The 92,293-nt window shown below is 63.7% G+C and carries 96 protein-coding genes, 1 tRNA gene and 1 rRNA gene (1 of these 98 running past the window's edge); 56 read left to right on the top strand and 42 right to left on the bottom strand.

The features are described 5' to 3' along the window. Window positions 1-64: 64 nt before the first annotated feature. Both rrf and ACGK9R_RS15195 read left to right on the top strand, forming a co-directional pair. Window positions 65-180 (top strand): 5S ribosomal RNA (gene rrf, locus ACGK9R_RS15200). A gap of 259 nt (window positions 181-439) precedes the next feature. Continuing rightward, window positions 440-1,030: an isochorismatase family protein gene (locus ACGK9R_RS15195; RefSeq protein WP_394582771.1), complete on the top strand. Its 591-nt coding sequence runs from the start codon at window positions 440-442 to the stop codon at window positions 1,028-1,030. On the opposite strand, the gene yaaA is transcribed toward ACGK9R_RS15195, so the two are convergent. Together yaaA and ACGK9R_RS15185 are read right to left on the bottom strand one after the other, a co-directional pair. Further along, window positions 1,002-1,784, bottom strand: coding sequence for a peroxide stress protein YaaA (yaaA, locus tag ACGK9R_RS15190; RefSeq protein ID WP_394582769.1), 783 nt, complete (start codon window positions 1,782-1,784; stop codon window positions 1,002-1,004). The two genes, ACGK9R_RS15195 and yaaA, sit on opposite strands and share 29 nt — an antisense overlap. A 111-nt stretch (window positions 1,785-1,895) precedes the next feature. Beyond that, window positions 1,896-2,927, bottom strand: coding sequence for an NADP(H)-dependent aldo-keto reductase (locus tag ACGK9R_RS15185; protein ID WP_394582766.1), 1,032 nt, complete (start codon window positions 2,925-2,927; stop codon window positions 1,896-1,898). 230 nt (window positions 2,928-3,157) lie between these two features. On the opposite strand from ACGK9R_RS15185, the gene ACGK9R_RS15180 reads away from it, so the two are divergent. Both ACGK9R_RS15180 and ACGK9R_RS15175 read left to right on the top strand, forming a co-directional pair. Continuing rightward, entirely contained in the window at window positions 3,158-3,643 is a 486-nt protein-coding gene (locus ACGK9R_RS15180; RefSeq protein WP_394582764.1) for a tetratricopeptide repeat protein, read from the top strand. 8 nt (window positions 3,644-3,651) lie between these two features. Next, the gene (locus ACGK9R_RS15175; RefSeq protein ID WP_394582762.1) at window positions 3,652-4,185 is read left to right on the top strand and encodes a hypothetical protein; all 534 of its coding nucleotides are present in this window, start codon (window positions 3,652-3,654) and stop codon (window positions 4,183-4,185) included. Window positions 4,186-4,202: 17 nt separating this feature from the next. On the opposite strand, the gene ACGK9R_RS15170 is transcribed toward ACGK9R_RS15175, so the two are convergent. The 5 genes from ACGK9R_RS15170 to ACGK9R_RS15150 all read right to left on the bottom strand — a co-directional run bounded on the left by ACGK9R_RS15170 (window position 4,203) and on the right by ACGK9R_RS15150 (window position 6,958). Beyond that, window positions 4,203-4,748, bottom strand: a complete 546-nt coding sequence (locus ACGK9R_RS15170; RefSeq protein WP_394582760.1) for a TIGR00730 family Rossman fold protein — start codon at window positions 4,746-4,748, stop codon at window positions 4,203-4,205. 32 nt (window positions 4,749-4,780) lie between these two features. Continuing rightward, window positions 4,781-5,299: a DUF501 domain-containing protein gene (locus tag ACGK9R_RS15165; protein WP_394582758.1), complete on the bottom strand. Its 519-nt coding sequence runs from the start codon at window positions 5,297-5,299 to the stop codon at window positions 4,781-4,783. An 11-nt stretch (window positions 5,300-5,310) separates the two neighbouring features. Beyond that, on the bottom strand, window positions 5,311-5,613 hold the full coding sequence (locus tag ACGK9R_RS15160; RefSeq protein ID WP_394582757.1) for a hypothetical protein: 303 nt from the start codon (window positions 5,611-5,613) through the stop codon (window positions 5,311-5,313). Window positions 5,614-5,644: 31 nt separating this feature from the next. Then, window positions 5,645-6,046 carry an acyl-CoA thioesterase gene (locus tag ACGK9R_RS15155; protein WP_394582755.1) on the bottom strand — a complete coding sequence of 134 codons (402 nt, stop codon included), beginning with the start codon at window positions 6,044-6,046 and terminating at the stop codon, window positions 5,645-5,647. 90 nt (window positions 6,047-6,136) lie between these two features. Continuing rightward, window positions 6,137-6,958, bottom strand: coding sequence for a hypothetical protein (locus ACGK9R_RS15150; protein WP_394582752.1), 822 nt, complete (start codon window positions 6,956-6,958; stop codon window positions 6,137-6,139). 128 nt (window positions 6,959-7,086) lie between these two features. Here ACGK9R_RS15150 and ACGK9R_RS15145 point away from each other — a divergent pair, with 128 nt between their 5' ends. Beyond that, complete coding sequence (locus ACGK9R_RS15145) at window positions 7,087-7,440, top strand: hypothetical protein (RefSeq protein ID WP_394582749.1); 354 nt, start codon at window positions 7,087-7,089, stop codon at window positions 7,438-7,440. Between the two features lie 131 nt (window positions 7,441-7,571). On the opposite strand, the gene ACGK9R_RS15140 is transcribed toward ACGK9R_RS15145, so the two are convergent. Further along, the gene (locus ACGK9R_RS15140) at window positions 7,572-8,003 is read right to left on the bottom strand and encodes a hypothetical protein (protein ID WP_394582746.1); all 432 of its coding nucleotides are present in this window, start codon (window positions 8,001-8,003) and stop codon (window positions 7,572-7,574) included. Window positions 8,004-8,041: 38 nt separating this feature from the next. On the opposite strand from ACGK9R_RS15140, the gene ACGK9R_RS15135 reads away from it, so the two are divergent. Further along, window positions 8,042-9,226 (top strand): MalY/PatB family protein, encoded by a 1,185-nt coding sequence (locus ACGK9R_RS15135; RefSeq protein WP_394582744.1) that lies wholly within the window; start codon window positions 8,042-8,044, stop codon window positions 9,224-9,226. Here the strand turns inward: ACGK9R_RS15135 and ACGK9R_RS15130 are convergent. The 7 genes from ACGK9R_RS15130 to nikA form a co-directional block, all read right to left on the bottom strand. Continuing rightward, a complete protein-coding gene (locus tag ACGK9R_RS15130; RefSeq protein WP_394582742.1) occupies window positions 9,223-10,158 on the bottom strand; it encodes a co-chaperone YbbN in 936 nt (311 codons plus the stop codon). The two genes, ACGK9R_RS15135 and ACGK9R_RS15130, sit on opposite strands and share 4 nt — an antisense overlap. 113 nt (window positions 10,159-10,271) lie before the next feature. Beyond that, window positions 10,272-10,655 (bottom strand): hypothetical protein, encoded by a 384-nt coding sequence (locus ACGK9R_RS15125; RefSeq protein WP_394582740.1) that lies wholly within the window; start codon window positions 10,653-10,655, stop codon window positions 10,272-10,274. Window positions 10,656-10,701: 46 nt separating this feature from the next. Further along, window positions 10,702-11,526 carry a nickel ABC transporter ATP-binding protein NikE gene (gene nikE, locus ACGK9R_RS15120; RefSeq protein ID WP_394582738.1) on the bottom strand — a complete coding sequence of 275 codons (825 nt, stop codon included), beginning with the start codon at window positions 11,524-11,526 and terminating at the stop codon, window positions 10,702-10,704. After that, window positions 11,523-12,335 (bottom strand): ATP-binding cassette domain-containing protein, encoded by an 813-nt coding sequence (locus ACGK9R_RS15115; RefSeq protein ID WP_394582736.1) that lies wholly within the window; start codon window positions 12,333-12,335, stop codon window positions 11,523-11,525. The genes nikE and ACGK9R_RS15115 overlap by 4 nt, the downstream gene beginning before the upstream one ends. Continuing rightward, a complete protein-coding gene (nikC, locus tag ACGK9R_RS15110; RefSeq protein WP_394582734.1) occupies window positions 12,332-13,201 on the bottom strand; it encodes a nickel ABC transporter permease subunit NikC in 870 nt (289 codons plus the stop codon). Before nikC ends, ACGK9R_RS15115 begins: the two co-directional genes overlap by 4 nt. Next, window positions 13,198-14,142, bottom strand: a complete 945-nt coding sequence (gene nikB / locus ACGK9R_RS15105) for a nickel ABC transporter permease subunit NikB (RefSeq protein WP_394582731.1) — start codon at window positions 14,140-14,142, stop codon at window positions 13,198-13,200. Before nikB ends, nikC begins: the two co-directional genes overlap by 4 nt. After that, entirely contained in the window at window positions 14,142-15,710 is a 1,569-nt protein-coding gene (gene nikA / locus ACGK9R_RS15100) for a nickel ABC transporter substrate-binding protein (RefSeq protein WP_394582729.1), read from the bottom strand. Before nikA ends, nikB begins: the two co-directional genes overlap by 1 nt. A gap of 485 nt (window positions 15,711-16,195) precedes the next feature. On the opposite strand from nikA, the gene ACGK9R_RS15095 reads away from it, so the two are divergent. Both ACGK9R_RS15095 and ACGK9R_RS15090 read left to right on the top strand, forming a co-directional pair. Beyond that, the gene (locus tag ACGK9R_RS15095; protein WP_394582726.1) at window positions 16,196-16,705 is read left to right on the top strand and encodes a DUF1826 domain-containing protein; all 510 of its coding nucleotides are present in this window, start codon (window positions 16,196-16,198) and stop codon (window positions 16,703-16,705) included. Window positions 16,706-16,771: 66 nt separating this feature from the next. Next, complete coding sequence (locus ACGK9R_RS15090; protein WP_394582724.1) at window positions 16,772-16,960, top strand: hypothetical protein; 189 nt, start codon at window positions 16,772-16,774, stop codon at window positions 16,958-16,960. Between the two features lie 293 nt (window positions 16,961-17,253). Here the strand turns inward: ACGK9R_RS15090 and ACGK9R_RS15085 are convergent, their stop codons facing one another. The 6 genes from ACGK9R_RS15085 to ACGK9R_RS15060 all read right to left on the bottom strand — a co-directional run bounded on the left by ACGK9R_RS15085 (window position 17,254) and on the right by ACGK9R_RS15060 (window position 22,515). After that, the gene (locus ACGK9R_RS15085) at window positions 17,254-17,373 is read right to left on the bottom strand and encodes a helix-turn-helix domain-containing protein (RefSeq protein ID WP_394582722.1); all 120 of its coding nucleotides are present in this window, start codon (window positions 17,371-17,373) and stop codon (window positions 17,254-17,256) included. Between the two features lie 64 nt (window positions 17,374-17,437). Further along, the gene (locus ACGK9R_RS15080; RefSeq protein ID WP_394582720.1) at window positions 17,438-18,643 is read right to left on the bottom strand and encodes a pyridoxal phosphate-dependent aminotransferase; all 1,206 of its coding nucleotides are present in this window, start codon (window positions 18,641-18,643) and stop codon (window positions 17,438-17,440) included. Next, window positions 18,633-19,316: an RraA family protein gene (locus tag ACGK9R_RS15075; RefSeq protein WP_394582717.1), complete on the bottom strand. Its 684-nt coding sequence runs from the start codon at window positions 19,314-19,316 to the stop codon at window positions 18,633-18,635. The genes ACGK9R_RS15080 and ACGK9R_RS15075 overlap by 11 nt, the downstream gene beginning before the upstream one ends. 235 nt (window positions 19,317-19,551) lie before the next feature. Beyond that, a complete protein-coding gene (locus ACGK9R_RS15070; protein WP_394582715.1) occupies window positions 19,552-21,039 on the bottom strand; it encodes a tripartite tricarboxylate transporter permease in 1,488 nt (495 codons plus the stop codon). A 27-nt stretch (window positions 21,040-21,066) separates the two neighbouring features. Continuing rightward, window positions 21,067-21,501 (bottom strand): tripartite tricarboxylate transporter TctB family protein, encoded by a 435-nt coding sequence (locus tag ACGK9R_RS15065; RefSeq protein ID WP_394582714.1) that lies wholly within the window; start codon window positions 21,499-21,501, stop codon window positions 21,067-21,069. Between the two features lie 24 nt (window positions 21,502-21,525). Next, a complete protein-coding gene (locus tag ACGK9R_RS15060) occupies window positions 21,526-22,515 on the bottom strand; it encodes a Bug family tripartite tricarboxylate transporter substrate binding protein (protein WP_394582712.1) in 990 nt (329 codons plus the stop codon). Window positions 22,516-22,702: 187 nt separating this feature from the next. Between ACGK9R_RS15060 and ACGK9R_RS15055 the strand changes: the two genes are divergently transcribed. Next, window positions 22,703-23,638 carry a LysR family transcriptional regulator gene (locus ACGK9R_RS15055; RefSeq protein ID WP_394582710.1) on the top strand — a complete coding sequence of 312 codons (936 nt, stop codon included), beginning with the start codon at window positions 22,703-22,705 and terminating at the stop codon, window positions 23,636-23,638. Window positions 23,639-24,029: 391 nt separating this feature from the next. Here ACGK9R_RS15055 and ACGK9R_RS15050 read toward each other — a convergent pair. Then, window positions 24,030-24,106 (bottom strand) — tRNA-Met (locus ACGK9R_RS15050). Between the two features lie 265 nt (window positions 24,107-24,371). Here ACGK9R_RS15050 and phbB point away from each other — a divergent pair. Continuing rightward, window positions 24,372-25,118, top strand: coding sequence for an acetoacetyl-CoA reductase (phbB, locus tag ACGK9R_RS15045; protein WP_394582708.1), 747 nt, complete (start codon window positions 24,372-24,374; stop codon window positions 25,116-25,118). A 104-nt stretch (window positions 25,119-25,222) separates the two neighbouring features. Here phbB and ACGK9R_RS15040 read toward each other — a convergent pair whose 3' ends face one another. Further along, complete coding sequence (locus ACGK9R_RS15040; protein WP_394582706.1) at window positions 25,223-28,024, bottom strand: DUF349 domain-containing protein; 2,802 nt, start codon at window positions 28,022-28,024, stop codon at window positions 25,223-25,225. 188 nt (window positions 28,025-28,212) lie between these two features. Here ACGK9R_RS15040 and minC point away from each other — a divergent pair, with 188 nt between their 5' ends. The 4 genes from minC (at window position 28,213) to sbcB (ending at window position 31,847) form a co-directional block, all read left to right on the top strand. Then, entirely contained in the window at window positions 28,213-28,968 is a 756-nt protein-coding gene (minC, locus tag ACGK9R_RS15035) for a septum site-determining protein MinC (RefSeq protein WP_394582704.1), read from the top strand. A 154-nt stretch (window positions 28,969-29,122) separates the two neighbouring features. After that, window positions 29,123-29,941: a septum site-determining protein MinD gene (gene minD, locus ACGK9R_RS15030; RefSeq protein WP_252109456.1), complete on the top strand. Its 819-nt coding sequence runs from the start codon at window positions 29,123-29,125 to the stop codon at window positions 29,939-29,941. Then, a complete protein-coding gene (gene minE, locus ACGK9R_RS15025) occupies window positions 29,938-30,192 on the top strand; it encodes a cell division topological specificity factor MinE (protein WP_394582700.1) in 255 nt (84 codons plus the stop codon). Before minD ends, minE begins: the two co-directional genes overlap by 4 nt. Before the next feature lie 158 nt (window positions 30,193-30,350). Beyond that, entirely contained in the window at window positions 30,351-31,847 is a 1,497-nt protein-coding gene (gene sbcB, locus ACGK9R_RS15020) for an exodeoxyribonuclease I (RefSeq protein WP_394582698.1), read from the top strand. A 16-nt stretch (window positions 31,848-31,863) separates the two neighbouring features. On the opposite strand, the gene ACGK9R_RS15015 is transcribed toward sbcB, so the two are convergent. Both ACGK9R_RS15015 and ACGK9R_RS15010 read right to left on the bottom strand, forming a co-directional pair. Beyond that, window positions 31,864-34,716, bottom strand: a complete 2,853-nt coding sequence (locus ACGK9R_RS15015) for an insulinase family protein (protein WP_394582695.1) — start codon at window positions 34,714-34,716, stop codon at window positions 31,864-31,866. Then, complete coding sequence (locus ACGK9R_RS15010; protein WP_394582693.1) at window positions 34,716-35,402, bottom strand: SOS response-associated peptidase; 687 nt, start codon at window positions 35,400-35,402, stop codon at window positions 34,716-34,718. Before ACGK9R_RS15010 ends, ACGK9R_RS15015 begins: the two co-directional genes overlap by 1 nt. Window positions 35,403-35,583: 181 nt before the next feature. Here ACGK9R_RS15010 and ACGK9R_RS15005 point away from each other — a divergent pair, with 181 nt between their 5' ends. Both ACGK9R_RS15005 and ACGK9R_RS15000 read left to right on the top strand, forming a co-directional pair. Further along, on the top strand, window positions 35,584-36,198 hold the full coding sequence (locus tag ACGK9R_RS15005) for a TetR/AcrR family transcriptional regulator (RefSeq protein ID WP_394582690.1): 615 nt from the start codon (window positions 35,584-35,586) through the stop codon (window positions 36,196-36,198). A gap of 53 nt (window positions 36,199-36,251) precedes the next feature. Continuing rightward, the gene (locus ACGK9R_RS15000) at window positions 36,252-36,905 is read left to right on the top strand and encodes a 1-acyl-sn-glycerol-3-phosphate acyltransferase (protein ID WP_394582774.1); all 654 of its coding nucleotides are present in this window, start codon (window positions 36,252-36,254) and stop codon (window positions 36,903-36,905) included. 18 nt (window positions 36,906-36,923) lie between these two features. On the opposite strand, the gene ACGK9R_RS14995 is transcribed toward ACGK9R_RS15000, so the two are convergent. Together ACGK9R_RS14995 and ACGK9R_RS14990 are read right to left on the bottom strand one after the other, a co-directional pair. Beyond that, on the bottom strand, window positions 36,924-38,198 hold the full coding sequence (locus tag ACGK9R_RS14995) for an HlyC/CorC family transporter (protein WP_394582688.1): 1,275 nt from the start codon (window positions 38,196-38,198) through the stop codon (window positions 36,924-36,926). 84 nt (window positions 38,199-38,282) lie between these two features. Continuing rightward, a complete protein-coding gene (locus ACGK9R_RS14990) occupies window positions 38,283-39,080 on the bottom strand; it encodes an inner membrane protein YpjD (protein ID WP_394582686.1) in 798 nt (265 codons plus the stop codon). Between the two features lie 241 nt (window positions 39,081-39,321). Between ACGK9R_RS14990 and ffh the strand changes: the two genes are divergently transcribed. The 19 genes from ffh to rimI all read left to right on the top strand — a co-directional run bounded on the left by ffh (window position 39,322) and on the right by rimI (window position 58,285). Then, window positions 39,322-40,740: a signal recognition particle protein gene (gene ffh / locus ACGK9R_RS14985; protein WP_394582684.1), complete on the top strand. Its 1,419-nt coding sequence runs from the start codon at window positions 39,322-39,324 to the stop codon at window positions 40,738-40,740. A gap of 300 nt (window positions 40,741-41,040) precedes the next feature. Continuing rightward, the gene (gene rpsP, locus ACGK9R_RS14980; protein WP_394582682.1) at window positions 41,041-41,289 is read left to right on the top strand and encodes a 30S ribosomal protein S16; all 249 of its coding nucleotides are present in this window, start codon (window positions 41,041-41,043) and stop codon (window positions 41,287-41,289) included. Window positions 41,290-41,372: 83 nt separating this feature from the next. Then, window positions 41,373-41,915: a ribosome maturation factor RimM gene (gene rimM, locus ACGK9R_RS14975; protein ID WP_394582680.1), complete on the top strand. Its 543-nt coding sequence runs from the start codon at window positions 41,373-41,375 to the stop codon at window positions 41,913-41,915. Further along, window positions 41,912-42,721 carry a tRNA (guanosine(37)-N1)-methyltransferase TrmD gene (trmD, locus tag ACGK9R_RS14970; RefSeq protein ID WP_394582678.1) on the top strand — a complete coding sequence of 270 codons (810 nt, stop codon included), beginning with the start codon at window positions 41,912-41,914 and terminating at the stop codon, window positions 42,719-42,721. The genes rimM and trmD overlap by 4 nt, the downstream gene beginning before the upstream one ends. Window positions 42,722-42,857: 136 nt before the next feature. Next, complete coding sequence (gene rplS, locus ACGK9R_RS14965) at window positions 42,858-43,214, top strand: 50S ribosomal protein L19 (protein WP_263585219.1); 357 nt, start codon at window positions 42,858-42,860, stop codon at window positions 43,212-43,214. A 99-nt stretch (window positions 43,215-43,313) separates the two neighbouring features. Beyond that, a complete protein-coding gene (gene xerD, locus ACGK9R_RS14960) occupies window positions 43,314-44,195 on the top strand; it encodes a site-specific tyrosine recombinase XerD (RefSeq protein ID WP_394582674.1) in 882 nt (293 codons plus the stop codon). A 4-nt stretch (window positions 44,196-44,199) separates the two neighbouring features. Next, complete coding sequence (locus tag ACGK9R_RS14955) at window positions 44,200-44,952, top strand: DsbC family protein (protein ID WP_394582672.1); 753 nt, start codon at window positions 44,200-44,202, stop codon at window positions 44,950-44,952. A gap of 75 nt (window positions 44,953-45,027) precedes the next feature. Then, the gene (locus tag ACGK9R_RS14950; RefSeq protein ID WP_394582670.1) at window positions 45,028-46,344 is read left to right on the top strand and encodes a homoserine dehydrogenase; all 1,317 of its coding nucleotides are present in this window, start codon (window positions 45,028-45,030) and stop codon (window positions 46,342-46,344) included. A gap of 3 nt (window positions 46,345-46,347) precedes the next feature. Then, window positions 46,348-47,742 (top strand): threonine synthase, encoded by a 1,395-nt coding sequence (thrC, locus tag ACGK9R_RS14945; RefSeq protein ID WP_394582668.1) that lies wholly within the window; start codon window positions 46,348-46,350, stop codon window positions 47,740-47,742. Continuing rightward, window positions 47,742-49,550, top strand: a complete 1,809-nt coding sequence (locus tag ACGK9R_RS14940; protein ID WP_394582666.1) for a DHH family phosphoesterase — start codon at window positions 47,742-47,744, stop codon at window positions 49,548-49,550. The genes thrC and ACGK9R_RS14940 overlap by 1 nt, the downstream gene beginning before the upstream one ends. Before the next feature lie 46 nt (window positions 49,551-49,596). Further along, the gene (locus tag ACGK9R_RS14935; protein ID WP_394582664.1) at window positions 49,597-50,214 is read left to right on the top strand and encodes a YitT family protein; all 618 of its coding nucleotides are present in this window, start codon (window positions 49,597-49,599) and stop codon (window positions 50,212-50,214) included. A gap of 313 nt (window positions 50,215-50,527) precedes the next feature. Next, window positions 50,528-51,883: an OmpP1/FadL family transporter gene (locus tag ACGK9R_RS14930; RefSeq protein WP_394582661.1), complete on the top strand. Its 1,356-nt coding sequence runs from the start codon at window positions 50,528-50,530 to the stop codon at window positions 51,881-51,883. A gap of 210 nt (window positions 51,884-52,093) precedes the next feature. Next, a protein-coding gene (prfB, locus tag ACGK9R_RS14925) for a peptide chain release factor 2 (protein WP_394582659.1) occupies window positions 52,094-53,192 on the top strand; the annotation gives its coding sequence in 2 pieces (ribosomal slippage) (window positions 52,094-52,168 and window positions 52,170-53,192; 1,098 coding nt in all). A gap of 33 nt (window positions 53,193-53,225) precedes the next feature. After that, complete coding sequence (gene lysS / locus ACGK9R_RS14920) at window positions 53,226-54,737, top strand: lysine--tRNA ligase (protein WP_394582657.1); 1,512 nt, start codon at window positions 53,226-53,228, stop codon at window positions 54,735-54,737. 88 nt (window positions 54,738-54,825) lie between these two features. Continuing rightward, window positions 54,826-55,212, top strand: coding sequence for a hypothetical protein (locus tag ACGK9R_RS14915; protein ID WP_394582654.1), 387 nt, complete (start codon window positions 54,826-54,828; stop codon window positions 55,210-55,212). A gap of 79 nt (window positions 55,213-55,291) precedes the next feature. Then, on the top strand, window positions 55,292-56,692 hold the full coding sequence (locus ACGK9R_RS14910; protein WP_394582652.1) for an MFS transporter: 1,401 nt from the start codon (window positions 55,292-55,294) through the stop codon (window positions 56,690-56,692). 41 nt (window positions 56,693-56,733) lie between these two features. Continuing rightward, window positions 56,734-57,054, top strand: a complete 321-nt coding sequence (locus ACGK9R_RS14905; RefSeq protein ID WP_394582650.1) for a BolA family protein — start codon at window positions 56,734-56,736, stop codon at window positions 57,052-57,054. Continuing rightward, a complete protein-coding gene (locus ACGK9R_RS14900) occupies window positions 57,051-57,848 on the top strand; it encodes a hypothetical protein (RefSeq protein ID WP_394582648.1) in 798 nt (265 codons plus the stop codon). The genes ACGK9R_RS14905 and ACGK9R_RS14900 overlap by 4 nt, the downstream gene beginning before the upstream one ends. Then, window positions 57,845-58,285, top strand: a complete 441-nt coding sequence (gene rimI, locus ACGK9R_RS14895; RefSeq protein WP_394582646.1) for a ribosomal protein S18-alanine N-acetyltransferase — start codon at window positions 57,845-57,847, stop codon at window positions 58,283-58,285. Before ACGK9R_RS14900 ends, rimI begins: the two co-directional genes overlap by 4 nt. A gap of 11 nt (window positions 58,286-58,296) precedes the next feature. On the opposite strand, the gene zapB is transcribed toward rimI, so the two are convergent. Then, the gene (gene zapB, locus ACGK9R_RS14890) at window positions 58,297-58,488 is read right to left on the bottom strand and encodes a cell division protein ZapB (RefSeq protein WP_394582644.1); all 192 of its coding nucleotides are present in this window, start codon (window positions 58,486-58,488) and stop codon (window positions 58,297-58,299) included. Between the two features lie 71 nt (window positions 58,489-58,559). After that, entirely contained in the window at window positions 58,560-59,171 is a 612-nt protein-coding gene (gene rsmD, locus ACGK9R_RS14885) for a 16S rRNA (guanine(966)-N(2))-methyltransferase RsmD (RefSeq protein ID WP_394582642.1), read from the bottom strand. Window positions 59,172-59,260: 89 nt separating this feature from the next. Here rsmD and ftsY point away from each other — a divergent pair, with 89 nt between their 5' ends. From ftsY to rpoH, 4 genes are all read left to right on the top strand, one after another. Continuing rightward, window positions 59,261-60,730, top strand: a complete 1,470-nt coding sequence (gene ftsY, locus ACGK9R_RS14880; RefSeq protein WP_394582640.1) for a signal recognition particle-docking protein FtsY — start codon at window positions 59,261-59,263, stop codon at window positions 60,728-60,730. Continuing rightward, window positions 60,727-61,395 carry a cell division ATP-binding protein FtsE gene (gene ftsE / locus ACGK9R_RS14875; protein ID WP_394582637.1) on the top strand — a complete coding sequence of 223 codons (669 nt, stop codon included), beginning with the start codon at window positions 60,727-60,729 and terminating at the stop codon, window positions 61,393-61,395. The genes ftsY and ftsE overlap by 4 nt, the downstream gene beginning before the upstream one ends. Next, window positions 61,392-62,447, top strand: coding sequence for a permease-like cell division protein FtsX (gene ftsX / locus ACGK9R_RS14870; protein ID WP_394582635.1), 1,056 nt, complete (start codon window positions 61,392-61,394; stop codon window positions 62,445-62,447). The genes ftsE and ftsX overlap by 4 nt, the downstream gene beginning before the upstream one ends. A gap of 181 nt (window positions 62,448-62,628) precedes the next feature. Continuing rightward, window positions 62,629-63,495, top strand: a complete 867-nt coding sequence (gene rpoH, locus ACGK9R_RS14865) for an RNA polymerase sigma factor RpoH (RefSeq protein WP_394582633.1) — start codon at window positions 62,629-62,631, stop codon at window positions 63,493-63,495. A 74-nt stretch (window positions 63,496-63,569) separates the two neighbouring features. Here the strand turns inward: rpoH and slmA are convergent, their stop codons facing one another. From slmA to coaBC, 5 genes are read right to left on the bottom strand one after another with little or no spacing between them, the layout of a single operon-like run. Further along, entirely contained in the window at window positions 63,570-64,178 is a 609-nt protein-coding gene (gene slmA / locus ACGK9R_RS14860) for a nucleoid occlusion factor SlmA (protein ID WP_394582630.1), read from the bottom strand. A 14-nt stretch (window positions 64,179-64,192) separates the two neighbouring features. Then, entirely contained in the window at window positions 64,193-65,092 is a 900-nt protein-coding gene (gene argB, locus ACGK9R_RS14855; protein ID WP_394582628.1) for an acetylglutamate kinase, read from the bottom strand. 44 nt (window positions 65,093-65,136) lie between these two features. Beyond that, window positions 65,137-66,552 carry a phosphomannomutase/phosphoglucomutase gene (locus tag ACGK9R_RS14850; protein WP_394582626.1) on the bottom strand — a complete coding sequence of 472 codons (1,416 nt, stop codon included), beginning with the start codon at window positions 66,550-66,552 and terminating at the stop codon, window positions 65,137-65,139. 43 nt (window positions 66,553-66,595) lie between these two features. Beyond that, entirely contained in the window at window positions 66,596-67,051 is a 456-nt protein-coding gene (dut, locus tag ACGK9R_RS14845; protein WP_394582624.1) for a dUTP diphosphatase, read from the bottom strand. After that, entirely contained in the window at window positions 67,048-68,322 is a 1,275-nt protein-coding gene (gene coaBC, locus ACGK9R_RS14840) for a bifunctional phosphopantothenoylcysteine decarboxylase/phosphopantothenate--cysteine ligase CoaBC (RefSeq protein WP_394582622.1), read from the bottom strand. Before coaBC ends, dut begins: the two co-directional genes overlap by 4 nt. Before the next feature lie 184 nt (window positions 68,323-68,506). Between coaBC and radC the strand changes: the two genes are divergently transcribed. The 7 genes from radC (at window position 68,507) to ald (ending at window position 73,831) form a co-directional block, all read left to right on the top strand. Then, window positions 68,507-69,181, top strand: a complete 675-nt coding sequence (gene radC, locus ACGK9R_RS14835) for a DNA repair protein RadC (protein WP_394582620.1) — start codon at window positions 68,507-68,509, stop codon at window positions 69,179-69,181. Window positions 69,182-69,403: 222 nt separating this feature from the next. Next, the gene (rpmB, locus tag ACGK9R_RS14830) at window positions 69,404-69,640 is read left to right on the top strand and encodes a 50S ribosomal protein L28 (RefSeq protein WP_394582619.1); all 237 of its coding nucleotides are present in this window, start codon (window positions 69,404-69,406) and stop codon (window positions 69,638-69,640) included. Window positions 69,641-69,687: 47 nt separating this feature from the next. Further along, a complete protein-coding gene (rpmG, locus tag ACGK9R_RS14825) occupies window positions 69,688-69,843 on the top strand; it encodes a 50S ribosomal protein L33 (protein ID WP_394582617.1) in 156 nt (51 codons plus the stop codon). A 155-nt stretch (window positions 69,844-69,998) separates the two neighbouring features. Next, window positions 69,999-70,826 (top strand): bifunctional DNA-formamidopyrimidine glycosylase/DNA-(apurinic or apyrimidinic site) lyase, encoded by an 828-nt coding sequence (gene mutM / locus ACGK9R_RS14820; protein WP_394582615.1) that lies wholly within the window; start codon window positions 69,999-70,001, stop codon window positions 70,824-70,826. Window positions 70,827-70,864: 38 nt separating this feature from the next. Beyond that, the gene (locus ACGK9R_RS14815) at window positions 70,865-72,055 is read left to right on the top strand and encodes a class I SAM-dependent rRNA methyltransferase (protein ID WP_394582612.1); all 1,191 of its coding nucleotides are present in this window, start codon (window positions 70,865-70,867) and stop codon (window positions 72,053-72,055) included. A gap of 16 nt (window positions 72,056-72,071) precedes the next feature. Then, window positions 72,072-72,515, top strand: a complete 444-nt coding sequence (locus ACGK9R_RS14810) for an acyl-CoA thioesterase (RefSeq protein ID WP_394582610.1) — start codon at window positions 72,072-72,074, stop codon at window positions 72,513-72,515. 203 nt (window positions 72,516-72,718) lie between these two features. Beyond that, window positions 72,719-73,831: an alanine dehydrogenase gene (gene ald / locus ACGK9R_RS14805; protein WP_394582608.1), complete on the top strand. Its 1,113-nt coding sequence runs from the start codon at window positions 72,719-72,721 to the stop codon at window positions 73,829-73,831. Between the two features lie 27 nt (window positions 73,832-73,858). Here the strand turns inward: ald and ACGK9R_RS14800 are convergent, their stop codons facing one another. After that, window positions 73,859-74,107, bottom strand: coding sequence for a SlyX family protein (locus ACGK9R_RS14800; RefSeq protein ID WP_394582606.1), 249 nt, complete (start codon window positions 74,105-74,107; stop codon window positions 73,859-73,861). A gap of 165 nt (window positions 74,108-74,272) precedes the next feature. Here ACGK9R_RS14800 and ACGK9R_RS14795 point away from each other — a divergent pair, with 165 nt between their 5' ends. After that, window positions 74,273-74,806, top strand: coding sequence for a cold-shock protein (locus ACGK9R_RS14795; protein ID WP_394582604.1), 534 nt, complete (start codon window positions 74,273-74,275; stop codon window positions 74,804-74,806). A 76-nt stretch (window positions 74,807-74,882) separates the two neighbouring features. Here the strand turns inward: ACGK9R_RS14795 and ACGK9R_RS14790 are convergent, their stop codons facing one another. From ACGK9R_RS14790 to map, 7 genes are all read right to left on the bottom strand, one after another. Further along, the gene (locus ACGK9R_RS14790; protein WP_394582602.1) at window positions 74,883-75,272 is read right to left on the bottom strand and encodes a hypothetical protein; all 390 of its coding nucleotides are present in this window, start codon (window positions 75,270-75,272) and stop codon (window positions 74,883-74,885) included. After that, window positions 75,269-76,441, bottom strand: coding sequence for a succinyl-diaminopimelate desuccinylase (dapE, locus tag ACGK9R_RS14785; RefSeq protein ID WP_394582600.1), 1,173 nt, complete (start codon window positions 76,439-76,441; stop codon window positions 75,269-75,271). Before dapE ends, ACGK9R_RS14790 begins: the two co-directional genes overlap by 4 nt. After that, window positions 76,428-77,453 carry a 2,3,4,5-tetrahydropyridine-2,6-dicarboxylate N-succinyltransferase gene (dapD, locus tag ACGK9R_RS14780; RefSeq protein ID WP_394582598.1) on the bottom strand — a complete coding sequence of 342 codons (1,026 nt, stop codon included), beginning with the start codon at window positions 77,451-77,453 and terminating at the stop codon, window positions 76,428-76,430. Before dapD ends, dapE begins: the two co-directional genes overlap by 14 nt. A 65-nt stretch (window positions 77,454-77,518) precedes the next feature. Beyond that, window positions 77,519-77,866 carry a Spx/MgsR family RNA polymerase-binding regulatory protein gene (locus ACGK9R_RS14775; protein WP_394582596.1) on the bottom strand — a complete coding sequence of 116 codons (348 nt, stop codon included), beginning with the start codon at window positions 77,864-77,866 and terminating at the stop codon, window positions 77,519-77,521. Window positions 77,867-77,953: 87 nt separating this feature from the next. Next, on the bottom strand, window positions 77,954-79,150 hold the full coding sequence (dapC, locus tag ACGK9R_RS14770; RefSeq protein WP_394582594.1) for a succinyldiaminopimelate transaminase: 1,197 nt from the start codon (window positions 79,148-79,150) through the stop codon (window positions 77,954-77,956). A gap of 121 nt (window positions 79,151-79,271) precedes the next feature. Then, a complete protein-coding gene (locus tag ACGK9R_RS14765) occupies window positions 79,272-81,962 on the bottom strand; it encodes a [protein-PII] uridylyltransferase (protein WP_394582592.1) in 2,691 nt (896 codons plus the stop codon). Then, entirely contained in the window at window positions 81,962-82,750 is a 789-nt protein-coding gene (gene map / locus ACGK9R_RS14760) for a type I methionyl aminopeptidase (protein WP_394582590.1), read from the bottom strand. Before map ends, ACGK9R_RS14765 begins: the two co-directional genes overlap by 1 nt. 354 nt (window positions 82,751-83,104) lie before the next feature. Here map and rpsB point away from each other — a divergent pair, with 354 nt between their 5' ends. The 9 genes from rpsB to bamA form a co-directional block, all read left to right on the top strand. Further along, on the top strand, window positions 83,105-83,854 hold the full coding sequence (gene rpsB / locus ACGK9R_RS14755) for a 30S ribosomal protein S2 (protein WP_394582587.1): 750 nt from the start codon (window positions 83,105-83,107) through the stop codon (window positions 83,852-83,854). A 191-nt stretch (window positions 83,855-84,045) separates the two neighbouring features. Continuing rightward, a complete protein-coding gene (gene tsf / locus ACGK9R_RS14750) occupies window positions 84,046-84,915 on the top strand; it encodes a translation elongation factor Ts (RefSeq protein ID WP_394582585.1) in 870 nt (289 codons plus the stop codon). A 134-nt stretch (window positions 84,916-85,049) separates the two neighbouring features. Next, window positions 85,050-85,817: a UMP kinase gene (gene pyrH, locus ACGK9R_RS14745; protein ID WP_394582583.1), complete on the top strand. Its 768-nt coding sequence runs from the start codon at window positions 85,050-85,052 to the stop codon at window positions 85,815-85,817. A gap of 4 nt (window positions 85,818-85,821) precedes the next feature. Then, entirely contained in the window at window positions 85,822-86,379 is a 558-nt protein-coding gene (gene frr, locus ACGK9R_RS14740) for a ribosome recycling factor (protein WP_394582581.1), read from the top strand. Between the two features lie 80 nt (window positions 86,380-86,459). Beyond that, on the top strand, window positions 86,460-87,245 hold the full coding sequence (gene uppS, locus ACGK9R_RS14735; protein ID WP_394582579.1) for a polyprenyl diphosphate synthase: 786 nt from the start codon (window positions 86,460-86,462) through the stop codon (window positions 87,243-87,245). Further along, window positions 87,238-88,059 (top strand): phosphatidate cytidylyltransferase, encoded by an 822-nt coding sequence (locus ACGK9R_RS14730; RefSeq protein WP_394582577.1) that lies wholly within the window; start codon window positions 87,238-87,240, stop codon window positions 88,057-88,059. Before uppS ends, ACGK9R_RS14730 begins: the two co-directional genes overlap by 8 nt. Further along, the gene (gene ispC, locus ACGK9R_RS14725; RefSeq protein WP_394582575.1) at window positions 88,056-89,276 is read left to right on the top strand and encodes a 1-deoxy-D-xylulose-5-phosphate reductoisomerase; all 1,221 of its coding nucleotides are present in this window, start codon (window positions 88,056-88,058) and stop codon (window positions 89,274-89,276) included. The genes ACGK9R_RS14730 and ispC overlap by 4 nt, the downstream gene beginning before the upstream one ends. 4 nt (window positions 89,277-89,280) lie before the next feature. After that, window positions 89,281-90,639: an RIP metalloprotease RseP gene (gene rseP, locus ACGK9R_RS14720; RefSeq protein ID WP_394582573.1), complete on the top strand. Its 1,359-nt coding sequence runs from the start codon at window positions 89,281-89,283 to the stop codon at window positions 90,637-90,639. Window positions 90,640-90,737: 98 nt separating this feature from the next. Then, window positions 90,738-92,293: the 5' portion of an outer membrane protein assembly factor BamA gene (gene bamA / locus ACGK9R_RS14715; protein WP_394582571.1), read on the top strand. 796 nt of this gene lie beyond the right edge of the window; 1,556 of the gene's 2,352 nt are visible here — the first part of the coding sequence; it begins with the start codon at window positions 90,738-90,740; the stop codon falls past the right edge of the window.

Raw genomic sequence — 92,293 nt, 5'->3', positions numbered from 1 at the left:
ATGAAACACCGGATACGCGAAAGAGACGATCACACGATCAGCATGATGGACATTGCCAGTTACGCCTGACGACCATAGCCTGCGTGAACCACCCGATCCCATGCCGAACTCGGAAGTGAAACCGCAACGCGCCGATGGTAGTGTGGGGTCTCCCCATGCGAGAGTAGGTCATCGTCAGGCACCCATCCCGAAAATCCCCTGTGGCTCACGCTGCGGGGGATTTTTTTCGTGCGTGGAAAAGAGGGCGTGGAAGGGAGGCAGGGCGCCACAGGCCCGACCCCGGCGGCGCGGGGCGGCGCATCGCTGGCTGAAGCCTGCTCCCACCCTTATGCTCTGAACGATTCACGATTCACGATTCACGATTCACGATTCACAACGATTTGTACTTCATCGCATAACGCGCTAAAAATGAGCGACGCTCTTAAAGATCACTACGCCCATGCGCCTTCACGCCGATCAAAGCCTTTTACTGCTCATCGACTTTCAGTCGCGGCTGCTGCCAGTCATTCCCGAGGCCGAGCAGGGCGTTCGCGAAGCCGGCTGGCTGGCCGATATCGCGCGGGAGCTCGGGGTGCCGGTATGGCTGACCGAGCAGAACCCGGCTCAGCTGGGTCACACCCACCCCTCACTGACAAAGTCGCGGGGCCGCGTATGGGAGAAGCAGCACTTCAGCGTGACCGAAGAGCCCGGCTTTTTACCGGCGCTAGAGAAAGAAGGAAGAAGGCAAGTCGTGGTCTGCGGTGTTGAGGCCCATATCTGCGTGCTGCAAAGTGCGCTGGGGCTTTTGGAGGCGGGGTTCGAGGTCTACTGGCTGGTGGACGCGACGCTCAGCCGGCGTCCGTTCGAGGCAACGCTGGCCCGCCAGCGCGCGGCGCGCCAAGGCGCAGTCAGCGTGAGCGCGGACATGGCCGCCTACGAGTGGCTACACCGCTGCGATACGCCGCTATTCAAACGCGTTCACCGCCAGTTTCTCAAACCCCGCGTTGGGCGGGCGCTGACGTTTATCCGCGATCCCGCTCACGACGCGTGAAAACCAGTGTCGACGCGTCAGATGCCGCCTGGTCGAACCCATAGCCCGCCACGTCGAACGCCTTCAGCGCCTCGGGCGAGTTGATCTGCTCGCGAACGATCCAGGCGCTCATCAATCCGCGCGCCTTCTTGGCGTAGAAGCTGATGATCTTGAAGCTGCCGTTTTTCTCATCCTTGAACACCGGCGTCACGATCTCGGCGTCGAGCTTTTTACTGTCCACCGCCTTGAAGTACTCGTTGGAGGCCAGATTGACCAGCACCTTCGATCCGCTCTCTCGAAGGGCCTCTTCGAGCGCCGGCGTCAGAATCGGTTTCCAGTAGGCGTAGAGATCCTTGCCTGCGGCGTTGGGCAGTTTGGTGCCCATCTCGAGCCGGTAGGCCTGAATCAGATCCAGCGGGCGCAAAAGCCCGTACAGCCCGGAGAGAATACGCAGATGCGATTGCGCGAAGCGGTTCTCGGCGGCGCTGAACGACTCGGCCTCGAGCCCAGCGTAGACATCGCCCTGGAAGGCCTGAGCGGCAGGTTTGGCGTTGTCCAGCGAAAACGGCGGCTGCCACTCCTTGAAGCGCGCCGCATTGAGCCCGGCGAGCTTGTCGCTGACCCCCATTAGCTCGCTGATCTCCTGCGGCGAGTAGCCGCGCAGAATATCGATCAAGGGCTGGCTCTGTTCGAGAAAATCCGGCTGGGTAACTCTGTCGGTCGTCGATGGGGTGTCGAAATCCAGCGTCTTGGCGGGTGAAATAACGCTTAGCATCGCGGGCTCCTTGAGCGCGTATTAAAGAGGCAACACGGTAAAGGCCATCATACCAGGCCCCGGCTTTCGCCAGGGCTATGGCGTCGATAGTCAAAGCGGCGAGAAAAGCGATCAGGGGCTCGGGTTGGAAATGCGCCGGTGGATCGCCTCGATGCCCTCGAGCACCTCGTCGTCGAGCTTGAGCGCTTCGCTTTCGAGATTGGCTTCGAGCTGCTCCATGGTGGTCGCGCCGATGATGTTGCTGGTCAGGAAGGGCCGCGAGTTGATGAAGGCCAGCGCCATCTGCGCCGGGTCGAGCCCGTGCTTTTGGGCAAGTGCAACGTACTTCTGGGTCGCCTGCTCGGCCTGAGGCGAGGTGTAGCGCTTGAAGCGCTCATAGAGTGTCAGACGCCCCTTGGCCGGGCGGGCGCCGTTCAGGTACTTGCCCGAGAGTACGCCAAAGGCGAGCGGCGAGTAGGCCAGAAGCCCAACCTCTTCGCGGTGGGCGATTTCGGCGAGACCCACCTCGAAGGAGCGGTTCAGCAGGTTGTAGGGATTCTGGATCGAGGCCACGCGCGGAAGGCCGAACTCCTCGGCGAGCTGGAGCATGCGCATCACGCCCCAGGGGGTGTCGTTGGAGACGCCGATGGCGCGCACCTTGCCGGCGTCCACCAGTTCCTTGAGGGCGTCGAGTGTCTCCCTGAGCGGCGTGGCGTCGTCATCCTCAGCGGCGGTGTAGCCAAGCTGGCCGAAGAAGTTGGTCTTGCGCTCCGGCCAATGGAGCTGATAAAGGTCGACGTAGTCGGTTTGTAGGCGCGCAAGGCTTGCATCGATCGCCTCATGGATATGCGCGCGGTTCATGCGCGAGCCGCCGCGGATATGCTCGATACCGGGGCCCACGATCTTGGTTGCCAGCATGACGTCGTCGCGCGCGCCGCGCGCCTTGAGCCAGCTGCCAATGTACTTTTCGGTCCGGCCCTGGGTCTCGGCCATGGGCGGAACCGGGTACATTTCGGCGGTGTCGATAAAGTTGATGCCAAAGGCCACGGCGCGGTCGAGCTGCTCGTGGGCCTCGGCTTCGCTATTCTGCTCACCATAGGTCATGGTGCCCAGACACAAACGGCTGACGTCGAGGCCGGTTCTACCAAGGGGTCGTGTCTGCATGATTGCCTCCTGAACGGCGTAAGGGGTGCACCGCAGAGCGCGCTGCAACGGTGACAACGCATGTTAGCGACAGAGGCGGTCACCGGCAAATGAAGGGGGGTTGAGTCACGGCGGCGGCAGGCGTATGCTTGCCAGCCCATTTGCCGACCAGCGGTCGGCCTACCGTAGGGTTAGCCTTGAGAGGTGGTTGGCTAGCTCAAGCTTTCAACAGATAGGCAGGGTGGTTTGCCATGCCGCAGGCATCATCTTTGTTTATTCGGCTCGAGTTTCGTCTGGCCGAACAGCTGTTTCGTTCCCGGTGGTTGCTTCCCCATTCGCGCCGCACGCAGCGTTTGACCATGCGTCTCTACAAACGCTGTGCCGAGGCGGGTCATCCGGATGCGCTCTCCACCTACGGGCAGATGCTGTTTCAACGTAGCCGCTCGCCCCAGGACAAGGCGCGCGGCGCGCGCTACGTGCTGGAAGCCGCTCAGGCCGGCGACGTGCAGTCGCAGTATCAGGCCGCTCAAATCCACGAGCACGGCTGCGTGCAGTACCCGTGCCGCGAGGACTACGCGGTCACCTGGTACGCCCGCGCCGCCCAGGCCGGCCACCGGCTGGCCGCCGAGCGCCTCGCCCGTGCCTACCAGCAAGGCGAGCTGGGACTTGCCCGCGATAGCCAGCAGTCGGCCTACTGGCGGCGTCTTGCCGGCCCGCCCAGGATAGCGGCCGCCTAGGTGAGCGCATGACGATACCCACGACCCACGCGCTGCCCACCGTGCTCGACATCGAGGCCTCCGGATTTGGCCGCGGCAGCTACCCGATCGAAATCGGTTTGGCCCGCGCCGACGGGAGCTGCTGCGCGTTTCTGGTTCAGCCACTGGAGGAGTGGACGCACTGGGATCCAAAAGCCGAGCTTTTGCACGGTATCTCGCGGGAGCGGCTGGTTCAGGAGGGGTACCCGGTACGCCAGATCGCCTGCTGGCTCAATGACGAGCTAAGGGATTTGGGCAAGGCCTATAGCGACAGCTGGGGTTACGACAATACCTGGCTTTCCTTGCTGTTTCATCACGCCGGGATGCTGCCGCGCTTTCGCCTGGAAGCGCTGCGAATTCTGTTGACCGAGCCGCAGCAGGCGCTCTGGAGCCAGACCAAGGAGGCGATCATCGGCGACCAGTCCATTCAGCGCCATCGCGCCGGTGACGATGCGCGCCTTCTCCAGCTTACTTTCGAGCGCACACGCGCTGACCTTCAGGGCGTGATGACCAAACCCTCTTGAGCTGTATCTCTCAACGCCTACTTCAACCGGCTCTCCAGGGCCTCGACGAGCGCTTTTGGCGTGTCGGCGTCCATCAGCATGGCGCGGGTCGTCGGCGCCAGAAAGCCCTGCTCAACGGTGTTATCCAGAAATCCCAGCAGCGGGGCGTAGAAGCCCTCGGTATCGAGCAGTGCCAGCGGTTTCTGGTGCAGGCCCAGATAGCCCCAGGTCCAGACCTCGAAGAGCTCCTCGAAGGTGCCGATACCGCCGGGCAGGGCGATGAAGGCGTCGGCGTGAGCCGCCATGGTGGCCTTGCGCTCGTGCATGTTGGCCACCCGGATCAGCTCGGTCAGCCCGTAATGCGCCTGCTCGCGCTCGACCAGATGATCCGGCATCACCCCGATCACCTCGCCGCCGGCCTTAAGCGTTGCATCGGCCAGCGCACCCATCAGGCCGATGCGCGCGCCACCGTACACCAGCGTGTGGCCGCGCCCGGCAAGCTCGGTGCCCAGCGCCCGGGCCGCGTCCATGAAGGCGGGGCTTTTGCCCTCGCGCGAGCCGAGATATACGCAGATGCGCGCCATGGCGATGCTCCCGAAATGAAGTGAAAAGAAAGCTAGACGTAGCGGTCGATCTGGTAGTGTTCGTCCATCCAGGCGCCGATCACGTTGTGCCCGCCCAGGTGATGGGCGTACTGGGTATGCAGGCAGCGGATCTGCTGCCAGTTGCTGATACCGCCTATGCCGCGCTCGGTGAGGACCTCACGATAGCCCAGCCGGTCCACTTCCTCGCGCTGGGCGTCGCTCATCAGCGCCCAGCGCGCGGCCACGTAGTCACGGTGGCTTTGGCGGTAGCGCTCGAGAAATTCGGGTTCGTCCTGTAGGCGCTGCTCGAGCGCCTTGATCACGCCGACCGCCTCGACCCGGGAAATCTCGATCTTGAGGACGTCCGAGCAGAGCCAGTAAAGCGTGGGAAAGGGTTTGCCGTCGACGATCGGCGCCATGCGAAGCGCAAGCGGCGTGCCGTGGCTGTCCTCGGCAACGACGGCTTCGATACCGCGAGGGGCCCGGCCGAGCTGCTGGGTAATGATCGAAAGCTGGCGGTCAGAAGGGGCGTGGTCGGTACGAATTACCATCGAGGGTTCTCTTAACGTTGCGGGTCCTGGACGAACTTGTTGGAGCGGCCCACGGCGCGGAAAAAACAGCGATTGAGCTGCTCCGGCGAGGCCACGTAGCCCCAGACGCGCTCGCCGTACTCCGTGGCGCGCGCGATCAGCGCATCATACAGGCGATTGAATGGCGCGTCATAATCGTAGGGGTCGGCGCCGTACAGGCGGATGTGCGGATAGTCGGCGAAGCGCTCGACGAAATAGCGCTCGAGATCCGCCTCCACGCGTTGGTGCAGCGCGGTGTTGTCCGGGTCGAGCCAGAGGGTGTAGCGAATGGCCATGGTCTCTCCTGGGCCCTGGTCGGGCGATGGATCAGGCGGGCGGGCCCTGCAGATGCGCCGAAAGCGCCTCTCTGAGCTCGCCTTCGATCGGCAGGGCGCGCTTGGCCTGGTGGTCGTACTGCAGCATGACGGTATGACCCACGCTTGCAAGCGTGCCGCGCTGGTGGGCCTCCTGGGTCACGGTGAACGAGCTGTTACCCAGCCGCGTCAGGTAAGTACGCAGTTCGATGGGATGACCGTAGAAGAGTTCAGCGCGGTACTCGACTTCCATGCGCGCCATCATCAGCCGCCACTTCTTCGGGTCCAGATCCGGGGTGAACAGCGTGAACAGGTCGTTGCGCGCCAGCTCAAACCAGGCGGGCAGACGCGTATTGTTGATATGGCCAAGCGCATCGGTGTCGTAGAAGGCGGGCTCGAGGGTTCGGGTAAACATGGCGTCTCCTGACGGCGAGTGATGCGGCGTGCGGGCGCAAAAAGCCCAGGGTGGGGCACCTGATAAGCATCGCCCGTGCGCTTCCAGGGGTCAAACCGGTGCGGTACGCGATTGGCGGCGGGTGTACCAGCGCTGGGCGTGCATCCACCCCACCAGCCAGAGCGTGGCAACGCCAAAGCCCGCCAACGTACCGGCGAGCAGCCCCCAGGGTTCGTAGGTCAACGACACGCATAGCGCGTAGCATAAAAGCGACCCCAGCCCCATCGGGTAGTGCTTGATCACCGTCGCCGCCGGTGCCGGGCCCTGAGCCAGATGCAGAATCAACAAAAACGGCAGCATGGTGATGGGAAACGCCGCCAGCGTGCCGGCCCAGGCGGCCGGTACCCAGTGGGCCAGGCCGGTGATGGCGAAAACGATGGCGGTGGCCAGCAGCGCGCGTGCGCCCAGCGCGCGCCAGGAGAACACCTCACGGGTCGTGGCCCGGCGCTCGGGAATGCGTCGAAAGAGCAGGCTGAAGAGAAGGATGGCGCATAGCGTAACCAGCGTCCCCGTGACCCGGGTAAAGTCGAACTGGGCAAGGGCGAGCCCCACCCCGAACCAGGCCACGATACCGCCGGCGGTGCCATAAAGGACGCCGACAAGCCCGGGGCTTCGCCCGCATAGCCAGTAGCCGGCACCGAGCGCCATCGTCGCGGTAAAACCGGCCAGCGTGTGCACCGCACTCTGAGCAGCGAACAGCGGCGAAATCTCCAGGCCGATAAAGAACAGCGCCAGTGCCGAGCCCAGCGGGTAGCCCGACAGGAGCCCCGCTACCCTGGGGCTGACACGCACGGCGATGACGCCAAGGCCCAGCACCATGACTACGGAAACGGCGATCTTGGCGAGCTGCCAACTCAGCGGAACTTCCAGCATTCCCGGTTATCCTTATAGTTGTTAAATTCGGTTGTTAAATTCGGTTGTTAAATCGAATTACTCACTCGAGCGATCGAGTCGAGAACTCGAGTGTCAATCCATCCTGCTGGCCGGGAGGGCCGCGCCTTTTGGACGTTGCTTCGTCATCCGGTCATTCGCTGTCGCCACCGGCCAAACCGGCGCAGTGCGAGCTGTGCCAGCGCCCGGCGCCGCTCACCAAGCACCACCTGATTCCGCGCACGCTGCACAACAAGCCGCGCTATAAAAAGCGCTACAGCCGCGAGGAGCGCCTGACCGCGATCGCCTGGCTTTGCCACCCGTGCCATAAGCACATCCACCGGCTTTTTAGTGAGCGCGAGCTGGCCGACCGCTTCCCGAGCGTCGAGGCGATGGCCTTGGACCCGGACATTCGCGCCTTTGCCCAGTGGCTGGCGACGAAACCCGCCGGCTTCAAGCCCAAGTCTCCCAGTCCAAAGCGCTAAAGACTGCGTCAAAAGCCTGGCGAGCCACGTTATCCATGGTCGTTTATATTCATGCGACTTGATATACGCAGTTTGTATACAAGAGAGGGCCCGACCGGCGCCAGGCGGCTCCGGTCAACGAAGGCGGTGAATCAAATCAGACGCAGGCCCTGCTGGTCGCGCCAGGCGGCCTGAAGCGGTGCTTCAAGAGGCGCCTTCAAGTGCGCCGGTAGCGCGTTCAAGGCGGCGTCACAGGAGTCGAAAGTGCGGTTCTTGAGCCAGCAGTAGGCCCAGGCGCAGGCCTCTTCCTCGCTTTGCGGCGCCGGGCGCGCGGGCATCTGATTGAGCAGGAAGACCGCCGTGCGCGGCGCCCAGAGCGGCATATGGCCCTCTGAGTCGTTGCTCCAGCGTGCCAGCTCCTCGCCGCTGGGGGTCGCCTCTGGCGTGCCCAGCTTGGCCACGCGGGCGGTCTCCGCCAGAATGAGCGCCAGTTGGTCGAGATCGGCCTGGCCGAGTGCGCGCCACTGGCGTAAAAGTGCGGCCAGCCCCGCGCGCACCTTGGTGTAGAAGTCGTTTTGCGGCATGCTCGTGGTCAACCTTTCAACAATCGGTGAAAACGTCTATGGCCTTTGATTTTGCCACGCCTGTCGAGCGGCGCCACCCCGAAGGCGGCTACGCGTCGCAAAAATGGCACCGCTACGGCGACGACATCCTGCCGCTGTGGGTGGCGGACATGGACTTTCGCTCGCCGCCCGCCGTCATCGAGGCGCTCGAAAAGCGCATCCAGCATGGCGTCTACGGCTACGGCGAGGTGCCCGCCTCGCTCAAGAAGGCGCTGTGCGACTGGAGTGCGGTGCACTACGGCTGGGAGATCGAGCCCGAGTGGCAGCACTGGCTGCCCGGCGTCGTGCCGGCGCTTCACTTCGCCGCCCAGGCGCTGACCGAGCCCGGTGACGCCGTGCTGACCGTCACCCCCATCTATCCGCCGTTTCTGGCCGTGGCCGAGCGTGCCGGGCGGATCCCTCAGCAGGTAAGGCTCAAGGAGCCGGCGGGCCCGGGCGAGCCCTGGCGGCTCGATATCGACGCGCTCGAAGCAGCGATCACGCCGCAGACCCGCCTGCTGCTCTGGTGCCAGCCGCACAACCCTACCGGGCGAGTCTGGTATGAGGAAGAGCTCGAGGCGCTGGCGGCGCTGGTCGAGCGGTTTGATCTCTGGGTCATCTCCGACGAGCTTCACTGTGATCTGCTGCTCGACGAGGGGGCGCGCCACCGGCCGCTGGCCGCGCGCTTCCCCGCACTTGCCAGGCGCATCATCACGCTCTGGGCGCCGTCGAAGACCTTCAATCTGGCAGGGCTTTCGAGCGCCTGCGCGGTGATCCCGGACGCCGCGGTACGCCGGCGCTTCGCCAACGCCTGCAAGGGGTGGCTGCCGGATGTGAACGTGCTGGGATTGATCGGCGCCGAAGCCGCCTACCGCGAAGGGGAAAGCTGGCGCCAGGCGCTGCTTTCGGTGCTGCGTGAGCATCGCGCCACGCTTTCACGCTTCGTGGCGCGCTGGCCCGGCGTCGAGATGAGCGCACCCCAGGCGACGTATCTTGCCTGGCTCGACCTGCGTAAGGCGGGGCTTGGCGACTCGCCCTATCAAGCGCTCAAGGAGCGGGCGGGCGTGGCGCTTTCCGACGGCGCCGCCTTCGGCTGCCCGGGGTTCGTGCGGCTCAATTTCGGCACCACCGCTCGGGAGCTCGAGGCGGCGCTTTGGCGCCTCGACGCGGTGCTCGGCCCTACCCCTCAGTCTGACGCTCTCTAGTAGAGCAGAGCGAAAAGCCGGCGCCGGTAGGCCACCGTCAGCGGGTGGTCGGCGCCAAGGGCGTCGAACACCTGCAAGAGCGTCTTGCGCGCGGCGTCGTCGTTGAAGGCGCGGTCCGACTTCATCAGCGCCAAAAGCCCCTCGAGGCCGGTGTCGTAGTCGCCGTCGGCGACTTGGCGTAGCGCGCGCTGGTAGCGCGCTTCGCTGTCGTCGCGATCATTGAGTCTAGCAATCTCATCACTGCTCGGCGCCTGCTCGCTGAACGTGATGCTGGCGCGCACGCCGCGAGCCGCCGGGGCGTCGCGCTCTTCCGGCGGCAGATTGTCGAGCAGCGCCCGCGCGTCATCGAGCGCGCCCTCGGCCACCAGTACCTTGGCGAACGCCACCTGATAGGCGTGATGCTCCGGGTACTGCGCCATCAGCGTCTGGTAGAGCTCGCGGGCGGTCGCCGTATCGCCGGCGGCAAGGGCGGCCTCGGCCTGCTCCTCGGGGCTTGCTGGGGCGTCTTCCGGGGCCTGCAGGTAGCGCCCGAGCCACTCGCGCAGCTCCTTCTCCGGCAGCGCCCCCTGGAAACCGTCGACCAGCCCGCCCTGGCTGACCAGCTTCACGTCCGGTACCGAGCGTACGCCGAGCTGGGCGGCGATTTCCGGCGTGGCGAGGGCGTCGAACCGGGCCAGCAGGAAAGCACCGCCGTACTCAAGCGCCAGCTTTTCGAGCACGCTGAGCAGCTGCTGGCAGGACTCGTCGTCGGGCGAGTAGCTGGTCAGCAGCACCGGTACCTGGCTCGAGGCCTCCAGCACTTGCTGGATGTTCGCGGCACTGAGTTCGATGATCACATCGTCGCGGGTGACCGCGGGGCGGCTGCCGCTTGGCGCGGGCGCGGCGGGTTCGGCGGTCAGGGTGTTGCCGGTGCGGGGATCAATTATCGACATGAACGTTCTGCGCTCTGCTGGGGAAGAATGAAACAAGCATGGCACATGATATCAAGGCGACGGGGCGAATATTCAAGCGGCGCGGCCAAGGCGCCGCTCGAAGGGGAGGGGAGCTACTGGCGCGCGTCAAGCGCCACCTGCATCTGGTCGAGCATGGTGTACATGTCGTCGCACAGCGCTTGGGAGGGCTGGTGCGTCGAGCCCGGTTCCATCATCTCGAGCTCTTCCTGATGGCGGGCGAGTACCTCGGTGGCGTTACCCGCTTCGGTGATCTCATCCATCGAGGCGGTGATCTCCTCGACGCTTTGGCCCTGGTCCATCCGGTTGGCGGTATAGGCTTCGAACTGATCGTACAGATTCTGGTTGGCGGCCATGAGCGCCTCGGTCGAGCACGCCTGATTTTGCGGGGAAGCGCTCTGGGTAGAAGTGCTTTGGGCGAAAGCGCCCTGAGCGCTCAGCGCGCCGGCCAGACTCAGAAAGAGTGCGGTCTTCTTCATGCGATACAAATCCTTCGTTGGGTGACGAACGTTGCGTATTGGGCGGTTAAAAGACACCCTCGCGCTCGAGTCGTTCCCGCCGCGCGTTGAGCCCGGGTGGCAGGGCGGGCAGCACCGCCTCGCAAAGCGCCCGCCCCTCCACCGAACCAAGCGTCAGCGGGGCGCTCACGGCGCTATTTTCGACAATCCGCCCGCGCTCCATCACCAGCACCCGCGAGCAGAAGCGCTCGACCAGGCGCAGATCGTGGGTGACGAACACGAACGCCACGCCGCGCTCGCGGTTGAGCCGCTTGAACAGGTCGAGCATCTGGATCTGCAGGTGGCGGTCCAGGTTCGAAACCGCCTCGTCGAGTACGATCAGTGAAGGCTTTGGCGCCAGGGCGCGTGCGATGCACACGCGCTGAAGCTGCCCGCCGCTGAGCTCGAAGGGGTAGCGCGAGGCCATGCGCCGCTCGAGGCCTACGGCGTCAAGCAGCTCGCCAACGCTTGCCTCGCGCTCGGCTCTCGAGAGCGTCGTCAGATGGATCAGCGGCTCGCTGATGATACGCGCGACCGTGAGGCGCGGGTTCACCGCGCCTTGAGGATCCTGAAACACCATCTGCACCCGGCGGTAGAGCGCACGCTTTTCGGCGGCGCGTTTGCCAAGCGGCTCGCCCTCGAGATAGACCCGGCCCTGGCGCGGCGCCTCCAACCCGGTGAGAAGCCGCGCCAGGGTGCTCTTGCCGCAGCCGCTGCGCCCCAGAAGCCCGAGGATTTCGCCGGGGTGAACCGAAAGCGATACGTCCTCGAGCACCGTGTCCAGCGCGCGCCGCCCAAGCCATGCGCGCCGCGCATAGCCGTGGCTCAAGTGTTTTGCGTGTAACAGCGTCATCGGCGCGCCTCATCAAAAGCTGGGTCGGTGGCAATCGGGGCGTAGAGCGACAGGTGCGCCTCGATCAGCTCGCGGGCGACGGCGCTTTCGGGGCGCTCGAACAGCGTATCGACCGGCGCGCTTTCGACGATACGCCCTCGGTCCATCACCATCACGCGATCGGCCAGCCGCGCTACCACGCCCATGTCGTGGGTGATCAGCAAAAGCCCCAGCCCGAAGCGCTGGCGAAGTGTGGCCAGCAGGTCGAGGGTGTCGCGCTGATGAATCGTATCCAGGTCGGTGGTCGGCTCGTCGGCAAGAATGAACGGCGCCTGGCTTGCCAGCGCCAGCGCAATCATCATGCGCTGGAGCATGCCGCCGCTCATCTCGAAGGGGTAGAGTTTCAAAAGCCGCGCCGGCTCTGCAAGGCCCGCCTCGCGCATCGCCTGGTGGATGCGCGGGGCGCGCTCGCGCCTGGCCACGCCGAGCGCCTTGAGGGTTTCATCGGCGTGGCGCTCGAGCGTGCGCACCGGGTTGAAGGCGCTGCGCGGGTTCTGCATGATCGCGGCGACCACCCGGCCGCGCAGCCTTGAAGCCGCCACCGGCGCGCCGTCCAGGCGCAGCTCGCCGGCGCTCAGGCGCGTGCCGCCGGGCAACGTATCGAGCGCCGCCGCCCAGGTGAGCGACTTGCCCGAGCCGCTGGCGCCGACAAGCGCCACGACCTCGCCGCGTTCAAGCGTGATCGAAACGTCGTCGACCAGCCTCTCGTGGCCGGCCTCGACGCTGATGCCCGCGATCTCGAGCGTGGTGGAAGGGGGGAGCGCACTCACGATAACGGCTCCCGGTTCAGGTGGGGGTCGAGCCGGTCGCGCAGCGCGTCGCCCAGCAGGTTGAAGGCCATGACGCTGAGAAACAGCGCAAGCCCCGGCCACAGCATCAAAAGCGGCTCGGTCCAGATGAACTGGCGCGCATCCGAGAGCATCACGCCCCACTCCGGCGTTGGGGCGGCGACCCCCAGCCCGAGAAACGAAAGCCCCGAGACGTGCAGCATGATATGGCCGATATCCAGCGAGGCGAGCACCGCCAGCTGCGAAAACGTCGCCGGCAGCAGGTGGCGAACGAACACCTGTGTGCGGCTCGCCCCGGCCATGGTAGCGGCGCTGATGAAGTCGCGATGCCTGAGCGACAGCACGATCCCGCGCACGATGCGCGCGTACCAGGCCCAGTGCGACAGCGCGATGGCGAGCACCACGTTGACAAGCCCGGTGCCCAGCATGCCGATCATGAACAGCGACAGTACGAAGGTCGGGAAAGTGAGAAAGATATCGATCACGCGCATGGTAATTTGGTCGAAGCGCCCGCCGATGAACCCGGCGGCGCCGCCAACCACGATCCCCAGCGTCAGCATCAAGGATAGCGTGATCGCCACGGTCCCCAGCGACACCCGCGTACCCGCCAGCAGCCGGGTGAAGATATCGCGCCCCAGGTGGTCGGTGCCGAGCCAGTGGCTGGCGCTCGCCGGCGCCAGACGGTTGGAGAGCGCCACCGCGTTGGGGTCGAAAGGCGAAAGCCAGGCGCCGAACAGCGCAATGAGCACCAAAAGCGCGACCAGCGCCAGCGCAAAGCGGGTACTCAGGCGTGCCCGGGGCCGCGCGGGGCGAGCGCCAAAGGCGTGGGAGGCGGTAAAAACGCTCACTGTACGCCCTCCCGTGATAGCCGAATGCGCGGGTCCGCCGCGGCGTAGACGATATCGACGATGAGATTACACACCACGAAGATCGTCACCATCATCAGTGTGAAGCACTGGATGACCGGGTAGTCGCGGTTGAAGATCGCCGATACCGCGTAGCGCCCCACACCCGGCCAGCCGAAGATGCTTTCGATGATCAGGGTGCCGCCGATCAGCTCGCCGACGTGCATGCCGGTGGCGGTGATGATCGGGAGCAGCGCATTGCGAAATACGTGATCGCGCTCCACGCGCCGCGCATCCAGCCCGCGTAGACTTGCGTAGCGCACGTGGCGCTGGCCGCTCACTTCGAGCATGCTGGCGCGCAGCAGCCGCGCGTTGATACAAAGCGACATCAGCGAGATCGCCACCGCCGGCAGCACCAGGTGCGCCACACTCCCCCGGCCCATGGGCGGCAGCCAGCCAAGCTGTACCGAAAACAGCAGCACCAGTAGAAAGCCGAGCCAGAAGTTCGGCATCGAGACGCCAAAAAAGGCGATCAGGCGCACGAGTAAATCCGGGCCGCGGTGCGGATGGCGCGCCGCCCAGCGCCCCAGCGGAATCGAGACGGCCAGGGTGAGCGCCAGCGCCACGCCGGCAAGCTCCAGCGTGGCCGGCAGAAAGTGCATCAGATCGTCGAACACCGGGCGTTGGGTGGCGTAGGAAACACCGAAATCGAGCCGCAGCGCTCGGGAGAGCCACTCGACGTACTGGGTAAGCAGCGGCTGGTCGAGGCCGAGCAGGGCACGGGCGTGTTCGAGCGCCTGGGGCGTAGGCGGTACCTGGGAGAGGCGCAGATAGTCCATCGCCGGGTCCGACGGCCCCAAACGCAGCAGCAAGAAGATCAGGATCGAGGCTGCCAGCAGCAGAAGCGGCAGCAGCATCAGCCGCTTGAGAATGAATAGAGCCATCAGCGCGCCGCCTCGGGGGTGAAGCGCTCGAAGGGGATCTCGCTGGTCATGGCGCTGAAGTTGATCGGGCCGATCGCCGGGTCGGCCACGGCGAGCACGGTGGTGTAGGTCAGCGGCAGATAGACGGCGGACTCGTGAAGCCGCGTCAACAGGCGCTTATAAAGCGCCTGGCGCTCGCGTTCGTCGGTGGTGACGAGAATATCGTCGATCAGCGCGTCGATCTCGGGCTTATCCTCAAGGCCGAGCTGCGCCTGGTAGTCGGCGTGGGCGGGCGCGCGCATGGAGCTGATGAAGGCGTGCGGATCGAACGGCGCCCCCCAGGTGCGGTTGAAAATCATGCCGAAGCGACCGTCGCGCTGGCGGGCGTAGACGCTGCTCTCCTCCTCGCCGATCATCCGTGCCTGGATGCCCACCGCGGCAAGATCCGCCTGCACGATCTCCGCCAGCGACTTGGAGACCGCATCGTTGCCGACGAACACAAGATCAACCCGCAGCGGCTCGCCGTCACGCATTCGCAGGCCGTTTTCCAGCTCCCAGCCCGACTCGGTCAATAGCGCCTCGGCGCGGGTGGGGTCGAAGGCGTAGGGCTCAAGCCCCACGTCGGCGTAGGGGACGCTCGGCGCGAACAGCGTCTCGGCGGGGTGCTGGGTGCCGTAGAACACGCTCTCGACCATCTGCGCCTTGTTCACCGCGTGGTTGATCGCCTGGCGCACGGCAAGCTCCCGGGTGGCGCCGCGCTGGCTGTTGATCGCCAGCATCAGCGTCTCCATCGGCTCGGAAAGCGCGGTTTCGAAGCGCTCGTCGTCGGCCAGGCGAGCGAAGGTATCCGGTGAAATCAATCCCTTGGCGCCGTAGACCAGATCGATCTCGCCGGTTTGCAGGGCGATGGCACGAGTGTTGGGGTCGACGATCACCTTGACGTTGATCTCGTCGAAGCCCGGCGCCTCGCCCCAGTAAATCGGGTTTTTCGAAAACAGATCGAACTCGCCCAGCCGGCTCTGCTCCAGCTGCCAAGCGCCGGTGCCGATCGGCGCGCGAATGCCGTCGGCGGAGGTGCCGTCGATCAGCTGCGACGGCGCGATGAAGCGAAACGGGCGCGGCAGTGCCAGATCCTGAAGCGTGGGGTAATAGGGGTCCTTGAGCGTGAGAATGACGTGGCGGGCGTCGATCGCCTGGACGTCCTCGATCTGGTGGGTCAGCCCGAGCCAAGCGTGACGCTCGTGATTGGCCAGCACGGCGTCGAAGTTGACCACCACCGCGTCGGCGTCGAAGGGTTCGCCGTTGGAGAAGCGCACGTCGTCGCGCAGCGTGAAGGCATAGGTGCGCCCGTCCTCCGAGATCTCCCAGCTGTCCGCAAGCCAGGGCGCGATCGTGCCGTCGGCCTGGTAGCGCACCAGCGGCTCGAACACCATCGCCTGAGCGAACATCTGGTTGGGCGTGTAGAGGTGCGGATTCAGCGGCCCCACGTTGGTCGGCCAGGAGGCCTCAAGCCGCGTTTGGGCGGGCGCCTGGCCGACAAGGACGAGCGTAAAAAGAAGTACCAGCAGGGCATGAAGGGCTGAGCGCACGGCGACCTCGATCGTTGTTGGAGTATGATGAATTTTAAAAATTATCATACTTTAGTCGTTGGGCGTAGCCGCGCTCTCAGTCAGGTTAGCGGCTCACGAGGCGCCTCCGGCCTCGGTGCAGCGGCTGAACAGAGGAAATATCGACCGCCCCGCGGGAAGTGCCGGCGGCAGCGATTAAAAAGACAGCGGCGACAGGGGGGAGGCTCACCAATAACGGCCAGAATCCGCGCGCTGATGGTATGTCGTTCTTGAGTAAAAATGGGTAGTAACGAGGAAAACGGGGCTGGCGGTTTAGACGAAACGAGCGTGCGAGCTGCTCACAAGTCATGATATATTATGTTATAACATAATAAATTCTTGAAAGGCGATGATGTCCATGGGCCGGGCCTTGCAAGCAGAGCCGCAGCCGCGACTGCGCGGTGCCGAAACCACGCAATGGCGCGCGCCCGGACGTGACCTTCCCGCCTATTGATTTGGAGACCGTCATGACGCAACGACTCGCTACAGCGCCAATGATCGACCACGCCGCGATGGACGACGATATCAGCGTGCTGCCGCGCATCTTCGAGGATGCGATCAATATTGCCATCATGACGCGCCCGCTGCCGGCGGATATCGCCATGAGCGCCAACGCGCAGTGCCAGACCGAGCGCGCCTGGCAATTCAGTTGGCTGGGTGACGTCAACGATGCCTTCAGCGCGGATCTGCGCCGCCACCTGCCGGCGCCGGACGCCGCCGATGCGCTGATCGACGACATCAAGACCGTCGCCTCGGCCATCGCCTTTTTGTTCGAAACCGAGACCGTTGGCGTGCGCCTTCGCCTGTTGCAAAGCGCCATGTGCCCGCGCTTTCATTGCGATAATCTCCCCGTGCGGCTGGTCACCACCTACGTGGGGCCGGGAAGCGAATGGCTGCCGGAGCACGCCGTCAACCTGGCGGCGATTACCAAACTACCTTTGTCGCAAGCGCCATCATGCTTGTCATCGTATCGGTGATGGCGTTGTTAACCTCACGCGCAGTGCGTTGATTCACTTGACAAAATGAGAGGAAAATTGCCCGGCATGGTCGACAAGTGGCTACGCGACGAGTTGGAGATCGCCCCTGCATCACACTACATGACCTGCGATCAGATCAGTACCGCCTTTGATCTACTGCACGCGGGCCAATCGATCCGCTCGGTCATTCACTTCCAGTCCCGCGAGACCATGCAGCCGGGAGGGCTGGCGGGCAAGATCGTATCTTCAAAGTAGTAACACCAGGGCTGCGAATAGTCCTATTTGGCACGACCTGTTCCCAAGGCATGGCGTTCGAAACGTGGAACAATATGCTTTTGCCAACAAGAAAAGTGTTGCCAATTGTTTGAAACTTTTACCGAAGAGATCGAGGCGCTTGTACTTACAGGGGGCGAGGTCATATATATTGAATGCAACGAGAGCCAGCTTCGGGCAACGGCGAGAATGCAACGGGTCAGTCGGGCTCGACATCAAGCGAGACTGACATCATACGCCATGTCAGGCTTGACCGTGTGGCCTTTCAGTTCTCGTTAAAGGGTACTGGGAGCGCGTCTCAACTGATGAGCGATAGTACGGATCGAGTGGTTAACCCGCATCAGCATGATGACGGCTCGGTCTTCAGCAGAAAGATGGCGATAACAATGAGCCATGGCTATACCTTAATTGGTAAATCAGGTGTTGCACTTGCTCATTGAGACCGCCATCGTTACCGTTTTAACTCAGTTTTTGACAGGCATCGGCGAGACGTTGGCAGCCGCGCTCGATCTCCTGCTCACTGGTAGCAAAGGAGAAGCGGACGTAGGGGGAAAGCCCGTATGCTTCACCACCAATACCGGCGACACCTGCCGTTTCCAACCAATACAACACAATATCGGCATCGCTTTGCAACGAGGTTCCTTCCGGAGTCGTTTTCCCCAGCAGGCCGCTGACATCGACATACAGATAAAATGCCCCTTTAGGGGCCAAGCAGCGTAGTCCAGGAATCTTTTCGATACCGGCGAGCATTAGTTGGCGGCGATAGGCGTAACGTTCGGCCATCTCTTTGACAGGCGCTTGATCGCCACTAAAAGCGGCGACCGCTGCAGCTTGGCTAATCGAGCTGGGACACGTCGTTGTTTGAGAAATAAGCGTCACGATAGCTTTTATCAGTTCCTTGGGCCCGGCGCCAAAACCGATGCGCCACCCTGTCATGGCGTAGCCTTTAGATACACCGTTAATGATCAGGATGCGAGACTTCAAGTCCGGCGCTACATTAAGGAGCGAAATATGTTTTGCATGCTCATAAACGAAATGTTCGTAGATCTCGTCAGACATTACGTAAACGTGTTCGTATCTACGCAAAACGCTTGCCAAGGCACTTAGCTCGGCCTCGGTATAGACTGCCCCGGTAGGGTTTGAAGGGCTGTTCAGCATCAGCCAGCGGGTATTGGGCGTAATGGCTTGTTCGAGCGCTTCGGGGGTCAATTTGAAGTCCGACTGCTCGTCGCATACCACGATCCGGGGAGTGGCACCGGTCAATAGCACAATATCGGGGTAAGAGACCCAATAAGGCGCCGGTATGATCACGTCATCGCCTTTATTGAGTGTTGCGGCCATCGCATGAAAAATAATGTGTTTGCCGCCTACGCCTACCACAATTTCATCTGGCGAAAACTCAAGAGCATTGTCGCGCTTGAGTTTGTCGACCACGGATTGGCGTACCGCTGGTGTACCTGCTGATGAGGTATAGTGAGTATCGCCCTTACGCATTGATTCAACTGCAGCCTCTATAATATGCGCTGGCGTATCAAGATCGGGCTCACCGATGGTAAAGCTGACAATATCGCGCCCGGCAGCCCGTAGTTCGGTCACTAAGGCGTTCGCCGTGACGCTGGGAGAAGGCTTTATACGCTTAAGACGATCGGCAAACTTAATGGCCATGATTAAGATCCTCTCCTAGTGTTAAACCGTTGGCTGATAGAGTCGCGTCGAGCCAGCTTTGATAGTGCTCGCCAGTATTTATTTCAGCCATGATCTTTTCTTCTTTTTTTGCGCTGGCGCGTGCGGCACTAATCAACTCATCGGCTTGAGACTGGGGGAAGCTGACGATGCCATCTTCATCACCCACGATGATATCGCCGGGGTTAACGACCTGCCCCCCCACTGAAACCGGTACATTAATTGCCCCTGGGCCCGTCTTATAAGGGCCGCGATGACAGTTGCCCCGTGCATAGCAAGGCATACTCTCTTCTGCGAAAGCTTTAACGTCACGAATAGCGCCGTCTACCACAAAACCAGCGCAACCACGGTGCTTGGCATAAAGCAGGATCAGTTCACCGATAAGCGCGTTATCCAGATGCCCCCCTCCATCTATCACTATTATATGGCCCGGCTGGATCATGGATAGTGCCTTATATATAAACAGGTTATCGCCAGGACGACATTTAACGGTGAATGCCGTTCCCACCATTTTCGTACCGTCATGGTAGAGTTTAAGTTCGCGAATAGCGCTTAAGCGGTCAAGATTGTCACTAATATGCGGAGTAACGATCGTTTTAAAGGCATCGATATGTGCCTTTGAGGCTAATTTTGTTTTATGAGAAGAGTCAGTCATTATCGTGTCTCTGGTGGGTTGTGGAATCAAATTTAGCGGCTCAATTGGTTAATAAAAAAAGCGATATTTTTTATTTTTTATCATTTATAAAAGAATGTTTTTTTCGTCATTAGGCTTGCCGGCTTTAAAGCATGATGCGATTCAGCATCGAACTATGAACGCCGAGGCAGTATTAATTTTAGTGTCCAAATCGCATCTTTTTAAGATGCCGTTTTTTTAAACTGCCGGTCTTGACCTAGGGTTTCACGCTTCGCCGCCACTGCCCCCAAAGCGGATAAGCCACAGCAAGCACGACTAACAGGCAAAGCGTCAACGAGATAGGTCGAGTGAAAAATGTTGTCAGATCCCAGTGTGAAATTTGCATTGAGCGACGGAAATTGACTTCAAGAATAGGGCCAAGAATAAGAGCAATTACCAGAGGAGCGGCCGGGTAGCGCCAGCGCTCCATGAAGTAGCCGATCACACCGAAAATGACCGCCAACCACACATCAAATACTTCGTTACGTAGCGCATAAGTTCCAATAACACTAAAGATGAGGATCATGGGCCCCAGCACAGCCCCAGGGATTTTAGTGACAACTACCAAGTAACGGCACAGCCATAGCCCTAACAGCGCAAACAAGACGTTGGCCAATAAGAGCGACATGATCAGGGTGTAGGTTGTTTCGGCATGCTGTGTGAACAGGCTTGGCCCTGGAATCATTCCATGAATGGTCAAGCCACCTACGAAAACGGCGGTTACCGCGTTGCCAGGAATACCCAGTGTTAGCGTAGGGATTAGCGTACCACCGGTAACCGCATTGTTAGCCGACTCAGATGCTGCTACGCCCTCCAGCTCACCTTTACCGAAGCGCTCGGGGGTCGGCGAATGGCGCCGTGCCTCGCTGTATGAAATAAACGACGCGATGCTGGTGCCCGCCCCTGGCAGAATACCGACCACCGAGCCAATCACGGATGAGCGCATCATGGTCCGAAGGCAGCGGCGAACATCGAGCCATGGTGGTAAGCGACGACCTTTGAGCGGCTGGCTCTTGCTGGTTAGTACACCTCCCTCCTTCGGTATACACAGGTTAAAGGCCTGAGAAACGGAAAAAAGACCAATTAATACCGGCAAGAGGGGCACGCCTTCGAACAGCTCGCTAAAGCCGAAGGTAAAACGCTGCGTACCGGTAAACATATCCAAGCCTACGCTGGCGAGTACTAAACCGATTGCGGCGGATAAAATCCCTTTGAAGGGGCGATCTGAAGCCACCCCAATGATCGTTACGAGGCCGAAAATAGCTAACACGGTATATTCTTGAGGGCCAAAGGCGAGCGCGATATGTGATAAGGGAGGAGCTATGGCGATCAATACCACCACGCTGAACAAACCGCCAAACAGTGATGCGATGGTTGCCATACCTAGTGCTTCTCCACCGCGCCCCGCCATGCTGAGCGGATAACCGTCGAGCGCCGTGGCAATGGAGGCATCGGTACCGGGTGTACGCAGTAAGATCGCGGTGATAGAGCCGCCATAGACCGAACTGACGTAAACGGCACCGAGTAGTATGAGCGCCAGATCGGGCGGCATATTAAAGGTAATGGGAATGCACAGGGCAACGCCCATGGTGGAAGAGAGCCCCGGGAGTGAGCCGATGGTGATGCCCGCCAGCGTGCCCAATAGCAACGTCACTAAAGCCATTGGCGTTACTACATTACCGAGGGCGGTAAGTAATATATCCATAGGAAGCCTTTTAAAAAAAGTCTACAGTTAGCCAGCTAGCAATCCAGCGGGTAAGGGAACTGAGAGCAGGTGTACGAAGACCAGATAAATGGCGGCAGAGAAGACGAGGGCAATTAACAAGGCCCACCGCCACTTCAAATGGGCTAACCATCGTAGGGTCACTAATAAGAATAGGGGCAATGTAATGAGTGCGCCGGCGGTTACCAGCAGCACTAATAAGCTCAGTACGCAAAGGCTCCATAGCAAGAGACGCGCCCAAGGCAATGGCTCGGGTAACTCATCGGGAGCGCGGTCACGCAAGGTGCTCACTAAGACGCCTATGCAGGCGAGCAAGCCAAGAGCACCGGCAGCAATGGGGAAGAGTCCCGCATCGCCGCGCATATCCATGCCGAAAACCATCGCTGTCATACATAGAGCGCCTAGTATGACGGTCACGCAACGGTCAATAGTATCGAGCGTCATGAAATAGTCCTTCCGGTTCTACGATTACTCTTCTACCCAAGGATTAGTATCCCAAAGAGCTTTTAATTGATCGTAGCTATCTTGAATGAAGGCAGCATAATCCTGCCCATAGATAGGATTAACGGGCATGTTGAGCTGCTCCATTTCGGCGAGAAACTCAGGGTTTTCCATCACACCACGCATGGCCGCAAGAAGGTCGTCATAAATCTCTTGAGGAACGTCCGCCGGAACAGCGAACCCACGTGATGCGGCAGATACGACGTCGTAGCCTTGCTCGCTACCTGTCGGCACATCGGGAAGCGACTCGTTGCGCTCACTTGACCAAATCGCTAATCCGCGCGCGCTGCCTTCGTTGATTTGATTGACAGCTTCGGACATATTGCCTTCAAACGCCGTAATATGGCCGCCCAGCAGAGCGGCCGTCGCCTCAGCATTGCCATTGTACGCGACAAAATTAAGATCGATATCGGCGGCTGAAGCAAAGTTGAGCGCGGCCAAGTGATCGTCACCGCCTATACCCTCATGGGATACCACGATCGATTCTGGATTGGCCTGAACGGCTGCTACCAAATCGTCCAGTGTGTGGTAAGGGCTGTCCTCTGAAACAACGAGCATTCCGGGGTCGGTTACAACATTAGTTAGCGGGCGAATAGCGTCTAGGGAGTAGCCCACCGTCTCTTCCCGCGTAATGGGATAGACTTCAATCGCTGGGGAGTTGATCAAGCCTATGGTATAACCATCCGGTTTTGCATTGGCTAAATAAATCCAGCCGAGTTCACCGCCCGCCCCGGGCCGATTGACCACGACAACACGCTGACCAAGCTCTTCTTCCACATATTTAGCGAAGATGCGAGCCATCGTGTCGGTACTGCCCCCTGCACTGAAGGAGACAACCATTTGTATGGGTTTTGTGGGATAGTCTGCCGCTAAGGTGGTCGCGCTGAAGCCCGCCGTTATTAGTGTTGCTAATCCACTCAAGAGCGCTTTACGAACTACATTGGGCTGTGTCGTCATCGTCGTATTCCTTCTTGATATTATAGTGTCGTGTATCGCTTTAATCTCTTCTCGAGCGACCATCAATTTTGTAACCGTCAAACGAATGTTAATGGCTATGCCAACCACTTAAAAACATTTTAATCTTTTAAAAAAGCGAATATTATGCATATTTTATAATTCATTTTTTTCATGATTCGGTTGGGCTATGTTGACTCTCAAACAGCTTGAAACGTTCGTTAAAGTCGTTGAATTAGGCACTTTTGAGCGTGCTTCCCAACATCTCAATGCTACTCAATCGACGGTCTCCAAGCGTATTTCTGAGCTGGAGCAGGCGTCGGGGTTGACGTTATTTGATCGTTCGCGTCGTAATGCCCGGCTCACGGAAGAGGGAGAAAAATTACTGAAATTGGCTTATTCGACATTGGAAGGGGCCAAGAGAATCCTCGAGCTTAATCGACAGCCCGAGGGGTCGCTGCATCGTGTTCGGCTTGGATTTACCGATTTGTCCGCATTTACCTGGCTGCCTGATTTTTTAAGGGAATATACTCTTGAAAGGCCGGATATTCGCCTTGACATTACCATCGGCATGAGTCGCACGCTTTATCAGCAGTTTCAGGATGGTGAGCTGGATTTGATCGTGATACCGCAGATCCCTGAAGTTTTTCCGCAATCCGGTATAGAAACATATCTTCTCACCGAAGTAGATATGGCATTCATGGCTAGAGAGGGGCTGGTGGACGGCCCGCGCCCTATACCCGTAACAGCCCTTGAACGCTATACATTGATTAGCCAAGGTAAAAGTTCCGGGTTTGCTCAAGGCTGCAATCGCTGGCTGATCAATCAGGGGATGGCAGCCACCCATCAAACCGCCGATAACTTGCTAGCGCTCGTGGGCTTGATAACGGCAGGACGTGGCGTCAGCGTACTACCCAGGCTCTGTGTTCAGAGTTTTGCTCGCGAACAGAAACTTGAAATACTCGATACCGCGCCTTCTTTACCTAAAACCAATTATTGTGCGATGTATCATGGCGGTGTGCGCGTGCATCTGCTTGAAGAGCTTGCTCACCGCTTGAGCGAAGCCGCAGACTTTTCGCGGCCTTTCTTTTTAGGCTCTTCGTCAATCCATATGGATTTGACTTAATCGAGCAGGCGCCCACTGGGTTGCCAATCAAGTAAATCATGGCGATAAAGTTGGCTTCATTTCGGGGGAAGGCTCAGTGCCACTTGGGTTACAGCACGGATCTTCGGTGTGGTCGCGGGCTGCTTCTGTAGCTAGGTGTCCATGAACCTTTGCTCCAGAATGAATGGTTTAAGAAGCTCTCTCGCTGTCAGCAGAGGATAACTCCTGTAGCTCATTTGATCATCCAGAACCCTCAAGGTAGACAAAGTTGCGTTTCAGGAGCCTGAAGGCCATCTTCAATTTGGAAGGCTAAAAGAAGAAACGAAGCTTGGACGCAATATGGATACAGGCCGGCTGAACGATAGACAAAAAAAGGCAGGCCAGTAATTTACTGGCCTGCCTTTCGAAATATTGGTAGCGGGGACCGGATTTGAACCGATGACCTTCGGGTTATGAGCCCGACGAGCTACCAGACTGCTCCACCCCGCATCAACGTGGGCGTATTCTACCGGGATTGGGCGCAATGTCAATTACCTCGGGAGTTAAATTCGCCGCGCCGCGCGTTGGCGTCACTCTGCTGCAACATCGGGTTAGTAACGCTATGCTGTGCTTACGCCTTTTGGATCCGGCGTGGCAAGACGGAAGATAACAACACGGTGCGTGGCCGGGCTTGTCGGCCACCAGTTCACACTGGCTTGCGGCGCCCTTTGCGTTGTGCGGGTGCAGGCCATTCGTCATTTCAGGGAGGCAGTCAATGGCTAATCAACCCCAGGTGGCTTGGGTTACGGGTGGAACGGGCGGTATCGGCACGGCCATTTGCCGGTCGCTGGCCGAGGCGGGGTTCTTGGTGGTTGCCGGTTATCGCAATCCGGACAAGGCGAAAACGTGGCTCGAGAGCCAGAAGGCCGACGGCTTCGATAACATGGCGCTTTCCGGTGTCGATCTTTCGAATTACCAAGCGTGCATGGACGGTGCGCGTGAAATCATTGATACCCACGGCCCGATCAGCGTGTTGGTCAACTGCGCCGGTATCACGCGCGACGGTACGCTCAAGAAAATGGCTCAGGAGCAGTGGACTGAGGTCATCGACACCAACCTCAACAGCGTCTTCAATACCTGCCGCAGCGTGATCAACCCGATGCTCGAACAGGGCTACGGACGCATCATCAATATCTCTTCCATCAACGGGCGCAAGGGGCAGTTTGGCCAGGTGAACTACGCCGCCGCCAAGGCGGGCATGCACGGGCTGACCATGTCGCTGGCCCAGGAAACCGCCACCAAGGGCATCACGGTCAACACCGTATCGCCGGGCTACATCGCCACCGACATGATCATGGAGATCCCGGAGAAAGTGCGCGAGGCGATTCGCGAGACGATCCCGGTCAAGCGCTACGGCACGCCGGAAGAGATCGGCCGGCTGGTGGCGTTTCTGGCCGACGAGCAGTCCGGCTTCATCACCGGCGCCAACATCGATATCAACGGCGGCCAGTTCATGGGCTAAGCGCTCGCTGAAACGCGCATCAAAAGCGCCCGCACTCAAAACCGCAAGGAGGTCAAAAGCCTCCTTGCGGTTTTTATGGGTAGGGTGTTTCAGCGCCTTGGCGGTTACGGGGCGGGCAGGCGTGAAAGCCGGCCCAGCAGCGCGTCGAACTCCTCGATCTCGCGCGCCCAGATCTCCTCGTACATCGGCCCTAGCGCAAGCAGGTCTGCCAGCACCGTCTGTACCTCCTGGGCCTGGCTTTTTTCGCCCTTGAAGCCATCGTTCAAACGCTCGACCTGAATGACCAGGCGCAGCGGCTCGTCGTGAGGCTTGACGCTGCCCAGCGCCAGCAGCGACAGATGCACGCGAAGCCGCGATAGAGCCTCTTCGATAGCGGCTCTTGGCGGCGGCGCGGCGGCGTCGAGCGCTTGACGGGCTTCGTTACGGCGTCGGTGCGCTTTTAGAAAGGCGCCGGAGAGCGGCGTTTCGAGCACGGCTTTGGCGTCGACGGGCTCGACGTGGCCGTCGAGCGCGCGCTGGTCGGTGGCAAGGTGGGCGTTGATCAGCGGAAGCAGCGACTGCCAGCGCGTCACGGTGTCCGCCACTGCCAGCCGCGCCAGCCGGTCACGCCGGGCGCGCACGATGCCGCTCAAACGGCGCTGCATGCCTTCGCTGCGGCGGTTGCGCGGAAGCGGCTCTAACCGCTGGGCGCGCTCGAGGTACGCCTCGAGCGTCTCACCGTCGGCGGCGTCCGTCGGCTGCCAGCTCTCCATTTCATCGACCAGCGCCTGCATGTCGTCGAGGGTTTGCTGGGTTTTCGCCGCCTGCTCGCTCTTGTGCGCGTCGCGCTGGGCGAAGAGCTGGTCGCAGGCACCCCGAAAGCGTTTCCACAGCGTCTGCTCTTCCCCCTTGGGCGCGCGGCCCAGCGCGCGCCACTGCTGCTGCAGCGCCTTGGCGCGAGTAATGCGCTCGTGTAGCGGTTGGGTGTCGGCGTGAACGAGGGCTTCGACCTCGTCGATCAGCGCGCGTTTCTCCCGGGCTATCTGTTCGGCGCGCTGGTCGATCAGCGCCTGCAGGCGGTGGCGTATCTTGCCAAAGCGCCGGCCCACCGCTTCCGACGCCTCGCGCGGAACCGGGGCGTAATCGCGCCACTGGTGGCGGGCGCGATCGCGAATTTCGCGCAGCGCGTCCGGGTCGGCGTTTTCCGCCGGCTGCTGGCACAGGGTTTCGAGCTGCTCGCAGAGCTCTTCGCGGCGGCGAAGGTTGGCCTGGCGCGTCTGGTCGAGATTTTCGCGCCAGCTCGCTAAACGCTCGTGGATGCGATCCGAGGCGGCGCGAAAGCGTGTCGAGAGTTCGCGGCTGGCCGCCGCGTTGCCCAGCGACGTCCACTCCTTGACCAGCTGCCGGTGGCGGCGATCCAGCGTCGCATCCGCCATCGGCGGGGCGTCGGCCAGCGCTTCGATGCCGGCACAGAGCTGTTCGCGTTTGGGGCCGGCCACGAACCCCCGCCAGTCTCTGAGTTCGGCAAGCCTTGCGCCCAACTGTTTGAGCCGCGCCTTGTGCGGTTTGGCATCAGAAGAGTCGACTGCCTCGAGTGCCGGCTTCAAGCGCTGGTGAAGGCGGCTGGCGCTCTTGAACGCGCCGCGCTCGAGCAGGTGTTCGAAGTTGTCGAGTTCGGCCTCGAGCGTTACAAGCGACGGGCCTTCGGCCTTATGCTGCGCTTGTTCGAGGTTCGAAAGTGCCAGCGCCCGCTCAAGAAGCGCTGGCCGGGCGAGGTTGTTCGGCCAGGCGAGCGGCCTGGTCAGCGCGACCAAGCGCTCGTGGTTGTGATCGGCAAGGGCATTTTCGATCTGTGCCTGATGCTCCTGCCAGCGCTGCCAGGCCTCCATGACCTGATCGAAGCCCTCCAGCGCTTTGGCGTAGCGCGCCTGGGTCGTCTCTGGCGGGGTGTGCATGTCCGACAGCGACTGCCAGCGCTGGCCCAGAATGCGCCGCTGGGCGCGCAGGCTTTCGATATCCTGAGGCCCGAGCGTTTCGGCGTGCTCAAGACCTGCGAGCGCCTGTTCGAGCCCGGTCAAAAGCTGCTCGCGGGTGGTGTCGACCTCTTCGCGGCGCACCTGGCGTTGCTGGCGTGCCTGCTCCCGTGTTTCGAAGTCGTTGAGCGTCTTGCGCGCGCCGAGCAGCGCCTGATGAAAGCGCTCCTCCTGGTCGGCGGTGGGCGGGTGGTCGAGCTTTCGCCACTCGCGCTCCAGGTGACGCAGGCGCCCGCCGTAAAGCGGCTCCCAAGGGGCGCGGGCGTGCTGCTCGAGCTTGCCCAGAAGCTCCTCGCGGCGCGCCGTCTGCTGGTCGAACCAGGCGTTGTCATGACGTAATCTTGCGAGCTTCTCGCGCGCCAGGCGCACCACGTTGCGATCGCGGCGCGCCTCCTTCAATAGCTGCTTGAGGCTCGCTTCTTCCTCCAGGCGCTCGGCGGCCTGGCGGCGCACGCTGGCCACGCTGTTGTGGCAGGCCTGAAAGATCAGGTCGTCGTCGCTTTGAAGGCGGGCGAGGGCGTTCAGGCGCAGGTCGAGGTTGTCGCCCCGCAGCGCGATCTCGTTGAGCAGCGCCGAGTCCGTGAGCGAATCGACCAGCCGGCGGCGGGTATAGAGATCGGTCTGGCCTTCGCGGCCGGTCAAGCGCTCGATAACGGCATCACGCCAGCCGGGCGTAGCCTGGCGCTCGGGCAGCCGGCTGGTCAGAGTGTCGAGATCGCCCAGCGCGATGAGCGCGGCGAGCTGGATGCCGGGGTCCGGGTCGTCGGCCAGCGCCTTCAGCGCGTCGCGCTGATCGACCTGCTGCGGGTCCAGCTGATGAAGGGCCTTGAGGCGAACCTCGGCGTCGGGATGCTGCCACCGAGGCGCGAACAGGCGTCGTAACAGTCCGTGCATGAATCTTCCTGCATAGAGGTGCGAGGCGTGAAAAAAATCAGCCCTCGGTGCTTTGGTAGTTGCAGTCACCGGCGCTGTCGCTTAGCTTTGCCAGTGGCAATGTGACGTCGCTTCGCACGTCGACGAGCACATTCCCCGCGCGCGATCGCGCTGCGTTTATCTTACTGAACATGACATGGAGTTCGGCCATGAGCCTCAATGCCGATAGTGCCGACAACGCCTTTACCTTTAAAGGCGGCATGCTGCCCATGACCGTTATGGAGTTGAGCAGTGCCGACCCCGAGCAGATCAGGCGCCAGCTGGCCGGCAAACTCTCACAATCTCCTGCCTTCTTTCAGCATACACCGGTTGTGCTGGGCGTGGAAAAACTCGATGAGCCGCACCTGGCGCTGGAGCGCATTTGCGCGGTGTGCCGCGATCACAAGCTCTTGCCGGTGGCGGTACGCGGCGGTCCGGAGCCGGTTCGCCAGTCGGCCTGGGCGCTGGGACTTGGCTGGTTCGCGCCGGTCGAAGAGGGGCGCGCGCGAACGCTTGAAAGCGTCGAGCGCACTGACGCGCCGGCACCGCCTGAGCACGACTCCGCCGCCGATAGCGCCGCTCTTGACGCCGCCCAGGTCGCGACCCGGCTTTATCGCGGCACCGTCCGCTCGGGCCAGCAGGTTAGCGCCCCAGAGGGTGATCTGATCGTGGTCGGCGCGGTCAACGCCGGTGCCGAGGTGCTGGCGGCGGGCAATATCCATGTCTATGGCGCGCTCCGGGGCCGGGCGCTGGCGGGCATTCACGGCAATACCAGCGCCGGCATCTACTGTCGCGAGCTCGAGGCCGAGCTGCTCTCCGTTGCCGGCAACTACAAGCGCCTTGAAGATATCGACCCGAAACTGCTGGGGCTGGCCGCGCAGGTTCACTTCTGTGAGGAGCAGCTCGAGATCAAACGACTGGTCTGAAGGCTGGTACGAAGAACGTAGCGACGTGACGAGCGCTTTTCGTTAGAGTAGAGGTGCCGTCGACGTCACCGGATTGACACCGAAATTTGCGTTGCGCGCGATGACGACAACAATATGCCCGCGCGATTCAACGACCTCTTAAAGGATATGACTCTTGGCCAAAATCATTGTAGTGACCTCAGGTAAAGGGGGGGTCGGTAAAACCACCAGCGCGGCGGCGATCGCCACCGGGCTTGCGCTGCGCGGCAAGAAAACCGTCGTCATCGATTTCGACGTAGGCCTGCGTAATCTGGATTTGATCATGGGCTGCGAGCGGCGCGTGGTGTACGACCTGGTCAACGTCATTCAGGGCGAGGCGGCGCTCAACCAGGCGCTGATTCGCGACAAGCGGGTGGAAAATCTGTTCATCCTGCCGGCGTCCCAGACCCGCGACAAGGATGCGCTGACCCAGGAAGGCGTGGAAGAGATCCTCGAGCAGCTGCGCGGCGACTTCGACTTCGTGATCTGCGACTCGCCCGCCGGTATCGAGCGCGGCGCCCAGCTTGCGATGTACTTCGCCGACGAGGCGGTGGTGGTGACCAATCCGGAAGTCTCCTCGGTGCGCGACTCCGACCGCATCCTCGGGCTTCTGGGCTCCAAGACCCGCCGCGCCGAGCAGAGCCAGGACCCGGTGCGCGAGCACCTTTTGATCACCCGCTACAATCCATCCCGCGTCACCTCCGGCGACATGCTCACGCTGGAAGATATTCGCGAGATTCTTGCCATCAATCTACTGGGTCTGATTCCGGAGTCCGAGGCGGTACTGCGCGCCTCCAACCAGGGCGTGCCGGTCACCCACGACGGCGCCAGCGACGCGGGCCAGGCCTACGCCGATACCGTGTCGCGCCTGTTGGGTGAAGACGTGCCGCTGCGCTTTCACGAGGTGCAGCGCAAGAGCCTGCTGGGCCGGATGTTTGGAGGAGGTCGGCGATGAAACTGCTTGAATTCCTTAAGCGCGAGCGCAAGAAGTCCGCCTCGGTGGCCAAGGAGCGCCTGCAGATCATCGTGGCTCACCAGCGCAGCCAGCGCGGCCAGCCCGACTACATGCCGATGCTCGAACGCGAGCTTCTGGAAGTGGTGCGCCGCTACGTGCACGTGGCCGACGACGCTATCCAGGTCTCGCTCGATAGCGAAGACAACTGTTCGGTGCTGGAGCTTAACGTAACGCTGCCGCGAAATTCGTGATTGGTGAATCGTGAATCGTGATTGGTGAATCGTAAGTCGTGAATCGTGAAAAGCGTGTAGTGAGGCGCGGGTGGGCGTAAGCGGGGGCGGTGCGGGAACTTTTGTGTTTATCGCCGTTGTTGTAGGGTGGCGGGATACGTTCATCGGAGTATCCGCCCATGGCGCCAGCCAACGCCGCCCCCGCCAGCTTTCTTTGGCACGATTACGAGACCTTCGGCGCCGACCCGCGCCGCGACCGCCCCGCGCAGTTCGCCGCGCTTAGAACCGACGCCGACTTCAACGAAATCGGTGAACCGGTCGAGATCTACTGCAAGCCGGCGGACGACGCGCTGCCCCACCCCGCCGCCTGCCTGATTACCGGTATTACGCCGCAAAAGGCGAAGCGCCACGGCGTGCCCGAGGCGGAGTTCGCCGCCCGCGTGCAGGCGCTGATGAGCGAGCCGGGCACCTGCGTGGTGGGCTACAACAGCCTACGCTTCGACGATGAAGTCTCGCGCCATCTGTTTTACCGCAACCTTCTCGACCCCTACGCCCGCGAGTGGCAAAACGGCAACTCACGCTGGGATCTGATCGACGTGGTGCGCGCCTTCTACGCGCTGCGCCCGGCGGGTATTAAATGGTCCAAACGCGACGACGGCGCGCCGAGCTTCAGGCTCGAGGACTTGACCGCAGCCAACGGCATCGAACACGCCGGCGCCCACGACGCGCTGGCCGACGTGCGCGCCACCCTGGCGCTGGCGCGGCTTTTGAAGGCGCAAAATCCCCGGCTGTTCGACTATCTTCTGGGCCTTCGCGGCAAGCGCGCCGTGGCCGCCCAGCTCGATGTGGCGAGCGCCAAACCGGTGCTGCACATCTCAAGGCGCTATCCGGCGAGCCGTGCCTGCAGCGCGCTGGTGATGCCGCTCGCCGAGCACCCCACCAATCCCAACGGCGTGATCGTGTTCGATCTCAGCGCCGACCCCAGCGCGCTTAAGAACCTCAGCGCTGACGAGATTCGCGAGCGCGTATTCGTAAGCCACGAGGATCTCGCCGAGGGCGAGTCGCGCATTCCGCTCAAGGTGATCCACATCAACCGCTGTCCGGTGGTGTTTCCCGCCACTGCGCTCAAGGATGTCGACGGCCCGAAAAAGGGCGAGTACGGCGAGATCCAGGCGCGTTTGGGCATCGATGTCGACCAGTGCCGCGCGCACTGGAAGGCGCTTCGCGAGGCGGGCACGGTCATCGCCGAAAAGGTCGTCAACGTGTTTAGCGCGGGCTTCGAGCAGGGCCCCCAGGACCCGGATCTGATGCTCTACTCGGGCAACTTCTTCTCGCCGGCGGACCGCCAGCAGATGGCCCGGGTGCGCGAGATGCCGCCCTGGGATCTGGTCGGGGCGCGCTTTGCGTTTCAGGATCCGCGGCTCGAGGAGATGCTGTTTCGCTTTCGCGCGCGAAGCTACCCGGAAACCCTGGAAGGCGAAGAGCGAGAGCAGTGGGAGGCGTTTCGCTGGGCGCGGTTGAACGACCCGGCGGTCTCCGGCTTCACGCTGAAAGCTTTCGCCCGCGAGATCGAGCGCTACAATCAGCAGAGTTTGACCGACTATCAGCGCCAGATTCTCGAAGAGGTGGTGATGTTCGTCGAGGCGATGCTGCCCGCTCAGGCGTTCGACGCCTGAGCGGGCCGCTCACGGCTCAGGGCGTTTGGGCGCCCTCGGGCAGGGGGCTTAAGCTTTCGCGGTAGGCGGCGGTGTCGCTGGGCTCGTCACCCGGATCGAAGCGCACATCCAGCGTGTGCGCCATGAGCGAAGGCCAGGCATCGCGCACATCGTCGATGCTCACTTCGAGCACCCGCTCGGCCATGCGCTCGCGGCGATCAAAACGCACCGGCTGCTGGGCGGTGGCCTGCCAGTAGCGGTTGGCCACCGCCGACAGACTGGTGTCGCGCTGCTCGAGCAGGTTGGCGAGCGCCTGGCGGTAGGGCCTGAGCGCCTCGTCGTCGAGGGTGTCGAGCTCGTCACCGGCGCGCTGCAGGAAGGCGTCGATACGCCGCGCGACCTCGTCGCTTTCGACATCCGCCGACTGCACCATGAAGGCGATGCCCGGCGCGTCCAGCAGCGGCGAGTAGCTGGCGTTGACGATGTAGCCCAGCTGCTGCTCGGTGCGCAGGCGTTGATAGAAGGCGGTATCGAGCCACTGGGCAATCACTCTGAGCGTGGCCTGCTCGGCCTCGCTCTTGTTGCGCCCCTGGGCGTAGCGCAGCACCAGCGATTCCTCCCGGGCGCTGTCCGGATGCAGAACCTGCCCCCCCTGATCGATGGCGAGCGCCGTCAGATCACTGACCTCATCGGCTTCGAGCCGCGGCGTCAGCGTGGCCCGAATCATGTCGGCCTGCTCGCGGGCAAGCGCCTGTCCAAGGTTGCCCACCGCCATGGCGTCGACGTGCAAGCCGCGCAGAAAGCGGCGGCGAAAATCCTCGAGGTGGTGGCGCTGAAGGCGCTGGCTTGCGTCCAGCAGTGCGCGGCTGCTCCACTGCGGCGTCATGAGCGCCTCGCCGACCACGCGGCTGCCCTGGCCGTACAGCGACGACTGCGGGGCGTTTTGCCACTCGCGCACGAGCTGGGTGCGCACCCGCTCGAAGGCGGCGTCGGTGATATCAGCGGTCTTGAGCTGCTCGATGGCCTGCTCGATGAGTGGCGTCTGGCCGTCGCGCCAGCCGGAAAACGCAAGCGTGATCCCGCGCGCGTGGGGGTAGGCGCTGAAGGAGTGGCCGGCAAGCCAGGCAGGATAGAGGGCGCTGCTCAGGCTGTCGTTGAGCCAGCCCGACAGCAGCCGGGTCAGCACCGCTTCCTCGGCGGAGTAGCTCACACTCGGGTGTTGAAGGCTGACGCGCCACTCGACGCTTGGCGTATTGAAACGGCTCTCCTGCATGTGCCAGGCGGTGAAGGTGGGCGTGTCGACCAGCACGCTCGGCGCCTCGTCCTGGCCTGGCTCCAGGGTCAGGTCGTTGGCGATGAAGGGGTTGGGCTCGGCCAGCGCCAAGCCTTCGAGCGCCTGGCCCGTCGCGTCCGGCGCGGGCAGGGTGCGCCAGGCGGTATTGAACCAGGGCGAGACGCTGTCGCTGGCCACGTTCTGGTCGGAGTAGACGCGAATCAGGTTGTCCGGGGTCAGCGCGTCGAGATACGTCGCTTGCGCGTCACGGTCCATGCCGTCCATGCGGTAGGCGGCGTACTGCACGTCCTCGACCGGGTAGCGCGACAGGCTCATCGAAAGCCGCGTCGCTTCGCTTTGCGGGGCGCCGTGCTGCTGGAAGCGAAACGCCTGCTCGGCGAGCGCGGCCTGCTCGTCGTAACGCCAGGGCTCGATCTCTTCACTGCGGATCTCGTCGACTGCGGCAAAGAGCGTGGCCTGCACGTCGTCCAGGCGCTCGGCGCCGGCCTCGGTGAGGCTGATCGATACGGTGAACAGCGCGTGTTCGCCGTCACCGCGCCCCACGCCCGCCGAGAGGCCAAAGGCCAAACCGGCCTCGCGCAGCACCGCCAGCACGCTGCCTTCGCTCTCGTCGCCCAGCAGGTGGGCGATGGTTTGAGCGGGCTTGGTGCGATAGCGGCTGGTCGGGTCCGGCACCGGGAAGTAGAAGTTGACCGTACGCCGATCCTCGAGCGACTGGCGCTCGAGATAAAGCGGCAGCGTGTCGCTTTGCGAAAGCGGCGCATCGATCACCGGCGCGGTGAGGCCGCGATCGGGAATCTCGGCGAAGCGTTCGGCGACCCACGTTTCAAGGGTATCCAGCGGCTGCGGCGCAACCACGGCCAGGCTCATGACGTTGGCATCGTAGTGCTGGCGGTAGAAGTCCATGATCCGGTCGCGCAGCGACGCCTCGCCCGCCGGCGGGTTCGCCAGCGTCTCGCGGCTGCCCACGGCGAAGCCGGTGGTGGCGTTGTCCGGATTCAGCACCTGGTTGAGCACGTCGTTTTCACGGCGTGAGTCGTCGCGGATGCGCGCCATGTATTCGGAGTGAATGATATTGCGCTCGCTTTCGAGCTGGTCGGCGTTGAACAGCGGCGAGAGAAAGAACGCGCTGAAGCGGTCCAGCGCCCCGGGCAGCGCCTCGGGGTCGACATCGAAGAAGTAGTTGGTGTCCTGCTGCGCGGTAAAGGCGTTGTGCGAGCCGGCGTTGTTGGCAATGTAGCTCTGGTAGGCGTCCGGCTCCGGATAGGGCTCGGTGCCCAGAAACAGCATGTGCTCGAGAAAGTGGGCAAGCCCCGCCAGATCCTCCGGGTCCTGGGCGCTGCCGGCGCGCACGTTCATCGACGCGGCGGCCTTGTCGGCCTCCGGGTCGCTCACCAGCAGCGCGTGCAGGCCGTTTTCCAGCGTCAGCACCCGGTAGTCGCGGCTATCATTGGGGCTCTTGATCGGCGTGACGACCTCGGCCACCTCCGAAGGCGCGGCCCAGAGCGTGGGCGCGTAAACGCTGACGCCAAGCGCCAGGCCGCCCACGGCGTAGCGCAGGATCACGCTGGGAACAACTTCGAAAGAACGTAACATCAGGACTCCTCAGGCACACGCCACCGCAGCATCGGGCCCTGCGGATGAGCGCAGGCCGCCGACTGGTGGGCGGGATTATTGACATGCTTTGATACTGCAAACGCGCCCAACAGTTCCAGCGGCGCCGGGCGCGTCAGCTCGAAAAGATGGTCCGACGGGGTTTCGGGGTCAAGCCAGCGCGAAAGCGAGGCGGGTTCGATGACCAGCGGCAGGCGGTCGGTCAGTGACGAAAGGCAGACGTTGGCCGGTACCGTGACCAGCGCCGTCGAGTCGGTGAAGGCGGTCAGCGTCGTATGGTAGCGACACCATAGCGCCCCCAGCAGCAGCGGCGCGCGGTCGGTCGCCGTGACCAGGTAAGGCTGCTTGCCGCCGGGGCGCGGCTGCCAGACGTAAAAGCCGCTCACGGGGATCACGCAGCGCCGGGCCAGAAAGGCCTCCTGAAACATCGCCCGGCTGTCCAGTGACTCCGCCCTGGCGCAGTGGGGGGCGTGGTCGAGCACCTTGAGCCAGGGCGGGGTCAGCCCCCAGAAAAGCGGCTCGTGGTGATAGCGACCCTGCTGCATGCGAATGGCGGAGACCGGCCGGCGCGGCGCCAGATTGGGCGAGGTGATGAAAGGGTCGTCGTGATTGAGCTCGGGCACCATGCGCGAAAGCGAGAGGCGCTGCACGTGTAGGCGTCCTGTCATGTCTCTCCTTGAAGCCTTGGGTGGAACGGCGGGCGCTCGTGGGCGGTAAAAATACGCGAAACCTGGTGCTTTGGTATCGAAAACAGTGTTCGATGTAAGGTATCCTGTCTTATATTAACCCTTACTCACACTCGAGTGCGCCAAGGCTTTCGCCTTTTTGCCCGACCGGATAGAGAACGCCATGGCCCGTCCCAGACAGCACGCGCCCGATACCCTCCATGCGCAGGTCATGCACGCCTGCGATGAGTGGCTGGCCACCCGGCCGGTGCATGGCCTGTCGCTGCGCGCTTTGGCGCGGGAGGTGGGGTGTGCGCCGAGCACGCTGCTGAAACTCTACGGCAGCTTCAACAATTTGCTCCAGCACGTCAACGTCGAGTCGCTTGCGCGACTGCAGCACACCATCGAAAGCCTGGCCGAGGACGCGCCGGAGCCCTGGCTTCGCGCGCTCGCCCACGCCTATTGGCGCTTTGCCGAGCAGGGCTGCTACCGCTGGCAGCTTTTGTTCGACTACCCGCTGGCCGACGAGGGCGAGCTCGACCAGCGCCAGAGCGATCTGATCGAGGCGCTGTTCACCCAGGTCGAAAGCGCGCTGACCCGCTACCAGCCGGCGCTGGATGATCTCGAGGCGCGGCGGCTCGGGCGTACGCTGTGGGGCAGCGTCCACGGGCTGGTCCAGCTCGGTCTCAACGAGCGTTTGGGCTACTGGCAGGGCCAGCAGCTCAAGGTCGACGAGCTGCTTGATCAGCTGGTGAGCACGGTACTGGCCGGGCTGCGCGCCCAGAGCTCACCGTCGTGAAGCGGCTGCTCAAGCCGGTGCGCTTCGTGCTGCGCCACGCCATTTACGTGGCCATGCGCGCAAGCTACCGGCTGCGCGTTCAGGGCCGCGAGCACGTGCCCGCCAAGGGCGCGGCGCTGGTGGTGTGCAATCACGTAAGCTTCATGGACGCGCTGGTGCTCGGCGGAGCGAGCCCGCGGCCGCTGCGCTTCGTCATGGATCAGCCGATCTTCGACTCGCCCTGGCTCAAGTGGTGGTTTCTGCTGGTCGGTGCGATTCCGGTCGAGTCCGAACGGCGCACGCCGGCGGGGCTTAGACGCACGCTCGAAAAGGTCAGCGAAGCGCTGCGCGATGGGGAAGTGGTGATGATCTTCCCGGAAGGGCGGTTGACGCCGGACGGCGAGGTTCACGCTTTTCGCCGCGGGCTCGAAACCATGCTCGCCCGGGACAACGTGCCGGTGGTGCCCGCCGGGCTTGCCGGTCTCTGGGGCTCCTGGGCGTCGCACTGCGGCGGCCCCGCCTTCAAGAAGCGGCCAAGAAGCTTTCGCGCGCCGGTTCGGCTCACTTTCGGGGCGCCGATCATGGCCCAGGAAGCCGAAGGGACCGCGCTTCGCCACTACCTGCAGGCGCGGGTGGTGGAGCTCAAGAGCGCGGGTGAGCGGGACATCGCCAGGCATCTGCCCGCAGGGCAAAAGCATCTTCGGGAAAACAACGAACAGGACGGCTAGGCGCCGCCCGGTTCGCGCCTAGCGGCGCTGCAGGCGAATCATCGGCCAGCAGCGCGCCGAGGTGATCAGGTTGTCGCGAATCTCGAGAATCTCCATGCGCGTGCTGCCGATCTGCAGCGACGCCGGCCCTTCGGGGAACGACTCCAGGTGCTCCAGAATAAGCCCGTTGAGCGTTTTGGGGCCGTCGGTGGGCAGCTGCCAGCCGAGCATCTTGTTGATTTCGCGAATGTTGGCGGTGCCTTCGATGACGTGGCTGCCGTCGTCCTGCTGATGAATCTCCTCGTCCTCGGAAACATCGGTGGTGAACTCGCCGACGATCTCCTCGAGAATGTCCTCCAGCGTCACCAGCCCTTCCACGTCGCCGTACTCATCCACCACGATGCCGATGCGCCGCTTCTGCTTCTGGAAGTTCAAAAGCTGGGTATGCAGCGGCGTGGACTCGGGAATGAAGTAGGGCTCGCGTGCCTCCTGCACCACCGCCGCCTTGGTCACCTCCTCGCGGGAGAGAAACCGTGCGGCGTTACGCAGGTGCAGCATGCCGATGATGTTGTTGATGTCGCCCTTGTAGACCGGGAGCCTGGTGTGCTGGCTGGTGCGAATCTGGGCGAGAATCTCGTCGAGGGAGTCGTCGAGATCAATGCCCAGCACCTCGTGGCGCGGCACCATGATGTCGTTCACGGTGACGTTCTCGAGATCCAGAATCGATAGCAGCATCGCCCGGTGGCGGTAGGGGATGAGTGTGCCCGCCTCGTGTACCACGGTGCGCAGCTCGTCGCGGGTGAGGTTATCGCCGCCGTTCTCCACGCTTTTCACCCCGACCAGGCGCAGAAGGCCGTTGGAGACCACGTTGACCAGCCACACCAGCGGGTAGAGCAGCTTCAAGAGCGGCTCCAGCGCCATGGAAGAGGGGTAGGCGATACGCTCGGGCTTGATGGCCGCGTAGGTCTTCGGCGTTACCTCGGAAAAGATCAGGATGGTAATGGTCAAAAGCGCGGTGGAGATCGCAGGGCCCGACACGTCGCCAAAGAAGTGGATGGCGATGATGGTGGCGATGGAGGCGGCCAGGTTATTGACGAAGTTGTTGCCGATCAGAATGACGCCGATCAGCCGGTCGGGCCGAGCCAGCAGGCGCATGACTCGCTTGGCGCGCTTGTCGCCGCTACCCGCCTGGTGGCTCAGGCGGTAGCGGTTGATCGACATCATGCCGGTTTCGGAGCTCGAGAAGTAGGCGGATAGCAGTACGAGTAGGGCGAGAAGGCCGAACAGTAATCCCAAAGGGAAGTCGTCATTCAAGTCGTCAGTTCCTTGTATGGCGTATCAAGCTCGTTTTTAGAAGTAGGCGTGGGTGGCTGTCAAGCGCATCTGCACGCCGCGCGGCTAGCGAGAAAGCAGAATTTCCAGCACGAATTTGCTGCCGAAATAGGCCAGCACCAGCAGCAGGCAGCCGCCCAGCGTCCAGCGCACCGCGCGCATCCCCCGCCAGCCGAAGCGGTAGCGCCCAACCAGCAGGGTAGTGAAAATCAGCCATGCAGCGATCGACAGCACCGTCTTGTGCACCAGATGCTGAGCGAAGAGGTTGTCCAGAAAGATCAGGCCGCTAATGATGGAGAGCGTCAAAAGCGCCACGCCCGCCCATACCAGCTCGAACAGCACCCGCTCCATGGTGGTCAGAGGCGGCAGCGACTGCACGATACCGCGAATGTGATGGTGCCTGAGCGCCTGGTTCTGCAGCCCCACCAGCACCGCCTGCACCGCGGCGATGGCGAGCAGCGCAAAGGCCAGCGCCGAGCTTGCCGCGTGTAGCAGAATGCCCGGCGTCAACCCGCTGTGACTGCCCTCGTTGGGCAGCCAAGTGGCGAACATCAGCGCCACGGCGGCCAGCGGAAACAGCGCGATGCCGGCGTTGAGCACCGGCTTGAAGAGACTCGCGATCAGCACCACGTTGACCACCACTGCCATTAACAGCGTTGCGCTGGTGGTCAGGCCCGGCAAGAGCCCGGGCGTCTCGCCGAGCAGCATCACCACCACCGGGATGTGCAGCAAAAGCCCGATGGCCGCGAGCAGGCGCACCATGCCCCGGCGGGGCGGCACGCGGCGCACCAGGGTCATGCCCTGCCAGATGGCGGCAGCGATATAAAGGACAAAAGCGATGGTGGCGAAAGGGAGCGCCTGCATGATGCTATCCGTGCGCGTGTGCGCTTAATGAGTAGTGAAAAGCGAGTAGTGAAAAGCCGTCGCGAGCGTGCGTCGAACATCAGCGAGGCTAGAGCCTAGCCTCTACTATAACCAATCGTAAAGCGTCGCACAGCAGCGCCGAGCGAAGAGCCATAGAGACTCGTGCGTTGAGCGCGTATAATCGAGCCATCATACGCGCCGGGCGGATCCGCCCGGCGGCAGCGACCAAGGTAGAGGCCCCATGTTCCAGAATCTGAGCGAGCGTCTTTCCCAGACGCTCAAGTCGATCAAGGGTCAGGCGCGCCTGACCGAAGACAACATCAAGGAGACGCTTCGCGAGGTGCGCAAGGCGCTTCTGGAAGCGGACGTGGCGCTGCCCGTCGTCAAGGCGTTCATCGAGCGCGTACGCGAGCGCGCCGTCGGTCAGGAAGTCTCCAAAAGCCTGTCGCCGGGCCAGCAGTTCGTCAAGATCGTCCAGCAGGAACTCGAAACGATCATGGGCGAGGCCAACGAAGGTCTTGCGCTCAAGGGCTCGCCTTCGGTCGTGCTGATGGCGGGCCTTCAGGGCGCGGGTAAGACCACGTCGGTGGCCAAGCTCGCCCGCTATCTGCGCGAGCGCGAGAAGAAGAAGGTGCTGGTGGTCTCGGCGGACGTCTACCGCCCGGCGGCGATCGACCAGCTCGAAACCCTGGCCCGCGAGGTCGAGGTCGACTTCTTCCCGTCGCGCTCCGATGAGAAACCCGTCGATATCGCCAACGCCGCGATCAAGCACGCCAAAATCCAGTTCCACGACGTGGTGCTCGTCGACACTGCGGGCCGTTTGGCCATCGACGAAGCGATGATGGCGGAGATCCAGGCGCTGCACAAAGCGGTTTCACCCCAGGAGACGCTGTTCGTCGTCGACGCCATGACCGGCCAGGACGCGGTCAATACCGCCAAGGCGTTTCACGAAGCGCTGCCGCTGACCGGCGTGATTCTGACCAAGGCCGACGGCGACGCCCGCGGCGGCGCGGCGCTCTCTGTGCGCCACGTCACCGGCAAACCGATCAAGTTCATGGGCGTGGGCGAGAAGGTCGATGCCCTCGAGCCGTTCCACCCGGACCGCGTCGCCTCGCGCATCCTCGGCATGGGCGACATGCTCTCGCTGATCGAGGAAGCCGAGCGCACCGTCGACAAGGACAAGGCCGCCAAACTCGCCAAAAAGGTGAAAAAGGGCGACGGCTTCGACCTCGAGGACTTCCGCGAGCAGCTCCAGCAGCTTAAAAAGATGGGCGGCATGGGCGGTCTTCTCGGCAAGCTCCCCGGCATGGGGCAGATGGCCGAAATGGCCCAGGGTCCGGGCCCGGAAAAGGAGATGGGCAAGCTCGAAGCGCTGATCAACTCCATGACGCCGGCCGAGCGGCGCAAGCCCGAGATCATCAACGGCTCGCGCAAGCGGCGCATCGCCACCGGCGCGGGCCTCGACGTGCCGGCGCTCAACCGTTTGCTCAAGCAGCACAAGCAGATGCAGAAGATGATGAAGAAAGCCGGCAAGAAGGGCGGCATGCAGAAAATGATGCGCGGCATGTCCGGCATGATGGGCGGCGGTGGCCCGGGCGGCCCCGGTGGCCCCGGTGGAATGGGCGGCATGGGTGGCCCCGGCGGTATGCCCTGGCGCTAAGCCGATCGTCACGAAATGAGCGGCCTGACCCGATTGACGCCCTGCGAGTTTTCTGGCTGTCAGGCTTTCAAAGCGGGCCGCATTTGCGTAGAATGCGGCCTCTTCATGCGTGGGTGTTGGCAAACGGGGCGTTTTTTGCCCGGGTTTGGCCTGCCAGTGAAGCGTAAAAAGGGTATTCGTCGGCGGCTTGAAAGCAGTGATCGAGCGCCTGGCGCGTACCGGAAAACAGCATGATGAGTGTTCTGATGGCGATGTCGCCATGCTCCACTCTCGTAACCTCAACCGAAGGATAGTTATCGTATGGTTACCATTCGTTTGGCACGTGGTGGCGCCAAGAAGCGTCCCTTTTACCACCTCACCGTGACTGACTCGCGCAACGCCCGTGACGGCCGTTTCATCGAGCGTATCGGCTTCTTCAACCCGGTTGCCCGCGGTCAGGAAGAGCGTTTGCGCGTCGATCTGGACCGCGTCGTTCATTGGCAGAGCCACGGCGCTCAGCTCTCTGATCGCGTCGCCGAGCTGGTCAAGGAAGCACGCAAGCAGGCGTAAGCCTTCTGCAAGGGTGCCGAGAGTGACATGGCACCGTTCAACCAGACACTGGTGTCGCCACGGTAGTGAAGGAGCGTTGGTCAATGGCGCGTGACGTTAGCCCGATAGACGAGACCCACGTGGTACTGGGGCAGCTGACAAGCCCTCACGGGGTCAAGGGTTGGCTCAAGGTCTACTCCTACACAAGCCCGATCGACAGCATTCTGGAGTACCCCGAATGGTGGGTGCGTCAGGGGCAGACCCTGACGAAGATACCGCTCATTCAGGGCCGTCGGCAGGGCAAGGCGCTGGTGGTGCAGCTCAAGGATATCGACGACCGCAACGCCGCCGAAGCGCTGGCGCAAGCGGACATCCTGCTGCCCAAGGAGTCGCTGCCTGAACTGGCCGACGACGAGTATTACTGGCACGAGTTGGAAGGCCTTCGGGTCGAGACTCGATCCGGCGAGCGGTTGGGGCGGATCAGCTATCTGTTCGAAACCGGCGCCAACGATGTCATGGTCGTGCGCGGCGATGACGAGGCCATTGATCGGCGCGAGCGGCTGTTGCCGTATCTGCCCGATGACGTGGTGCTCGACATCAGCCTCGAAGAGGGCCGCATGATCGTCGACTGGGACAGCGAGTTTTGAGCTTTGAGACGACCGAACACGAACGGGATGACCGCCTGCCCGCGCTCTGGTGCGGCGTGGTGTCGCTTTTTCCCGAGATGTTCGAGGCGCTGACCCAGCAGGGTGTGGTAGGGCGAGCAATCGAGCGGCGCCAGATCGAACTCGGTTTCTGGAACCCGCGCGACTACGCCACCGACAAGCATCGCAGCGTGGACGACCGGCCCTACGGCGGCGGCCCCGGTATGCTGATGAAGGTCGATACCCTGCGCGGCGCGATCGCCGACGCCAAGGCCCAGGGTCAGGCGCGAACCGGCCAGACCCCGAAGGTGATCTATCTATCACCCCAGGGGCGCAAGCTCGATCAACCCGGCGTCGAGACGCTGGCGCAAGGCGGCCCGCTGGTCGTGGTGGCCGGGCGCTACGAAGGGGTCGACGAGCGCGTGGTCGAGAGTGACATCGACGAAGAGTGGTCGATTGGCGACTATGTACTGAGCGGCGGCGAGCTGCCGGCCATGGTGCTGATCGACGCGGCGGCAAGGCTGATTCCCGGCGTGCTCGGGCATCAGGATTCCGCCGTCGAGGACTCGTTCAACGACGGCTTGCTGGACTGCCCGCACTACACCCGTCCGGAAGTGATCGACGGCAAGCGGGTACCGGATGTGCTGTTAAGCGGCCATCACGGCGAGATCAAGCGCTGGCGGTTGAAACAGTCGCTTGGGCGCACTTGGCAGCGTCGGCCGGATCTGTTGGCCGGGCGTACCTTGAGCGCCGAGCAGCAGCGTCTGCTGGACGAGTACATCGAAGAAAACGCCCTGCCTCACGGGTAGGCCAGGGCGGCGGTGCAGGGCGAGAGCACCTGCGTCACCCATAACGACTCCCGCGTGGCTCGTTTCGAGCGCCGGGATCACGGTTTGCCCCTTCCACGACTGCGTGGCAAACCACTACGTTATTCAGGAGTAAGACATGAGCAGCAAGAACAAGGTGATCCAGGCGATCGAAAACGAGCAGATGTCCAAGGAAATTCCGGGCTTTGCACCGGGCGACACCATCGTCGTCCAGGTCAAGGTCAAGGAAGGCACCCGCGAGCGTCTGCAGGCCTTCGAAGGCGTGGTCATCGGCAAGCGTAACCGTGGCCTGAACTCCGCCTTCACCGTGCGCAAGATCTCTCACGGTGTGGGCGTCGAGCGTACCTTCCAGACCTACAGCCCGCTGGTCGACTCGATCGAAGTCAAGCGTCGCGGTGACGTGCGCCAGGCCAAGCTCTACTACCTGCGCGAGCGCAGCGGCAAGTCGGCGCGTATCAAGGAAAAGCTGGCTTAACGCCCGCTTTCCCCGGGTGTGCGCGCCCGGTACGCAAAACCCCGTCACCGCTTTGCGGGGCGGGGTTTTTTATTGATGGGCCAAGGCCCGGGAGCCCGCGTGGACGATATCGATGCCTTTCTGGATGCCCTGTGGCTCGAGCAGGGCGCAAGCGATCATACGCTGTCGGCCTATCGGCGCGATCTGAGTGCCTGGCAGGCGTATCTGGCGCGTTTCGACGAACACGCCCTCGACCCCGCGCGTGAGCGTTTTGCCGCCTGGCTTGAAGAGCGCCGGGAGGCGGGCTACAAACTCACCAGCAACGCGAGGCTCTTGTCGTCGCTTCGAAGCTTTTACCGCTGGGCGCAGTTACACGGGCGCATCGACCGCGACCCGCTGCTGGACGTCAAGCTTCCCCGCGTGCGGCCGAATTTACCCGGCACGCTGGAGGAGGAGGAGGTCGAGCGGCTGCTGCTGGCGCCGGATACGGCCACGCCGCTCGGGCTTCGCGATCGCACCATGCTGGAGCTTTTGTACGCCTGTGGGCTGCGCGTCTCGGAGCTCGTCGGGCTTGAAAGCGACGCGGTGAATCTGCGCCAGGGCGTGGTGCGGGTGCGCGGCAAGGGCAACAAGGACCGCCTGGTGCCGATGGGCGACGAAGCCATCGCGTGGTTCGAGACTTACCTGAGCACCGGCCGCCCGGCGCTAATGAGCGATACGACCCGCCCGGCGCTCTTTCCCGGGCGAGGCGATCGCGCCATGACGCGACAAACCTTCTGGCATCGGATTAAACTTCACGCCGTCACGGCCCATATCACGCGTCCACTCTCGCCGCACACCCTGCGCCACGCGTTTGCGACCCATTTATTGAATCATGGGGCCAATTTGCGGGTCGTACAGCTGCTGCTCGGGCATAGCGACCTGTCCACGACGCAGATTTACACGCACGTTGCCCAGGCGCGCCTGGAGCAGCTGCACGCCGAACACCATCCACGAGGTTGAAAAAATGCGTCAACGCACGACGTTCACTCCCCGCGCCGCGCGCCTTGCGCCCATCATGCTGCTGGGCGCGGCGCTTTTGCCGGCCGCGGCGCACGCCGACCGCCAGGCGCTGGCCGACACGCTCGAGGTCAACGGCCAGCCGATGCCCGTCGAAGCGGTCAGCGAGACCCCGATGGAGGGTATTTACCGAGTAAAGCTGGAAAACGGCGAGTCCTTCTACTCCAACGCCGACGGCAGCTATTTTCTGGTTGGCGACCTTTACCAGAACGCCGACCAGGGGCTGGTGAATCTGACCGAACAGGCAAAAAACCAGGAGCGCAAGGCCGCACTCGACGCGGTCCCCGAGGAGGAGCGCTTCGTCTACCGCGGCGTCGAAGAGCCGCGCGCCACGGTGGTGGTCTTTACCGACCCGACCTGCCCCTACTGCGAGCGGCTGCACGAAACCGTGCCGGAGCTCAATGAGCGCGGCATCGCGGTGCACTACCTGGCCTTCCCGCGGGCGGGCATGGAGAGCGACGCCGCCAAGACGCTGGAGCGCGCCTGGTGCTCGGACAACCGCACCGAGGCGATGACCCGCGCCCAGAATCGTCAGAACGTGGCCGGCCAGATATGCGACAATCCGGTCAGCGAGCAGTATCAACTCGGCATGCAGCTGGGGGTCCAGGGCACGCCGGCGATCATTTTGCCCGACGGCCAGCTCGTCCCCGGATTTGTTCCGCCGGACCGGCTGGTCGGCATGTTAGGCTTAAGTGATTAAAGCGCCGCCGTAAGCGGTCCACGCCAATTCAAACGCAAGACGCAGCACGTCACCTGTAGCGAGAGGGGAAGTATTTTGAAACCGGTAAGAGTAGGCCTTTGTGGTTTGGGAACCGTCGGTGGCGGTACGTTCAACGTATTGACGCGTAACGCGGAGGATATCGCGCGCCGCGCCGGCCGTCCGATCGTCATCGAGCAGGTCGCCCATCGCAGCATTCACCCCGATTGCGACATTACCGGCATCAACGCCACTACCGACGTGTTCGAAGTGGCGACCAACCCCAACGTCGACGTGCTGGTCGAGCTGGTCGGCGGCTACGATGTCGCCCGCGAGCTGGTGCTGACCGCGATCGAAAACGGCAAGCACGTGGTCACCGCCAACAAGGCGCTGATCGCGGTGCACGGCAACGAGATCTTCCGCGCCGCCCACGAAAAGGGCGTGATCGTGGCCTTCGAGGCGGCGGTGGCCGGCGGTATCCCGGTGATCAAGTCGCTGCGCGAGGGCCTGGGCGCCAACCGCATCGACTGGGTGGCGGGGATCATCAACGGCACCGGCAACTACATTCTGACCCACATGCGCGACGAGGGCCGGGCCTTCGAAGACGTGCTCGCCGAGGCCCAGGCGCTGGGCTACGCCGAGTCCGACCCGACCTTCGACGTCGAGGGCATCGACGCCGCCCACAAGCTGACCATCCTCGCCTCCATCGCCTTTGGCGTGCCGCTGCAGTTCGAGAAAGCCTTCACCGAAGGCATCGCGCGCATCACTGCCGAGGATGTCGAGCAGGCGGACAACCTGGGCTACATCATCAAGCACCTGGGGATCTGCAAGCGCACCGAGCGCGGCCTCGAGCTTCGCGTCCACCCGACGCTGATCCCCAGGGAGCGCCTGCTCGCCAACGTGCACGGCGTCAAGAACGCCATCGCCGTGATGGGCGACGCGGTCGGCCCGACGCTTTACTACGGCGCCGGCGCCGGTGCCGAGCCGACCGCCTCGGCGGTGGTCGCGGACATCCTCGACGTCGCCCGCGACATCACTACGGATCACCACTACCGGGTGCCGTACCTCGCCTTCAGCGGCATCGAGGACGACATCAACGATCTGCCCATCATGCCGATGGAGGAGATCACCACGGCCTACTACCTGCGCCTTCTGGCGGTGGACCGCCCCGGCGTGCTCGCTCGCGTGGCGACCATTCTCTCCGAGCAGGGCATCTCCATCGAAGCGTTGATCCAGAAGGAGGCCACCGAAGGCGAGCTGGTGCCGATCATCCTCTTGACCCACCGCACCCGCGAACGTCAGATGAACGAGGCGATCCGCGAAATCGAAGCAATGGCGGACATCGCCGGCCCCGTTACGCGCATTCGCGTCGAGAGCCTGGACGAAGGAGAGTAATCCATGCGCTATATCAGTACGCGCGGGCAGGCCCCGGCGCTTTCCTTCGAAGAGGTGGTGCTCACCGGCATGGCCAGCGACGGCGGGCTCTACGTGCCGGAAACGCTACCGACTTTTTCGCCTGAAGAGCTTGAGGCGATGGCCGGGCTCTCCTACGCCGAGATTGCCTTTCGCGTCATGAAGCCGTTCGTCGGCGGCGAGATCGACGACGCCACCTTCAAGCGGCTGGTGGAGGAGGCCTACGCCACCTTCAGTCACGACGCGGTGGTGCCGCTCAAGCAGCTTGACGCCAATCACTTTCTGCTCGAGCAGTTTCACGGCCCGACGCTCGCCTTCAAGGACGTCGCGCTGCAGCTTCTGGGCCGTTTGCTCGACCACTTCCTGCAAAAGCGCGGCGAGCGCGCGGTGATCATGGGCGCCACCTCCGGGGACACCGGGTCGGCGGCGATCGAGGGCTGCCGCCACTGCGACAACCTGGATATCTTCATCCTGCACCCGCACAACCGTGTCTCGGAAGTGCAGCGCCGCCAGATGACCTCCGTACTCGCTGACAACGTCTTCAACATCGCCATCGAGGGCAACTTCGACGACGCCCAAGCGATGGTCAAGGCGAGCTTCGCCGACCAGAACTTTTTGCAGGGCACCCGGCTGGTCGCGGTCAACTCGATCAACTGGGCGCGCATCATGGCCCAGATCGTCTATTACGTGGCTGCCGGGGTCGCACTCGGCGCGCCCAGGCGTGACGTGAGCTTCTGCGTGCCCTCGGCGAACTTCGGCAACGTCTATGCCGGCTATACCGCCTACAGGATGGGGCTGCCGGTGAAGCAGTTCATCATCGCCACCAACGCCAACGACATCCTGCACCGCACGCTCGCCGATAACGACTTCTCGAAGAAGGCGCTTGAGGCCACGCTTGCGCCATCGATGGACATCGTCGTGTCGTCGAACTTCGAGCGGCTCTTGTTCGATGCCTACGAGCGTGACGGCAAGGCGGTGGCGGCACTGCTCGAACGCTTCCAGCAAGAGCCCACGGCACTTGCCGAGGCGCCGCTTGCGCGCCTGCGCGAGAAGTTTTCAAGCCACAGCGTGGATGATGCCACCATTCTGGAAGTGATCCGCGAGGCGCACCACCGCACCGGCGAGATGCTCGACCCGCACACCGCCACCGGCTACCGCGCCGCCGAGCGCGCACGTGCAGATCACACCACGCCGATGGTGACCCTGGCCACCGCGCATCCCGCCAAGTTCGCCGATGCCGTGGTCAAGGCGGGCTTTCAGGGCGTGCCGCTGCCGACCCACATGGACGATCTGCTCGAGCGCGAGGAGCGCTATACGGTGCTGCCCGCCGAGCTCGAAAGCGTGCAGCGTTTTGTCGCCGAGCATCGTCGCAGGCAGTGATGACCGACTTGAGCGCCGCCCCCGTCTCGCTTTTGCAACGCGCCAGCCGCCCTCGATTGACGCCTCGCCCCGTGGACGAGGCGGTCTACGCCCGCGCTACAGCCGAAGGACTCACCGAGCTTCAGGCCAGGCTTCTCGCCTCGCGGCTGCCGGGCTATACCGAGCCCCTGACGCCGCTGGTCGCGCCGAGTTTGCGCTATCTGGCCCACCCGGAGAAGCTCGCGGACGCCCGACGCGGCGCCGAGCGCATCGCCCGCGCGGTCGCCGAAGGCGAGTCGATCGGGATTCTCACCGACTACGACGTCGACGGCATCACCTCCCACGTGGTGATCCGGCGCACGCTGGTCGAGCTTTTTGGCGTCCCGCAGTCCAGGCTTCATAGCCTGATCGGGCACCGTATCAACGACGGCTACGGCATCAGCCTGCCGCTGGTCGAGCGCACGCTCACACTCAAACCGCGCCCGAGCGTGGTGATCACCGCCGACTGCGGAAGCTCGGACGAGCCGCGCATCGCGCGTTTGAAAGAGGCGGGCATCGACGTGGTGGTGAGTGATCACCACGCGCTGCCCTTGGCCGGTCCGCCGGCGTCCGCCTACGCCTGCATCAACCCGACGCGTGAGGACTGCGCCTACCCGGACAAGACCATCGCCGGCTGCATGGTGGCCTGGCTTCTGATGTCGCTTGCCCGCAGCGTGCTGATCGAGTGGGGCGAGCTCAATCCGGCCACGCCCAAGCTCTCGCCCTGGCTTTCGTACGTGGCGCTCGGCACCGTCGCCGACTGCGTCTCGCTCGGCGCAAGCCCCGCCAACCGCGCGGTGGTCAGCCAGGGCTTGACCCTGATCAACCGCATGGACGCTGCCTGCTGGCGGGCGATGGCGGCGCGGCTCGGCGCCGACAGCGTACCCTTCAGCGCCGAAACGCTCGCCTTTCAAATGGGCCCGCGCATCAACGCCCGCTCGCGCCTCGATGACCCCTACGCCGCGCTTCACTACATGCTCGCCGAAAGCGATGCGGTGGCCAACCGCCAGCTCGAGGTGCTCGACCAGGACAACCAGTCGCGCAAGGCGATCGAGGCGGACATGGCCGAGGAGGCCAAACGCCTGGCGCTGCCCGCGATCGAGGCCGGGGAGCCCGCGGTGGTGGTGTTTCTCGAGGATGGTCACGCCGGCGTCCAGGGCATCGTCGCCTCCCGCCTGGTGCAGGCCTTCGGCCGCCCGGCGGTGGTATTGACCCGCGCCGCTGCGCCCCACATGCTCACCGGCTCCGGGCGCTCCATCGAGGGGCTGCACCTGCGCGATGCGCTACAGCGTACCTTCGAGCTCGCCCCGGAGGCGCTACCGCGCTTTGGCGGACACAGCGGCGCGGCGGGAGTCGGCCTACCTACGGAGCAATTGGCGGCGTTCAAGGCGGCGTTTCTGCAGGCCGTGGCCGAGCAGCTCGGAAGCGAGCCGCGCACGCCGCAGCTTTACACCGACGGCGCGCTCGACGCCGCCCAGCTATCCCTGGCGACGCTTGGCGAAATCGACGCGCTGGGCCCGTTCGGCCGCGAGTTCGAGGCGCCGCTGTTTCAGGGTGATTTCATCGTCGAGGCGCTGCGCCCGGTCGGCGGCGAGGGCATCCATCTGATGATGGAGCTCTCCAGCGGCCCCGTAACCTGCAAGGCGATCTGGTTTCGTGCGCTCACCCCCGGCGAGTTGCCCGCCTTCGGCGTCGGCGACACGCTGACCTGCGCATTCAAGCTCAACCGCAACCGCTGGCGCGGGCGCGAGTCGCTGCAGCTGATGGTGGAGTACGCCGAGCCCCTTTAAGGCTTGGCGGCTCGGCCGACCTACCGAAAGAAAAAAGGACGCCGCCATGCGCGTGGAAGACCTTCCAAAAGACCCGCACAGCCTGGTCGAAGATGCCATGGCGATGCTGCTGGGCACGCTGTTCGTGGCACTGGGCGTGACGTTCTACACCCAGGTAGTGCTCCTTACCGGCAGCACCGCGGGGCTGGCGCTTTTATTGAACTACATGACCGGCTGGGGGTTCGGCGCCTGGTTCTTCACCATCAACCTGCCGTTTTACTATCTGGCGATCAAGCGCATGGGCTGGAGCTTCACCCTGCGCACCTTCATCGCCATTGGTCTGGTGTCGCTTTTTTCCGAGCTGACCAGGCGCTGGGTCACCTTTGAGAGCGTGCCTTCGCTTTACGCCGCGCTGATGGGTGGGGCGCTCATGGGCCTTGGCATGCTGATGCTGTTTCGCCACCGCACGAGCCTTGGCGGTATCAACATCCTCGCGCTCTACCTGCAAGAGCGCCACGGGCTTAGGGCGGGCTACGTGCAGCTGGGCATCGACGCCATGATTCTCGTCGTCGCGCTCACACAACTGCCGCTTGATCGGGTAGCCTACTCGGTGCTCGGGGCGCTGACGCTGAATCTCATCATCGCGCTGAACCACAAGCCCGGGCGCTATATCGGGGTGAGCTAGACCACTCCTGCCTCTCGTGCCGGTGGGTCAGAGCATTAGCTCTGCAGGATGCGACGTTTCCCAGCGCTTTCAACGCTGCGCTCTATTTTCATGGCGGCATCGAAACCGCCCGGTGAGTTTGAGAAAAGCCGTTCGACGTACACTAAAAAGCTCGTACGACTAATGGATAGCCCTGAAAATAAATAAAACGAGCGTTTGCCTCTTGAACCTGCGTTCGCATTGAGCGAAAACTATTTCGGGGGCGCGAGATCAGGGCGCAAAAAACAAGCAGGCGGGGCGAGCCCCGTCGGATCATTGGGAAAAGAGGCTCACTATGTATAACAACGTTAAAAAACTGGCGCTGGTGTCCGCCGTTGCGGCGGCGGCCTTTGCAAGTCAGGCCCAGGCCGGGGGCTATCAGATCAACGAGCAGAGCGTCAGCGGCCAGGGTTATGGGCACGCCGGGCGCAGCTCCAACGTCCACGACGCTACCATCGTCTACGGTAACCCGGCGGGCATGTCGTTTCTCGACCGCGCGCAGGTCACCGCCGGCGGCACCTATCTGAACCCGAAAACGAAAATCCGCAACGTTCAGGCCAACCGCACGCTGGATGCGGGCGTGGCGACCGGGGGCTTGCCCAACGGCAACCAGATCCCGGTTGGCGGCATCCCCGGCACCAACGAAGGCGATATGGTGCCCGGTACTTTCGTGCCCTTCGCCTTCTACGCGCATCCGGTCAACGAGCGGCTCGCCTTCGGCTTCGGTGTCTACGCGCCGTTTGGCTCCAAGACCGAGTATGAAGGGTCGTTTCAGGGCCGCTACTTCGGCGACTACACCGAAGTGGTCGTGCAGTCGGCGCAGCCAACTGTCTCCTACCGCTTCAACGACCAGTGGTCGGTGGGCGCAGGCGTCACCTACAACCGGATCGACGGCGAGCTTCGCCGCCAGCTGCCTTCCGGGCCTGCGTTCAGCGCCGCCACCGATATCGACTCGCGGGTGGAAGGCGACGACGAGGCCTGGGGCTACAACCTCGGCGTGATCTACCAGCCGGTGCCGGAGACCACCTTCGGTCTGACCTACCGCTCCAAGGTGGACTACACCCTGGAAGGCGACTTCTCCGCCACCGACCCGCTGGGTAACGTGGTGCGCGCCGACTCCAACGCCTCGCTCGATTTGACCACGCCGGAGACGGTCAACTTCTCGCTGACCCAGCAGATGAGCGACCGCTTCAAGCTGATGTTCGGCGCTTCCTGGGTGCGCTGGAGCCAGTTCGACGAGATTCGCGTCACCGGTACAAATGGCGGCGTGATCACTCAGGAGCAGCAGGATTACTCCAACGCCTGGGCCTTCGCCACCGGCGGCGAGTATCAGCTGACCCCGGAGCTTGCGCTTCGCGCCGGCTTCACGCTCGACTTCACGCCGACCAACGACGAGTTTAGAAGCGTGCGCATTCCGTCCGATGACCGGCGCATCTTCTCCCTCGGCGCGGGCTGGACGCCGGTGCCGGACTTCACCGTGGACGTTGCCTACTCCTACCTGACCGAGCGCGGCACCTCCGTGGAGCAGTCGCGTGAAGACCTGCTGGCAAGCCCGGCGACCCGCGGCATTCCGGTAGGTGGCGCGACCTACGCCGCGGACTACAAGAACGAGGCTCACGGCTTTGGCGCTCAGGTGACCTACCGCTTCTAATCGCGGTTAGTGTCAGCCTATTGAAGACCCGGCCCCGGCCGGGTTTTTGCGTGGTGGGGCGGCGAGGATGCACCGTCTGCCCGCTTTCGTTACACTAGGCGCCCATTGATATACGCATTCATGGGCTTTGAAGAGCCGGGCCCATCGCCGTCAACGGCGGCCCCACCTCTTGACGACCCGTACCATTTCGACCACACCAGGGCGCGATCCATGCTGGAAACCAACCCGATTCACACCCAGATCAAGGACCTGTCTGAGCGGACAGACGTTCTTAGGGGGTATCTTTGACTATGCCGAGAAGAAGGATCGGCTAGAGGAAGTCACCCGCGAGCTCGAAGACCCGAACGTCTGGAGCGACCCGGAGTACGCCCAGAAGCTCGGCAAGGAGCGCGCCACGCTCGAGACCATCGTCGCGACCATCGACGAGCTCGACCAGGGCCTGGGCGATAGCCGGGATCTTCTGGAGCTTGCGGAGATGGAAGAGGACGAGGGCACCGTCGAGGAGGTCAAGCGCGAGCTCGACAGCATGCAGGCCGCGCTCGAAAAGCTCGAGTTCCGGCGCATGTTCGCCGGCGAGATGGACGAGAACAACGCTTATCTCGATATCCAGTCCGGCTCCGGCGGCACCGAGGCCCAGGACTGGGCCAATATCCTTTTACGCATGTACCTGCGCTGGGCGGAGCACCACGGCTTCAAGGCCGAGATCATCGAAGTCTCCGCCGGGGAAGTGGCGGGTATCAAATCGGCGTCGCTGCATATCCAGGGCGACCACGCCTTTGGCTGGCTCAGAACCGAAACCGGCGTGCACCGGCTGGTGCGCAAGAGCCCGTTTGACTCCGGCGGGCGTCGGCACACCTCGTTTGCCTCGGTGTTTTTGTCGCCGGAGGTCGATGACAGCTTCGAGGTCGAGATCAATCCGTCGGATCTGCGCGTGGACACCTACCGCTCCAGCGGCGCCGGGGGGCAGCACGTCAACACCACGGATTCCGCGGTGCGGATCACCCACGAGCCCACCGGTATCGTCGTCGCCTGCCAGAACCAGCGCAGCCAGCACGCCAACCGCGACTTCGCCATGAAGCAGTTGAAGGCGAAGCTGTGGGAGCACGAGATGCAAAAGCGCAACGCCGCCAAGCAGGAAGCGGAAGACTCCAAGGCCGACATTGGCTGGGGTAGCCAGATTCGCTCCTACGTGCTCGACGACCAGCGCATCAAGGATCTGCGCACCGGCGTGCAGTCCAGCAACTGCGACAAGGTGCTCGACGGCGATCTCGATCAATTTATCATCGCAAGCCTCAAGCAGGGTTTGTAATCTCTTTTGGGTTCGATCATTCAAGGGTGTCTGATGGCCAACCAGGACGCGTCTTCTGCGGAAAACGAAAATCATCTGATCATGGAGCGCCGGGGCAAGCTCGCCGCGCGCCGCGAAAGCGCCGCCGCCGCCGGCAAGAGCGCCTTTCCCAACGACTTTCGCCGGGATAGCCTGACCGTCGAGCTGCAAGCGCAGTTCGGCGAGAAAGACAAGGCGGAGCTCGAGGCGCTGGACCACCAGGCGGCGGTGGCCGGGCGCATCATGCGCAAGCGCGGCCCCTTCATCGTCATCCAGGACGTGGCCGGCCAGATCCAGCTCTACGTGGATAAAAAGGGCCTGCCCGCCGAGGTGCTCGAGGACATCAAGAGCTGGGATATCGGCGATATCGTCGCCGCCCGGGGCCCGGTGCACAAGTCCGGTAAGGGCGATCTCTACGTGATGATGATCGAGGCGACGCTTCTGACCAAGAGCCTGCGCCCGCTTCCGGACAAGTTCCATGGCCTGACCGACCAGGAGGCGCGCTACCGCCAGCGCTACGTCGACCTGATCATGAACCCGGAGTCGCGCCGGGCGTTTGAGACCCGCGCCGCGGTGATCAGCGCCATGCGCCGCTTCTTCGAGGAGAAGGGCTTCATGGAGGTGGAGACCCCCATGCTTCAGCCGATCCCCGGCGGGGCCACGGCGCGCCCGTTCATTACCCACCACAACGCGCTAGGCATGGACATGTACCTGCGCATCGCCCCGGAGCTCTATTTGAAGCGGCTGGTGGTGGGCGGCTTCGAGAAGGTCTTCGAGATCAACCGCAACTTCCGTAACGAAGGCCTCTCGACCCGGCACAACCCCGAGTTCACCATGGTCGAGTTCTACTGGGCCTACGCCGATTACAATGACCTGATGGACATGACCGAGGCGATGCTGCGCGCGGTGGCCCACAAGGTGCTCGGCACTACCACGGTGAGCTATCAGGGCAACGAGTACGATTTCGGCGCGCCGTTTCGTCGCCTCTCGCTCAAGGACTCGATTCTCGAGTACGGTGAGAGCATCGAGGCCGCTGAGCTCGAGACGCTCGAAAGCGCCGTAAAAGTGGCCGAGCGCGTCGGCGTGAAGGTGAAGCCGGGCTGGGGGCTTGGCAAGGTCCAGACCGAGATTTTCGAAGAGGTTGCCGAGCACCGGCTCGACCAGCCCACCTTTATTACCCACTACCCGGCGGAGGTCAGCCCGCTGGCAAGGCGCCACGACGCCGACCCCTTCGTCACCGACCGCTTCGAGTTCTTCGTTGGCGGACGTGAAATCGCCAACGGCTTCTCGGAGCTCAACGACGCCGAGGATCAGGCCGAGCGCTTTCGCGAGCAGGCCGCGGAAAAGGACGCGGGCGATCTCGAGGCGATGTACTACGACGCCGACTACGTGCGCGCGCTCGAGTACGGCATGCCGCCCACGGCGGGCGAGGGCATCGGCATCGACCGGCTGGTGATGCTGTTCACCGACAGCCCCTCGATTCGCGACGTGCTGCTGTTCCCGGCCATGCGCCCGGAAGTGGAGTGATCGCCAGCGGGGAAAAACGGCGTAATAGTTGGTAAGGGCGCGACTTAGCGCCCATAATGGTCAACGTTTCGACGGCGAGGAGAATCCCATGAAACTGCTGAACCGCTCCGCTTTGAGCGTCAGGCCGACCCAGCCCTTCGTGGACTGGATCAACGCGCTGGAACCCACCCTGGGCGACGACGATCTGACGCTTGCCGACGTCGAACGTGAAAGTACCATTTACCTGATTCCCGAGATGGACACGCCCGAGGCGCTCGAAACCTTTGTGCGCGAGCGCTGCGTGGAGATTCTCGAAACCGAGCTGCGCGCTTGGGAAGAGGACGAGCGCCAGTGGCCCGAGCCGCTGGACTGGTCGCTGTTCCAGGAGTTTCTTCACGTCGAGCACAGCTATCTGGCGATCGATCTCGACGACGAAACGGCGCTGGAAATTTCTGATGTCGACGACGCGCTGCTGCTCGACAACGACCCGGACTGACCAGGCCGTCATTTGCTGCTCTTGTGAAACCGGCTTCGGCCGGTTTTGTCGTTGAGGCGGCCTCAAGGAAACCCACTGCATGCGACTGTTCGAAGACCGCCCCGGCGACGACGGCCTGCCCGGCCGCGAGCGTGCGCTGGCACTCGCCGCGCTGATGACCGGCACCACCATGGCGGTGATGGACACCACCATGATCAATCTGGCGCTACCGGTGATCGCCCAGGACCTGGGCGCGTCGGCGTCGCGCTCGGTGTGGATCACCAACATCTTTCAGGTGGTGTGCGCGGCCTTTTTGCTGGTGTGCGCCGCGCTCAGCGAGCTGATTACCCGGCGTCGGCTCTACGTGTTCGGGCTTCTGATCTTCGTTATCGCCTCCGTTGGCGCGGCGCTGTCGCGAAGCCTCGAAACGCTGCTGGTGTTTCGGGCGCTGCAGGGCCTCGGCGCGGCGGCCACGCTCTCCATCGGGCCCTCGCTCTACCGGGTGATCTTTCCCTCGCGGCTTCTGGGCAGTGCGCTGGGCATGAGCGCGCTGGTGGTCGCCGGCGGCTACTCCGTTGGCCCCGCGATCAGCGGCGTGGTGCTGTCGTTTGCCGACTGGCCCTGGCTTTTTGCACTGAACGTGCCGGTGGGGCTTTGCGCGCTCGCCTTCGCCGCGCGCGCGCTGCCCCGGGAAACGCCGCGCTCGGGCAGTTTTGATCGCCGCGGGGCGCTTTACTCGATAGTGATGCTGGCAAGCTTCTTTCTGGCGATGGATGCGCTTGGCCACGCCGCACCCGGCCAGGGGGCGCTCTGGGCGGCGGCGTGCCTGGTGAGCGGGGCGCTGTTCATCCGGCGCCAGCGCCGGGCGAGCCACCCGCTTTTGCCGCTCGGCCTGTTTGAAGAGATGCGCTTTACCCTGGCCGTATCGGCGTCGGGGCTTGCGTTCATCGGCCAGGGGCTGACCTTCGTGGCGCTGTCGCTTTTCTACCAGAACCAGATGGGCCTGAGCCCGCTCGATACCGCGCTGCTCTTCACCCCCTGGCCGCTTTGCATCATGGTGGTAGGGCCGCTCGCCGGGCGCCTGGCGGACAAGGTCAACCCGAGCATTCTTTCGAGCGCAGGCCTCTGTTTTCTGATCGTCGGGCTCTCGGCGCTGGCGCTGGTGGACGAGTCCACGGGCGTGGCGGGCAGCCTCTGGCGCACGGCGCTGTGCGGGATCGGCTTCGGCCTTTTTCAGCCGCCCAACAACCGCGAAATGATGGCGAGCCTGCCGCCGGAGCGCAGCGCCAATGTCTCCGGGGTGATGAGCACGGTGCGCACCGTCGGCCAATCCTTCGGCGTGGCGGTGGTCGGCGCTGCGCTGGCGCTGGGGCTGTCGGTGCAGGCCACGCTCTGGTTCAGCGCCTTTACCACGCTGCTGGCGCTTTGCGTGAGCCTCTCGCGGGTGCGCCTGGCCGGGCGCGCGCTCGTTGAACGCCGGGCATCGTCGAGGCCCCGGTAAGGGCGTACAATGGGCGCATCCCTATCTCAAGGAGGCCTGTCATGACGTTGCAGACACAGATAGAGCAGAAATTAACGGCGCTGTCGCCGGACGTGCTGCGCGTAGAGAACGAAAGCCACATGCACAACGTGCCGGCCAATTCCGAAACCCACTTCAAGGTGACGCTGGTGTCCGAGAGCTTCGAGGCGATGATGCCGGTCAAGCGCCACCAGCAGATCTACGCGCTGCTGGCCGACGAGCTGTGCGGGCCGGTTCACGCGCTGGCGCTGCATCTTTATACGCCCAGCGAGTGGGCGGCCCGCGGCGGGGCGCGGCCGGATTCACCCAACTGCCTGGGCGGTCAGCGCGGCGAGGCGACGTGACCCCGGAAGCCAGCCGACGCCACTACCTGGACGCCATGGGCATCACCGCCTGGGCGTGCCGGTATCAGCTTCCCAACGCGCGGCCTACCGAAGCCTGCGAGTGGGAAGCGCCGGAGAAGGCGGCGCCGCGCCAGGCGCTGCACGCGCTACTCGACGAGCCCGCCGCCCCAAGGCCAGCACCGCCCCCGGCGGGCGCGCCCGGCCCGGCGCCAGCCGAACACGGCGCGCCCAAATCCGCCCGGGCACTGCTGGGCGATATCGCCCCCGCGCGACCAGAGCCCGCGCCCCAGGCGCCGGAAGCCGACCACACGCCCGCTACCGAGCCCGCGCCGCGCAGTGAGCCGGTCGAGTTCACGCTGACCTGCGCCTGTATCGACGGGCGCTGGCTGAGCCTGCACCCAGGCACGCTCGGCCCCGCCCAACAGCGGCTGTTGGCCAACATGCTAAGCGCCATCGGAGCGCCGGCCGCCCTGCCCACCTTCACGGTATTCAAGTGGCCGCCGATGGCCGGCGCGTTCACCGCGGACGACCCGCTGGGCGAAGCCCGCGAAGGCGTGGCGGCGTTCATCGAAGGCGCCGTACGCCGCCAGGGCTGGCAGCTCGAGCGCCTGCTGTTCTGGTCGGACGCAAACGATACCCTTGCCCGGGTGCTCGAACTCGAAAACGGCCAGAGCCGCACGCTCGGGCTTCCGGTCTGGCAGGCGCCAGCGCTTGAGTCGCTGACCGCTGGGGCAGCCAAGCGCGCGCTCTGGCCGGCGCTACGTCAGCTCGCCGAAGGCGATACCGGGTCGTGATTTGCGCGCTTTTGCCAACTGATCTGGGAGCGCTCACCGCTCTCGAGGCCGAGGCGCAAAGCGGGGCGAGCCCGCGCACGCTCGAGCGCGGGCTCGTCGACGACGCGGTGGTCATGCTCGGCGCATGGCGGAAAGAGGCGCTGGTCGGCTATGCGCTGGTGGCCAGGCTGCCTTTCGAGGCGGAGCTACAAATGATCAGCGTGGCGCCACGCCTGCGCGGGCAGGGCATCGGCAGGGCGCTTCTGGAAAAAACGCTTGCCGAGGCGCGAGCGTGGCAAAGCGAGCGGCTGCTGCTCGAGGTGCGCGCGGGCAACGCTGAGGCGATCAAACTCTACCAGGCGGCCGGGTTTAGTACCGATGGGCGAAGGAAGAACTACTACCCGGCCGCGGGTGCGGCCGGGCGAGAGGATGCGCTGTTGATGTCCCGCGCGCTTTGAAAGCGCTTGGCTCAGGCGCTTTCGGTGGCGCTGGCCTCGAACTTCGAAAGCACGCCCTGCAGGCGGCGCTCCCACTCCTCACGCTCCTGCTTGTATTCGGCATTTTCGCGGCGAAGCTCTTCGTTTTCGAGCTTCATAAGCTCCAGCGCCTCGACGGTATCGGTGACTTTCTGTTCCAGCTGATTGAATAGTTCAAGGCTCATGCCGACCTCCAAAAGCGGGGCAGAAACGCCTGCCCCCGGTAAATAACGCGTTGAGCGTAACGCCGCGCCGGCTATTGGGCAAGCACGCTTCGCCGGTAAAGCCGCGCGCTGGTTTCACCGGCGCTGGTTTCACGGTAAAGCTGCCAGTGGGCGGGCACACGGGCGTCCAGTTCGCGCTCGGTTTCCAGATAGATGAACGCCTCTGGCGCGAGCCAGCCACGCTCGAGCGCTTCACAACACGGCGCGGCGAGACCCTTTTTGAACGGCGGGTCGAGAAAGACCAGATCGAACGCACTCGGCGTGCCCGCCAGAAAGGCGTTGGCGTCTCGGGTCACGACGCGGGCGTTGTCGGCGCCGAGGGTGGCCAGGTTCTGCTCGATCAGCGCCGCCACGCGCGGGGTCAGCTCGACGAAGGTGGCCTCCAGCGCGCCGCGCGAAAGCGCCTCGATCCCCAGCGCCCCGGAGCCTGCGAACAGATCGAGCGCGCGCTTACCCAGAAGCGATGGGCCTAGCCAGTTGAACAGCGTTTCGCGTACCCGATCCGGAGTGGGGCGCAGGCCCGGGTGATCGAGCACGGGAAGCTGGCGGCGGCGGTAGTCACCGCCGATAATACGTAGCTTGCCGGCGGCCCTGGAGGCACCACCCGACACGGCGGTTTTACGGGAAGGGCGTTGTCGTTTCATGGGGCTGATTGTAGCGGGCTACTTGTCCAAAGTCCCGGTCGGCGATGGTAGGATGGTCACAATATTCCCCCTTTGAGTTGGATGCCCCCATGTTCGGTTTCTTGAAACGCAAGAAAAAGCAGGATTCGCAGCAGCAGGACGACCTGAAGCGGGACGAGTCGCAGCCAGGCGCATCGAGCGATGAGAGCGCCGCGCCCGACCCCGCTGTCGAAAAGCCCTCGGCAGAGGAACAGCCCGCCCCATCGCCGCGCCCCAGCGAGCCCGACGGCGAGCCGGGCCCGGAAAAACCCGAGATCGACCCCGAGCCTGAAAAGCCCGAAGTCGAGCCGGAGCCCGAGACGCCGGAAATCGAACCGGAACCCGAGAAGCCCGAGACAGCGCCGGAGCCCGAGAAACCCGAGGTCGAACCGACGCCCGAAACGCCGGAGATCGAGCCCGAGCCGCATCGGCCCGAGGCCGAACCCGAGGTCGAGCCGGCGCGCCGCCCCCCGGAGATCGACCCAAAGCCCGAGACGCCCGAGGTCGCCCCCGAGCCCCAGGCGCCAGAAGTCGAGCCGGGGCAGAGCGCCCCGAGCCCTTCCCCTCAGGATAAGCCGGTGGCGGCCACCCAGGAGAAGAAGGGCTTTTTCGCCCGTATCAAGTCAGGCCTTGGCAAGACCCGGGCCAACCTGACCGACGGCCTGGCGGATCTCTTTCTGGGCAAAAAGCAGATCGACGACGAGCTCCTCGAGGATCTCGAGACCCAGCTTTTGATGGCGGACGTCGGCATCGAGGCGACCACCGAGATTATCGAGCGCTTGCAGACGCGGGTGTCTCGCAAGGAGCTCAACGACCCCCAGGCGCTCTACAAGGGCCTTCAGGAGGAGCTTTCGCGGATGCTCGCGCCGGTGGCCAGGCCGCTCGATTTGAACCGGGAGGGCGCCGGCCCCTTCGTCATTCTGGTGGTCGGCGTCAACGGCGTGGGCAAGACCACCACCATCGGCAAGCTGACCCAGCGCTTTCAGCGGGAGGGTAAAAGCGTCATGCTCGCCGCCGGCGACACCTTCCGCGCCGCCGCGGTCGAGCAGCTCAAGGTGTGGGGCGAGCGTAACCGCGTGCCGGTGATCGCCCAGCACACCGGCGCCGACAGCGCCTCGGTAATTTATGATGCGGTGTCCGCGGCCAAATCCCGCGGGGTCGACGTGCTGATCGCCGATACCGCCGGGCGCCTTCACAACAAGAGCCACCTGATGGAGGAGCTCAAGAAGGTCCACCGCGTGATGCAGAAAATCGACGAAAGCGCTCCTCACGAGGTGATGCTGGTGCTCGACGCCGGCACTGGCCAGAATGCCATCTCCCAGGCGAGCACCTTCAACGAGGCGGTGCCGGTCAGCGGCATCACGCTCACCAAGCTCGACGGCACCGCCAAGGGCGGGGTGATCTTCGCGTTGGCCAAGCAGCTCGAAACACCGATTCGTTTTATCGGCGTGGGCGAGGGTCTGGACGACCTGCGGCCTTTCAACGCCGACGACTTCGTTAGCGCGCTGTTCGACCCGCAAGAGAGCGCCGCCGAGGCATGATCGCTTTTGAGCACGTGGGCAAGCGCTACGGCGGGCGCTTCGAGGCGCTGGCGCACCTCAATTTCCGTATCAGGCAGGGCGAAATGGTGTTTCTCACCGGCCACTCCGGGGCGGGCAAGAGCTCGCTTTTGCGCCTGATCATGCGCCTTGAAAAACCCAGCCGCGGGCGGGTGGTGGTCGCCGGGCACGATATCGCCAGGCTGCACGCAAGCCAGGTGCCGTTCTACCGCCGCCAGATCGGCGTGGTGTTTCAGGACCACCAGCTTTTGTTCGATCGCAGCGTGTTTAAAAACGTGGCGCTGCCGCTGGAGATCCAGGGGCTCGAGCCGCGGGAATCCGCCCGCCGGGTGCGCGCCGCACTCGACAAGGTGGGACTTCTGCACCGCGAGAAGGCGCTGCCGATCGAGCTCTCCGGCGGCGAGCAGCAGCGCGTCGGCATCGCCCGCGCGGTGGTCAATAAGCCCGCTTTGCTGCTCGCCGATGAGCCCACCGGTAATCTCGACCCGCATCTGTCCGCCGACATCATGGGGCTGTTCGAGGACTTCAACCGCATCGGAACCACGGTGATGATCGCAAGCCACGACCTGGCGCTGATCGCCCGCCTGCGCCACCGCATTCTGCGCCTGCGCGACGGCCGCCTGATCGGCGATGAGGGGGCGGTATGAAGCGCCCGACACCGCCGCCCGGCGCCGCCACCCGCCGCAGCGGTGCGGTGAGCCGGCGCGGCGACGCCAAAGTCAAAGCCACCCCGCCGCCCGAGCCGCGCGCGCCGAAGCCCAAGCCCACAGGCCCCGGATTTGGCAGTCGAGCGCGCGCCTGGGGGCGCCACCACCGTGCCATGCTCGGCGACAGCCTTTACCGGCTGGTGCGTCACCCGCTGGGTAATCTTCTCACCATGCTCGCCATCGCGATCGCCCTGGTGCTGCCCGCCGCCCTCTGGCTGACCCTCGACAGCGCCCGGCTGCTCGACGCCGAGCTCGATGAAAGCGCTACGCTTACCGTGTATCTCGACACCCAGGTGGATCAGGCCCAGGCCGCGCGCATCGAAGAGGCGGTGAGCGCCGAGACCGGCGTCGGCCAGACCCGGCTGATCAGCGCCGAGGAAGGCATGGCGGAGTTTCAGCGCTCGCTGGGGCTCGAGGAGACGCTGATGGGGCTCGACGAGAACCCGCTGCCGGCGAGTATCGTGATCAACCCGCAAAGCGTTGAGCCCGACGCGATGCAGGCGCTCGCCGGGCAGCTCGAGACGCTTGCCGGGGTGGATGAAGTGCGCCTGGACCTGGCCTGGGTCGAGCGGCTTCGCCACCTGGCGAATCTTGGTCGGCGCGTGGCGCTGGCGCTTGGGGTGCTGTTCGGCTTTGGCGTGCTGCTGGTGGTGGGCAACACTATTCGGCTCTCGGTGGAGAGCCGGCGCCGCGAAATCGAAGTGGTCATGCTGATCGGTGCGACCCACGCCTTCGTGCGCCGCCCGTTTCTCTATAGCGGGGCCTGGTACGGCGTAGGCGGTGGCCTGATCGCACTTTTGCTGCTGGTGGTCGGCAATCACTGGCTGTCGCTGCCGGTGGCGGCGCTGGCGCAAAGCTACGGGGCGAGCTTTGCGCTTCCGCAGCTCGATATGACAGGCTCTACAATTTTGCTATCCTGCAGTACACTACTGGGCTGGCTGGGAGCGTGGCTTGCGGTATCGCGCCACCTCTCCAGCATTCGCCCGCGCTGAGCCGGTTCCAGGCGCGGGTGGCTGCCGACCCCCAAGCGGATTCGGGCAGCCTGAACCTTATACTTTAGTTGTGGTCCGAGTAATTACCCTGACTCGCTATGTCGATCGTGAACCGCAGGCGCTGGATCATGGTGATGACGATAGCAGGTCGACCAGCATTGGTGACAAGGAGACCATCTGCATGGGCACTAGTCTTCTACCGGTGGGACAGCTTTCTCCAGGCAACGACCTGGGCGGTTACATTCAAGCGGTCAACGGCATTTCTGTCCTCACTGTCGAAGAGGAGCAGGCGTTGGCGCATCGCCTGTACGATGAAGGCGATCTCGAAGCGGCGCGGCGGCTGGTCATGTCGCACCTGCGCTTCGTCGTTCACATTGCGCGCAGCTACTCGGGCTACGGGCTGCCCCAGGCCGACCTGATCCAGGAAGGCAACGTAGGCTTGATGAAGGCGGTCAAGCGCTTCGACCCCAACCAGGGCGTGCGGCTGGTTTCCTTCGCCGTGCACTGGATCAAGGCCGAGATTCACGAGTTCGTGCTGCGCAACTGGCGCATCGTCAAGATCGCGACCACCAAGGCGCAGCGTAAGCTCTTTTTCAACCTGCGCAGCGCGAAAAAACGCTTGGCCTGGTTGAACAACGACGAAGTCAACGCCATCGCAAAAGACCTCGATGTCAAACCGGAAATCGTACGCGACATGGAAGGGCGGCTGTCGGCCTTCGATGCCGGCTTCGACGCCTCGCCGAGTGACGACGAGGACAGCCCCTACCAGGCGCCGGCGCAGTTTCTCGACGATGCCACCCTGGACCCGGCGACCCAGCTCGAGGACAGCGATTTCGAAGAGGACTCCACGCGGCGGCTGCAGGGCGCGCTCAGAGAACTCGACGAACGCTCCCGCGACATCCTTCAGCGCCGCTGGCTGACCGACGACAAGTCGACGCTGCACGATCTGGCCGACGTTTACGGCGTCAGCGCCGAGCGTATTCGCCAGCTCGAAAAGAACGCGATGAAGAAGCTTCGTGCGAAAATGGGCGATACCCTCGCCGCCTGATTGCAAGCGATGAAAAGTGAAAAACCCCGGCATTCACCGGGGTTTTTTCATGCCTGCACGTTTGAATAGAGCTGTCAGGCGGGCAGGGCGCTCTCTTTCAATAGTCCGGAGGCGATCAGCGTCCACTGATCGTCCCAGTACTCGGTCGGGATGCGCTTGAAGTCGCTGCGCACGTACTGCGAAATGCGTCCCTCGGCCTGGGCGATGAGCAAATTCGCCGCCGCCGAGGCGGTGATGGTCGTGCGCCGCCCTTCGCGGATTTCTGCCTCACGCAGGATCTGCTTGAGCTGAGTCTCCAGACGTTCGAAGAGCTGGTGCACGCGCTGTCTGAGCCTGGCCGTCTCGCCGGTGAGCACGTCACCGCCAAGAACCCGGGCAAGCCCCGGGTTTTTCTCCGCAAAGCCCAAAAGCAGCGAGAGGATCGTCGCGCAGCGCCGCTCGGCGTCGGGAATGTCCTCGAGAATGCGCGTGATGCGCGCAAAGATGCTCTCTTCGATGTAGTCGATCAGGCCTTCGAACATGCGCGCTTTGCTGGGAAAGTGGCGGTAAAGCGCCGCCTCCGAGACGCCGACCTGGCGGGCAAGCGCGGCGGTGGTGATGCGCTTGCCGCTGTCCTCCTCGAGCATGATCGCCAGCGCCTGCAGGATCTGGTCGCGGCGGCGAGGTTTTTGTTCGTCGCTCATGGGAACCCCCTGCCTTAACCGGCGTCGCTGATCAGGGTGCCCACGCCCGCCCGGGTGAAGATTTCGAGCAGGATAGCGTGAGGGACGCGCCCATCGACGATCTGGGCGCTGACGACGCCGCCCTTGACCGCTTCCAGCGCGCAGCGGATCTTTGGCAGCATGCCGCCGTAGATGGTGCCGTCTTCGATCAGCTCGTCGACCTGAGCGGTCGTCAGTCCGGTGAGGACCTCGCCTTCGCTGTTCATCAGCCCCGCCACGTTGGTCAAAAGCATCAGCTTCTCGGCGCAGAGCGCCTCGGCGAGCTTGCCGGCGACCAGGTCGGCATTGATGTTGTAGCTGTGGCCCTCGGCGTCGACGCCGATCGGCGCGATCACCGGGATGAAGTCGCGGTTGGTGAGCATCTCGATCAAATCGGTTGAGATCGACTCCACCTCACCAACGTGGCCGATATCGATGATCTCGGGGGCGGTCATTTCCGGGCTCTTGTGCTCGACCTTGAGCTGGCGGGCGCGAATCTGGGCGCCATCCTTGCCGGTCAGGCCGATCGCCTTGCCGCCGCACTGGTTGATCAGGTTGACGATGCTCTTGTTGACCAGACCGCCCAGCACCATCTCGACCACGTCCATGGTCTGGGCGTCGGTGACGCGCATGCCATTGACGAAGCGCGATTCGATGTTGAGCTTCTCCAGAAGACTTCCGATCTGCGGGCCGCCGCCGTGGACCACCACCGGGTTGATGCCGACCTCCTTCATCAGCACGATGTCGCGGGCGAAGGAGTCGATCAGGGTGTCCTCGGTCATGGCGTTGCCGCCGTACTTGACCACCACGGTCTTGCCGGAGAACTGCTGGATATAGGGAAGCGCCTCTGACAGCACCTCCACGACGACCCTGGGGTCGCGGCTTTCTGGATTCATTGCTCTATCCCTTGGCTTGTCTTTTTTTTGCGGCGCGGTGGCCGTTAGGGCGCGTTGGGCGCGCTCTTGTAGGTCGGCGTAGCAATCGCGGTGATGTCGAGCTCGGGCGCGGTGCGGGCCAGGGCCCTTGCAAAGCGCGCCCGGATGGTCGAGAGCGCCGCTTCGCTCGCCCCTTCGAAGCGAAGCACCAGCGCCGGCGTGGTGTTCGAGGCCCGGCAGAGCCCGAAACCATCGACGTAGTCCACGCGAATGCCGTCGATCATGGTCTTGATACCTTCGCCGAAGTCGCCATCGCTGGCAAGCGCTCTGACCAGCTCGAATTTTTCTTCATCCGCCACCGCAATATTGATTTCCGGGGTACTGATTTCCTGGGGGAAACGCGCGAACAGCGCCTCGGCACTCTCGCGTTGGCCGCCCAGAATCTCCAGAAGCCGCGCGGCGGCGTAGAGGCCGTCGTCGAAGCCGTACCAGCGCTCCTTGAAGAAAATGTGCCCGCTCATTTCACCGCCAAGCAGCGCCCCGGTTTCGATCATGCGCGCTTTGATCAGCGAGTGGCCGGTGCGCCACATTTCCGGCGCACCGCCGGCACCGGTAATGGTGTCGGCAAGGCTGCGGCTGCACTTGACGTCGAAGATCACGCCGGCGCCCGGCTGGCGGGAGAGCAGGTCGGTGGCGAACAGCGCCAGCAAATGGTCCGGCTTGATGATTTGCCCACTTTGGGTGACCACGCCGAGGCGGTCGCCGTCGCCGTCGAAGGCAAGCCCGATATCCGCGTTCTGGCGGCGCACCTCGTCGATCAGCGCTGTGAGATTTTCCGGCTTGCCCGGGTCCGGGTGGTGGTTCGGAAAGCGCCCGTCGATTTCATCGAAAAGCGGCGTGGTGCGAACGCCCAGGCGCCGGATCAGCTCGGGGCCGAGCTCGCCGGCCACGCCGTTGCCGCAGTCGACCACCGCGTGCAGCGGCCGGGCCACGCGGATGTCGTGTGTGATGCGCTCAAGATACGCCTCGCGCACGTCCACTTTTCGGTAGTGGCCTTCACCCCGGGCCAGCTCGCCGCGATCGATGCGCTGGTAAAGCGCGGTCACGGTGTCGTTTGATAGCGTCTCGCCGCCGAGCACGATCTTGAAGCCGTTGTACTCCGGCGGGTTGTGGCTTCCGGTAATCATCACCCCGGAGCGGCTGGCCGCCAGCGTGTGGGTGGCGAAGTAGAGTACCGGTGTGGGTACCCGGCCGATGTCGATGACGTCGACCCCGGCGCGCAGGAGTCCCGCGACCAGCGCCTCACGCAGCCCGGGCCCGGAGAGGCGGCCATCGTAGGCGACGATCACCGCGCGCTCGCCGCGCGCGAGCGCTTCACTGCCGACGGCCTGGCCGATCAGCGCGGTGGTTGCCTCGGTGAGCGTGTCGTCGACCACGCCGCGGATGTCGTAGGCGCGAAAGATGGAGGCGGGTACCGTCATGGGCGTGTCCTGGCGTCGGTCGAAAAGGGGGCGCGAAAAAGGATTAGCTGCGCCCGGTGCTGCCGAAGCCGCCGGCGCCGCGTGCGCTCTGCTCGAAACGCTCGACGACATCGAGGCGGGCCTGCACTACCGGTACTAATACGTACTGGGCGAGGCGCTCGAAGGGCTCGATGGTGAAGCTCGTCTGGCCCCGGTTCCATACCGAGATCTTGAGCTCGCCCTGGTAGTCCGAGTCGATCAGGCCGACCAGGTTGCCCAGCACGATGCCGTGTTTGTGGCCAAGCCCGGAGCGCGGCAGGATCATGCCGGCAAGTCCCGGGTCACCGATATGCAGCGCAAGGCCGGTGCCCACGAGCTCGCACTCGCCGGGGGCGAGGGTGAGCGGGGCGTCGAGCAGTGCGCGCAGATCCATCCCCGCCGAGCCTTCGGAGCCGTAGGTGGGCAGGTAATCGCGCATGCGCTCGTCGAGCACCATGCATTGAAGAGGGGCGTGGCTCATGAAAAGGGTTCCGCGTTGAAGTTGGTCAGTGAAAGCGCTTGATCGATGATCGCGCGGGCCAGCATACGCTTGGACTGGGCCGGGGCGCTCTGGCACTCGATGCCCTGGGGCGTTTGCCAGACCAGCAGCGCCGCGTTGTCGTCGCTGCCAAAGCCCAGGCCCTCCCGGGAAACGTCGTTGGCAACGATCATGTCGAGGTTCTTGCGCGCCAGCTTGTCGGCGGCGTAGCGCTCGAGCTCGCGGGTCTCGGCGGCGAAGCCGACTACGAAGGGGCGCGCGGGCGCCTTGAGCGCGGCGACCTCGGCAATGATGTCCGGGTTCTTGACTAGCGTCAGCGTCAGGGTGTCGCTATCGCCGGTTTTCTTGATCTTGTGCTCGGCGGGGTGCTCGGCGCGGTAATCCGCCACCGCCGCGCAGCCGATGAACAGCGCCGCGTGGGGGGCCAAACGAAGCGCCTCGCGCTGCATGTCGAGCGCGCTTTCGACGTCGATACGCGTGACGCCTGAAGGCGTTGCCAGACTCACCGGGCCGCTGATCAGCGTCACCCGAAAGCCCGCCTCGACGGCGGCGGTGGCCAGCGCATAGCCCATCTTGCCGGAACTCTTGTTGGTCAAGTAGCGCACAGGGTCGAGGGGTTCCCGGGTGGGGCCTGCGGTGATCACCGCGTGGGGCCGCTCGTCATTCGTCATGGCGAGCGGCGGGGCGAGCTTGTCTGTCAGCGCCTGAACGATCTCCTCGGGCTCGCTCATGCGCCCCGGGCCCACGTCGCCGCAGGCCTGCTCGCCGGCGGCGGGGCCTATTACCTGCCAACCGTCCTCGACGAGCTTTCGCGCGTTACGCTGGCTCGCCGGGTGGCGCCACATCGCCTGGTTCATCGCCGGGGCTATGAGCCTGGGCGCCTCGCAGGCAAGGCTCAGCGTGGTGAGCAGGTCGTCGGCCAAGCCGTGAACGAGCCGGGCGATCAGGTCCGCCGTGGCCGGGGCAATCAAGAGCGCATCCGCCCAGCGGGCGAGTTCGATATGGCCCATACCGGCCTCGGCTTCCGGGTCCAGCAGCGAGGTGCGTACCGCCTCGCCGCTAAGCGCCTGAAGCGTGAGAGGGGTGATGAACGCCTGGGCGCCGTCGGTCATCACCACGCGCACGTCGCCGCCGGCCTGTTTGATCAGCCGAGTGATCTGGGCGCTTTTATAGGCGGCGATGCCGGCGCTGACGCCGAGCAGGATGCGCTTTCCCGCAAGAGTCGATGCGGGCGAATTGAGGTGCGAAGCCATGGAACGCTCCTGAGTGAGAACCGGGCAAGGCGCCGCCGCGCCGCTTTCAGGGCGTTCACCATACCATTTGGGCGGCGGTTTTGGCAGGTTCGGCCGTTGCCTTCTAGGCTAGGTATAGTGAGCGCTGGCGGGGTGGGCAGGGGCTGCGGGCGCGCCAATGATAACAACGCGCAAGGGGAGGGGTATGGGCATCAACCACTGGCCGGAGGGTGAGCGCCCCCGGGAGAAACTTTTGACCCTGGGCGCCCAGACGCTCTCGGATGCCGAGCTTCTGGCGATCTTTCTACGCGTCGGGGTGAAGGGGCGCTCGGCGGTGGATCTGGCCCGCGATCTGCTCACCCGCTTTGGCGGCTTGAGGCCGCTTCTGGAGTCGGACCAGAGCGCCTTTTGCCAGGCGCATGGGCTGGGGGAGGCGAAGTTCGCCCAGCTTCAGGCCACGCTCGAACTCTCCAGGCGACATCTGGCCGCTCAGCTCGCCCGCGGCAACGCGCTGACCTCGCCGTCGCTCGTGCGCCACTACCTGCGCTCGCAGCTAAGGCATCTCGGGCACGAAGAGTTCGCGGTGCTGTTTCTCGATACCCAGCACCGAATCATTCGCTACGAGGCGCTGTTTCGCGGTACACTTGACAGCGCATCGGTGTATCCTCGCGATGTCGCCAAACGCGCCCTGGAGCTCAACGCGGGCGCGGTGATTCTGGCGCACAACCATCCCTCGGGCGTTGCCGAACCAAGCGACGCTGACCGGCGCATCACCGAGCGTCTGAGTCAGGCGCTGGGGTTGTTCGATGTTCGCGTGCTCGACCACTTCGTGGTGGGGGATGCCGATGTGATCTCTTTTGCCGAGCGCGGCTGGCTGTAAAAACGCCGGACGCTTGACCGCTCAGGGGCCTTTTTGACCCCAGCGGCACGCTTTTGCTTGCCGCCGAGTGGCTGCTCTGGTATAAAGTGCCACCTTTAAACTTGGGTTGAATAACGGATTCGGGTAAAGCCAGCCTCTCAGGCGTCGACTCCCTCCCTTCCGGTTTGCCCGACAGTTTTGAACACTCAGGCTTATACCCTGGCCAAGCGGTTGGAGGCTCTCATGTCCAAAGTATGTCAGGTTACCGGCAAGCGTCCGGTAACAGGTAACAACGTTTCACACTCCCAGCGTAAGACGCGTCGTCGTTTCTTGCCGAACCTGCACACGCATCGTTTCTGGGTCGAGTCCGAGAACCGTTTCGTGAAGCTGCGTATCTCTTCCAAGGGCATGCGCATCATCGACAAGAAAGGCATCGAAACCGTGCTGGCGGATATCCGCAAGCGTGGCGACGCCATCTAAGCTCGTTTTCAGCTATTCATTAGCGATGCATTTTGGGAGATTGAACCATGCGCGATAAAATTCGTCTGGTGTCCAGCGCCGGTACCGGCCACTTCTACACCACCGACAAGAACAAGCGGAACACCCCGGACAAGTTCGAATTCAAGAAATTCGACCCGGTCATCCGCAAGCACGTCATCTACAAGGAAGCGAAGATCAAGTAATTTCGATTACCCTGATCGGCTTTCACCGCAGGCGAGCGCCTGTTGAAAACCCGGCCCTAAAAGCCGGGTTTTTGCATGCCCGCTTCCCGCGTTCGACACGCCGGCGTCATACCCGGCGGTTATGCTTTTGATTCGAGCCTTGAAAGGGGGCCGCCATGCCCGAGTTGCCCGAAGTCGAAACCACCCGGCGAGGGATTGCGCCCTACGTCGAGGGCCAGGAGATCGTCGAGGTGCGCGTGCGCAATCGCCGCCTGCGTGTGCCGGTACCGGAGGATTTCGAGCAGCGCCTGGTGGGCGCGCGGGTATTGAGTGTGGCGCGCCGGGCCAAGTACCTGCGCCTGGCGCTAACGGGTGCGCCTTTTGATGCCACACTGTTGTGGCATTTGGGCATGTCCGGCAGCCTGCGCATCGCCCGCGTCGGCGATCTGCCCAAAAAGCACGATCACGTGGATCTGGTGACCGGCCAGGGCTTCGTGCTTCGCTATCATGATCCGCGCCGCTTCGGCTTCGTCGACTGGCAGCGCGGCGACGCCGCTGAAGACCCACGCCTTGCTCACCTGGGCCCGGAGCCTCTTGAAGATGACTTCGACGGCGATTGGCTCTACCGGCTCTCGCGGGGCAAGCGCACGGCGGTCAAGCCCTTCTTGATGGACAACCGCGTGGTGGTCGGGGCGGGCAATATTTACGCCGCCGAGGCGCTGTTCATCGCCGGCATCGACCCGCGCCGAAGCGCCGGGCGCATCTCGAAAGCGCGCTATGAGCGTCTGGCCGGGGCGGTCAAGGAGGTGCTGGCCGCCGCCATCACTCAGGGCGGCACCACGCTTCGCGATTTCGTCAGCGGTCAGGGCGAGCCTGGCTACTTCGCCCAGCGGCTCAACGTCTACGGGCGCCAGGGCCAGGCCTGCCCACGCTGTGGGACGACGCTTTCGCGCATCGTACTGGGCCAGCGGGCGAGCGTTTTCTGCCCCGGCTGTCAGCGTTAACATACCCCTTACGCTTTACCCTGTTTCTGGAGAGACCTGTGACCCAACGCCTGCGCTTGAACAAGAATGCCGACCGCCGCTTGAAGGCGGGGCATCTGTGGATCTACTCCAACGAAGTGGATATCAAGGAGACGCCGCTCAAGGAGTTCGCCGCCGGTGACGCCGCGCTGATCGAGGCTTCCAACGGCAAGGCGATCGGCGTGGCCTACGTCAATCCGCACTCGCTGATCTGCGCGCGCATCCTGTCGCGCGACCCGCAGATGCGCCTGGACCGCTCGCTGTTCGTTCACCGCTTCAACCAGGCGCTGGCGCTGCGCCAGCGGATGTTCGACAAGCCCTTCTACCGGCTGATTCACGGTGAAGGCGATCTGCTGCCCGGGCTGATCATCGACCGCTTCGGCGACGTGCTGGTGGTGCAGCTCAATACCGCAGGCATGCAGGCGCTGGCCGACGAGATCGTCGATGCGCTCGAGAAGGTCGTCAAGCCCGAGGTGATCGTGTTCCGTAACGACACCGGCGGGCGCCGTCAGGAGGGCCTGGAGGCCCAGGTCGAGGTGGTCAAGGGGACGCTTCCCGATGAGGTGCTGATCGAGGAGAACGGCGCGCGCTTCGTGGTGCCGGTACTCGACGGTCAGAAGACCGGCTGGTTTTTCGATCACCGCGTCAACCGCGCCTGGCTCAACGGCCAGGTGGCGGGCAAGCGGGTGCTGGACGTATTCAGCTACGTGGGCGGCTGGGGCGTTCAGGCGGCAGCCAGCGGCGCTTCCGAGGTGCTCTGTATCGATGCATCAGGCAAGGCGCTCGAGCAGGTGGCGCGCAACGCCGAGCTCAACGGCGTTCACGAGCAGGTGGCGATCGGCGAAGGCGACGCGTTTGATGCGCTGGCCTCGCTCAAGGCCGACGGCGAGCAGTTCGACGTGGTGATTCTCGACCCGCCGGCGTTCATCAAAAAGCGCAAGGACATTCCCAACGGCGAGCGCGCCTACGCGCGGCTCAACCGCGAGGCGATGCGCCTTCTCGGCCGCGACGGGCTGCTGTTGTCGGCGTCCTGCTCGATGCACCTGGCGCACGACCGGCTGGTCGACGTGGTGCGCGGCGCGGTGCGCCACCAGGACCGCCACGGCCAGGTGATCTTCCAGGGGCACCAGGGGCCGGATCACCCGGTGCACCCGGCGATTCCCGAAACCGCCTACCTCAAGGCGCTGGGCGTGCGCGTTTACCGCGATTAAAAACGAAGGAGCGGTTATGGAGTGGGCGCTACCTGAGCCTTACGTGCTGAGCTTTACCGTAGAGACGGAGGCGATCGACGCCTATGGCCACGTCAACAACGGCGAGTACCTGCGCTGGGTCGAGCGTATCAGTTGGGCCCACTCCGAAGCGCTGGGGCTCGATCTCGCCCGCTACCGCGAACTCGACCGGGCGATGGTGGTGCACCGCCACGAGCTCGATTATCTGGCGCCGGCTTATGCAGGCGATGAGCTCACGCTCGCCACCTGGATCGTCGAGTGCGACGGGCGCATGCGCTTGACCCGGCGGTTCCAGCTCCAGCGTGAACGCGACGGTAAGACGCTCCTGGCGGCGCGCACCGTGTTCGTCTGCACCGCGCTCTCCAGCGGGCGGCCCAAACGCCTGCCCGAGAAGTATCGGCGCATTTATGGCGATGCGGTGGTTGAGGGTGGTGAGGGGTGAGTAATGAGAGGTGAATGGTGAATGGTGAGCGGTGAGTGATTGGAGTGGATTTTTCTGTTAACGCGCGGTTGAAGTGGGGATTTTCTGTTGATAAACGCCGTTGAAGGCGTTTTTCTCGTTTTCGGCGGTGCCGATGGCAGCGGGTTTCGACTGTGCTGTAATGGAGGACGACACGCCAATGACAATACGCTGTGAGGTCCACCATGCAGATCGCCGTTCCCCGGGAAATCAAGAATCACGAATACCGCGTTGCCCTGACGCCCACCGGCGCGCGAGAGCTCGTCGAGCGCGGCCATACGGTCAGCGTGCAGGCTGGTGCCGGTGAAGGCGCCGGCTTCGATGACGCCGAATTTGAAGCGGCGGGCGCGCGTATCGAGGCCGATGTCGACGCGCTCTGGCAAGGCGCCGAGCTGATTCTGAAGGTCAAGGAGCCCCAGCCCGATGAGGTCGCGCGGCTGACCCCCGAGCATACGCTGTTCACCTACCTGCATCTGGCGGCGGAGAAAACCCTCACCCAGGGGCTAGTCGAGAGTGGCGCGACCTGCATCGCCTATGAAACCATCGTCGACGCCAGGGGCGGGCTTCCGCTACTGGCGCCGATGAGCACCGTAGCCGGGCGCATGGCGGTACAGGCCGGCGCCCACAGCCTGGAAAAAGCCCAGGGCGGCGCCGGCGTGCTGCTACCCGGCGTGCCCGGCGTGGCACCGGGCAAGGTCACGGTGATCGGCGGCGGCGTGGTGGGCGAAAACGCTGCGCGCATGGCGCTGGGCCTCGGCGCCGACGTGACCATTCTGGACCGCTCGGTGGCGCGCCTGGAGGTGCTCGATGACCGCTACCAGGGGCGGCTGAAGACCGTCTACTCCACGGCGGATGCGCTGGAGGAGGCGGCGAAGACCTCGGACATGATCATCGGCGCGGTGCTGATTCCCGGTGCCGCGGCGCCAAAGCTCATCACCCGCGCGATGCTTTCGCACATGAAGCCGGGCAGCGTGCTGGTGGATGTCGCCATCGACCAGGGTGGCTGTTTCGAAACGAGCCGGCCCACGACCCACGCCGAGCCCACCTACATCGTCGACGGGATCGTTCACTACTGCGTGGCGAACATGCCCGGTGCCGTGGCGCGCACCTCGACCCTGGGATTGACCAACGCCACGCTCCCCTTCGTGCTGGCGCTGGCCGACAAGGGCTGGCGCAAGGCGCTCAAGGATGATGCCCACTTCGCGCCGGGGCTCAACGTCCACGCCGGCAAGATTACCTACCGCGCGGTGGCCGAGGCGTTCGGTTTCGAGTACGTGGCGGGTGAGTCGCTTTTTTAAAAGGCGCGCAGGCGAGCCGTTGATGGCTCAGTAGTGCGGGGGCACGTCGTCTTCAAAACGGTGTGCCCTTTCGTTTGTCTGGGCGGTGTGGTCGCTGTGCTGCTCGCGCAGCCGGTCGCGCATAAGCGCGCTGATTCGCTCGAGTTTCTCCAGCTGGCGGGCCTGAATCGCTACGGTTTGATCGAGGGTGTCGAGCCAGTGTTCCTGGTAGGCGAGCTTGCTCTCGAGTGCTTCGAGGCGGCGCTCGAACTCGGCGGGCGATAGTTCCCTTGTCATGATAAGATCAAACCTTCGGTAGTGTATGCTCGGTACGATTAGCCTGTTTCCAGCGTCATCAAAACGCCACTGTTGCGGCATTTAGTGCAAGAAGCGGGGTGGTTGTCATCGTATCGCGTATTTTCCCTGTTTGTTACCCTACAAAAAAGAGAGCTTTTTTCATCCATGAACCCAAAAGTTGTTGTTCGCTGTTTATTGATCAGTGTATTGCTCGCCGCTCCCACGCCACTGCTGCTGGCCGGTCTCGTTCATCTGACCGATGCGCCGCTCGCCGAGCAGTGGCTCTCGGAGTTGGCCATCATTGGTACCACCGGTGTGTACATCGCCGTGGCGCTGGGGAGTTTCCTTGTCTTGCTGGTTGGCACCCTGGCCGCGGCGGCGTTCGCGCCCCCTGTGGTCGTCAGTGCCGAAACGGTACGTGTTCGAAGCGCCTCACGCCCGGCGGAGCCGGTCGAGGAGGAGCCTGAGGATGTGATCGACCCCAACGATGGGCGCGAAGAGGGGGAGGTCAAGTGGTTCAATACCAATAAAGGCTACGGCTTCATCACCCGTGACAACGGTGAGGACGTGTTCGTGCACTTTCGCGCCATTCGCGGGCGCGGCCCGCGCATGCTCGCCGAAGGGCAGATCGTGCGCTATCACGTGATTCAGAACGACCGCGGTTTACAGGCCGACGATGTGAGCATTATCGAGTCCTGATCATTGCCGAGTATCACCCTGTCGCTGGCCCCACAATCGCGGGGCCAGCGGCGTTTTGGGGGCAACGATAACCGCGTCAGCGCCCGGAGTCCGGCCAGGCGATACGGGTTTCCTCGCCGTCCGGGCGTACCTGATAGAACGCGTCCGGGTCGTCGCCCGGGCTCCAGCCGCCAAGGGAGCAGCGCACTTCTACCCCAAGCGCCGCCGCCGCTGCGCGGGCGCAGGCCTGGTCGCTCGGCCAGGGGGTGTGGGCGCTGTCGAACCAGAGACTCGCAAAGCCGTCGGCGGCCTTCTCTACCAGCAGCACCGGCACCTCGGCGCCGTCGCGTCGCCCGCTGCTTTTCCACTTCTGCTTGCCCGCCGGCGTCAGCGCCGGCGCGTCGATCGCCTTTTCGAGCCAGGCGTTGATCGCGTCGAGCTCCACCCGCGCCAGATACACTTCGATGTCCGGAAAGCGCTCGCTCATGGGGTCTCCTCGGGCTCGCTCAACAGCGTTTCGAGCGTGGACTCGTAGATCCGGCTGAGTGTATCGAGATCCGCGGCACACACGCGCTCGTTGACCTTGTGGATGGTGTCGTTGAGCGGACCGAGCTCCACCACCTGGGCGCCGAGGGTGGCAATGAAGCGCCCGTCCGAGGTGCCGCCGCTGGTCGAAAGCGCCGGGCGCTGCCCGGTGACGCGCTCGACGCTGCGGGTCACTGCGTCCACCAGCGCGCCTTCGGCGGTGAGAAACGGCTCGCCGTTGAGCGTCCACTCGATGTGAAAGTCGAGCCCGTGGGCGTCGAGGATCGCCTCGGTGCGCGACTCTAGCTCTTCGCGGGTCACCTCGGTGGAGTAGCGGAAATTGAACACCACCTCGATCTCGCCGGGAATCACGTTGGTGGCCCCGGTGCCGGCGCGAAAGTTGGAGATCTGAAAGCTGGTCGCCGGGAAGAAGTCGTTGCCCGCATCCCAGTGTTCGCGCGTAAGCGCCTCGAGCGCCGGCAGCGCCTGGTGGATCGGGTTGCGCGCCAGGTGCGGGTAGGCGACGTGGCCCTGCACGCCCTTGACGTGCAGCACGCCGCCGAGCGAGCCGCGCCGGCCGTTCTTGATCGTATCGCCAAGGGTGGCGGTGGAGGAGGGCTCGCCGACGATGCAGTAGTCCAGGCGCTCGTTGCGCTCGCGCAGATGCTCGACCACCGCGCGGGTGCCGTCGATCGCCGGGCCCTCTTCATCAGAAGTGATCAGAAACGCGATGCGCCCGGGGTGGGTTGGCACGCGCTCGACGAAGCGCTCGACGGCGGTGATCATCGCCGCAAGGCTGCCTTTCATGTCCGAGGCGCCGCGCCCGCAGAGCATGCCGTCATCGTCGATGCAGGGTGAAAACGGCGGAAACTCCCAGCTCGTGTGCGGGCCGCTCGGCACCACGTCGGTGTGGCCGGCAAAGGCCAGCACCGGGCCGTGGTGGCCGCGCACCGCCCAGAAGTTCTCCACGTCGCCAAAGCGCAGGCGCTCGACATGAAAATCGAGCGCCTTCAGGCGCTCGATCATCAGCGGCTGGCAGCCCTCGTCGTCCGGCGTGACCGAGGCGCGGATCAACAGATCGAAGGCCAGCGCCAGAGTCGGCGACAAGCCCTCGGGCTCAGTTATGGGCATGCAGCGCCTCGTTCAGCGCTACGGCGCTCTTGTTGGTCAGGCACTCGACGCGACCGGTTTGCGAGTTGCGCCGCAAGAGCAGATCGTTTTGGCCCGCCAGCTCGCGCCCGGAGACGGTCTGAACGTCATTTCTGGCGTCGTCGAGCAGCGTGACCTTGGTGCCGGCGGTGATGTAGAGCCCGGCTTCCACGGTGCAGCGGTCGCCGAGCGGAATGCCGATACCGGCGTTGGCGCCGATCAGGCAGCCTTCGCCCACCTTGATGACGATGTTGCCACCACCGGAGAGCGTGCCCATGGTCGAGCAGCCGCCGCCAAGATCCGAGCCCTTGCCGACGAACACGCCCGCCGAGATGCGTCCTTCGATCATGCCCGGGCCTTCGGTGCCGGCGTTGAAGTTGACGAATCCTTCGTGCATCACCGTGGTGCCTTCACCCAGATACGCCCCTAGCCGCACGCGGGCGGTGTCGCCGATGCGGATGCCTGCGGGCACCACGTAGTCGGTCATTTTGGGGAACTTGTCGACGCAGTCCACGGAGAGCGGGCGGCCGGCGAGGCGCGCCTTCAGGCGCCGGGCGGAAAGCTCCTCGATATCGATCGCGCCTTCGCTGGTCCAGGCGATGTTGCGCAGAAGCCCGAACATGCCGGTGAGATCCAGCCCATGGGGCTTGACCAGCCGGTGGGAGAGCAGGTGCAGCTTGAGGTACACCTCCGGGGCGCTTTGCGGAGCGGCGTCGGTGTCGATGAACATGGCGACCAGCGGACGCTTGCTCTCGGCAAGCGACTCGGCAAGCTCGGCCTGCTCGGCGTGGCCCGCCTCACCCAGCGCACTTGCCAGCGCCTGGCACTGTTCGGGAAGAAAGCTGATCGCTTGCGTGCCTTCAGGGGCGTCCAGCGCCTTTTTGGCGGCGGCCACCAGACTCTCGGCGGGTTGGTAAAGCGGCGCCGGATAGTAGATTTCCAGCCAGTCGCCTTGCGTATTTTGCGTGCCGATTCCAAGCGCGAAGCTCAGCATAAAGCGTTTTCCTTTCAATGGGTCTAAATCGAATCAGTGGGTCTTGATCAAAAGCGAGGCGCCGCTTACTGGCTGATGTTGTCGTAGTCACCGTCCTGGTAGCCGACCAGGATTTGATGGCTATCGAGCTCCAGCAGCGGGCGCTTCAAAAGCGTGGGGTGTTTGAGGATCAGCTCGCGCCCGGAGGTCGCGTCGAGGTTCTCCTTTTCGTCATCGGAGAGCTCGCGCCAGGTCTTGCTGCGCTTGTTGATCGCCTTCAGAAGCGGCACCTGCTCGAGGATATGTTCGAGCAGGCTCGCCGACAGGCCATCCTTGCGCAGGTCGTGGGTCTTGAAGGCCAAACCTTTCTCATCCAGCGCCTTTCGCGCCTTGCGGCAGGTATCGCAGTTGTCGATCATGTAAAGCGTCAGCATGAAGCCTCCTGAGCGTTCTGTTGTGAGCCTTGACGGGCGTTAACGCCTCGTCTCACTAGCGTAGCCAAAACCGGGCGGTCGCGGGTGTCATCCGCGCTCGATCAGCCGACGGATGCGCCGGGCCGCTTCCAGCGTCGGTTCGAGCTCGGCCACCAGCGCCAGACGCAGCCGCCCTGCGCCCGGGTTGTGGCCCTGGGCGTTCTCGCGCCCCATCAGGCTGCCCGGCAGTACGCTTACGTGCTCCTCGCAAAAAAGGCGCTGGCTGAAGGCGATGTCGTCGCCGCCGGGCACCGCGGGCCAGAGATAGAAACTCGCCTCCGGCGTGGGAAAATCCATCACCGGGGCGAGTACCTCGGTCACCGCCTGGAATTTCTCGCGGTAGGCGTCGCGGTTGGCGCGCACGTGCGCCTCGTCCTGCCAGGCCGCGATCGAGGCGCGCTGCACCGGCAGCGACATGGCCGAGCCGTGGTAGGTGCGGTAGCGCTTGAAGGGCGTGAGAAGCGCTTCGTCGCCAGCGACGAAGCCCGAGCGCAGCCCCGGCAGGTTCGAGCGCTTGGAGAGCGAGTGAAACACCACGCAGCGGCGGAAGTCGTTACGGCCAAGCTCGGTGCAGGCCTGCAGAAGCCCCGGCGGCGGCGCGGTTTCATCGAGGTAGAGCTCCGAGTAGCACTCGTCCGAGGCGATGATGAAATCGTGCTCGTCGGCAAGCTTGATCAGCGCCTTGAACTCGTCGATCGAGGTGACCGCGCCGGTCGGGTTGCCCGGCGAGCAGAGAAACACGATCTGCACGTCCTGCCAGGTCTTCTCGCTGACCGCGGAGAAATCCGGGCGAAAGCCGTTCTCGGCGGTGCAGTCCAGATACAGCGGCGTGCCGCCGGCCAGAAGCGTGGCGCCTTCATAAATCTGGTAGAACGGGTTGGGCACCGCCACCTTTGCCGGCCGGGTGCGGTCGAGGGCGGCCTGTACGAAGGCGAAGATCGCCTCGCGGGTGCCGTTGACCGGCACCACTTCGCGCTCCGGGTCGAGCCCGGCAAGCCCGAAGCGCGAAGTGGCCCAGGCGCTGATCTGCTCGCGAAGCGCCGCCAAGCCGTTGGTCGCCGGGTAGCGCGCCATCTCGTCGAGACTCTGCGCCAGCGCCGTGAGCGCTGCGGGGTAGGGCGCGTGCTGCGGCTCGCCGATGGTCAGCGCCACGTGGGAGAGCCCCGGCGGGGCGCTCAGCCCCTGCTTGAGCGCGGCCAGCTTTTCGAACGGATAGGGGTGCAGGGCATCGAGATCAGGGTTCATGGCGTGTCCGTTGATGGGCGGGCCGCGGCGCGCGGTGCTGGGTGAAAAAAGGCCCTGATTATAAGCATGCCCGGTGACCACCTCAAATCCGCCGCCGGCATGGCCGCCCAGGTGCGGCGGCTCAAACGCTGAGCACCTCGATCAGCCGTTCGCGCAGCCGCTGCTGGCGCGTTGGGTCGGTGAGCGGTTCGCCGGCCTTGGTGGTGATGAAAAAGACGTCCTCGACCCGCTCGCCGAGGGTGGCGATCTTCGCCGTGGAAAGGGCGATGTCCTGCTCCATGAAGATGCGTCCGACCCGGGCCAGAAGCCCTGGGCGGTCCGGTGCGGTGAGTTCGAGCAGGGTGCGCTCGTTGGCCGGGTCCTGCTCGATCAGTACCTCGGTCGGCACCTTGAAGTGCTTGAGCTGGCGCGGCGTGTGGCGGGTGACGATCTGGGGGTAGTCGTCCGGGTCGTCGAGCTCCTCGACCAGGTGGCTGCGCATCTCCTCGATGCGGGCCGGGTCGCGAATCGGCTGGCCGTGGCTGTCGAGCACGATGAAGGTGTTGAGCGTCCAGTCGTGGTGCGAGGTGGCGATGCGCGCGTCGTGAATCGAGAGCCCCAGCTGCTCCATCGCCGCGGCGGTGGCGGCGAACAGATCGTCCACCGAGCGGGTGTGGATGAACACCTTGGTGCCGCCTTCCGCCATGTCTTCGGTGGGCGCGCTGATCAGCACCAGCGGAAGCGTCGGGTCCTGGTGGGCAGAGTTCTGGTGAGCCAGAATGCCCTGGGTCTGCCAGACGATTTCGCTCGGCGCGTACTGCAAAAAGTAGTCCTCGCCCAGGGATTCCCAGAGCGTGTCGATGCGCGCGCTATCCACGCCCACGCTCATTAGAAGCGAGCGCGCCTCGAGGCGCGTCTCGCGCACCCAGTCGTCGCGGTCCGGCGGATTTTTGAGCCCACGGCGCAGCGCGCGCTTGGTTTCGGCATGGAGCTGGCGTAAGAGCGAGGCGCGCCAGCCGTTCCAGAGCGTGGGGTTGGTGGCGTTGATGTCCGCCACGGTGAGCACGTAAAGATAATCGAGCCGGGTTTCGTCGCGCACCGTGAAGGCGAAGTCGCGGATCACGTCCGGGTCGCTGATGTCGCGCTTTTGCGCGGTCATCGACATCACCAGGTGGTGCTCGACCAGCCAGCGCACCAGGCTCGTGTCGTGACTCGAGACGTGGTGGCGCCGGCAGAACTGCTCGACGTCGAGCGCGCCGATCTCGGAGTGATCGCCGCCGCGCCCCTTGCCGATATCGTGAAAGAGCCCCGCGATCCACAAAAGCTCGAGCTTGGGCAGCTGGTGGATGAGGGTGGCCGCCACCGGGAAGTCCGCTTTGGCCTCGGGTTTGCGAAAGCCGTGCAGAAATTTCAAAAGGCGCAGGGTGTGGGCGTCGACGGTATAGATATGAAACAGGTCGTGCTGCATCAGGCCTACCGCGCGGCCGAACTCCGGCAGGTACTTGCCCAGAATGCCGTAGCGGTTCATCCGCCGCAGCTGGCGCGGCACGTTACCCGGCGCGCGGATGATCGCCATGAACAGCCGCCGGTGGCGCGGGTCTTCACGGTAGTGGTCGTCGATCAGGTGGCGGTGATCGCGAATCAGCCGGATGGTGTCGGCGCGCACGCCCTCGATTTCCGGGTGGCGGGCCATCATCAGAAAGAGCTCGAGCATCGCCTCCGGGTGGTCGCGAAAAAGCGTGCGCGAGCGCGCCTGGATATAGCCGCCCCGGGTTTCGAAGCGCTCGTTGAGGGTCACCGTTTCGAGCTTTTCGCGCCCGCGCAGAATCACCTCGTCGAAGTGTTGCAGCAGCATGTCGTTGAGCCCGGCCAGCGCCGTGACGTGGCGGTAGTAGCGCTTCATGAACTGCTCGACGGCGAGGCGCTCCGGCGTGTCCTTGAACCCGAACAGCTCGGCGATGGTGCGCTGATGATCGAACAAAAGCCGATCCTCGGCGCGGCCCGTGAGCATGTGCAGCGCGTAGCGCACCTGCCACAAGAAGGCCTGACCCTGGCTCAGGATTCTAAGCTCGGCGTCGTTCATGAAGCCGCGGGCGACGATGTCGACGTACTGCTCGGTGTCGAAGTGGCGCTTGGCCACCCAGCCGATCATCTGAATGTCGCGAAGCCCGCCCGGCGAGCTCTTGATGTTCGGTTCCAGGTGATACTCGGAGTTGTTGTAGCGGTAGTGACGGGTGATCTGCTCTTGCCATTTGGCCTCGAAGAAGCGATCCGCCGGCCAGATGTTGTCGGGTGAGAGCCTTGCGCGCATCGCCTCGCGAAGGTGCTCGGGGCCGCTGATCAGACGCGATTCGAGCAAATTCGTGATCACCGTGACGTCATCGGCAGCCTCGCGCTCGCAGTCGTCGAGCGAGCGCACGCTGTGGCCGATCTCGAGTCCTATATCCCACAAAAAGGTGATGAAGGCAGTCAGCGGCTCACGGTAGGCGCTATCGTCGTCGCGCTCCAGAAGTAGCAGCAGGTCGACATCCGAGTGCGGGTGCAGCTCGCCGCGCCCGTAGCCGCCCACGGCGATCAGCGCGATACCGTCGTCCGGCCACTCGATGCGCGCCCAGGCGATCGCCAGCAGCTGGTCGAGATACCAGGCGCGCCCGCGCACCAGGTCGCGAATGTCGGTGCCGGCGCGAAAGCGCTCGTCGAGGCGCGCCTGGATCTCCTTGAGCGCGGCCTTGAACGGGGCAATGGGGGAGCGCGAGCCCGAAAGCTCGGCGCGAAACGCCTCGAGATCGAAAAGCGTGGTGTCCGGTTCGAACCGGTGGTGGTGGAGGAGCATCAGTTGAGGAAGCTGAAGTCTTCGTCGCTGCGCGCGGTCAGCACCTCGACGCCGGTGTCGGTGACCAGCAGCGTGTGCTCCCACTGGGCGGAGAGGCTCTTGTCCTTGGTCACCGCGGTCCAGCCGTCGCGCAGCACTTTGGTTTTGTAACCGCCGACGTTGATCATCGGCTCGATGGTGAAGCACATGCCCGGCGCAAGCGCGATGTCGGCGGAGGGGGCGTAGCCGTCGTAGTGGAGAAACTGCGGGTCTTCGTGGAAGTCCGCGCCGATGCCATGACCGCAAAAATCGCGTACCACCGAGTAGCCGTGGCTCTCGGCGTGCTTCTGGATCACGCGGGCAAGCGCTGAGAGGTGAACGCCGGGCTTGACCTCGGCAATGCTCTTGTAAAGGCACTCCTGGGTCACGCGGCAAAGGCGCTCGCCCTGGATAGTCTCGCCGACGACGAACATGACGCTGGAGTCGCCGTGATAGCCGTCCGGCGTTTTCACCGTGATGTCCAGGTTCATGATGTCGCCATTCTTGAGCTTCTTGTCGAAGTCCGGAAAGCCGTGACACACCACGTGGTTGATCGAGGTGCAGGAGGAGTGGGTGTAGCCGTGGTAGTTCAGCGTCGCCGGTACGGAGCCCAACTCGTCGACGATGTAGTCGTGACAGCGCTTGTCGATTTCGCCGGTGGAAACGCCGGCCACGACGAAGGGCGTGATCATCTCCAGAACGCTGGCCGCCTGGCGGCCGGCTTCGCGCATTTTCTCGATTTCTTCCGCTGTCTTGATGGGTACGTTCATGACTTCTCGATTTGGCGTATTGGGACGACCGCTGGCGCCGGGTGAAAAGGCGCAAACCAGCGGGTGCGGCTTCATCTTGACAATCATATATGGTATAAAGCCGCGCGCTTTCCTGCAATCGCCATCCCGCAATCGCCTTTTCGGCGCGGCCGGCGGCGGTGGCCGGCGAGCGAACCGAGAGCGCCGCGCGAAAAAAACGTCGCGCGGCGATATATAGCAAGCCTTGAAAACACACATGCACCGGCACATGGTCCCGGGTGCCGCTAGCCTCGCAAGGCGCCTTGATGGCGCTGAGTCTACCGGTCGGATCCATGGGGTGCGTGGAGGCCTAACCCGAGTTTCAGGAGTTCTACCATGGCTCACGTCAACATGCGTGATCTGCTCAAAGCAGGCGCTCACTTCGGTCACCAGACCAAATACTGGAACCCGAAGATGGGCAAGTACATCTTCGGCGCGCGCAACAAGATCCACATCATCAACCTCGAGCACACCCTGCCGGCGCTGAACGAAGCGATCGACGTGGTCGAGAAGATGGCGTCGTCCAACAACAAGATTCTGTTCGTTGGCACCAAGCGCAGCGCTGGCAAGATCATCAAAGAAGAAGCCAACCGCGTCAACCAGCCGTTCGTCAACCACCGCTGGCTCGGCGGCATGCTGACCAACTTCAAGACCATTCGTCAGTCCATCAAGCGTCTGCGCGAGCTTGAGACGATGCACGAAGACGGCACCTTCGCGAAGTTGACCAAGAAAGAAGTCCTGATGGCCACGCGCGAGCAGGAAAAACTCGAGCGCTCCATCGGCGGTATCAAGAACATGGGCGGCCTGCCGGACGCGCTGTTCGTGATCGACGTTGACCACGAGCGTATCGCGATCAACGAAGCCAACAAGCTGGGCATCCCGGTCATTGGCGTGGTCGACACCAACTCCAACCCCGATGGCGTGGACTACGTCATTCCGGGTAACGACGACTCCATCCGCGCGATCCAGATCTACGTGAAGGCGATCGCCGACGCGTGTGGCCGCGCCAAGGAAGGTCGTCCGGATGAGTTCGTCGAAGTCACCGACGAGCCGGCGTCCGCCGAAACCGACGCCGCCGCCGAGTAAGGCGCTGGCGGATGCGGCGGGCAGTAAAGCCGCATCGCGTTAAGGGGGCCCTGGCCCCCTTTTTTCCCGCTTGGCGGGTCGATTCACGCCGGGTTTGATGCCGGCGCCGCGCTGCGATACAAAAGGGTCATCTGGTCCTGTTAGCGTATAGCGCGTTTAACTCTCAAGTCTCCTTTCAGAGGTGAATTCTCATGGCAGCTATCAGCGCCTCTCAGGTTAAAGAACTGCGCGAACGTACCGGCCTTGGCATGATGGAGTGCAAGAAGGCGCTCACCGAAGCCGACGGCAACATCGACGTGGCGATCGAGAACCTGCGCAAGAGCTCGGGTCTCAAGGCGGCCAAGAAGGCCGGTCGTACCGCCGCCGAAGGTGCCGTGGTCACGCGCGTGGCCGAGGATGGAAGCTACGGAGTGATGGTCGAGATCAACTCCGAGACCGACTTCGTCGCCCGTGACGACAACTTCATCAACTTCGCAAGCAAGGTGGCGGACGCCTTCTTTGCGGCGAAGAGCGACGACGTGGCCAAGGTCACCGAAGGCGAGATCGAAAGCGATCGTGAGCAGCTGGTTCAGAAGATCGGCGAGAACATCGGCGTGCGTCGCGCGGTGGTGGTCGAGGCGGCCGAAGGCGGTCTGGTCGGCGAGTACGTCCACGGCGGCCGTATTGGCGTTTTGACCGTACTCAAGGGCGGCACCACGGAAGCGGCCAAGGATGTCGCAATGCACGTGGCGGCGATCAACCCGAGCGTTGCCCACCCGGAAGACATGCCGCAAGAGCAGCTCGACGAAGAGAAGGCGATCATCCTGGCCCAGCCGGACATGGCCGGCAAGCCCGAGCAGATCGCCGAGAAGATGGTTCAGGGTCGTCTCAAGAAGTACCTGGCCGAGAATAGCCTGACCGAGCAGCCCTTCGTCAAGGACCCCAACCAGTCGGTTGCCGAGTTCGTCAAGGCCGCCGGCGGCGAAGTCGTTGGCTTCACACGCTTTGAAGTGGGTGAAGGCATCGAGAAGGAAGAAGTCGACTTCGCTAAAGAGGTAATGGAACAGGCTGGCCGTCGCTAAGGTCAGAGGTTCCAGTTTGTCGATGGCGTGCGCGCAAGCGCACGCCATCGTGTATCCGGCCCATGGAAACGGCGCACGGCGCTTGCTTTTTGGGTCGGCTACTCCCTACCTTGCCGCAATCCAGGAGAGTTGCCATGTCACGTGATGTTCAGGACGCAAGCCCCGCCGCCGCCAAGATGGATAAATCGAAGTCCAAGTACAAGCGGATACTGCTCAAGCTCTCCGGCGAGGCGCTGATGGGCTCCCATGATTTCGGTATCGATCCGGCGGTGCTGGATCGCATGGCGCTGGAGATCGGTCAGCTCGTCGGGATCGGCGTGCAGGTGGGTATCGTGATTGGGGGCGGCAACCTGTTTCGCGGCGCCGCGCTCAACGAAGCGGGCATGGATCGGGTCACCGGCGATCACATGGGAATGCTGGCAACGGTGATGAACGCGCTGGCGATGCGCGATGCGCTCGAGCGCTCCAACATTCGCTCGCGCGTGATGTCAGCGATTCCCATGAGCGGCGTGGTCGAGCACTACGACCGCCGTACGGCGATCCGCTATCTCACCTCCGGCGATGTCGTGCTGTTCTCCGCCGGCACCGGCAACCCGTTCTTCACCACCGACTCCGCGGCGTGCCTGCGCGGCATCGAAGTCGACGTGGACGTGGTGATTAAAGCCACCAAGGTGGACGGCGTGTACAATAAGGATCCGGTCAAATACCCGGATGCGGTCAAGTACGACCAGCTCAGCTACGACGACGCGCTGGACCAGAAACTCGGCGTCATGGATTTGACCGCTATCTGCCTGGTACGGGACCATGACATGCCGGTACGCGTATTCGATATGAACAAGCCTGGCGCCTTGCTCAACCTCGTCGTAGGGGGCAAGGAAGGCACGCTGATAGACAGAGGATAAACACGTGATTAACGACATCAAGAAAGATGCCGAAACGCGCATGAAGAAAAGCGTCGACGCGGTGCACACCAACTTCAACAAGATCCGTACCGGGCGGGCGCACCCGAGCATCCTGGATGCGGTGACCGTGGAGTACTACGGCGGCCAGGTGCCGCTCAATCAGGTTGCCTCGGTCAACGTCGAAGACGCGCGCACGCTCACCGTCACCCCCTGGGAGCAGCCCATGGTGCCGAAGATCGAAAAAGCGATCATGACCTCGGATCTGGGTCTGAACCCGGCCAGCGCCGGTAACGTGATTCGCGTGCCGATGCCGATGCTCACCGAAGAGACGCGCAAGACCTACATCAAGCAGGCGCGCGCTGAAGCCGAGAGCGCGCGGGTGGCGATTCGCAACGTGCGCCGCGACGCCAACGGCGATTTCAAGTCGCTGTTGAAGGACAAGGAGATCACCGAGGACGATCAGCGCCAGGGCGAAGACGAGATCCAGAAACTCACCGACAAGTACATCGCCGAGATCGACAAGGCGCTGGCGGCCAAAGAGCAGGATCTGCTGCAGGTGTAAGTCTCGTCTTCCATTACGCCCGGGGCGCTTCCCGGGCGACGGTGTGGCCTATTTATGATTGAACGTTGGTGCAATACCCCATGACGTCGCCGCAGTTTCCGACCCGGGCGCCGCACGATGCCTCGCCCGCCGGCACCGGGGAGTCTTCTCCCCTGCACGTGGCCATCATCATGGACGGCAACAACCGCTGGGCGCGCGCCCGCGGGCTCTCCGGAGTGCGCGGCCATCGGGCCGGCGTCGAGGCGGTGCGCGCGGTGATTCAGCGAGCCGCCGAGCGCGGTGTGAAGACACTAAGCCTGTTCGCCTTCTCCAGCGAGAACTGGAAGCGCCCGGCCGCCGAGGTCAACGCGCTGATGGAGCTCTTTTTGATGGCGCTCAAGCGCGAGGTCAAGAAGCTTCACGAGCGCAACATTCGCCTCTCGGTGATCGGCGAGCAGCAGGGCTTTTCCCACGCCATCCAGAAGCACATTCAGCGCGCCGAGGCGCTCACCGCCGACAATACCGGCATGCACCTGGTGATCGCCGCCAACTACGGCGGCCACTGGGACATCGCTCGCGCCAGTCGAGCGCTCGCCGAGCAGGTGGCGGCGGGGGCGCTCGACCCGAAGGAGATCGATGAGACGCGGCTCGACCAGGCGATGAATACTGCCGAGGTGCCGCCGGTGGATCTTTGCATTCGCACCAGCGGCGAGCAGCGGCTCTCCAACTTTCTGCTCTGGCAGCTGGCCTACGCCGAGCTCTACTTCTCACCGCTTTACTGGCCGGACTTCGGCGCCCAGGCGTTCGACGGCGCCTTGAACGAGTTCTGCTCGCGGCGCCGGCGCTTTGGCATGACGGACGAACAAATAGAGGCGCAAGGTGCTTAGACAGCGGATCATCACCGCAGCCTGGTTGGCTCCCCTGACGCTGATCGGCCTGTTTGGACTACAAGGCGGCGCCTTTGCGCTGTTCACCGCGCTGATCGTGCTGCTCGGCGCCTGGGAGTGGACCAATCTGGCCGGCGTCACCCGCCGGGCAGAGCGCCTGAAGCTCACTGCGCTTACGGCGCTGTTCATGGCCGCACTCTGGGCCGGCGGCTTCGCCTACGCCAGCTGGCCGCTGTGGCTCGCGGCGATCGGCTGGGCGGTCAACTTCTACTGGGTGGCGAACTACCCGGAAAAGCGCCAGCAGTGGCAAAGCCGCGCCGGGCGCCTGGCCACTGGCCTCTGGGTACTGCTGACCTGCTGGGTGGGCTTCAACGTGCTGCGGGAAAGCGGCGGGATCTGGCTTCTGTTCGTACTGCTTCTGGTGTGGAGTGCTGATATCGGCGCCTACTTCGCCGGGCGGCGCTTTGGCAAACGCAAGCTCGCCCCGCGCGTAAGCCCGGGCAAGACCTGGGAGGGCGTTTATGGGGCGCTGGTGGCTACCTTCTTGCTGGCGCTGGGGTTTGCCCTTTGGCAGCCGATGGGCGTGACCGGCGGCGTGATCCTGGTCGCGATGACGGCGCTGATCACCTTCGTCTCGGTGCTGGGTGATCTGTTTGAAAGCATGCTCAAGCGCTTTCGCGACATCAAGGACTCGAGCAACCTGCTGCCCGGTCACGGCGGCGTGCTCGACCGCGTCGACAGCCTCACCGCGGCGATTCCGCTGTTCGCGCTGCTCTATTCCGAAGTGCTGAGCGTGCAGGTCGCCGCGCTATGAGTCTCAATTCACCGCAAAACGTCACCGTGCTCGGCGCGACCGGCTCGATCGGTAAAAGCACGCTCGATGTGATCGCCCGCCACCCCGAGCGCTACCGCGCCTACGCGCTCACCGCCCACACGTCGAAAGAGGCATTGTTCGAGCAGTGCCTGACTCACCGACCCGAGATCGCGGTGCTCGACGCCGCCGAGGACGCCGAATGGCTCGAAGCCGAGCTTTCGCGCGCGGGCCTGCCCACCCGAGTGGCCTTCGGCGTCGAGGCGCTGTGTGCCGTAGCCCGCGATGCGCAAGTCGATACCGTGATGGCGGCGATCGTCGGCGCGGCGGGGCTTCTGCCTTCATTGGCCGCTGCCGAGGCGGGTAAGCGCATTCTGCTGGCCAACAAGGAAGCGCTGGTGATGAGCGGGGCGCTGTTCATGGACGCCGTCGAACGCTCGGGCGCCACGCTGTTGCCGATCGACTCCGAACACAACGCCATCTACCAGTGCCTGCCTGCCGAGCATCGCGGCGGGCTCGACCGTCACGGGGTGCGAAAGCTGCTGTTGACCGCTTCCGGCGGGCCGTTTCGCCAGTGGCGCGCCCCGGACATCGCCGCCGCCACGCCAGAGCAGGCCTGCGCCCACCCCAACTGGTCGATGGGGCGCAAGATCTCCGTGGACAGCGCCACGCTGATGAACAAGGGCCTCGAGTTGATCGAGGCGTGCTGGCTCTTTGATACCACCCCGGATCAGATTCAGGTGGTGGTGCACCCGCAGAGCGTGATCCACTCGATGGCCGCCTACAGCGATGGCTCGGTGATCGCCCAGCTCGGTAACCCGGACATGCGCACGCCGATCGCTTACGGCCTGGCCTGGCCCGAACGGATCGACTCAGGCGTCGAAGCGTTGGATCTTTTTCAGATCGCGCGGCTCGATTTCGAGGCGCCGGACGAGGCGCGCTTTCCCTGCCTGGCGCTTGCGCGCGAGGCGATGCGCCAGGGCGGCATCGCCCCGGCGATACTCAACGCCGCCAACGAAGTGGCGGTGGAAGCGTTTCTGGGCGGCGAGCTTTCCTTTGGCGCCATCGCCGAGCTGGTGGCAGGGGTGATGGGCATGGCGCAGTCGCACCGCGCGGACACCGTCGAAGAGATACTGGCCGCTGACCGCTGGGCGAGGGCGCAGGCCCGGGGGCTGCTCGAGAGTCAATACGGTGCGGACCTAACGTCGGCAGAGGAGTAGGGCTGTGGGGCTTGTACAGAACATTCTGGCGGTCATCGTCGTACTGGGGCTTCTGGTCACCTTTCACGAGTTCGGCCACTTCTGGGTGGCACGGCGCTGCGGCGTGAAGGTGCTGCGCTTCTCGGTGGGCTTTGGCAAGCCGTTCTGGTCAAAAACCGACCGTCACGGCACCGAGTTCGCCGTGGCCGCCATTCCACTGGGCGGCTACGTCAAGATGCTCGACGAGCGTGAAGCGCCGGTGCCCGAGGATCAGCTGAATCAAGCCTTCAACCGTAAAAGCGTGTGGGCGCGTATCGCCATCGTTGCCGCCGGCCCGATCGCCAACTTCCTGCTGGCGATAGTCGCCTACTGGGCGCTGTTCGTTGCCGGTACCACCACCGTCACGCCGCTGGTGGGTAACGTCGCCCAGGACTCGCCGGCGTATGAAGCGAATCTACCCGAAGGCGCCGAGATCACCGCCATCCAGGGTGACCCCATGCGCTCCTGGGAGGAAATCAACTTGAAGCTCGTTTCGCTGATCGGCTACAGCGGCGAGCTCACGTTCCAGGCACGCGAAAGCGAGGCGAGCCCGGCGCGCGACTACGCGCTGGCTGTGCAGAGTTATCTCGCCCGCCAGGACCCACCGCAACCGCTGGCGAGTCTGGGCATTACGCCCTGGCGCCCGGCGGTGCCCGCGGTGCTGGGCCAGGTGGTCGACGGCGAAGCCGCCGCCGAGGCAGGGCTCTTGCCCGGCGATCGAATACTGGCGGTGAACGACACCCCGGTCGAGGACTGGATGGCGTTCGTCGGCGTGATTCGCGACAGCGCCGGTGAGCCTCTGAACGTGCGCTTCGAGCGAGGCGGCGCTACTTCGACGCTTGCCTTGACCCCGGCGAGCAAACCACTGGAGAACGGCGCCGAGGTTGGGTACATTGGCGCAGGGGTGGAGCAGATCGATTGGCCCGAGGCGCTCACGCGCGAGATTCGCTATGGGCCCATCGAGGCGATCGGGCAGGCGTTTTCGCGCACCGGTGAAATGATCGTTTTGACCGTCGATGCGATCCGCAAGATGTTGGTGGGGCTCATTTCGCCGTCGAATCTCTCCGGGCCGATCACCATCGCGCAGATTTCCGGCGACTCCGCCCGGGCGGGCATGGAAGCGTTCGTTGGCTTTTTGGCGTACCTTTCCATCAGCCTTGGGGTGCTGAACCTGCTGCCCATCCCCGTGCTCGACGGCGGCCACTTGCTTTACTATTTCATCGAGATCGTGCGCGGCCGTCCGGTTTCAGAACAGGCCCAGGCGATGGGGCTGCGTATCGGGCTCGCCATGGTAGGGACGCTGATGATCATGGCGCTCTACTTCGATCTGATGCGCCTTTGGTAATGACGCGTGTAGCGCGTGGGATGCCTTGTCATCCGCCTGCACAAATGTATATGGTGCCTGTTTAACAACCGGCAGACCAACGCGAGCGAACTGACTGCATGAAAATCAAGACCCTTGGAATGGCGGCACTCCTGCTGGCGGCGGCCAGTGGCGCCCAGGCACAATCCTTTGACGTTTCCGACATTCGTGTGGAAGGACTGCAGCGGGTATCCGCCGCCTCGGTCTTCAATGCCTTTCCGGTCAGCGCCAACGACCGCGTCAGCGAGCAGCAACTGGCCGAGGCGGCGCGCAGCCTGTTCGCCACCGGCCTGTTCGACGACGTCTCGCTGGTGCGCGAAGGCGACGTGCTGGTCATTCAGGTGATCGAACGCCCGACCATCGCGCGGCTGAACATCACCGGCAACCGCGAAATCGCCGACGACGACCTGCGCCGCGGCCTGCGCCAGGCCGGGCTTTCGGAAGGCCAGGTGCTGCAGCTCTCCACGCTCGAAGAGATCCAGCGCGAGCTCGAGGGCGTCTACCAGGCCCAGGGGCGCTACAGCGCGACCATCCGCACCGACGTCCAGGAGATCGACCCGGGCCGCGTACAGGTCAACATCAACGTCAACGAAGGCGACGTGGCGACCATCCGTCAGATCAACATCGTCGGCAACGAGGCCTTCGACGACGACACGCTGCGCAGCGTGTTCGAACTCGAGGATCGCCCGGGGCGCTTTTTCGGCTGGTTTTCCAACGACGAGTACTCCCGCGAGGCGCTGGCCGGTGACATCGAGCGACTGCGCTCGTTCTATCTCGACCGTGGCTACGTCAACTTCGACGTTACCTCGACCCAGGTCTCCATCGGCCCGGACCAGACCGATATCTACATCACCCTGAACGTCGACGAAGGCGAGCAGTACCGGGTGGGCAACATCCGCTTCGCCGGCGACCTTCAGATCAGCGAAAACGAGGCGCGCCAGCTGCTCGAGATCCAGAGCGGCGACGTTTTCTCCCGCGGCCAGGTCAACGCCTCCACCGAAGCGCTGCGCAGCCGCCTGGGCGCCGAGGGCTTCGCCTTCGCCGAGGTGCGCGGCGTGCCGGAACCCAGCAATAGCGGCGACACCGTCGATCTGGTGATTGCCGTCGAGGCGGGCCAGCGCGCCTATGTGCGGCGTATCGAGTTTTTGGGCAACACCACCACCCAGGACGAGGTACTGCGCCGCGAGATGACCCAGATGGAGGGCGCTCCCGCCTCCACCGAGTCGATCACCCAGTCGCGCCAGCGCCTCGAGCGGCTTGGCTTTTTCAGCCAAGTGGAAGTGGACACCCAGCCGGTGCCCGGCCAGCCGGATCTGCTCGACGTGACCTACAACGTCGAAGAGCAGCCCTCGGGTTCGGTGTCGGCGAGCGTGGGCTTCTCGCAAAGCGCCGGTATCATCTACGGTGTGGGGCTTGCCCAGAACAACTTCCTCGGTACCGGTAACCGGGTCAATGTCGGCGCCCAGCGAAGCGACACCTTCACCAGCGTCAACTTCGCCTTCACCGATCCTTACTGGACACTGGACGGTATTTCGCGCGGCTACAACGTCTTCTACCGCGAAACCGACTACGCCGACTCGGATATTTCGACGTTCTCTACCGACGCTTACGGCGCCGGCATCAACTTCGGCTACCC

The organism is Halomonas sp. HNIBRBA4712, from assembly GCF_043558675.1.
Classification (GTDB): domain Bacteria; phylum Pseudomonadota; class Gammaproteobacteria; order Pseudomonadales; family Halomonadaceae; genus Vreelandella.
This window is presented reverse-complemented; position numbering and strand designations above follow the sequence as displayed.

Excerpts from the sequence above, each read along its gene's own strand:
- ACGK9R_RS14775 (WP_394582596.1), bottom strand. The coding sequence starts at position 77,866 with ATGCTGACGCTTTACATGATCGACAACTGCGATACCTGCCGCAAGGCG.
- ACGK9R_RS15080 (WP_394582720.1), bottom strand. The coding sequence starts at position 18,643 with ATGGCCATTAAGTTTGCCGATCGTCTTAAGCGTATAAAGCCTTCTCCC.
- rpsP (WP_394582682.1), top strand. The coding sequence starts at position 41,041 with ATGGTTACCATTCGTTTGGCACGTGGTGGCGCCAAGAAGCGTCCCTTT.
- zapB (WP_394582644.1), bottom strand. The coding sequence starts at position 58,488 with ATGAGCCTTGAACTATTCAATCAGCTGGAACAGAAAGTCACCGATACC.
- dapC (WP_394582594.1), bottom strand. The coding sequence starts at position 79,150 with ATGAACCCTGATCTCGATGCCCTGCACCCCTATCCGTTCGAAAAGCTG.
- ACGK9R_RS15060 (WP_394582712.1), bottom strand. The coding sequence starts at position 22,515 with ATGACGACACAGCCCAATGTAGTTCGTAAAGCGCTCTTGAGTGGATTA.
- ftsX (WP_394582635.1), top strand. The coding sequence starts at position 61,392 with ATGAAGCGCCCGACACCGCCGCCCGGCGCCGCCACCCGCCGCAGCGGT.
- ffh (WP_394582684.1), top strand. The coding sequence starts at position 39,322 with ATGTTCCAGAATCTGAGCGAGCGTCTTTCCCAGACGCTCAAGTCGATC.
- ACGK9R_RS15055 (WP_394582710.1), top strand. The coding sequence starts at position 22,703 with ATGTTGACTCTCAAACAGCTTGAAACGTTCGTTAAAGTCGTTGAATTA.
- ACGK9R_RS15010 (WP_394582693.1), bottom strand. The coding sequence starts at position 35,402 with ATGACAGGACGCCTACACGTGCAGCGCCTCTCGCTTTCGCGCATGGTG.
- rplS (WP_263585219.1), top strand. The coding sequence starts at position 42,858 with ATGAGCAGCAAGAACAAGGTGATCCAGGCGATCGAAAACGAGCAGATG.
- dut (WP_394582624.1), bottom strand. The coding sequence starts at position 67,051 with ATGAGCCACGCCCCTCTTCAATGCATGGTGCTCGACGAGCGCATGCGC.
- rpsB (WP_394582587.1), top strand. The coding sequence starts at position 83,105 with ATGGCTCACGTCAACATGCGTGATCTGCTCAAAGCAGGCGCTCACTTC.
- ACGK9R_RS14940 (WP_394582666.1), top strand. The coding sequence starts at position 47,742 with ATGACCGACTTGAGCGCCGCCCCCGTCTCGCTTTTGCAACGCGCCAGC.
- ACGK9R_RS15095 (WP_394582726.1), top strand. The coding sequence starts at position 16,196 with ATGACGCAACGACTCGCTACAGCGCCAATGATCGACCACGCCGCGATG.
- ACGK9R_RS14765 (WP_394582592.1), bottom strand. The coding sequence starts at position 81,962 with ATGCTCCTCCACCACCACCGGTTCGAACCGGACACCACGCTTTTCGAT.
- ACGK9R_RS15125 (WP_394582740.1), bottom strand. The coding sequence starts at position 10,655 with ATGAAGAAGACCGCACTCTTTCTGAGTCTGGCCGGCGCGCTGAGCGCT.
- dapD (WP_394582598.1), bottom strand. The coding sequence starts at position 77,453 with ATGCTGAGCTTCGCGCTTGGAATCGGCACGCAAAATACGCAAGGCGAC.
- nikE (WP_394582738.1), bottom strand. The coding sequence starts at position 11,526 with ATGACGCTGTTACACGCAAAACACTTGAGCCACGGCTATGCGCGGCGC.
- map (WP_394582590.1), bottom strand. The coding sequence starts at position 82,750 with ATGAACGTACCCATCAAGACAGCGGAAGAAATCGAGAAAATGCGCGAA.
- ACGK9R_RS15160 (WP_394582757.1), bottom strand. The coding sequence starts at position 5,613 with ATGGCCATTCGCTACACCCTCTGGCTCGACCCGGACAACACCGCGCTG.
- ACGK9R_RS14915 (WP_394582654.1), top strand. The coding sequence starts at position 54,826 with ATGAAACTGCTGAACCGCTCCGCTTTGAGCGTCAGGCCGACCCAGCCC.
- ACGK9R_RS14790 (WP_394582602.1), bottom strand. The coding sequence starts at position 75,272 with ATGAGCGAGCGCTTTCCGGACATCGAAGTGTATCTGGCGCGGGTGGAG.
- ACGK9R_RS15175 (WP_394582762.1), top strand. The coding sequence starts at position 3,652 with ATGACGATACCCACGACCCACGCGCTGCCCACCGTGCTCGACATCGAG.
- ACGK9R_RS14850 (WP_394582626.1), bottom strand. The coding sequence starts at position 66,552 with ATGACGGTACCCGCCTCCATCTTTCGCGCCTACGACATCCGCGGCGTG.
- ACGK9R_RS14910 (WP_394582652.1), top strand. The coding sequence starts at position 55,292 with ATGCGACTGTTCGAAGACCGCCCCGGCGACGACGGCCTGCCCGGCCGC.
- ACGK9R_RS14810 (WP_394582610.1), top strand. The coding sequence starts at position 72,072 with ATGGAGTGGGCGCTACCTGAGCCTTACGTGCTGAGCTTTACCGTAGAG.
- ACGK9R_RS15180 (WP_394582764.1), top strand. The coding sequence starts at position 3,158 with ATGCCGCAGGCATCATCTTTGTTTATTCGGCTCGAGTTTCGTCTGGCC.
- rpoH (WP_394582633.1), top strand. The coding sequence starts at position 62,629 with ATGGGCACTAGTCTTCTACCGGTGGGACAGCTTTCTCCAGGCAACGAC.
- rpmB (WP_394582619.1), top strand. The coding sequence starts at position 69,404 with ATGTCCAAAGTATGTCAGGTTACCGGCAAGCGTCCGGTAACAGGTAAC.
- lysS (WP_394582657.1), top strand. The coding sequence starts at position 53,226 with ATGGCCAACCAGGACGCGTCTTCTGCGGAAAACGAAAATCATCTGATC.
- rimM (WP_394582680.1), top strand. The coding sequence starts at position 41,373 with ATGGCGCGTGACGTTAGCCCGATAGACGAGACCCACGTGGTACTGGGG.
- ACGK9R_RS15130 (WP_394582742.1), bottom strand. The coding sequence starts at position 10,158 with ATGTCGATAATTGATCCCCGCACCGGCAACACCCTGACCGCCGAACCC.
- ACGK9R_RS15000 (WP_394582774.1), top strand. The coding sequence starts at position 36,252 with ATGCGCGCAAGCTACCGGCTGCGCGTTCAGGGCCGCGAGCACGTGCCC.
- ftsE (WP_394582637.1), top strand. The coding sequence starts at position 60,727 with ATGATCGCTTTTGAGCACGTGGGCAAGCGCTACGGCGGGCGCTTCGAG.
- ACGK9R_RS15170 (WP_394582760.1), bottom strand. The coding sequence starts at position 4,748 with ATGGCGCGCATCTGCGTATATCTCGGCTCGCGCGAGGGCAAAAGCCCC.
- ACGK9R_RS15070 (WP_394582715.1), bottom strand. The coding sequence starts at position 21,039 with ATGGATATATTACTTACCGCCCTCGGTAATGTAGTAACGCCAATGGCT.
- ald (WP_394582608.1), top strand. The coding sequence starts at position 72,719 with ATGCAGATCGCCGTTCCCCGGGAAATCAAGAATCACGAATACCGCGTT.
- tsf (WP_394582585.1), top strand. The coding sequence starts at position 84,046 with ATGGCAGCTATCAGCGCCTCTCAGGTTAAAGAACTGCGCGAACGTACC.
- ACGK9R_RS15040 (WP_394582706.1), bottom strand. The coding sequence starts at position 28,024 with ATGCACGGACTGTTACGACGCCTGTTCGCGCCTCGGTGGCAGCATCCC.
- ACGK9R_RS15150 (WP_394582752.1), bottom strand. The coding sequence starts at position 6,958 with ATGCTGGAAGTTCCGCTGAGTTGGCAGCTCGCCAAGATCGCCGTTTCC.
- ACGK9R_RS14930 (WP_394582661.1), top strand. The coding sequence starts at position 50,528 with ATGTATAACAACGTTAAAAAACTGGCGCTGGTGTCCGCCGTTGCGGCG.
- ACGK9R_RS15140 (WP_394582746.1), bottom strand. The coding sequence starts at position 8,003 with ATGCCGCAAAACGACTTCTACACCAAGGTGCGCGCGGGGCTGGCCGCA.
- radC (WP_394582620.1), top strand. The coding sequence starts at position 68,507 with ATGGGCATCAACCACTGGCCGGAGGGTGAGCGCCCCCGGGAGAAACTT.
- nikB (WP_394582731.1), bottom strand. The coding sequence starts at position 14,142 with ATGGCTCTATTCATTCTCAAGCGGCTGATGCTGCTGCCGCTTCTGCTG.
- pyrH (WP_394582583.1), top strand. The coding sequence starts at position 85,050 with ATGTCACGTGATGTTCAGGACGCAAGCCCCGCCGCCGCCAAGATGGAT.
- ACGK9R_RS15155 (WP_394582755.1), bottom strand. The coding sequence starts at position 6,046 with ATGTTTACCCGAACCCTCGAGCCCGCCTTCTACGACACCGATGCGCTT.
- dapE (WP_394582600.1), bottom strand. The coding sequence starts at position 76,441 with ATGCCCATAACTGAGCCCGAGGGCTTGTCGCCGACTCTGGCGCTGGCC.
- ACGK9R_RS15165 (WP_394582758.1), bottom strand. The coding sequence starts at position 5,299 with ATGGTAATTCGTACCGACCACGCCCCTTCTGACCGCCAGCTTTCGATC.
- ACGK9R_RS15075 (WP_394582717.1), bottom strand. The coding sequence starts at position 19,316 with ATGACTGACTCTTCTCATAAAACAAAATTAGCCTCAAAGGCACATATC.
- coaBC (WP_394582622.1), bottom strand. The coding sequence starts at position 68,322 with ATGGCTTCGCACCTCAATTCGCCCGCATCGACTCTTGCGGGAAAGCGC.
- slmA (WP_394582630.1), bottom strand. The coding sequence starts at position 64,178 with ATGAGCGACGAACAAAAACCTCGCCGCCGCGACCAGATCCTGCAGGCG.
- minC (WP_394582704.1), top strand. The coding sequence starts at position 28,213 with ATGAGCCTCAATGCCGATAGTGCCGACAACGCCTTTACCTTTAAAGGC.
- ACGK9R_RS14955 (WP_394582672.1), top strand. The coding sequence starts at position 44,200 with ATGCGTCAACGCACGACGTTCACTCCCCGCGCCGCGCGCCTTGCGCCC.
- sbcB (WP_394582698.1), top strand. The coding sequence starts at position 30,351 with ATGGCGCCAGCCAACGCCGCCCCCGCCAGCTTTCTTTGGCACGATTAC.
- ACGK9R_RS14935 (WP_394582664.1), top strand. The coding sequence starts at position 49,597 with ATGCGCGTGGAAGACCTTCCAAAAGACCCGCACAGCCTGGTCGAAGAT.
- ACGK9R_RS15090 (WP_394582724.1), top strand. The coding sequence starts at position 16,772 with ATGGTCGACAAGTGGCTACGCGACGAGTTGGAGATCGCCCCTGCATCA.
- rpmG (WP_394582617.1), top strand. The coding sequence starts at position 69,688 with ATGCGCGATAAAATTCGTCTGGTGTCCAGCGCCGGTACCGGCCACTTC.
- phbB (WP_394582708.1), top strand. The coding sequence starts at position 24,372 with ATGGCTAATCAACCCCAGGTGGCTTGGGTTACGGGTGGAACGGGCGGT.
- ACGK9R_RS15085 (WP_394582722.1), bottom strand. The coding sequence starts at position 17,373 with ATGGCTCATTGTTATCGCCATCTTTCTGCTGAAGACCGAGCCGTCATC.
- mutM (WP_394582615.1), top strand. The coding sequence starts at position 69,999 with ATGCCCGAGTTGCCCGAAGTCGAAACCACCCGGCGAGGGATTGCGCCC.
- ispC (WP_394582575.1), top strand. The coding sequence starts at position 88,056 with ATGAGTCTCAATTCACCGCAAAACGTCACCGTGCTCGGCGCGACCGGC.
- ACGK9R_RS15135 (WP_394582744.1), top strand. The coding sequence starts at position 8,042 with ATGGCCTTTGATTTTGCCACGCCTGTCGAGCGGCGCCACCCCGAAGGC.
- thrC (WP_394582668.1), top strand. The coding sequence starts at position 46,348 with ATGCGCTATATCAGTACGCGCGGGCAGGCCCCGGCGCTTTCCTTCGAA.
- ACGK9R_RS14795 (WP_394582604.1), top strand. The coding sequence starts at position 74,273 with ATGAACCCAAAAGTTGTTGTTCGCTGTTTATTGATCAGTGTATTGCTC.
- argB (WP_394582628.1), bottom strand. The coding sequence starts at position 65,092 with ATGAATCCAGAAAGCCGCGACCCCAGGGTCGTCGTGGAGGTGCTGTCA.
- uppS (WP_394582579.1), top strand. The coding sequence starts at position 86,460 with ATGACGTCGCCGCAGTTTCCGACCCGGGCGCCGCACGATGCCTCGCCC.
- ACGK9R_RS14905 (WP_394582650.1), top strand. The coding sequence starts at position 56,734 with ATGACGTTGCAGACACAGATAGAGCAGAAATTAACGGCGCTGTCGCCG.
- ACGK9R_RS15015 (WP_394582695.1), bottom strand. The coding sequence starts at position 34,716 with ATGTTACGTTCTTTCGAAGTTGTTCCCAGCGTGATCCTGCGCTACGCC.
- minE (WP_394582700.1), top strand. The coding sequence starts at position 29,938 with ATGAAACTGCTTGAATTCCTTAAGCGCGAGCGCAAGAAGTCCGCCTCG.
- ACGK9R_RS15005 (WP_394582690.1), top strand. The coding sequence starts at position 35,584 with ATGGCCCGTCCCAGACAGCACGCGCCCGATACCCTCCATGCGCAGGTC.
- ACGK9R_RS15195 (WP_394582771.1), top strand. The coding sequence starts at position 440 with ATGCGCCTTCACGCCGATCAAAGCCTTTTACTGCTCATCGACTTTCAG.
- ACGK9R_RS14990 (WP_394582686.1), bottom strand. The coding sequence starts at position 39,080 with ATGCAGGCGCTCCCTTTCGCCACCATCGCTTTTGTCCTTTATATCGCT.
- ACGK9R_RS15065 (WP_394582714.1), bottom strand. The coding sequence starts at position 21,501 with ATGACGCTCGATACTATTGACCGTTGCGTGACCGTCATACTAGGCGCT.
- ftsY (WP_394582640.1), top strand. The coding sequence starts at position 59,261 with ATGTTCGGTTTCTTGAAACGCAAGAAAAAGCAGGATTCGCAGCAGCAG.
- ACGK9R_RS14800 (WP_394582606.1), bottom strand. The coding sequence starts at position 74,107 with ATGACAAGGGAACTATCGCCCGCCGAGTTCGAGCGCCGCCTCGAAGCA.
- yaaA (WP_394582769.1), bottom strand. The coding sequence starts at position 1,784 with ATGCTAAGCGTTATTTCACCCGCCAAGACGCTGGATTTCGACACCCCA.
- rsmD (WP_394582642.1), bottom strand. The coding sequence starts at position 59,171 with ATGAAACGACAACGCCCTTCCCGTAAAACCGCCGTGTCGGGTGGTGCC.
- ACGK9R_RS15185 (WP_394582766.1), bottom strand. The coding sequence starts at position 2,927 with ATGCAGACACGACCCCTTGGTAGAACCGGCCTCGACGTCAGCCGTTTG.